Source organism: Actinoplanes philippinensis, assembly GCF_900113015.1.
GTDB classification, from domain to species: domain Bacteria; phylum Actinomycetota; class Actinomycetes; order Mycobacteriales; family Micromonosporaceae; genus Actinoplanes; species Actinoplanes philippinensis.
In genome coordinates this window covers 342,513-456,984 of the sequence record NZ_FONV01000011.1, presented here as the reverse complement: position 1 = coordinate 456,984, position 114,472 = coordinate 342,513, and the positions used below count along the sequence as shown (strand labels likewise).

General features: G+C 70.6%; 109 protein-coding genes and 1 pseudogene (2 of these 110 only partly in view). 60 read left to right on the top strand and 50 right to left on the bottom strand.

Annotated elements, in window-relative coordinates; translation table 11 throughout:
• On the top strand, nt 1-1,027 hold the 3' portion of the coding sequence (gene cysN, locus BM290_RS30310; RefSeq protein WP_093619307.1) for a sulfate adenylyltransferase subunit CysN. The gene continues 272 nt to the left of window position 1, outside the view; only the last 1,027 of its 1,299 coding nucleotides appear in the window; the start codon falls outside the window, past its left edge; its stop codon occupies nt 1,025-1,027.
• A gap of 116 nt (nt 1,028-1,143) precedes the next feature.
• Here the strand turns inward: cysN and BM290_RS30305 are convergent, their stop codons facing one another.
• From BM290_RS30305 to galE, 4 genes are all read right to left on the bottom strand, one after another.
• On the bottom strand, nt 1,144-1,947 hold the full coding sequence (locus tag BM290_RS30305) for an ATP-binding protein (protein ID WP_093619306.1): 804 nt from the start codon (nt 1,945-1,947) through the stop codon (nt 1,144-1,146).
• Between the two features lie 101 nt (nt 1,948-2,048).
• Nucleotides 2,049-2,240: a hypothetical protein gene (locus BM290_RS30300; RefSeq protein WP_093619373.1), complete on the bottom strand. Its 192-nt coding sequence runs from the start codon at nt 2,238-2,240 to the stop codon at nt 2,049-2,051.
• A gap of 36 nt (nt 2,241-2,276) precedes the next feature.
• Nucleotides 2,277-3,422, bottom strand: coding sequence for a galactokinase (galK, locus tag BM290_RS30295; protein WP_093619305.1), 1,146 nt, complete (start codon nt 3,420-3,422; stop codon nt 2,277-2,279).
• A complete protein-coding gene (galE, locus tag BM290_RS30290; RefSeq protein WP_093619304.1) occupies nt 3,419-4,393 on the bottom strand; it encodes a UDP-glucose 4-epimerase GalE in 975 nt (324 codons plus the stop codon). The genes galK and galE overlap by 4 nt, the downstream gene beginning before the upstream one ends.
• A 132-nt stretch (nt 4,394-4,525) precedes the next feature.
• Between galE and trpS the strand changes: the two genes are divergently transcribed.
• The 12 genes from trpS (at nt 4,526) to BM290_RS30230 (ending at nt 16,005) form a co-directional block, all read left to right on the top strand.
• Nucleotides 4,526-5,551, top strand: a complete 1,026-nt coding sequence (gene trpS / locus BM290_RS30285; protein WP_093619303.1) for a tryptophan--tRNA ligase — start codon at nt 4,526-4,528, stop codon at nt 5,549-5,551.
• Nucleotides 5,552-5,556: 5 nt separating this feature from the next.
• On the top strand, nt 5,557-6,087 hold the full coding sequence (locus BM290_RS30280; protein WP_093619302.1) for a 2'-5' RNA ligase family protein: 531 nt from the start codon (nt 5,557-5,559) through the stop codon (nt 6,085-6,087).
• 21 nt (nt 6,088-6,108) lie between these two features.
• On the top strand, nt 6,109-7,029 hold the full coding sequence (locus tag BM290_RS30275; protein WP_093619301.1) for a YihY/virulence factor BrkB family protein: 921 nt from the start codon (nt 6,109-6,111) through the stop codon (nt 7,027-7,029).
• 7 nt (nt 7,030-7,036) lie between these two features.
• Complete coding sequence (locus BM290_RS30270) at nt 7,037-7,414, top strand: hypothetical protein (protein WP_093619300.1); 378 nt, start codon at nt 7,037-7,039, stop codon at nt 7,412-7,414.
• A gap of 21 nt (nt 7,415-7,435) precedes the next feature.
• Nucleotides 7,436-7,663: an SCO4848 family membrane protein gene (locus BM290_RS30265; protein ID WP_093619299.1), complete on the top strand. Its 228-nt coding sequence runs from the start codon at nt 7,436-7,438 to the stop codon at nt 7,661-7,663.
• Nucleotides 7,664-7,862: 199 nt separating this feature from the next.
• On the top strand, nt 7,863-8,954 hold the full coding sequence (locus BM290_RS30260) for a BMP family lipoprotein (RefSeq protein ID WP_093619372.1): 1,092 nt from the start codon (nt 7,863-7,865) through the stop codon (nt 8,952-8,954).
• A 132-nt stretch (nt 8,955-9,086) separates the two neighbouring features.
• A complete protein-coding gene (locus tag BM290_RS30255; RefSeq protein WP_275413304.1) occupies nt 9,087-10,601 on the top strand; it encodes an ABC transporter ATP-binding protein in 1,515 nt (504 codons plus the stop codon).
• Nucleotides 10,598-11,860 (top strand): ABC transporter permease, encoded by a 1,263-nt coding sequence (locus tag BM290_RS30250; protein ID WP_093619297.1) that lies wholly within the window; start codon nt 10,598-10,600, stop codon nt 11,858-11,860. The genes BM290_RS30255 and BM290_RS30250 overlap by 4 nt, the downstream gene beginning before the upstream one ends.
• Nucleotides 11,861-11,864: 4 nt before the next feature.
• Nucleotides 11,865-13,133 (top strand): ABC transporter permease, encoded by a 1,269-nt coding sequence (locus tag BM290_RS30245; protein ID WP_093619296.1) that lies wholly within the window; start codon nt 11,865-11,867, stop codon nt 13,131-13,133.
• 194 nt (nt 13,134-13,327) lie between these two features.
• Entirely contained in the window at nt 13,328-14,044 is a 717-nt protein-coding gene (locus tag BM290_RS30240; protein WP_093619295.1) for a cytidine deaminase, read from the top strand.
• Nucleotides 14,041-15,318, top strand: coding sequence for a thymidine phosphorylase (locus BM290_RS30235; protein ID WP_093619294.1), 1,278 nt, complete (start codon nt 14,041-14,043; stop codon nt 15,316-15,318). The genes BM290_RS30240 and BM290_RS30235 overlap by 4 nt, the downstream gene beginning before the upstream one ends.
• A gap of 6 nt (nt 15,319-15,324) precedes the next feature.
• Nucleotides 15,325-16,005, top strand: coding sequence for a DUF4272 domain-containing protein (locus tag BM290_RS30230; protein WP_093619293.1), 681 nt, complete (start codon nt 15,325-15,327; stop codon nt 16,003-16,005).
• On the opposite strand, the gene BM290_RS30225 is transcribed toward BM290_RS30230, so the two are convergent.
• Nucleotides 16,002-16,805 carry a putative RNA methyltransferase gene (locus BM290_RS30225; RefSeq protein WP_093619292.1) on the bottom strand — a complete coding sequence of 268 codons (804 nt, stop codon included), beginning with the start codon at nt 16,803-16,805 and terminating at the stop codon, nt 16,002-16,004. The two genes, BM290_RS30230 and BM290_RS30225, sit on opposite strands and share 4 nt — an antisense overlap.
• Before the next feature lie 26 nt (nt 16,806-16,831).
• Between BM290_RS30225 and BM290_RS30220 the strand changes: the two genes are divergently transcribed.
• From BM290_RS30220 to BM290_RS30200, 5 genes are all read left to right on the top strand, one after another.
• Nucleotides 16,832-17,953, top strand: a complete 1,122-nt coding sequence (locus BM290_RS30220; protein ID WP_093619291.1) for an adenosine deaminase — start codon at nt 16,832-16,834, stop codon at nt 17,951-17,953.
• Between the two features lie 454 nt (nt 17,954-18,407).
• Nucleotides 18,408-21,887 carry a sensor histidine kinase gene (locus tag BM290_RS30215; protein ID WP_093619371.1) on the top strand — a complete coding sequence of 1,160 codons (3,480 nt, stop codon included), beginning with the start codon at nt 18,408-18,410 and terminating at the stop codon, nt 21,885-21,887.
• Nucleotides 21,884-22,288, top strand: coding sequence for a roadblock/LC7 domain-containing protein (locus tag BM290_RS30210; protein ID WP_014447580.1), 405 nt, complete (start codon nt 21,884-21,886; stop codon nt 22,286-22,288). Before BM290_RS30215 ends, BM290_RS30210 begins: the two co-directional genes overlap by 4 nt.
• A 131-nt stretch (nt 22,289-22,419) precedes the next feature.
• Nucleotides 22,420-22,797 carry a DUF742 domain-containing protein gene (locus BM290_RS30205; RefSeq protein WP_093619370.1) on the top strand — a complete coding sequence of 126 codons (378 nt, stop codon included), beginning with the start codon at nt 22,420-22,422 and terminating at the stop codon, nt 22,795-22,797.
• Between the two features lies 1 nt (nt 22,798).
• Entirely contained in the window at nt 22,799-23,386 is a 588-nt protein-coding gene (locus tag BM290_RS30200) for a GTP-binding protein (RefSeq protein WP_093619290.1), read from the top strand.
• Nucleotides 23,387-23,525: 139 nt separating this feature from the next.
• Here BM290_RS30200 and BM290_RS30195 read toward each other — a convergent pair whose 3' ends face one another.
• From BM290_RS30195 to deoC, 6 genes are all read right to left on the bottom strand, one after another.
• Nucleotides 23,526-24,230 carry an HAD family hydrolase gene (locus tag BM290_RS30195; RefSeq protein WP_093619289.1) on the bottom strand — a complete coding sequence of 235 codons (705 nt, stop codon included), beginning with the start codon at nt 24,228-24,230 and terminating at the stop codon, nt 23,526-23,528.
• An 862-nt stretch (nt 24,231-25,092) separates the two neighbouring features.
• On the bottom strand, nt 25,093-27,435 hold the full coding sequence (locus BM290_RS30190; RefSeq protein WP_239143737.1) for a transposase: 2,343 nt from the start codon (nt 27,433-27,435) through the stop codon (nt 25,093-25,095).
• A gap of 64 nt (nt 27,436-27,499) precedes the next feature.
• A complete protein-coding gene (locus BM290_RS30185; RefSeq protein ID WP_093619288.1) occupies nt 27,500-28,363 on the bottom strand; it encodes a DNA primase in 864 nt (287 codons plus the stop codon).
• A 93-nt stretch (nt 28,364-28,456) separates the two neighbouring features.
• On the bottom strand, nt 28,457-29,293 hold the full coding sequence (locus BM290_RS30180; protein WP_177319961.1) for an aldehyde dehydrogenase family protein: 837 nt from the start codon (nt 29,291-29,293) through the stop codon (nt 28,457-28,459).
• Nucleotides 29,286-30,710 carry an aldehyde dehydrogenase family protein gene (locus tag BM290_RS30175; RefSeq protein ID WP_093619286.1) on the bottom strand — a complete coding sequence of 475 codons (1,425 nt, stop codon included), beginning with the start codon at nt 30,708-30,710 and terminating at the stop codon, nt 29,286-29,288. Before BM290_RS30175 ends, BM290_RS30180 begins: the two co-directional genes overlap by 8 nt.
• Before the next feature lie 7 nt (nt 30,711-30,717).
• On the bottom strand, nt 30,718-31,647 hold the full coding sequence (deoC, locus tag BM290_RS30170; RefSeq protein WP_093619285.1) for a deoxyribose-phosphate aldolase: 930 nt from the start codon (nt 31,645-31,647) through the stop codon (nt 30,718-30,720).
• A gap of 60 nt (nt 31,648-31,707) precedes the next feature.
• Here deoC and upp point away from each other — a divergent pair, with 60 nt between their 5' ends.
• Nucleotides 31,708-32,340 carry a uracil phosphoribosyltransferase gene (upp, locus tag BM290_RS30165; protein ID WP_093619284.1) on the top strand — a complete coding sequence of 211 codons (633 nt, stop codon included), beginning with the start codon at nt 31,708-31,710 and terminating at the stop codon, nt 32,338-32,340.
• Between the two features lie 365 nt (nt 32,341-32,705).
• On the opposite strand, the gene BM290_RS30160 is transcribed toward upp, so the two are convergent.
• Nucleotides 32,706-33,194 (bottom strand): NUDIX hydrolase, encoded by a 489-nt coding sequence (locus BM290_RS30160; RefSeq protein ID WP_093619283.1) that lies wholly within the window; start codon nt 33,192-33,194, stop codon nt 32,706-32,708.
• 204 nt (nt 33,195-33,398) lie between these two features.
• Here BM290_RS30160 and BM290_RS30155 point away from each other — a divergent pair, with 204 nt between their 5' ends.
• The 3 genes from BM290_RS30155 to BM290_RS30145 are packed head-to-tail and all read left to right on the top strand — an operon-like array spanning nt 33,399 to nt 39,614.
• Entirely contained in the window at nt 33,399-35,582 is a 2,184-nt protein-coding gene (locus BM290_RS30155) for a CDP-glycerol glycerophosphotransferase family protein (protein ID WP_093619282.1), read from the top strand.
• A complete protein-coding gene (locus BM290_RS30150) occupies nt 35,575-38,910 on the top strand; it encodes a bifunctional glycosyltransferase/CDP-glycerol:glycerophosphate glycerophosphotransferase (protein WP_177319959.1) in 3,336 nt (1,111 codons plus the stop codon). The genes BM290_RS30155 and BM290_RS30150 overlap by 8 nt, the downstream gene beginning before the upstream one ends.
• A 17-nt stretch (nt 38,911-38,927) precedes the next feature.
• A complete protein-coding gene (locus BM290_RS30145) occupies nt 38,928-39,614 on the top strand; it encodes a GOLPH3/VPS74 family protein (protein ID WP_093619280.1) in 687 nt (228 codons plus the stop codon).
• A 43-nt stretch (nt 39,615-39,657) separates the two neighbouring features.
• Here the strand turns inward: BM290_RS30145 and BM290_RS30140 are convergent, their stop codons facing one another.
• A complete protein-coding gene (locus tag BM290_RS30140; RefSeq protein WP_093619279.1) occupies nt 39,658-41,307 on the bottom strand; it encodes a phospho-sugar mutase in 1,650 nt (549 codons plus the stop codon).
• 247 nt (nt 41,308-41,554) lie between these two features.
• Between BM290_RS30140 and BM290_RS30135 the strand changes: the two genes are divergently transcribed.
• Entirely contained in the window at nt 41,555-41,953 is a 399-nt protein-coding gene (locus BM290_RS30135; protein WP_093619278.1) for a hypothetical protein, read from the top strand.
• A gap of 51 nt (nt 41,954-42,004) precedes the next feature.
• Here BM290_RS30135 and BM290_RS30130 read toward each other — a convergent pair whose 3' ends face one another.
• A complete protein-coding gene (locus BM290_RS30130) occupies nt 42,005-43,945 on the bottom strand; it encodes a serine/threonine-protein kinase (protein ID WP_093619277.1) in 1,941 nt (646 codons plus the stop codon).
• Between the two features lie 206 nt (nt 43,946-44,151).
• Here BM290_RS30130 and BM290_RS30125 point away from each other — a divergent pair, with 206 nt between their 5' ends.
• Entirely contained in the window at nt 44,152-45,717 is a 1,566-nt protein-coding gene (locus tag BM290_RS30125) for an acyl-CoA mutase large subunit family protein (protein ID WP_093619276.1), read from the top strand.
• A gap of 216 nt (nt 45,718-45,933) precedes the next feature.
• Nucleotides 45,934-47,190, top strand: coding sequence for an amidohydrolase (locus BM290_RS30120; protein WP_093619275.1), 1,257 nt, complete (start codon nt 45,934-45,936; stop codon nt 47,188-47,190).
• A gap of 210 nt (nt 47,191-47,400) precedes the next feature.
• Here BM290_RS30120 and BM290_RS30115 read toward each other — a convergent pair whose 3' ends face one another.
• Nucleotides 47,401-48,330: a DUF4349 domain-containing protein gene (locus BM290_RS30115; RefSeq protein ID WP_093619274.1), complete on the bottom strand. Its 930-nt coding sequence runs from the start codon at nt 48,328-48,330 to the stop codon at nt 47,401-47,403.
• Between the two features lie 107 nt (nt 48,331-48,437).
• Here BM290_RS30115 and BM290_RS30110 point away from each other — a divergent pair, with 107 nt between their 5' ends.
• The 3 genes from BM290_RS30110 to BM290_RS30100 all read left to right on the top strand — a co-directional run bounded on the left by BM290_RS30110 (nt 48,438) and on the right by BM290_RS30100 (nt 50,764).
• Nucleotides 48,438-49,070 carry an MBL fold metallo-hydrolase gene (locus BM290_RS30110; protein ID WP_093619273.1) on the top strand — a complete coding sequence of 211 codons (633 nt, stop codon included), beginning with the start codon at nt 48,438-48,440 and terminating at the stop codon, nt 49,068-49,070.
• Between the two features lies 1 nt (nt 49,071).
• Entirely contained in the window at nt 49,072-49,953 is an 882-nt protein-coding gene (locus BM290_RS30105) for a hypothetical protein (protein WP_093619272.1), read from the top strand.
• A gap of 73 nt (nt 49,954-50,026) precedes the next feature.
• Nucleotides 50,027-50,764, top strand: coding sequence for an SCO6745 family protein (locus tag BM290_RS30100; RefSeq protein ID WP_093619271.1), 738 nt, complete (start codon nt 50,027-50,029; stop codon nt 50,762-50,764).
• Here BM290_RS30100 and metG read toward each other — a convergent pair.
• Complete coding sequence (gene metG, locus BM290_RS30095) at nt 50,721-52,232, bottom strand: methionine--tRNA ligase (protein ID WP_093619270.1); 1,512 nt, start codon at nt 52,230-52,232, stop codon at nt 50,721-50,723. The two genes, BM290_RS30100 and metG, sit on opposite strands and share 44 nt — an antisense overlap.
• 218 nt (nt 52,233-52,450) lie before the next feature.
• Between metG and BM290_RS30090 the strand changes: the two genes are divergently transcribed.
• Entirely contained in the window at nt 52,451-53,425 is a 975-nt protein-coding gene (locus BM290_RS30090) for a GNAT family N-acetyltransferase (RefSeq protein WP_093619269.1), read from the top strand.
• On the opposite strand, the gene BM290_RS30085 is transcribed toward BM290_RS30090, so the two are convergent.
• Entirely contained in the window at nt 53,422-53,883 is a 462-nt protein-coding gene (locus tag BM290_RS30085; protein ID WP_093619268.1) for a gamma-glutamylcyclotransferase, read from the bottom strand. The genes BM290_RS30090 and BM290_RS30085 overlap by 4 nt on opposite strands.
• Nucleotides 53,884-53,970: 87 nt before the next feature.
• Here BM290_RS30085 and BM290_RS30080 point away from each other — a divergent pair, with 87 nt between their 5' ends.
• Entirely contained in the window at nt 53,971-55,371 is a 1,401-nt protein-coding gene (locus BM290_RS30080) for an NAD(P)H-quinone dehydrogenase (RefSeq protein WP_093619267.1), read from the top strand.
• Here the strand turns inward: BM290_RS30080 and BM290_RS30075 are convergent.
• From BM290_RS30075 to BM290_RS30050, 7 genes are all read right to left on the bottom strand, one after another.
• Nucleotides 55,298-55,981: a DedA family protein gene (locus tag BM290_RS30075; protein ID WP_093619266.1), complete on the bottom strand. Its 684-nt coding sequence runs from the start codon at nt 55,979-55,981 to the stop codon at nt 55,298-55,300. The genes BM290_RS30080 and BM290_RS30075 overlap by 74 nt on opposite strands.
• Nucleotides 55,982-56,260: 279 nt before the next feature.
• Complete coding sequence (locus BM290_RS30070) at nt 56,261-58,006, bottom strand: acetyl/propionyl/methylcrotonyl-CoA carboxylase subunit alpha (protein ID WP_093619265.1); 1,746 nt, start codon at nt 58,004-58,006, stop codon at nt 56,261-56,263.
• 186 nt (nt 58,007-58,192) lie between these two features.
• A complete protein-coding gene (locus tag BM290_RS30065) occupies nt 58,193-58,807 on the bottom strand; it encodes a Maf family protein (RefSeq protein ID WP_093619264.1) in 615 nt (204 codons plus the stop codon).
• A 164-nt stretch (nt 58,808-58,971) separates the two neighbouring features.
• Nucleotides 58,972-60,066 carry a type VII secretion-associated serine protease mycosin gene (gene mycP / locus BM290_RS30060; RefSeq protein WP_093619263.1) on the bottom strand — a complete coding sequence of 365 codons (1,095 nt, stop codon included), beginning with the start codon at nt 60,064-60,066 and terminating at the stop codon, nt 58,972-58,974.
• Nucleotides 60,067-60,112: 46 nt separating this feature from the next.
• On the bottom strand, nt 60,113-61,369 hold the full coding sequence (locus BM290_RS47590; protein WP_143134002.1) for a hypothetical protein: 1,257 nt from the start codon (nt 61,367-61,369) through the stop codon (nt 60,113-60,115).
• A gap of 43 nt (nt 61,370-61,412) precedes the next feature.
• Nucleotides 61,413-61,823 (bottom strand): hypothetical protein, encoded by a 411-nt coding sequence (locus tag BM290_RS30055; RefSeq protein WP_143134001.1) that lies wholly within the window; start codon nt 61,821-61,823, stop codon nt 61,413-61,415.
• 797 nt (nt 61,824-62,620) lie between these two features.
• Nucleotides 62,621-62,824: an acyl-CoA carboxylase subunit epsilon gene (locus BM290_RS30050; RefSeq protein WP_093619368.1), complete on the bottom strand. Its 204-nt coding sequence runs from the start codon at nt 62,822-62,824 to the stop codon at nt 62,621-62,623.
• A gap of 101 nt (nt 62,825-62,925) precedes the next feature.
• On the opposite strand from BM290_RS30050, the pseudogene BM290_RS30045 reads away from it, so the two are divergent.
• The 3 genes and pseudogenes from BM290_RS30045 to BM290_RS30035 all read left to right on the top strand — a co-directional run.
• Nucleotides 62,926-64,197: pseudogene (locus tag BM290_RS30045) on the top strand (serine/threonine-protein kinase); the annotation flags it as partial.
• Nucleotides 64,198-66,095: 1,898 nt separating this feature from the next.
• Nucleotides 66,096-66,314 carry a hypothetical protein gene (locus BM290_RS30040; protein ID WP_093619261.1) on the top strand — a complete coding sequence of 73 codons (219 nt, stop codon included), beginning with the start codon at nt 66,096-66,098 and terminating at the stop codon, nt 66,312-66,314.
• A 23-nt stretch (nt 66,315-66,337) separates the two neighbouring features.
• Entirely contained in the window at nt 66,338-67,081 is a 744-nt protein-coding gene (locus tag BM290_RS30035; protein ID WP_093619260.1) for a M50 family metallopeptidase, read from the top strand.
• On the opposite strand, the gene BM290_RS30030 is transcribed toward BM290_RS30035, so the two are convergent.
• Complete coding sequence (locus BM290_RS30030; protein ID WP_093619367.1) at nt 67,078-68,640, bottom strand: acyl-CoA carboxylase subunit beta; 1,563 nt, start codon at nt 68,638-68,640, stop codon at nt 67,078-67,080. The two genes, BM290_RS30035 and BM290_RS30030, sit on opposite strands and share 4 nt — an antisense overlap.
• A gap of 304 nt (nt 68,641-68,944) precedes the next feature.
• Here BM290_RS30030 and BM290_RS30025 point away from each other — a divergent pair, with 304 nt between their 5' ends.
• The 3 genes from BM290_RS30025 to BM290_RS30015 are packed head-to-tail and all read left to right on the top strand — an operon-like array spanning nt 68,945 to nt 70,988.
• Nucleotides 68,945-69,589: a hypothetical protein gene (locus tag BM290_RS30025; RefSeq protein WP_143134000.1), complete on the top strand. Its 645-nt coding sequence runs from the start codon at nt 68,945-68,947 to the stop codon at nt 69,587-69,589.
• Nucleotides 69,590-69,604: 15 nt separating this feature from the next.
• Nucleotides 69,605-70,426 (top strand): biotin--[acetyl-CoA-carboxylase] ligase, encoded by an 822-nt coding sequence (locus tag BM290_RS30020; RefSeq protein WP_093619258.1) that lies wholly within the window; start codon nt 69,605-69,607, stop codon nt 70,424-70,426.
• Nucleotides 70,427-70,430: 4 nt separating this feature from the next.
• Nucleotides 70,431-70,988: a PH domain-containing protein gene (locus BM290_RS30015; protein WP_239143739.1), complete on the top strand. Its 558-nt coding sequence runs from the start codon at nt 70,431-70,433 to the stop codon at nt 70,986-70,988.
• On the opposite strand, the gene BM290_RS30010 is transcribed toward BM290_RS30015, so the two are convergent.
• Genes BM290_RS30010 through BM290_RS30000 form a run of 3 tightly spaced genes read right to left on the bottom strand, consistent with a single transcriptional unit; the run spans nt 70,952 to nt 72,846 of the window.
• Complete coding sequence (locus tag BM290_RS30010) at nt 70,952-71,509, bottom strand: GtrA family protein (protein ID WP_093619256.1); 558 nt, start codon at nt 71,507-71,509, stop codon at nt 70,952-70,954. The two genes, BM290_RS30015 and BM290_RS30010, sit on opposite strands and share 37 nt — an antisense overlap.
• A gap of 37 nt (nt 71,510-71,546) precedes the next feature.
• Nucleotides 71,547-72,101: a GtrA family protein gene (locus tag BM290_RS30005; protein ID WP_093619255.1), complete on the bottom strand. Its 555-nt coding sequence runs from the start codon at nt 72,099-72,101 to the stop codon at nt 71,547-71,549.
• Nucleotides 72,082-72,846 (bottom strand): sigma-70 family RNA polymerase sigma factor, encoded by a 765-nt coding sequence (locus tag BM290_RS30000; RefSeq protein ID WP_093619254.1) that lies wholly within the window; start codon nt 72,844-72,846, stop codon nt 72,082-72,084. The genes BM290_RS30005 and BM290_RS30000 overlap by 20 nt, the downstream gene beginning before the upstream one ends.
• Nucleotides 72,847-73,159: 313 nt before the next feature.
• Here BM290_RS30000 and BM290_RS29995 point away from each other — a divergent pair, with 313 nt between their 5' ends.
• Nucleotides 73,160-74,968 (top strand): phosphoenolpyruvate carboxykinase (GTP), encoded by a 1,809-nt coding sequence (locus BM290_RS29995; protein ID WP_093619253.1) that lies wholly within the window; start codon nt 73,160-73,162, stop codon nt 74,966-74,968.
• Between the two features lie 158 nt (nt 74,969-75,126).
• A complete protein-coding gene (locus BM290_RS29990; protein ID WP_093619252.1) occupies nt 75,127-75,897 on the top strand; it encodes an isoprenyl transferase in 771 nt (256 codons plus the stop codon).
• Nucleotides 75,898-76,318: 421 nt separating this feature from the next.
• Here BM290_RS29990 and otsB read toward each other — a convergent pair whose 3' ends face one another.
• On the bottom strand, nt 76,319-77,125 hold the full coding sequence (gene otsB / locus BM290_RS29985) for a trehalose-phosphatase (protein ID WP_093619251.1): 807 nt from the start codon (nt 77,123-77,125) through the stop codon (nt 76,319-76,321).
• A 277-nt stretch (nt 77,126-77,402) separates the two neighbouring features.
• Between otsB and phoH2 the strand changes: the two genes are divergently transcribed.
• From phoH2 to BM290_RS29965, 4 genes are all read left to right on the top strand, one after another.
• Entirely contained in the window at nt 77,403-78,815 is a 1,413-nt protein-coding gene (gene phoH2 / locus BM290_RS29980) for an RNA 5'-3' helicase PhoH2 (RefSeq protein WP_093619250.1), read from the top strand.
• A 198-nt stretch (nt 78,816-79,013) separates the two neighbouring features.
• Entirely contained in the window at nt 79,014-79,703 is a 690-nt protein-coding gene (locus BM290_RS29975) for an aggregation-promoting factor C-terminal-like domain-containing protein (protein WP_177319958.1), read from the top strand.
• Between the two features lie 65 nt (nt 79,704-79,768).
• Nucleotides 79,769-80,545, top strand: coding sequence for a S1 family peptidase (locus BM290_RS29970; RefSeq protein ID WP_093619248.1), 777 nt, complete (start codon nt 79,769-79,771; stop codon nt 80,543-80,545).
• Between the two features lie 44 nt (nt 80,546-80,589).
• Complete coding sequence (locus tag BM290_RS29965; RefSeq protein ID WP_093619247.1) at nt 80,590-81,207, top strand: rhomboid family intramembrane serine protease; 618 nt, start codon at nt 80,590-80,592, stop codon at nt 81,205-81,207.
• Between the two features lie 395 nt (nt 81,208-81,602).
• Here BM290_RS29965 and glpX read toward each other — a convergent pair whose 3' ends face one another.
• On the bottom strand, nt 81,603-82,628 hold the full coding sequence (gene glpX / locus BM290_RS29960; RefSeq protein WP_093619246.1) for a class II fructose-bisphosphatase: 1,026 nt from the start codon (nt 82,626-82,628) through the stop codon (nt 81,603-81,605).
• 367 nt (nt 82,629-82,995) lie between these two features.
• Between glpX and BM290_RS47585 the strand changes: the two genes are divergently transcribed.
• Nucleotides 82,996-83,577 carry a DUF4245 domain-containing protein gene (locus tag BM290_RS47585; RefSeq protein WP_239143741.1) on the top strand — a complete coding sequence of 194 codons (582 nt, stop codon included), beginning with the start codon at nt 82,996-82,998 and terminating at the stop codon, nt 83,575-83,577.
• 13 nt (nt 83,578-83,590) lie between these two features.
• Here the strand turns inward: BM290_RS47585 and BM290_RS29950 are convergent, their stop codons facing one another.
• Genes BM290_RS29950 through BM290_RS29935 form a run of 4 tightly spaced genes read right to left on the bottom strand, consistent with a single transcriptional unit; the run spans nt 83,591 to nt 86,052 of the window.
• Nucleotides 83,591-83,794 (bottom strand): exodeoxyribonuclease VII small subunit, encoded by a 204-nt coding sequence (locus BM290_RS29950; RefSeq protein ID WP_093619244.1) that lies wholly within the window; start codon nt 83,792-83,794, stop codon nt 83,591-83,593.
• Nucleotides 83,794-85,020 (bottom strand): exodeoxyribonuclease VII large subunit, encoded by a 1,227-nt coding sequence (gene xseA, locus BM290_RS29945; RefSeq protein WP_093619243.1) that lies wholly within the window; start codon nt 85,018-85,020, stop codon nt 83,794-83,796. The genes BM290_RS29950 and xseA overlap by 1 nt, the downstream gene beginning before the upstream one ends.
• Nucleotides 85,021-85,029: 9 nt before the next feature.
• Nucleotides 85,030-85,551 (bottom strand): hypothetical protein, encoded by a 522-nt coding sequence (locus tag BM290_RS29940; RefSeq protein ID WP_093619242.1) that lies wholly within the window; start codon nt 85,549-85,551, stop codon nt 85,030-85,032.
• A 9-nt stretch (nt 85,552-85,560) separates the two neighbouring features.
• Entirely contained in the window at nt 85,561-86,052 is a 492-nt protein-coding gene (locus BM290_RS29935) for a hypothetical protein (protein ID WP_143133999.1), read from the bottom strand.
• A gap of 11 nt (nt 86,053-86,063) precedes the next feature.
• On the opposite strand from BM290_RS29935, the gene BM290_RS29930 reads away from it, so the two are divergent.
• Nucleotides 86,064-87,104 (top strand): 4-hydroxy-3-methylbut-2-enyl diphosphate reductase, encoded by a 1,041-nt coding sequence (locus BM290_RS29930; protein WP_093619240.1) that lies wholly within the window; start codon nt 86,064-86,066, stop codon nt 87,102-87,104.
• A 72-nt stretch (nt 87,105-87,176) separates the two neighbouring features.
• Here the strand turns inward: BM290_RS29930 and rmuC are convergent, their stop codons facing one another.
• Nucleotides 87,177-88,310 (bottom strand): DNA recombination protein RmuC, encoded by a 1,134-nt coding sequence (gene rmuC, locus BM290_RS29925; protein ID WP_093619366.1) that lies wholly within the window; start codon nt 88,308-88,310, stop codon nt 87,177-87,179.
• A gap of 54 nt (nt 88,311-88,364) precedes the next feature.
• On the opposite strand from rmuC, the gene BM290_RS29920 reads away from it, so the two are divergent.
• A complete protein-coding gene (locus tag BM290_RS29920) occupies nt 88,365-89,150 on the top strand; it encodes a hypothetical protein (RefSeq protein ID WP_093619239.1) in 786 nt (261 codons plus the stop codon).
• A 110-nt stretch (nt 89,151-89,260) separates the two neighbouring features.
• Here the strand turns inward: BM290_RS29920 and BM290_RS29915 are convergent, their stop codons facing one another.
• The 4 genes from BM290_RS29915 to BM290_RS29900 form a co-directional block, all read right to left on the bottom strand.
• Entirely contained in the window at nt 89,261-89,800 is a 540-nt protein-coding gene (locus tag BM290_RS29915) for a hypothetical protein (RefSeq protein WP_093619238.1), read from the bottom strand.
• A 23-nt stretch (nt 89,801-89,823) separates the two neighbouring features.
• Complete coding sequence (valS, locus tag BM290_RS29910; RefSeq protein ID WP_093619237.1) at nt 89,824-92,361, bottom strand: valine--tRNA ligase; 2,538 nt, start codon at nt 92,359-92,361, stop codon at nt 89,824-89,826.
• 41 nt (nt 92,362-92,402) lie between these two features.
• Nucleotides 92,403-92,897: a methylated-DNA--[protein]-cysteine S-methyltransferase gene (locus tag BM290_RS29905; RefSeq protein ID WP_093619236.1), complete on the bottom strand. Its 495-nt coding sequence runs from the start codon at nt 92,895-92,897 to the stop codon at nt 92,403-92,405.
• A 142-nt stretch (nt 92,898-93,039) separates the two neighbouring features.
• Nucleotides 93,040-94,512 (bottom strand): DNA-3-methyladenine glycosylase 2 family protein, encoded by a 1,473-nt coding sequence (locus tag BM290_RS29900; protein ID WP_093619235.1) that lies wholly within the window; start codon nt 94,510-94,512, stop codon nt 93,040-93,042.
• A gap of 165 nt (nt 94,513-94,677) precedes the next feature.
• Between BM290_RS29900 and BM290_RS29895 the strand changes: the two genes are divergently transcribed.
• The 5 genes from BM290_RS29895 (at nt 94,678) to BM290_RS29875 (ending at nt 97,821) form a co-directional block, all read left to right on the top strand.
• Nucleotides 94,678-95,472, top strand: coding sequence for an alpha/beta fold hydrolase (locus BM290_RS29895; RefSeq protein ID WP_093619234.1), 795 nt, complete (start codon nt 94,678-94,680; stop codon nt 95,470-95,472).
• Between the two features lie 22 nt (nt 95,473-95,494).
• The gene (gene ychF / locus BM290_RS29890) at nt 95,495-96,580 is read left to right on the top strand and encodes a redox-regulated ATPase YchF (protein WP_093619233.1); all 1,086 of its coding nucleotides are present in this window, start codon (nt 95,495-95,497) and stop codon (nt 96,578-96,580) included.
• A gap of 87 nt (nt 96,581-96,667) precedes the next feature.
• Nucleotides 96,668-96,952, top strand: a complete 285-nt coding sequence (locus BM290_RS29885; RefSeq protein WP_093619232.1) for a hypothetical protein — start codon at nt 96,668-96,670, stop codon at nt 96,950-96,952.
• The gene (locus BM290_RS29880) at nt 96,934-97,347 is read left to right on the top strand and encodes a DNA-binding protein (protein WP_093619231.1); all 414 of its coding nucleotides are present in this window, start codon (nt 96,934-96,936) and stop codon (nt 97,345-97,347) included. The genes BM290_RS29885 and BM290_RS29880 overlap by 19 nt, the downstream gene beginning before the upstream one ends.
• 183 nt (nt 97,348-97,530) lie before the next feature.
• A complete protein-coding gene (locus BM290_RS29875) occupies nt 97,531-97,821 on the top strand; it encodes a DUF1905 domain-containing protein (protein ID WP_093619230.1) in 291 nt (96 codons plus the stop codon).
• Nucleotides 97,822-97,824: 3 nt separating this feature from the next.
• Here the strand turns inward: BM290_RS29875 and BM290_RS29870 are convergent, their stop codons facing one another.
• Both BM290_RS29870 and BM290_RS29865 read right to left on the bottom strand, forming a co-directional pair.
• Nucleotides 97,825-98,403: a Uma2 family endonuclease gene (locus BM290_RS29870; protein WP_093619229.1), complete on the bottom strand. Its 579-nt coding sequence runs from the start codon at nt 98,401-98,403 to the stop codon at nt 97,825-97,827.
• Nucleotides 98,404-98,407: 4 nt separating this feature from the next.
• Nucleotides 98,408-98,884: a GNAT family N-acetyltransferase gene (locus BM290_RS29865; RefSeq protein ID WP_093619228.1), complete on the bottom strand. Its 477-nt coding sequence runs from the start codon at nt 98,882-98,884 to the stop codon at nt 98,408-98,410.
• 65 nt (nt 98,885-98,949) lie between these two features.
• On the opposite strand from BM290_RS29865, the gene BM290_RS29860 reads away from it, so the two are divergent.
• Entirely contained in the window at nt 98,950-99,537 is a 588-nt protein-coding gene (locus tag BM290_RS29860; RefSeq protein WP_093619227.1) for a TetR/AcrR family transcriptional regulator, read from the top strand.
• Between the two features lie 191 nt (nt 99,538-99,728).
• On the opposite strand, the gene BM290_RS29855 is transcribed toward BM290_RS29860, so the two are convergent.
• Nucleotides 99,729-100,349 (bottom strand): phosphatase PAP2 family protein, encoded by a 621-nt coding sequence (locus tag BM290_RS29855; protein ID WP_239143742.1) that lies wholly within the window; start codon nt 100,347-100,349, stop codon nt 99,729-99,731.
• A gap of 50 nt (nt 100,350-100,399) precedes the next feature.
• A complete protein-coding gene (locus BM290_RS29850) occupies nt 100,400-100,849 on the bottom strand; it encodes a MarR family winged helix-turn-helix transcriptional regulator (protein WP_239143743.1) in 450 nt (149 codons plus the stop codon).
• Nucleotides 100,850-101,047: 198 nt separating this feature from the next.
• Here BM290_RS29850 and BM290_RS50800 point away from each other — a divergent pair, with 198 nt between their 5' ends.
• From BM290_RS50800 to BM290_RS29835, 3 genes are read left to right on the top strand one after another with little or no spacing between them, the layout of a single operon-like run.
• Nucleotides 101,048-102,037 (top strand): G5 domain-containing protein, encoded by a 990-nt coding sequence (locus BM290_RS50800; RefSeq protein WP_093619226.1) that lies wholly within the window; start codon nt 101,048-101,050, stop codon nt 102,035-102,037.
• A gap of 48 nt (nt 102,038-102,085) precedes the next feature.
• Entirely contained in the window at nt 102,086-102,919 is an 834-nt protein-coding gene (locus BM290_RS29840) for a nucleotidyltransferase domain-containing protein (protein ID WP_093619225.1), read from the top strand.
• Nucleotides 102,916-103,647, top strand: coding sequence for a Type 1 glutamine amidotransferase-like domain-containing protein (locus BM290_RS29835; protein ID WP_093619224.1), 732 nt, complete (start codon nt 102,916-102,918; stop codon nt 103,645-103,647). The genes BM290_RS29840 and BM290_RS29835 overlap by 4 nt, the downstream gene beginning before the upstream one ends.
• A gap of 111 nt (nt 103,648-103,758) precedes the next feature.
• Here the strand turns inward: BM290_RS29835 and BM290_RS29830 are convergent, their stop codons facing one another.
• The gene (locus tag BM290_RS29830; protein ID WP_239143744.1) at nt 103,759-103,962 is read right to left on the bottom strand and encodes a hypothetical protein; all 204 of its coding nucleotides are present in this window, start codon (nt 103,960-103,962) and stop codon (nt 103,759-103,761) included.
• Nucleotides 103,963-104,196: 234 nt separating this feature from the next.
• Here BM290_RS29830 and BM290_RS29825 point away from each other — a divergent pair, with 234 nt between their 5' ends.
• Complete coding sequence (locus tag BM290_RS29825; RefSeq protein WP_093619222.1) at nt 104,197-105,093, top strand: hypothetical protein; 897 nt, start codon at nt 104,197-104,199, stop codon at nt 105,091-105,093.
• Between the two features lie 6 nt (nt 105,094-105,099).
• On the opposite strand, the gene BM290_RS29820 is transcribed toward BM290_RS29825, so the two are convergent.
• Together BM290_RS29820 and BM290_RS29815 are read right to left on the bottom strand one after the other, a co-directional pair.
• Nucleotides 105,100-105,462: a PH domain-containing protein gene (locus BM290_RS29820; RefSeq protein ID WP_093619221.1), complete on the bottom strand. Its 363-nt coding sequence runs from the start codon at nt 105,460-105,462 to the stop codon at nt 105,100-105,102.
• Nucleotides 105,463-105,486: 24 nt separating this feature from the next.
• On the bottom strand, nt 105,487-105,798 hold the full coding sequence (locus BM290_RS29815) for a 4a-hydroxytetrahydrobiopterin dehydratase (RefSeq protein ID WP_093619220.1): 312 nt from the start codon (nt 105,796-105,798) through the stop codon (nt 105,487-105,489).
• Between the two features lie 184 nt (nt 105,799-105,982).
• On the opposite strand from BM290_RS29815, the gene BM290_RS29810 reads away from it, so the two are divergent.
• On the top strand, nt 105,983-106,411 hold the full coding sequence (locus BM290_RS29810; protein WP_177319956.1) for a (deoxy)nucleoside triphosphate pyrophosphohydrolase: 429 nt from the start codon (nt 105,983-105,985) through the stop codon (nt 106,409-106,411).
• Nucleotides 106,412-106,414: 3 nt separating this feature from the next.
• Here BM290_RS29810 and BM290_RS29805 read toward each other — a convergent pair whose 3' ends face one another.
• Nucleotides 106,415-107,950 carry a long-chain-fatty-acid--CoA ligase gene (locus tag BM290_RS29805; RefSeq protein ID WP_093619218.1) on the bottom strand — a complete coding sequence of 512 codons (1,536 nt, stop codon included), beginning with the start codon at nt 107,948-107,950 and terminating at the stop codon, nt 106,415-106,417.
• A 102-nt stretch (nt 107,951-108,052) separates the two neighbouring features.
• On the opposite strand from BM290_RS29805, the gene BM290_RS29800 reads away from it, so the two are divergent.
• The 4 genes from BM290_RS29800 (at nt 108,053) to BM290_RS29785 (ending at nt 111,869) form a co-directional block, all read left to right on the top strand.
• Nucleotides 108,053-108,682: a TetR/AcrR family transcriptional regulator gene (locus BM290_RS29800; RefSeq protein ID WP_093619217.1), complete on the top strand. Its 630-nt coding sequence runs from the start codon at nt 108,053-108,055 to the stop codon at nt 108,680-108,682.
• Nucleotides 108,679-110,088, top strand: a complete 1,410-nt coding sequence (locus BM290_RS29795; RefSeq protein WP_093619216.1) for an aldehyde dehydrogenase family protein — start codon at nt 108,679-108,681, stop codon at nt 110,086-110,088. The genes BM290_RS29800 and BM290_RS29795 overlap by 4 nt, the downstream gene beginning before the upstream one ends.
• A complete protein-coding gene (locus BM290_RS29790; RefSeq protein ID WP_093619215.1) occupies nt 110,085-111,173 on the top strand; it encodes an alcohol dehydrogenase catalytic domain-containing protein in 1,089 nt (362 codons plus the stop codon). Before BM290_RS29795 ends, BM290_RS29790 begins: the two co-directional genes overlap by 4 nt.
• A 153-nt stretch (nt 111,174-111,326) precedes the next feature.
• Nucleotides 111,327-111,869, top strand: coding sequence for a DUF6886 family protein (locus BM290_RS29785; protein WP_093619214.1), 543 nt, complete (start codon nt 111,327-111,329; stop codon nt 111,867-111,869).
• Between the two features lie 36 nt (nt 111,870-111,905).
• Here BM290_RS29785 and BM290_RS29780 read toward each other — a convergent pair whose 3' ends face one another.
• The 3 genes in view from BM290_RS29780 to BM290_RS29770 are tightly spaced (each overlapping or abutting the next) and all read right to left on the bottom strand, a layout consistent with a single transcriptional unit that may run on beyond the window.
• Entirely contained in the window at nt 111,906-112,499 is a 594-nt protein-coding gene (locus BM290_RS29780; RefSeq protein ID WP_093619213.1) for a TetR/AcrR family transcriptional regulator, read from the bottom strand.
• Nucleotides 112,496-113,695 (bottom strand): acyl-CoA dehydrogenase family protein, encoded by a 1,200-nt coding sequence (locus tag BM290_RS29775; RefSeq protein WP_093619212.1) that lies wholly within the window; start codon nt 113,693-113,695, stop codon nt 112,496-112,498. The genes BM290_RS29780 and BM290_RS29775 overlap by 4 nt, the downstream gene beginning before the upstream one ends.
• A protein-coding gene (locus BM290_RS29770) for a phosphotransferase family protein (RefSeq protein WP_177319955.1) crosses the window boundary here: on the bottom strand, nt 113,695-114,472 show its 3' portion. The gene runs 203 nt beyond the window's last position; 778 of the gene's 981 nt are visible here — the last part of the coding sequence; its start codon lies off the right edge, out of view — the gene reads right to left on this strand; it ends in the stop codon at nt 113,695-113,697. Before BM290_RS29770 ends, BM290_RS29775 begins: the two co-directional genes overlap by 1 nt.

The following is a 114,472-nucleotide window of genomic DNA, read 5'->3' as shown; positions in this document are numbered from 1 at the left end:
CGCCACGCCGCGGCGCAAGTTCATCATCGCCGACACCCCGGGCCACATTCAGTACACCCGCAACATGGTGACCGGCGCGTCCACCGCGGATCTGGCGCTGATCCTGGTCGACGCCCGGAAGGGCCTGGTCGAGCAGTCCCGTCGGCACGCGTTCCTGACCAGCCTGCTGCGGGTGCCGCATCTGGTCCTGTGCGTCAACAAGATGGACCTGGTCGACTGGGACCAGAAGGTGTTCGAGCGGATCGCCGACGAGTTCACCTCGTTCGCCGCGAAGCTGGACGCCCCGGACCTGACGATCATCCCGATCTCCGCGCTCAACGGCGACAACATCGCCTCCCGGTCGGAGAACAGCCCGTGGTATGAGGGCCCGTCGCTGCTGCACCACCTGGAGCACGTGCACATCGCCAGCGACCGCAACCTGGTCGACGTGCGGTTCCCCGTGCAGTACGTGATCCGGCCGCAGTCGACCACGGTCACCGACTATCGCGGCTACGCCGGGCAGGTCGCCTCCGGCATCCTCAAGCCGGGTGACGACGTGATGGTCCTGCCGTCCGGCCTGACCAGCACGATCTCGGCGATCGAGACCGCTGACGGCCCGGTCGACGAGGCGTTCCCGCCGATGTCGGTGACGGTCCGGCTGGCCGACGAGATCGACATCTCGCGCGGTGACATGATCTGCCGCCCGCAGAACAGGCCGGCCGTCGCGCAGGACATCGAGGCGATGGTGTGCTGGATGGACGAGACGGCCCCGCTGCGGGTCGGCGGGAAGTATGCGATCAAGCACACCACCCGGACCGCCCGGACCGTGGTGCGCGGCCTTCAGTACCGGCTCGACGTGAACACGCTGCACCGCGACGAGGCGGCCGGTGAGCTGGGCCTCAACGAGATCGGCCGGGTCAGGCTGCGCACGACCGTGCCGCTGCTCGCCGACGAGTACCGGCGCAACCGCACTACCGGCGGCTTCATCCTGATCGACGAGAGCACCAACCGGACGGTCGGCGCCGGGATCATCATCGAGGCGCGCTGACAAGAGTCAGAGGCGCGTTAAGACAAGAGTCAGAGGTGCGCTGACACAAGAGTCAGAGGCGCGCTGAGAGAGTCAGAGGCGCGCTGAGACAAGAGTCAGAGGCGCGCTGACAGGAGTCATCGGGGTGCGCTGACCAGCGTGGCCCACACGATCTTGCCGGTCTCGGTCGGGACGGCGCCCCACTGGGCGGCGGTCCCGGCCACCGTCCGCAGCCCGCGGCCCCGCTCGTCGAGCGGCAGGTCCGGGCGCGGGCGGGAGACCGGCAGGATCCGCGGCAGACGCGGGTCGCCGTCGGCGACGGACAGTTGCACTCCCGCCCCGCGGCGGCTCACCATCACCCGGATGTCGGTGCCGGCGTGTTCGATCGCGTTGGTGACCAGCTCCGACATGACCAGCCGGCTGCGGTGCAGCAGGTGCACCAGACCCCAGGACAGGCACGCGTCGCTGACCAGGTTGCGGGCCAGGCTCGGCGCCTCCGGGTCGGAGCGCAGCGTCAGGCTCAGCCGCCGGTCGCCCGGGATCCGGCCGGCCAGGGCCACCCGGGCCTGCCGCACCTTGGCGTAGACGGGCAGGAAACGGCCCGCGCCGAGGGCCTGCATGCGGTCGGCGAGCGGCAGGTCGGGTGGCACGCAGAGGGCCAGATGGACCGGCGGGTCGAGGCTCGCCGCGAAGGCCCGGGCGGTCATCCAGGTGGAAGCGCTCTCACTGTGCGGGTCGGACAGTCCGGAGAGGTCCACGATCAGCCCGTCCGGATGCTCGGTGAAGCACCGCCGCAGCGTCACGGACGCGTTCAGGCTGAGCCGGGCGTCCCACGGGCCGCGGACCGTGAGCACGGAGACGGCGGCGTCCTCGGCGGCTTCGGCGCTGACGCTGACACCTCGCTCGGTGTCATCGTGAAGATACGGTGGGCTCAACCCCATGCCGCCACGATAGTCGGGCGCCGTGCGCCGAGTCTCTGGTCTCGCTCCTGCGGGTGATCAGGTGAACGGCCCATCCGGCCCCTCGGATGGGTGGCCGCCGCTCAGCTCTCGTCGTGGCTCGTGGCCTCTTCCAGAGCATGGGTGAGCGGGCCGGTGAGGTCGTCGGCGGGCACCGCGATGTCTTCCGCGTCGCCCTCGGTGGACGTCTGCCGGGTGGCTTCCGGCCCGGTGGCCGCGCCGGCGAAGCCGAACTCGTTGGGTTCGTTCTGCTGCGGGTGCTGTTCGGTCGTCATGGAACCGGGCATACCCGCAGCAGAACCGTCGAAGCGTCAGATCCGGGCCGCGCCGGGGCCCGCGATGGCCACCCAGCTGGTCGGGGCGGTGAAGCCCCGCTGCCGGTAGGCGTCGGCGACCGCGGCGGCGGTGGCGTCGGCACGGTCGGTGTCGATCAGGGCGAGCACGCACCCGCCGAAGCCGCCGCCGGTCATCCGGGCGCCGTACGCCCCCGCCTCGAGCGAGGCCTGCACGGCCACGTCCACCTGGTCCACGGTGATCTCGAAGTCGTCGCGCATGGACGCGTGCGAGGCGGTCAGCAGCGGGCCGATCTCGCGGACCCGCCCGGAGCGCAGCAGCGACACGGTGTCCAGCACCCGCTGGTTCTCGGTGATGATGTGCCGGGCCCGGCGGCGCAGCACGTCGTCGTCGAGCCGTTCCAGGGCCTGCGTCAGCTCGGCGGTGGAGACGTCGCGCAGCGCGGGCACACCGAGGGCGGCGGCCGCCGCCTCACAGCTCTTGCGGCGCTCGCCGTACTCGCCGTCGACGTGCTGGTGCGGCGCGTTGCTGTTGATCACCAGGATGGCCAGGCCCTCGGCGGCCAGGTCGAACGGGATCTGCTCGACCTGATAGGACCGGCAGTCCAGGAACAGCGCCCGGCCGGCGAGGCAGCGGATCGACGCGGACTGGTCGAGGATGCCGGTGGGCGCCCCCACATACACGTTCTCGGCGCGCTGCGCGATCGCCGGCCGACGTTCCGTCGGCACTTCCAGGCCGCCGAGGTCGATCAGGGCGGTGAGCACGGCCGACTCCAGCGCGGCCGAGGAGGACAAACCCGATCCGAGGGGTACGTCCGAAGCGATCGCGATCCGTGCCGGCGGCACCTCGAAGCCCGCGTCCTGCAGGGCCCACACGATCCCGGCGACGTACGCCCCCCAGCCGCTCACCTCACCCGGCTCGGTGACCCCGAACGAGACCGGCTCCGGCGCCAGTGTGGAGCAGACCGACCAGCGGCCGTCCGGCGCCGGGCCGGCCGCCGCCACGGTCCGCTGCGGCAGCGCGAAGGGCAGCACGAAGCCGTCGTTGTAGTCGGTGTGCTCGCCGATCAGGTTGACCCGTCCGGGCGCCGCCCACAGCCCGGCCGGCTCGGTCCCGTACGCCTCGGTGAACGCCCTTTTCGCGGTTTCGCCCACGTTGTTCATGCCACGTGCTTCCGGTAGAAGGTCCAAGCGTCGCCGATCATGTCGTGCAGGGTGTTCTTGCGCGGGGTCCAGCCGAGGTCCTCGCGGGCCCGGTCGGAGGAGGCGACAAGGGTGGCCGGGTCGCCGTCGCGTCGCGCGGCGATCTCGACCGGGATCTCCGCGCCGGTGACCTCGCGGGCCGCCTCGACGACCTGCCGGTTGGAGAACCCGTTGCCGTTGCCCAGGTTGTAGATGCGGTGCTCGCCGGCGACCGTCGCGCCCAAGGCCAGCAGGTGCGCCCGGGCCAGGTCCTCCACGTGGATGTAGTCGCGCACGCAGGTGCCGTCCACGGTCGGGTAGTCGTCGCCGAACAGCTGCAGCTTCTCCCGCTTGCCGGCGGCCACCTGGAGGGTGATCGGGATCAGGTGCGTCTCCGGGTCGTGGCGCTCGCCGATCTCGTGGTCCTCGGCGATGTAGGCGCCCGCCACGTTGAAGTAGCGCAGCGAGACCGCGGCCAGGCCGTGCGCGAACGCCTCCGAGGTCAGCGCCAGGTCGAAGGTGAGTTTCGTCGACCCGTACGTGCTGGTCGGGGCTTTGATCGCGGACTCGGTGATGGGCAGCTCGACCGGGTTGCCGTAGACGGCGGCGGTGGACGAGAAGATCACCCGCGGTACCTTCGCGGCGCGGATCGTGTCGAGGAGGGCCAGCGACTTCACCACGTTCTCGTGCCAGTAGAGCTCCGGCTTGGCCATCGACTCACCGGCCGCGATCAGGCCGGCGAAGTGCAGCACCGCGTCGAAGCCGGCGTCCGGGGTGAGGACCTGGGCGGCGTCGGCGATGTCGGCCTGCACGAAGGTGGCGTCCGGCGCCACCGCCTCGCGGAACCCCGTACGCAGGTTGTCGAGCACGACCACCTCGTGGCCCGCGTCCAGCAGTAGCCTGCTGGTCACACTGCCGACGTACCCGGCGCCGCCGGTGACGAGCAATTTCACGACTGTGGCCCTTTCTCTGTGCGGACGATCCTAGAATTCCCCAGAAACGATCAAAGGTCAACAGGTTCGAACATCGGCGTGACCCGGCAGGGGATTCGCCGATCCCGGGCCGAGGCTGACACAATGGCGCCCATGTCCGACGTTGCCCGCCGCCCGCGAGTGCTCTCCGGCATCCAGCCGACCGCCGATTCCTTCCACCTCGGCAACTACCTGGGCGCGGTGCGCAACTGGGTGGCCATGCAGCACACGCACGACGCGTTCTACTGCGTGGTCGACCTGCACGCCATCACCATGGGACACGATCCGAAGATCCTTCGTAACCGAAGCCGGATTTCCGCCGCGCAGTTGCTGGCCGTCGGGCTCGACCCGGAGCAGTGCACGCTCTTCGTCCAGTCCCACGTGCCCGAGCACGCGCAGCTCGGCTGGGTGCTCAGCTGCATCACCGGGTTCGGCGAGGCCGGCCGGATGGTCCAGTTCAAGGACAAGGCGTCCAAGGCCGGGCAGGACAGCACGACCGTGGGGCTGTTCTCCTACCCGATCCTGCAGGCCGCCGACATCCTGCTCTACCAGGCCGACCAGGTCCCGGTCGGCGAGGACCAGCGGCAGCACCTGGAGCTCACCCGCGACCTGGCCCAGCGGTTCAACACCCGGTTCGGCAAGACCTTCACCATGCCTTCGCCGTACATCGTGAAGGACACCGCGAAGATCTTCGACCTGCAGGACCCGACGATCAAGATGTCGAAATCGGCCTCCTCGCCGAACGGCATCATCGAGCTGCTGGAGGATCCGGCGCGCTCGGCCAAGAAGATCAAGTCGGCGGTCACCGACACCGGGCGCGACATCCTCTACGACGAGGAGAACAAGCCGGGCGTCAGCAACCTGCTGACCATCTACGCGGCGCTGACCAACCGGGCCATCGACGAGCTGCTCGAGGCGTATGAGGGCCGGGGTTACGGCGACCTCAAGAAGGACCTGGCCGAGGTGCTGGTCGAGTTCGTCAAGCCGATCCAGGAGCGCACCAAGCTCTACCTCGACGACCCGGCCCAGCTCGACAAGGTGCTCGCGGTCGGCGCCGAGAAAGCTCGTGCCGTCTCCGCGGTGACACTCGCCCGGGCGTACCGGAACGTGGGTTTCCTCAGCCCCGCCCGCGAAGCCTGACCGGGATGACCCAGCCGGGCATCACCCGTATCGGCGTGGCGATCGACATCCCCGAGCCGTGGGGGTCGGCGCTGACCCGCCGGCGTGCGGAGGCCGGCGATCCGCAGGCCGCCTGGACGCCGGCGCACGTCACGCTCCTCGGCCCGACCGAGGTCGCGGCCGACGCGCTGCCGGCGATCGAGAAGCATCTGGAGTCGGTCGCGTCGGCCCAGCAGCCGTTCACCGTCCACCTGCGGGGGACCGGCACGTTCCGGCCGATCACCGAGGTGGTGTTCGTGACGCTGGCCCAGGGGATCAGCGAGTGCGAGCTGCTGGCCGAGGCGATCACCCGCTCGGAGGACGTCAACCGGGACACCCGGTTTCCGTATCATCCGCACGTCACCGTGGCGCAGGACGTGCCGCCGGAGGCGCTGGACGCGGTCTTCGAGGATCTGGCCGATTTCTCGGCCCGTTTCGAGGTCGCCGCGTTCACCCTGTTCTCCCACGGCGGCGAGGGACCCTGGCGGCCACGCCGGGACTTCCCACTCGGAAGCTGACGTGTCCGATACGGTCGGCCGGTGAATCCGATCGACCGGGCCTATGACGCGACCGCGGCCCGGATCCTGGCGGTGCGCTACCGGTCGCCCTACTTCGACCACTTCTGCCGGGCGATCCTGCGCTACGAGAGCGTCCAGGGTGGCCGATTGGCCGCGGCCATCGCCTACTACGGCTTCTTCGCCGTCTTCGCGCTGCTGCTGATCGGATACTCGATCTTCGGCTGGCTGCTGACTGCCAATGTGGAGCTGCTCGATCTGGTCCGTGACTTCCTCCACCAGAACCTGCCGTTCCTCGACATCCAGGCGATCCTGGAGAGCAAGGCCAGCGTCGGCATCGTCGGCCTGATCGGCCTCACCTTCACCGGCATCGGCTGGGTCGAGGCGATCCGGTCGTCGCAGCGGCTGATCTGGCGGGTGCGCGAGCAGCCCGGATACATCGGTGTCCGCCAGGCCGTCGACCTGCTGGTGCTGGTCGGCCTGCTGCTCCTGCTGGCCCTCTCCCAGCTCGCCGTCTACGGGCTGGAGACGTTGCTGCACTGGCTGGCCGGCGGCGGGTTCGCCACCACCCTGTCGGTGGTGAGCTGGGTGCTCACGCTCGCGGTCAACATGCTGCTGGCGGCGGCGCTGCTGGCGGCCGTGCCCCGGCTGCGGATGACGGCCCGCCGGATGACGCCGCCGGTGCTCCAGGTGGGCATCGGGATCATGCTGCTCAACACGGTGGGCAAGTCGTTCGTCGGCCTGGTGGAGCGCAATCCGGCGTACGGCCTGGTCGGTTCCGCCGTCGGCGCGCTGGTCTACCTCTACGTCTTCAACCAGTTGCTGCTCTTCGGCGCGTCCTGGGCGGCGACCAGCCCGCACGGCCGGGTGGTCGATCTGTCAGCTGACGACAAGACCGCCCCCGTGGGGCAAAACATCTGGATCCGGCACGACCGCCCGCGATGATGGGCCGATGGGCACCCTCGTGACGTTGCACCTGCCACCCGGCTCGCCGATCGCCGAGCAGCCGTGGGTCATCACCTTCGGCGCGCTGGACGACTCGGAGGACTGGGAGCCGATCGTCTGCGGGCCGTACGAGCACCAGCACGCGCTCGCGCTGGCCCGGGCAGTGGTGATCGACGACGACCTGATGGCGGTGGTGGAGCCGATGCTGCCGCTGGACGGCGTGGACGCGATCCGCAAGGAGATCGACCTGGTGCGGGCCGCCGCCGAGGACCCGGACGTGGAGGACTTCGAGCCACTGGAGGCCCAGGAGTACCCGGGGGAGCCGCCGGAGCCCGCCGAGGTGCTGGCCGGCTGGCGGCGGATAGCCGGGAAACTGACCGCCTGACCGCACTGGGATACTGGCCCCGTGGTGATCAACAAGCGCTGGGCGGCGTTCCTGATCGGGGTCGGCGTGTGGACCTGGGTCATCTGGCCCCGGTTCGGGCTGGCGATCTGGAAGGACGACCGCTCCTTCGACGGCTCGGCCCCGACCTCGTTCCTGTGGGTGCACGCCGTCCTGATCGTCGCGTCACTCGCCATCGGGACGACCGTCGGTGTGCTCGGCGTACGGGCATGGCGCCGCGCTGAACGTTAACTCAGTGTTTCCTGTCACGGGAGCAATTCCCTCCTGAACCAGCCGAAAGCGACGCGCCACCACCAGGGTGATTGCGGCGGTATAACGGTGCGCCAACAGTCCGTACCGATGTCCGGTCTCGGTCCTGGCCCGGAGATACGCTCCCGACCGAGATTCACCCGAGTAACAGGACCTCGGTGTGCACCGGAAGGAGGGCGTCTTGCGCCCAGTACGTGGGAACCGGATCGTGGCGATTCTCGCGGCAGGTGGGCTGACGCTCGCTGCCGCCGCCTGTGGCGAGGCGCCGAAGGAGAGCACGCCGGGCTCCAGCACCAGCGCCGCGGCCGCCTACAAGGCCTGCATGGTCACCGACACGGGTGGCATCGACGACAAGTCGTTCAACGCCTCCGCGTGGGCCGGCATCCAGGCCGCCCAGAAGGAAGCCACCAACGTCGACCCGAAGTACGTGGCGTCCTCCTCCGAGGCCGACTACGAGCCCGGTCTGCGCAACTACGTCTCGCAGGGCTGCAACTTCATCCTCGCGGTCGGCGGCCTGATGGGCACTGCCACCACCAAGGTCGCGAAGGAGAGCAGCAAGTCGCAGTTCGCCATCGTCGACAGCGGCAGCGAGAGCCCCAACGTCTACCCGATGCAGTTCGCCACCCAGCAGGCCGCGTTCCTCGCCGGCTACCTGGCCGCGGGCTACTCCAAGACCGGCAAGGTCGGCACCTACGGCGGCCTGAAGATCCCGCCGGTCACCATCTTCATGGACGGCTTCGCCGACGGTGTCGCGCACTACAACACCGCCAAGGGCAAGAACGTCCAGGTCCTCGGCTGGGACAAGAAGGCGCAGAACGGCAGCTTCGCCGAGAACTTCGGCGACCAGAACAAGGGCAAGAGCATCACCCAGACCCTGGTCTCCCAGGGCGCCGACGTGATCATGCCGGTCGCCGGCGGCACCGGTCTGGGCACCGCCGCGGTCGCCAAGGACTCCGCCGGCAAGGTCGCGGTCATCTGGGTCGACCAGGACGGCTGCACCAGCGCGGCGCAGTACTGTGACGTGTTCCTGAGCACCGTGATCAAGAACATCGAGGAGGCCGTCAAGGAGGCCGTCGTCAAGGGCGCCAAGGGCGAGACCCTGTCGGCGACCCCGGGCTACGTCGGTGACCTGTCGAACAACGGCGTCTCGATCGCCGAGTTCCACAGCTTCGACAGCAAGGTCGACGCCACCCTGAAGTCCGAGCTCGAGAAGCTGAAGGCGGACATCATCGCCGGGACCGTGAAGGTCGAGTCGGCCAGCGCGCCGAAGTGACCTTCGAGTAGGTAACATCTGGCCGCCGCCGGCCGCGGTTCACACCGTGGCCGAGCGGCGGCTCGCATTAGATCCGTCAACAGTCCACCAGGACCAGCTACCCGACGTCGGGAGATTCCGCTGAAACTGGAATTGCGCGGCATCACCAAGCGCTTCGGCGACCTGGTGGCCAACGACCACATCGACATCACGGTCGAGCCCGGTGAGGTTCACGCCCTGCTCGGCGAGAACGGCGCCGGCAAGTCGACGCTGATGAACCAGCTCTACGGCCTGCTCCACCCGGACGAGGGCCAGATCCTCGTCAACGACGAGCCGGTCGTCTTCAACAGCCCCCGCGACGCCATCGCCGCCGGCATCGGCATGGTGCACCAGCACTTCATGCTGGTGCCCGTCTTCACCGTGGCGGAGAACATCGCGCTCGGCGCCGAGGAGACCCGCGGCGGGCCGCTCGGCTGGCTCGACCGCCGCCGGTCCCGCCGGGACGTCATCGACACCTCCACCAAGTACGGCCTGCCCGTCGACCCGGACGCCCTGGTCGAGGACCTGCCGGTCGGCGCGCAGCAGCGTGTCGAGATCGTCAAGGCGCTGACCCGCGAGGTCGACCTGCTGATCCTGGACGAGCCGACCGCGGTGCTCACCCCGCAGGAGACCGAGGAGCTGCTCGCCGTCATGCGGTCGCTGACCGCGATGGGCAAGTCGATCGTCTTCATCACCCACAAACTCAAAGAGGTCAAGGCGATCGCCGACCGGATCACCGTGGTCCGCCGCGGCAAGATCGTCGGTACCGCCAGCCCCGACACCAGCGAGGACGAGCTGGCCGCCCTGATGGTCGGCCGCGCCGTGAGCCTCGAGGTGCAGAAGACGCCGGCCGAGCCGGGCGCCGGAGTCCTGAAGATCGACGGCCTGGTGGTCGACGACGACCGGGGGATCCGCGCGGTCGACGGCGTCGACCTGGAGGTCCGGGCCGGCGAGGTGCTCGGCATCGCGGGCGTCCAGGGCAACGGCCAGACCGAGCTGGTCGAGGCCGTGATGGGCCTGCGCGAGGTGCGCGCCGGGTCGGTCCGCCTGGAGGGCGACGACCTGATCGGCCTGAGCACCAAGAAGATCCTGCGCTCCGGCGTCGGCTACGTCCCCGAGGACCGCAGCCACGACGGCGTCGTCAAGGAGTTCTCGGTCGCGGAGAACCTCATCCTGGACATGTACGACAGCGCGCCGTACGGCAACGCCTTCCGCATCGACGGCGGCAAGGTCGGCGGCAACGCCCAGGAGCGGATCGAGCAATTCGACATCCGCTGCCAGTCGGCGGACACCCTGGTCGGCACCCTGTCCGGCGGCAACCAGCAGAAGGTCGTGGTGGCCCGGGAGATGTCCCGCCCGCTGCGCCTGTTCATCGCGTCGCAGCCCACCCGTGGTGTGGACGTCGGCTCGATCGAGTTCATCCACAAGCAGATCGTGCACGAGCGTGACCAGGGCACCGCGGTCCTCGTCGTCTCCAGCGAGCTGGACGAGGTGGTCGGCCTCGCGGACCGGATCGCGGTGATGTACCGCGGCCGCATCCTGGCCATCGTCTCGCCGGACACCCCGCGCGAGGAACTGGGTCTGCTGATGGCCGGCATCACCGGCGCACCGGCGGAGGGGGAGAAGTGACCGCCGAGACGAACACCGAGGCGCCGAAGAAGCCGGCGCCCGCCGATCAGGAGAGCTTCCTGAGCGTGTTCACCCGCAACCTCTGGTCGTCGAACAACGTCCTGATCACCACCCTGTCGATCGTGCTGGCCGTGGTCATCGGCGCGGTCCTGATCGTGGTCTCGGACGCGGACGTGCTGGCCAAGTTCGGCTACTTCACCGCCCGGCCGTCGGACGCGCTGACCGCCAGCTGGACGCTGATCAGCGAGGCGTACGCCGACCTGCTCAAGGGCGCCTTCGGTGACCCGGCCGTCTTCCAGGCGTGGTTCAACGGCACCGCCACCTGGCAGGAGGCGTTCGCGCCGCTGTCCGAGACGCTCACCTACGCCGCGCCGCTGGTCTTCACCGGCCTGTCCGTCGCGCTGGCCTTCCGGGGCGGCCTGTTCAACATCGGCGCCCAGGGCCAGGCGGTGCTCGGCTGCATCGTGGCGGCCGTCGCCGGGTTCACGTTCGGTCTGCCGATCGTGCTCAACCTGATCGTCGCGCTGCTCGCCGGCATCGTCGGCGGCGCGCTCTGGGGCTTCGTCCCCGGCCTGCTCAAGGCACGCACCGGCGCGCACGAGGTGATCACCACGATCATGCTCAACTACACCGCCGCGCTGTTCCTGTCCTGGCTGGTCATCCAGAAGGGCGTGCAGGCGCCGGGCCGGACCGACGCGATCAGCAAGTCCGTCGCCGAGTCGGCCCAGCTGCCGTCGCCCGGCGGCATCCTGCGGGTGCACCTCGGCATCCTGATCGCGGTGCTGGTCACCTTCGGTGTGGCCTGGCTGCTGAAGCGGTCGGCGTTCGGCTTCGAGATCCGCGCGGTGGGCGCCAACCCGCACGCCGCGCAGACCGCCGGCATCAGCGTGGGCAAGACCTACGTGCTGCTGATGGCGGTCGCCGGAGGCCTGGCCGGGCTCGGCGGCGCGACCCAGGTGCTGGGTACGGCGTACGCGCTGACCCCGGCGGTGGCCGGCAACATCGGCTTCGACGGCCTGCTCGTCGCGCTGCTGGGCCGCAACCGTCCGTGGGGCACCTTCTTCGCCGCGTTGCTGTTCGGTGCGCTGCGGGCCGGTGGCAACCGGATCCAGTCGTACGCGGGCATCTCGCTGGAGCTCGTCACCGTGCTCCAGGCGCTCATCGTCATCTTCATCGCCGCCCCCGCCGTGGTGAAGGCGATCTTCCGTCTGCGCGCCGCCCGGAACACCGCGGCCGGCGTCTCCCTGGCGAAGGGCTGAGGACATGTCGACCGCGACTGTGGAAGAGCTGACCGAGGTCGCCGCGCCGGAGCCGTTCTGGTCCCGGCAGCGCCGTCTCGGCCTGGCCCTCGTCCTGATCGGCCTGCTGGCCGCCGCCGTGTTCGGCTCCCTCGCGCCGAGTGAGGACGCCCGGTTCACCCTGAGCGAGGACGCCGAGGGCGCCGCGCTCTCCATCAACGGCCAGTTCGGCGCGGTGCTCTTCGGGCTCCTCGCGCTGGCGGCCGGCGGGGCGATGCTGGCCGGGCTGGCCCGCCGCCGCTCCAACGTGCTGCTCAGCCTGGGCATCCTGGCCTTCGTGCTGTCCTTCCTGTGCTGGCAGGTGGCGGGCAACTTCATGCCGCTGGTGGACACCACCGAGGGCACCCTCCAGCTGGCGCTTCCGCTGATCCTCGGCGCGCTCGCCGGGGTGCTCGGCGAGCGGTCCGGAGTGGTGAACGTGGCGATCGAGGGCCAGTTCCTGATGGGCGCCTTCGCCGGCGCCCTGGTCGGCACCATGGCGACAAGCGTCTGGGTCGGCCTGATCAGCGCGGCGCTCGGTGGCGTGATCATCGCCGCGATCCTGGCCGTGCTGTCGATCCGCTACCTGGTCGACCAGACGGTCGTCGGCATGGTGCTGAACCTGTTCGCGCTCGGCATCACCGGCTTCCTCTACGAGCGCCTGATGCAGCCCGACGCGCAGACCTACAACACCCCGCCGCAGATGCCCGAGTGGCGGATCCCCGCGCTGGCCGACATCCCGGTCGTCGGCCCGGTGCTGTTCCAGGCGAACCTGCTGGTCTGGGTCGCGCTCGCGCTGGTCGTGGTCATCCACTTCGGGCTCAGCCGGACCCGGTGGGGCCTGCGGACCCGGGCCGTCGGCGAGCACCCGACCGCGGCCGACACGGTCGGCATCCGGGTACGCGGTCTGCGCTACCTGAACGTGCTGCTCGGCGGCGTGGTGGCGGGCATCGGCGGGGCCTACTTCACGCTGGTGGCGACCGGCAACTTCACCAAGAACATGACCGCGGGCGCCGGCTTCATCGCCCTGGCGGCGCTCATCTTCGGCCGGTACACGCCGTTCGGCGCGCTCGGTGCGGCGCTGTTCTTCGGTTTCGCCCAGAAGCTGGCGACCTACCTGAGCGCCATCGAGAGCCCGGTGCCCAGCCAGTTCCTCAACATGCTGCCCTACCTGGCGACGCTCATCGCGGTGGCGGGACTGGTCGGCCGCGTCCGCGCTCCGGCGGCGGACGGGGTGCCGTACATCAAGGGTTGAGAAAGAAGCGCGACGCCGTGCCGCCCGGAACCGGGCCGCACGGCGTCCGCGACCGCCCGCTCCCGGGTCCAGGGAATTTTCGAGTTTTCACCACTGGCCGGCCGCCGGTGGGTGTGTGGTGAAGCCTGGCAGGGATTCCGTCACTGCGGGAGCGCATGACGACACCACCCCGGGCTACGGCAGAATCGGGAGTCATGGAGATCGACTGGGCGGCCCTGCGCGCGGCCGCCATCGAGACGATGCGCCGGGCCTACGCGCCGGTCTCGGACTTCCCGGTCGGCGTGGCCGGCCTGGTCGACGACGGCCGGATGGTGGTCGGCTGCAACGTGGAAAACGCCTCACTCGGCATGACACTGTGCGCCGAGTGCGGTCTGGTCAGCTCACTGCATGCCACGGGCGGCGGCCGGCTGGTGGCGATCTCCTGCGTGGACGCGACCGGCGCCCCACTGATGCCGTGCGGCCGCTGCCGTCAGCTGCTCTGGGAGCACGGCGGTCCCGAGTTGCTCGTCGAGGCGGTGCCCCGGCCGTTGCGGATGACCGAGCTGCTGCCGCACGCGTTCGGCTACGAGGACATGGAGCGGGTGACCGGCCCGGTCGGCGCCGCCGACGTCCCGGCCGATCTGGCGAAGTGGCGGGGCCGGGGGACGGTCTTCGTGCACCCGGACATCTCCGGCGGCACGACGATCTGGACGGGCTATTGGGAGCGGTCGTCCGGCGAGCCGGGCTCGACCGAGGAGAAAGGCATCCTGGAGGAGGGACCGAACCTGCCCACGACGGCCGCCGCGGTGGCCTGGGGCCTGGTCCGTACTCCGCGGGTCGTGGTGGTGGATGCCGAGGGCGGCCTGTCCTGGGCCGGCGAGGGAGAGGCCCCGGAGGGCATCCCGCAGCGTTGGGAAGAGGAAAAACCGTGAGTGCATTCGCAGCGGTGGACGTGATCCGGGCCAAACGGGACGGTCACGTGCTCACCGACGCCCAGATCGACTGGGTGGTCGACGCCTACACCCGGGGCGTGGTCGCCGACGAGCAGATGTCGGCGCTGGCGATGGCGATCCTGCTGCGCGGCATGACCCCCGCCGAGATCGCCCGCTGGACCGCCGCGATGATCGCCAGCGGCGAGCGGCTCGACCTCTCCTCGGTGACCCGGCCGACCGCCGACAAGCACTCCACCGGCGGCGTCGGTGACAAGATCACCCTGCCGCTCACCCCGCTGGTCGCCGCGTGCGGCGTGGCCGTGCCGCAGCTGTCCGGCCGGGGCCTCGGCCACACCGGCGGCACCCTGGACAAGCTGGAGTCGATCGCCGGCTGGCAGGCCCGGATCAGCAATGACCAGTTCAAGAGCCAGCTGCAGGAGATCGGCGCGGTCATCTGCGCGGCCGGCGAGGGCCTGGCCCCGGCCGACCGCAAGCTGTACGCGTTGCGCGACGTCACCGGCACGGTCGAAGCGATTCCGCTGATCGCCAGCTCGATCATGAGCAAGAAGATCGCCGAGGGCACCGGCGCGCTGGTCCTGGACGTCAAGGTCGGCACCGGCGCGTTCATGAAGGACCTGGCCACCGCGCAGGAGCTGGCCCGCACCATGGTCCAGCTGGGCAAGGACAGCGGCGTCACCACCGTCGCCCTGCTGACCGACATGAGCACCCCGCTGGGCCTGGCCATCGGCAACGCCAACGAGGTCGCCGAGTCGGTCGAGGTGCTGGCCGGCGGTGGACCGTCCGATGTGGTGGAACTCACCCTGGCACTGGCCCGGGAGATGCTGGCCGCCGCCGGTGTGGACGCCGATCCGGAGAAGGTGCTGGCCGGCGGCCAGGCGATGGACACCTGGCGGGCGATGATCCGGGCGCAGGGCGGCGATCCGGACGCGCCACTGCCGACGGCCGCGCACACCGAGCTGCTGCGCGCCACCGAGGACGGCGTGGTGACCTCGATCGACGCGTACGGGGTGGGCATCGCCGCCTGGCGTCTCGGCGCCGGGCGCGCCCGTAAGGAGGACCCGGTCAGCTTCGGCGCCGGGGTGCAGCTGCGGGTCCGCCCGGGCGACCGGGTCAGCGCCGGTGACGTGCTCCTGGAGCTGCGCGCCGACGACGAGGCCCGGATCCCGGCGGCCCGCGAGGACGCCGCCGGCGCGATCGTGGTCGGCGCCGCGCCACCCGCCTCTTCCCCGCTCCTGCTCGACCGCATAGCCTGAGCCGCCATGCAGAAGGCCGCCCCCGACCCCCGCGCGGTCCGCGAGGCAAGTCTCGACGAGCTCGCCCGACTCGGCCTGCCCCTGCCCCCGCTGGCGTTTCCGCTGGTCTGGGAGGCGGGTGACACCGTCGAGCTGCGCCCCACCGCGGAGCTGGAAGCCCGCGCCTCGGTGCTGCACGTCGTCGTCGCCCGCTGCTTCGGCATGCCCACCGAGGCCGCGATGAGCTGGCTGCTCGGCTCCCACCTGGTCGAGCAGGTCACCCCGCCGGAGTGGCAGTTCGTGATCGGCGCGAAAGGCGACCACCGCTCCTTCGTGCTGCACCACGACGCCGTCTTCGCGCTGGCCTGGCTGCTGGGCCTGAGCCGGCACCTGGATCCCACCGTGGCGCCCGACGACCGGATGATGGCCCAGATGCCGGACCTGCCGGCGGGGGAGAGCTTCACCAGCTGGCGGTCCCGGTCGCTGGTCGCGGTCCGGGACCCGATCGAGGCCGCGGTCCTGCTCGACCTCTACTACTGCCTGGACTGGGCCTACCAGGAGGCGGAGCAGAGCGGCCGGCCGCTGCCCGGTGAGGTGGACAGCAACGCGATCGGCCAGCGCCGGTGGGCTCTCGAGTGGGCGGTGGTCTTCAAAGGGCCGTACCACGACGATCCCCCCGAGTGGGAGGAGGTCGACCTCTCCGTCTAGCGGCGCGGCCGGTATGCCGCCACGTCGACGGCGGCCGTCACGGTCAGGTCGCGGGTGGGCAGATCGTCCGCGGGCACGTGCCGGGCGCTGGGCGTCATCCCGATCAGCGTCCGGGCCTCGGCCGCGGTCAGCCTCAGCTCGCGGCGCAGGGTGACGCTCGTGTCGAGCGTGAAGTGCTCGCCCAGGCTGCCGCTGACCCGCGCGGCCTTGTCCGGATCGACCTGGATCAGCCCGTGCGCGGTGATCAGCTCGGCCAGATGGTCGGCGGCCGGGGTGACCACCAGCAGGACGCCGCCGGGCCGCAGCACCCGGTGGAACTCGGGGCCGTTGCGGGGCGCGAAGACGTCGAGGATCACGCTCGCCGTGGCGTCGGCGACCGGCAGCGGCCGCCACAGGTCGGTGAGCACCGCCGCGGCCCGTGGATGCGCCCGTGCGGCCCGCCGCAGCGCCGGCTTGGACACGTCCAGGCCCAGCCCGGTCGCGCCCGGAGCGGCGTCCAGGAACCGGGCCAGGTAGTCGCCGGTCCCGGTGCCGGCGTCGAGCACCAGCCCGTCCGCCGGATGTCTCGCCAGCTCCTCGGCGATGAACGAGTAGTGCCCGGCGGCCAGGAAATCGGCCCGGTCGGCCACCATCTCGGCGCTGTCACCGACGTGCGGCAGACGCCCGGCGCTGAGGTCGGCGTACCCCTGACGGGCCATGTCGAAGCTGTGCCGCCGCGGGCAGCGCAGCACCCGGTCCTGGCGGGCGAGTGGCTCCCGGCACACCGGGCATCGCAGATACGGAATAGCTCCGTCGATCATCGAGCGCTTCCCTCTAGGCTCTTCTGATGGCTGGCATCGCACACTCCGACATCATCAAGGCCCCGAAAGTCCTGCTGCACGACCACCTGGACGGTGGACTGCGGCCGGCCACCATCGTCGAGCTGGCCGAGAAGGCCGGACATGAGCTGCCCTCCACTGATCCGGAACGGCTCGGCGAGTGGTTCGTCGCCGCCGCCGACTCCGGCTCGCTGGAACGGTACCTGGAGACCTTCGCCCACACCGTCGCGGTGATGCAGACCGAGGAGGGCCTGCACCGGGTCGCCAAGGAGTGCGCCCTCGACCTGGCCGCCGACGGCGTCGTCTACGCCGAGATCCGGTATGCCCCGGAGCAGCACCTGCAGCGTGGTCTCACCCTGGACCGGGTCGTCGAGGTGGTGCACGCCGGGTTCCGGGAGGGCTGCGCCGAGGCGGCGGCGAAGGGCACGCCCATCCGGATCGGCACCCTGCTCACCGCGATGCGGCACGCCGCCCGGTCGCAGGAGATCGCCGAACTGGCGGTTCGCTACCGGGACAGCGGCGTGGTCGGTTTCGACATCGCCGGGGCCGAGGCCGGGTTCCCGCCCACCCGGCACCTGGACGCCTTCGAGTACCTGCAGCGGGAGAACTTCCACTTCACCATCCACGCCGGCGAGGCCTTCGGCCTGCCGTCGATCTGGCAGGCGATCCAGTGGTGCGGCGCGGACCGGCTGGGTCATGGGGTACGCCTCGTCGACGACATCACGGTCACCGCGGACGGTCCGAGCGCCCCGTCGATCACCGGGGGCACCCAGGCGGCGCCGCCGGTGCTGGGCCGTCTCGCCGCCTACGTCCGGGACAAGCGGATCCCGCTGGAGCTGTGCCCGTCGTCGAACGTCCAGACCGGCGCCGCCGCGTCGATCTCCGAGCACCCGATCAAGCTGCTGCACGATCTCCGGTTCCGGGTCACCGTCAACACCGACAACCGGCTGATGAGCGGCACGTCGATGTCACGGGAGATGACGCTGTTGTCGGAGGCGTTCGGCTGGGGCTGGATGGAGTTCCAGTGGCTGACCATCAACGCCATGAAGTCCGCGTTCATCCCGTACGACGAGCGCCTGGTCCTCATCAACGAGGTGATCAAGCCGGCGTACGCCAAACTCCTCGCTTGAACTGCTCCTATATCGGGTCATAACCGGATACGGACGAACGTACGTCAAAAGAAATCGACCGCGAGATTCTGAAGCTCCGCCGTTCGGCTAGACTGCCGCCTGCAAACTCGGCATACTCTGGCACCTTGCCTTGCCGAAAGCTGGGAACCGCGTCATCGTCAGGTGTATCGCGATCGACTACGATCGGGACCCGATCGGCCAGCACCCACCCCCCAACGCTGCGTCGATCAACAAAGTGACCTTGAGAGATGTGCTGCTCCACAGGTAGTGATATTGAGACCGGCGATGTCCAACTACGAGGTTGCAACATCGCGTCACACAACCGGTCCGTGTCCGCCTGCTCTTTCTCTTTGACACTTGTCGTGATGGAATCTCGGGGGCCCGACGTCGGCGAGTCGGCCGTGTGCGGTGCCTGGCGAGCCGAATGCCGGGCCCGAATCAGGAGGACGGTGACGTGAGCAAGCGCCCTAACAGCGCGAATGGCGTCATGTCGCGTCTCAGCCGACCTGCCGGTCGGCTCCGAGACCTACCGATCTGGTCCAAACTAGGCCTGATCATGCTGGTGCCGACGGTGGCAACGATCGTCGTCGGCGTCAACGGCCTCGTGGACCACATCGACGAAGCCAGCAACGCGGAGCGCGCGCGCACCCTCTCGGTGCTGTCCGAGGCCGCCGGTGGTCTGGTCGACCACCTGCAGGCCGAGCGGACCTACGGCGTGATGATCGCCAAGAGCCCGAAGAACGGTGACGCCTTCAAGGGTGCCGTCAAGCTCTACAACGAAGAGCACCCCGACGTCGACGACGCCAAGGAGCCGTACCTTCAGCAGAAGGGCGCTCTCGAGGACGTTCCGGACAACGTGGGCCAGCTCCTCCTCCGCCTTGACCGCAACATCGAGGACCTGCCGGCCTTCCGGAGCCGCGTCGCCAAGGGCGACGAGGACGAGGACAACGTCCTGGAGACGTACGACCGGCTCGTCGAGGACCTGCTCCAGGTGCGTGACATCTCCGCGCAGCTGGCCAACAACCAGGAGCTGAGCGACCACCTGCGGGTCGTCGCCGCGGTCGCCCGGGCCAAGGACTACATCTCCCAGCAGCGTTACCTGGGCCAGGAGATGGTCGCCGACCAGAAGTTCGACAACACGCACCGCCGCTCCCTGCTGGAGACCGTCACCGGTTACCAGCTGGCGGTCGACACGCTCAACGCGGTCGGCACGGTGCAGGAGGTCGACTACTTCAACAAGACCGTCGACGGCGCGAAGAAGCAGGCCGCGGAGAACTACACCGGCCCGCTCGACTTCCGGTCCACGCAGACCACCGACCCGCTGCCGTTCAACTCGGCCCAGTGGGAAGAGGCGCTCGCCGGCTACAACTCGCTCTTCCGGCAGGTGGAGGTCGAGTTCGACAAGAAGATCGTGTCGGACGCCACCGCCCTGCGGGACAAGACGAACCAGGACGTCTTCCTGGAGACGAGCCTGCTGCTCGGCATGCTCCTGCTGGCCATCCTCTTCGCGTGGTTGGTCGCCCGGTCGATGGCCCGGTCGCTGCGTGAGCTGCGTCAGGGCGCCCTCGCCGTCGCCCAGTTCGGCCTGCCGCACGCGGTGAGCCGGCTGCGTGACCCGGCGCTCTCCGCGTCGCTCACCCCGGCACAGGTCGCCGACCAGATCGCCGAGCCCCTCCCGGTGCGTAGCCGGGACGAGTTCGGGCAGGTGACCGAGGCGTTCAACGCGGTTCACCTCGAGGCGGTCCGGACCGCGGCCGAGCAGGCCGCACTCCGTGCCTCCGTCGCGACGATGTTCGTCAACCTCGCGCGCCGTTCGCAGATCCTGGTCGACCGGCTCATCGGTCACCTGGACCGGCTCGAGCGCGGCGAGGAGGACCCGGACCGTCTGGCCGAGCTCTTCCAGCTCGACCACCTGGCCACCCGAATGCGTCGTAACGACGAGAACCTCCTGGTTCTCGCGGGCGCCGACTCGACCCGTGTGCAGCGGGAGCCGGCCGCCCTGATCGACGTGCTCCGTGCCGCGCAGTCCGAGGTCGAGCACTACACCCGCATCGAGTTCGGCATGATCGACCGGGACATCGAGGTCGCGGCGCACGCCGTGAACGACATGGTCCACCTGGTCGCCGAGCTCTTCGACAACGCGACCGCCTTCTCCCCGCCGAACTCCAATGTTCTGGTCGAGGCCCGGCGCGTCGGTGAGAACGCCATCCTCACTGTCGAGGACCACGGCATCGGCATCAGCCGCGAGCAGCTCCGCGACCTCAACGAGCGGCTCGCCAACCCGCCGACGGTGGACGTCGCCGTCTCCCGGATGATGGGCCTGGTCGTGGTCGCCCGGCTGGCGAACCGGCATGCGGTCCGGGTCGAACTCCGGCCGGCGGACCGCGAGCGCGGCACCGTCGCCGAGGTGGGCCTGCCCGTCTCCGTCCTGGCCGCGGCGGCTTCCGCCCAGGTCCAGTCGCGGGGCGGTTTCGACGGTGGCCCGGGCGCCGGCCTGCCGAGCTTCGGCGAGCCGCTGGCCCTGGAGAGCGGCTACCCGGGCTCCAACGGCGGCAACGGTGGCTACCCTGGCTCCAACGGTGGCTACCCGGGCTCCAACGGGTCGAACGGCTCGAACGGCGCGGTCCCGGCGTGGTCCGACCTCACCGGCGCGGCTCCGGCCGGCTTCGGTGGGTTCACCCCCAACGGCGGCGGCTTCAACGGCAACGGCAACGGCTCCGCCAACGGGTTCCACGGTCCGCGCAGCAACGAGGTCATCCCGCCGCTGCCGTCCGGTCCGCAGGGCTTCGCCGGCCTCGACGAGCTGGCCCAGCGCCGCAACGGCGGAGACTTCCGCCCGGACAACGACATCAACGGTTTCGGTACGACGATCCCGCGCCAGCTCCCGGCCAACCCGGAGAGCCACGGCCGGAACGCGTTCATGCCGCCGGTGTCGGCGCCCCCGGTACCGCCGATCTCGGCTCCTCCGGTGTCGCCCGCTCCTCCGGTGTCGGCCTCGCCGTACCAGTCGGGCCCGATCGAGCCGGTGTCGGCCTCGCCGACCTCCGGTTCGCCGCTCGACCAGCGCAACGCGTACCCCTCGGCCCCGCCGGCATGGCCGCCGGTCGCCGCGGAACGCGAGCCCGCCACCCCGCACGTCCCGGAGAACCTGGCCGCCGCGCTCGACATGACTGCCGAGATCCCGCGGTTCCGCCCGGACAGCTACGAGGCGCAGCCTCAGGTGGCCCGGCCGGCCAACCCGCAGACGGCGCCGGTCCCGGCGTCGCCCGTACTGCCGGCCACGCCGGATCCGGCGGAGGCTCAGGCCACCGCCGCGGCCCAGATGGCCTCTGCCCGCGAGGGCGCGGTCCCGTTCGCGGACGAGACCATGGAGCTGCCGATCTTCCGGGAGCTGGAGTCGGCGTGGTTCACCACGACGACGCCCGGAAACGACACCCCGGCCCGCCCCAAGGTCTCCGGGGTCGGCGAGGAGTCGGTCGTCTCGCAGCGCATCCCGACCGGGGAACCGGTCCGCACCGCGGGTGTGCCGCAGCAGGCGGCCTCGCCCGAGTCCCGCAACCTCGATCCGGCTACTGTTGGTGCTCCGGCTGCGGCGGCGGCAGGTTACAGCAACGGTGGCGCCCCGGCCGCGAACCCTTGGCGGACAGCGGCCGACGACGGATGGCAGGCGGCCCGCGCGGCTGCCGAGGCACCCGTCGAGGTCACCACCACGGCGGGCCTCCCGAAGCGCACGCCGATGGCTCAACTCGTCCCCGGTGGTGTCGACCGGGGCGGTACTTCCGTCCAGCGCCGCACGCCCGAGGGGGTTCGCGGGCTACTCTCCGCGTACCACCGCGGTGTGCAGCGCGGTCGCACCAAGGAACAATCGACCAACCTGGAGGACACTCCGGGAGGGCAGCAGCCCTCGCAGGCTGGCAAGGAGCATGAGGCATGACATCTACGCAGGATCTGGGTTGGCTTCTGGCCAACTTCGCCGACCGCGTTCCCGGGGTCGCGCACGCGATCGCGGTCTCCGCCGATGGTCTGCTCCTGGCGGCCTCGCGGGACCTCCCCCGGGACCGCGCCGACCAGTTGGCGGCCATCGCGTCCGGCCTGGTAAGCCTGACGCAGGGTGCCGCACGATGCTTTGAGGGTGGCGCCGTCCTCCAGACGGTCGTCGAGATGGACAACGGTTTCCTGTTCCTGATGTCCATCTCCGATGGTTCCTCGTTCGCGGTGCTCGCGGCGCGCAGCTGCGACGTCGGTCAGGTCGGCTACGAAATGGCCCTCCTGGTCGACCGCGTCGGCGAAGCTCTGACTCCCGCGCCGCGCTCGGCGGCCGGGGTACTGGGCTGAACCGGTAGTGGGCCGGGGACATCCAGGGGTTTGTCTGGGGTTTCGCGGCCCGAGTAAGCTCAGCCGGCTACTGGTAAAAGCTTTGATAACCAATACACTTCGAGGGGCCGAGGGAGGGGTTGACGGTGACAATGCCTGAACGCGATGAGCCGACCGGCGCGCTGGTCAGGCCGTATGCCGTGACCCGCGGTCGGACCCGGCCGAAGCTTGAGATAGCGCTGGAAGCGCTGGTCGAGACAACCGTGCGCGGGCGTTCCGGAATGGGCCGCGGGCAGGGTGGAAGCGAGCATCAGTACATCGCGGCGATGTGCGACGGCGGCCGAGTTCAGTCGCTCGCCGAGATCGCCGCACGCATGCAACTGCCGCTCGGTGTGGCACGTGTGATCGTCGCGGACATGGCCTCTGACGGCCTGGTCGCTGTGTACGAGCCCACCTCGCTCGAAGACGAGACCGACGCGGTAGGCACGGAACTGCTGGAAAGGGTGCTGAGTGGACTTCGCAGGCTCTGACATGTCGCACCGTCCCGCTGCGGGACGCGTGACATCGGCGAAGATCGTCATCGCCGGTGGCTTCGGCGTCGGTAAGACGACGCTGGTGGGGTCGGTCTCGGAGATCACCCCACTGACCACTTCGGCGATCATGACTTCGGCCGGTGTGGGTGTCGACGACAACCGGCAGGTGCCGGGCAAGATGACCACCACCGTGGCCATGGACTTCGGCCGGATCAGCATCGACCGTGACCTGATCCTCTACCTGTTCGGAACACCTGGCCAGACGCGGTTCTGGTTCATGTGGGACGAGCTGGTCCGGGGTGCCATCGGTGCGGTGGTCATGGTGGACACGCGTCGGCTCGCCGACTGCTTCGCCGCCATCGACTTCTTCGAGCACCGGCGCCTGCCGTACCTGGTGGCGATCAACTGCTTCGACGGCATGCAGTACCACAACGCGCAGGACGTGCGGGACGCTCTGGCGATCTCGTCCGACGTGCCCGTCGTGAGCTGCGACGCCCGTAACCGTGAGTCGACGAAGAACGTGCTCATCTCGCTCGTCGAGTATGTGCTCACGATGCGTCGCACGCGGGCCACGGCCCCGGCCTGACCAAGCAGTAGCACCCCACCTCAGCAGGCGCTCCGCTCGTCATAAGCGGTGGAAAGCCCCGCTCTGGCCGCCGAGAGATCGGCAGGCCGGAACGGGGCTTTCGCGCGCTTTCCGGCCGAACGCCATCGTATATGAGCGATCACCCGTTGTCATGGCTCGGTCCCAGTAGACGGATCAGCTCGTCGAGCTCGTCGATCCGGTGCTCCGGCAGGTACGAGTCCGGGTCGGTCCGCAGGCCGCCGACACCCGGATAGCCCGCGTTCGTCACCAGCACCGGGCGCATGCCGGCCCACCGCGCGCCGTCGTGCTCGCGGCTGCCGCCGTCACCCACGAACCAGCACTCGGCGGCCGGCACACCCAGGCGGGCGGCGGCTGTCGCGTACAGCCGGGGGTCGGGTTTGCGGATCCTCTCCTGCCACGAGAAGACCGGGGCGTCGATCCGGGGCGCGTAGGCGGTCTCCGGCCACGCCTCGAACAGTTCGCTGGAACAGTCGCTGATGAGCCCCAGCCGGAAATTGCGGGCGCGGAGGTGGTCGAGTACCGCGAGGACGCCTCGGCGGGGCGTGCGGACCCGCTCAGCGCCCTTACGGTGCGTTGCCACGGCACGGTCGAGGCGCTCGTCGTCCGGATCGGTCCCACACTGCCGTGCGATCGTGCGGAGCGTGTCCCGGGTGCCGCCGTAGGCGCCGACGATCCGGTCCGGGAAGCTCGCCGCCATCGCCGTCCAGAACCGTTCCGGGGACACGCCCAGCTCCGCCGCCGTGGCCTGGATCGTCTCCTTCCGCAGCAGCTCGGCAGAGGGGTCGGTCAAGGTCCCGAAGAAGTCGAAGATGATCGCGCGCATTCCGCCATCATCGGCGGCGCGGGACTACCGCCGAAAGACGGCCGCCGCTTCCGGTGGGCCGGTCGGCGGAGCTGTGGTGGGCAGGTCGGGAGGTTACGGCGGTGGGCGGGACAACGCTGGCCGGGCGGTGGTGGGCAGGTCGGCGGAGCCGTGGCGGGCAGGTCGGGAGGTTCCGGCGGTGGGCGAGACAACGCTGGCCGGGCGATGGTGGGCCGGACGACGGTGAGCCGGTCGGCGGAGCCGTGGCAGGCAGGCCGGGCGGGAGGTCACGGCGGTGGGCGGGACAACGCTGGCCGGGCGATGGTGGGCCGGACGGCGGTGGGCCGGTCGGCGGTGGGCCGTGGCGGGCCGGGCAGGCCGGGCGGGAGGTCACGGCGGTGGGCGGGACAACGCTGGCCGGGCGATGGTGGGCCGGACGGCGGTGGGCCGGTCGGCGGTGGGCCGTGGCGGGCCGGGCAGGCCGGGCGGGAGGTCACGGCGGTGGGCGGGACAACGCTGGCCGGGCGATGGTGGGCCGGACGGCGGTGGGCCGGTCGGCGGTGGGCCGTGGCGGGCCGGGCAGGCCGGGCGGGAGGTCACGGCGGTGGGCGGGACAACGCTGGCCGGGCGATGGTGGGCCGGACGGCGGTGGGCCGGTCGGCGGTGGGCCGTGGCGGGCTGGGCGGGCTGGGCGGGCCGAGCGGGAGGTCACGGCGGTGGGCCGGACAACGCTGACCGACGGCGGGGCCGGACGACGGTGGACCAAACAACGGCCGCCGGCCGGCCCGAGGGCGTCTCGGACAACGGCGGTGGTCCGGAGGGCGGTGGTCTGGACGTGATGAAGGCCGTGACCCCGAGGTCACGGCCTTCATCGCACGGTGTGTCAGCGACCGCCGTATCCCGCGTTGTTGTTGCGGTATTCGTCGGCGGGCTGGCCGTCGCGGCTGAAGTCCCAGCCGCCGGCGGCCTCGCGGCCCGGACGGCCGCCCATCGCGAAGCCGCCGATCTCTTGCCCGCGCCGCCAGCCACGGAAGTAGCCGGTGGTGTGCGCGGCGATCGATGCGGCGTCCCGGACGATCCGGAGCGGGCGCTCCTCGCGCAGCGGGGAGCCGGGCACCAGGTTGGCCTGGGGCACTCGCTTCGGCAGGCCGGCCGAGGTCTCCGCGGCGATGGCGGGGGTGGCGGCCTTCTGGGCGGCGCGCCAGCCGCTGTCGTTCGGGTTGGACCAGTTGACGTCGCCGCCGTCGGAGTCGGTCGTGCCGGTGAACCAGGCCGACCGGGCCGCCGCGAAGATCAGCAGATCGCCGTCGCTGCTGTCGGCCGGGACCGGCGGCGCGGAGCTGCGGTCCAGTGCGGTGATCTTGGGCGGGCGCTCGTCGTCGACGACGCGCAGCGGTGGAGTGCCGGTGAGCTGGTCGAGTCCGGGCAGACGCGCCCGGCCGCTGCTGGTGCGTGCCTGGTCGACCAGGCGCAGCGCCGGCTCCTTGGGCAGCGGGGCGGGGGCCTCCAGGTTGTCCTGCCACGGCGGGCGGACCCGGCCACCGGTCGGCGAGCTGACCGAGGCCGCGGACGGCGACGGGCGCGACGACGTGGGCCGGGTGGGCAGCTCGGAGCGGGACGGCAGGTCACCGCCGCGGGACGGGAGTTCGCCGCGGGACGGGAGGTCACCGCGAGAGGGCAGGTCACCGCGGGAGGGAAGCTCGCCGCGCGTGGGCAGGTCGGGGCGGGCGGCCTCGTCCTTCTCACTGTTCATCAGCGGCCAGTTGGCGCGGGAGCCGGGCTCCGCGATCTCCTGGCCGGGCCGCTGCGACGGCATCGGCAGGCTGAAGTCGGTGGGGCCGGCGGCCGAGCCGTTGGTGGCGGGCTGCCGGGTGGTGGAGGGGCGCGGCGGGATGACCGTGCGCTGGCGTTCGGCGCGGGCCCGGGTGAGCTCCGCGTTCGTCAGGGTGGCCCGGAACGGCTCGCCGGCGTCGGCGGGGCTGGACCCGGCGGGCTGCGCCGAGGACGGCACGGCCGGGTTGCGGGAGCCGGGGACCGGACGGGAACCGGGCGTGATCGGTGTCATGCCGGGTGGCGGCGGGGGCACCGAGACCGGCCGGTTCAGCGGGCTGCCGGCGCGGCCGGGCAGACCGTTGGCCGCGGCGGGCGCCATCGGCGGCGGGCCGATCGGGTCCGGTGCGACGGGCGGGGCGGTCATCGGCTGCGGGACGGCGGGGCCGTTACCGGTCGAGGACGGCTCGGGACGGCCGCGGCGGCCGAACCGGGAGCCGTTGTCACCGCTCGGGACCGGCTGGAGCGGGGCGGGCTCGCGGCGGGCGCTGCGACGGCCCACACCGGGGCTCGCGGCCGGCGGGGTGGCCCGGGCGGCGAGCGTGCCGACCAGGGCGGAGCAGGCGGCGTCGCAGGAGCGGACGGCCGCGATCGCCTGGCGGACCGCGTCGGCGGCGGCCGGGGCGAGGGACTTGTTGACGCCACCCCGGCGTGGCGACTCGCTGATCGCCACGTGCAGGGCGGTGACGGCGGCGATCAGCTCGCTCTCGCTGCCGGCGCCGGCGCGGGCCAGCTCGGCGGCGATCTCCCGGAGGAGATGCGTGGGGTCGCCGGCCCGGCCGGTCAGCCGGCCGGGCTCGGGGACCGCGTCGAGCACGGCGAGCGCCAGGTGATGCGCGGGATCCGGGTACGCCCGGAGGGCGGCCGGGTAGAGCTCACGGAGGACCTCGCGCAGGGCGACCGCCGCGGAGTTGCGCCCGACCAGCATGGCGACGTGCGCCGCCAGGACGGGTTTGTAGCTGACCAGCTCGCGCGGCGCCGGAAGGGTCACCGCGGCGATCGCGCCGGCCTGGAGCGCCCGGGCCAGGCCGACGGCCCGGCGGGCCGCCAGCGGCGCGGAGATCTCCTCGGGGGAGTCGTCGTCGGAGAAGCGCTCGGCGAAGTCGTCGGCATCGTCGTCGTCGACCACCACGAGTGGCCGCCCGGCCGCGGTGAGCAGCGAGGTGACGACGTGGTCGTCGCTGTCGGCGGCGACCGCCGCGTCGCTGAATCCCGTCGTCCGTTCCACGAGCAGCGTCCCCAGCAGGGCGTATCCGGCCGGGTCGTCGCTGATCTCATGGACGCCGAGCAGCCGGCCTGCGTCGTCCACCACGGCGATGGTCAGCGGCGCGGCCGAGGCCGAACGCACCGAATCATCAGCCGACGCCAGACCGCAGTACACGCGCACGAGCGCCACGGCGTCGTCCTCCTCCCCGGGGGTGCTTCTCAGTGGCCAAGGATTGATACTCCCTGGTAATCGGTCAGTCACGCCAGTCCACAGCGGCAGAGATCTTCCCGATCACCGAGCGCCAACCCAGACTCGCCTGCTGTGCACCGATCTTCTTCAGTCGGCGACGTCCGAAGTAACCGCCCATACCGCCCTTCTCCGCGGTACGGAGGGACTCGTCGAGGTCGTCGAGCGGCGAGCCGGGCGCCAGTGCCAGGATCACCGGTTTGATGCGGAGCGCGTAACCCAGATCACGGGCCACCTCGCCGGCGTTGATGAGCAGCGGCAGATCCCATGTGTCGTGACCGCCGCGCAGGTTTTCCACCACGAGGTCGAGCTCGTAGCGGTCCTCCGGCTGCGGGTCGATGTCGCTCGACTGTACCCGCTCGGCCAGGTCACCCCAGGTGTCCAATTGTGCGAGATCGTGCGGAGCACCCGAACGAAGGAAGGAGACGAGCGATTCGGCGCTCTTGAAGGCGAGCAGTCGGCCCTTGTGACTGAGGAACATGGGTACTTCCTCGTCATCCGCCTGGGCGGCGGGCTCGTCCTCGAAGTCGGCCGGGTCCGGCTCCTCGGCGGAGTCGGCCTTGCCCTCCTCGGTCTCGCCCTCGGCGAGGAGCGCCTGATACTCCTCGTCGACGATGACCTCTTCCTCGTCCTCCTCGAGGCGGCGCTTGCGGGCCTCGAAGGGGTCGTCCTCGTCGATCTCGATCTCGGTCGGCGTGAGCTCGGACGCCTTCCGGTACGCCCGGAGGGTCAGGCCGACCCCGGCCGGCAGCGCGATCTCCACCGGCTCGATGCGGACTTGATCCCAAAGCTCCCGCCCGGAAGACCCCTCGGTCGAGGACTTCTCCGCCACCGGCGCGGACGCCTCGGGCTCTTCGGACTGGCTGGTCACGGTGACCTCCGGGTGATCTGGGGATGCTGGGACGTGGTGACTCTGGGCACACACCCTAGTCGGCAACGCTGTGTGACAGCGTCCCCGGTGGCCTCAGTAGCCCTTCGGATGCCATACCGTCTTCGTCTCCAGGAGCGCCGTCATCGGGCGCAGGCCGGGGTCGGCGGTGAAGTCGGGCGACGTCCGGGGGCGGATCACCCGTTTCAGGGTGCCGGCGGCGGCCCGCTCCAGTTCAGCGGCCAGATCCGGGTGGTCCACACCGGTCAGGTCGAGGGCGTTGACGTCGTCGTGTGAGGCGAGCCACGGTGCGGTCTCCGCGTAGCGGCCGGTGAGCAGGTTCACCACACCGCCCGGCACGTCGGAGGTGGCCAGCACCTCGGCCAGGGTGATCGCCACCTGCGGGCCGGCGGTCAGCACGACCGTCGTGTTCCCGGTCACGATCGCCGGGGCGATCACGCTGACCAGGCCGAGCAGGGAGGCCGGCGCGACGACGGCGACGACGCCGGTGGGCTCCGGCGCGGAGATGTTGAAGAACGGCCCGGCCACCGGGTTGGCGCCGCCGGCCACCTGGGCGATCTTGTCGGACCACCCGGCATACCAGACCCAGCGGTCGACGGCGGCGTCCACCTCGTCGGCGGGAACGCCCAGCGCGGTGAACTCGGCGCGGCGCGCCTCCAGCATCTCGGCGACCCGATAGAGCACCTGGCCCCGGTTGTACGCCGTGGCGCCCGCCCATTTCGGCTGGGCGGCACGGGCCGCGAGCACCGCGTCCCGGGCGTCCTTGCGGGAGGCGAGGGCCACGTTGTCGCCGTCTGCCACGAACGTCCGTCCTGACTCGCTGCGCGGGAACTTGCCGCCGATGTAGAGCTTGTACGTCTTACGGACGGTGAGCCGGGTCGCCGTCTCCACGACCTTGGATGTCTTAGGCAAGGTACGCCTCCAGTCCGTGCCGGCCACCCTCGCGGCCGTAACCGGACTCCTTGTAGCCGCCGAACGGCGACGCCGGGTCGAATTTGTTGAACGTGTTCGCCCAGACCACACCGGCTCGCAGCCGGTCGGCCACGGCCAGGATCCGGGAGCCCTTCTCGGTCCAGACGCCGGCGGACAGGCCGTACGGCGTGTTGTTGGCCTTGGCGACCGCCTCGTCCGGAGTGCGGAAGGTGAGCACCGACAGCACCGGTCCGAAGATCTCCTCCCGGGCGATCCGGTGGGCCTGGGTCACCCCGGTGAAGATCGTCGGCGCGAACCAGAAGCCCCGGTCCGGCAGCGGACACTCCGGCGACCAGCGCTCCGCGCCCTCCGATGCGCCTATTTCCGACAATTCCCTAATGCGGGCGAGCTGAGCCGCCGAATTGATCGCGCCGATGTCGGTGTTCTTGTCGAGCGGGTCGCCGACGCGCAGGGTGGCCATCCGCCGTTTCAACGAGTCAATCAAGGGCTCGAAGAGGGACTCCTGCACCAGCAGGCGCGACCCGGCGCAGCACACGTGCCCCTGGTTGAAGAAGATCCCGTTGACGATGCCCTCGACGGCCTGGTCGATCGGGGCGTCGTCGAAGACGATGTTCGCCGCCTTGCCGCCGAGCTCCAGGGTGAGGCGCTTGCCGGTGCCGGACACCGTACGCGCGATCTCCCGCCCCACCTCGGTCGAGCCGGTGAAGGCCACCTTGTCCACATCCGGGTGGGCCACCAGATACGCCCCGGTGTCGCCGGCCCCGGTCACGATGTTGACCACACCCGGTGGCAGCTCCGCCTGGCGGCACACGTCGGCGAAGAAGAGCGCGGACAGCGGGGTGGTCTCGGCCGGCTTGAGCACCACCGTGTTGCCGGTGGCCAGCGCGGGCGCGACTTTCCACGCGAGCATGAGCAGCGGGAAGTTCCACGGGATGACCTGGGCGGCCACGCCGAGCGGCCGGGGGTCGGGGCCGAACCCCGCGTACGCCAGCTTGTCGGCCCAGCCAGCGTAGTAGAAGAAGTGTGCGGCGACCAGGGGCAAGTCGACGTCGCGCGAGTCCCGGATCGGCTTGCCGTTGTCGAGCGACTCCAGGACGGCCAGCTCACGGGACCGCTCCTGGATGATCCGGGCGATCCGGAACAGGTACTTGGCGCGCTCCGCCCCGGGCAGCGCCGACCAGGAGCCGAACGCGCGGCGGGCCGCGGCCACGGCTCGGTCGACATCCTCCGGGCCGGCGGTGGCGACCTCGGCCAGCACCTCCTCGGTGGCCGGGTTGATCGTCTTGAAGACGTCGCCGTCCTTGCCGCCGTCGAACGAGCCGTCGATGAACAATCCGTAGGACGAGGCGATATCCACTACCGAGCGGGACTCGGGGGCAGGTGCGTACTCGAACATGGTGGCCTCAGTCCAGGGTGAAGTAGTCCGGACCGGCGTAGTGGCCGGTGGTGAGCTTGGTGCGCTGCATGAGCAGATCGTTGAGCAGCGAGGACGCCCCGAACCGGAACCGGTCCGGGGTGAGCCAGTCGTCGCCCACGGTCTCGTTGATCAACACCAGGTACTTGACGGCGTCCTTGGTGGTCTTGATGCCGCCGGCCGGCTTGACCCCGATGACCCGGCCGTGCCGCTCCCGGAAGTCGCGGACCGCCTCCAGCATCACCAGGGTGATCGGCAGCGTCGCGTTGACCGCCACCTTGCCGGTCGACGTCTTGATGAAGTCGGCGCCGGCCAGCATCGCCAGCCAGGACGCCCGGCGGACGTTGTCGTACGTCCCCAGCTCGCCGGTCTCCAGGATGACCTTGAGGTGGGCGCCGCCGCAGGCCTCCTTGACCGCCACGATCTCGTCGAAGACCCTGCTGTACTCCCCGGCGAGGAACGCGCCCCGGCTGATCACCATGTCGATCTCGTCGGCGCCGGCGGCCACCGCGTCACGGGTGTCGGCCAGCTTGACCTCGAGCGGCGCCTGCCCGGACGGGAAGGCGGTGGCCACGCTGGCCAGGTGCACGCCGGACCCGGCGAGCGCGGCGGCGGCCACCGGAACCATCGCCGGGTAGACGCAGATCGCGGCGACCGGCGGGCACGAGGAGTCGGCCGGGTCGGGCCGGCGGGCCTTGGCGCACAGCGCACGCACCTTGCCCGGCGTGTCGGCGCCCTCCAGCGTGGTCAGGTCGACCATGCGAATGGCCAGGTCGATGGCGTGTGCCTTGGCGCTCGTCTTGATCGAGCGGGTGGCGAGCGCCGCCGCCCGCGCCTCGACGCCCACCTTGTCGACCCCGGGCAGGCCGTGCAGGAACGAGCGGAGATCAGACAGACCGGCGGACACTGTCACAGTCATGAAAGGGATTCTACGCAACCCTGTGACAGTTGATCTTGGTTGAACGATAGGTTGTCAGCCGTGGACGTCCTAGTCGTAGATCATCCCCTGGCCCAGACCCGGCTCACCGCGATGCGCCGTACCGACACCGACTCCGGTGTGTTCCGCGCCTCGCTGCACGAGCTGACCACCATGGTGGTCTACGAGGCGGCCCGTCTCTTCGCCGTCGAGAAATACGCCATCGAGACCCCGGTCGCGCCGACCGAGGGCACCCGGCTCGCCAACCCGCCGCTGATCGTCCCGGTGCTCCGGGCCGGCCTCGGCATGGCCGACGCCGCCCTCGCGCTGCTGCCCGAGTCGTCGATGGGCTTCGTCGGCCTGGCCCGCGACGAGGAGACCCACGAGCCGCGCGCCTACATGGAGTCGCTGCCGGCCGACCTGACCGGCCGGCCGGTTCTGGTCCTCGACCCGATGCTGGCCACCGGAGGCTCACTGCTGCACTGCTGCCGTCTGCTCGCCGACCGCGGCTGCACCGACATCATCATCTGCTGCGTGCTGGCCGCCCCCGAGGGCGTCGAGCGCCTGAAGGACTCGGGCCTGCCGCTGCGCCTGATCACCGCGTCGATCGACCAGGGCCTCAACGACAAGGCCTACATCGTGCCCGGCCTGGGCGACGCCGGCGACCGTCAGTTCGGCGGCATGCGCCGCTTCTAGACCCGATGTGGTACGGCCACTGCACCCACGACCGCACCGGCGCCTCCCGTGGCCACCGCGCGAGGTGGCTGCCGGGTCCGTGCCGACAGCGCGACCGCCGGGCTCATGCGGTGTTCCGTGAGCCCCGCACCCGGCGTCGCGCGGCGGCCGGGCCCGTGGCGCGCGGCGCGGCCGGCGTTCGGTTCCGGCTCGTCGTCAGTGCTGTTCCGGTGGTCTTCAGGCAGCGCTGACGACCAGGCAGCGCTGACGACCAGCCGGTGACCATCGCATCAGCCCGGCGGCGGCGCTGGGGCCGGGAGTGGCGCGGGCGTCGCCCGGCGCCGGCGGGACGGTCCCGATTCGGCGGGGGCCGGCCGGCCGTACCCCTAAATGGTGTTGAAGTCCCAGCTGAGCGCCTTGCCGGCGGCGAACGGCATGACGCCGTGGAACACCTCGGGTTTCTCGGCGAAGACCAGGGGCAGGAAGTGGCGGTCGGACTCCCACATCGGGAGCGTGCCGGAGAGCACCTCGTCGACGGGGATCCAGTGCAGGGTGCCCTCGTCGTTGGCCGTGTGCGGCGTCCCGGTCCAGGCGGTGATCCGGAAGAGGAAGCCGAACCAGTTCTCGCCGTCGCGGCCGAAGCCCGGCCAGGAGATCGTGCCGGCCAGTTCGATGCCGGTGCAGTCGATCCCGGCCTCCTCGTGGATCTCCCGGCGCAGGCCCGTGACCACGTCCTCGCCGGGCTCCAGCTTGCCGCCGAGGCCGTTGTGGTAGCCGTAGTGGATGTCGTCGGGGCGGGCGTCCCGGCGGATCATCAGGATGCGGCTGCGGTCGGGGGAGAAGACGTATCCGAGGGTTGCCAGGACTGCTCGCACCGATGCACCCTAGCCTGACAAAGGGGATAAGCCCGATCCGGCATCAGCCGACAGGCGGGGGAAACGATATGTTCGTCCGCCCGTTGCCGCCGTGTGGGGCAACCTGCTCCGGTGCCCGGCAAAACCGCAGCCCGCACAGCCTATCGCCGCCGCTACGGGGTCGAAGTTAGATGGTCATCTTAATGACGGTCGCCGTTTGCGTCGATGATACTGTGGGCGCTTCCTCGACGACGTCACACGGATGGTCTGCGTCCACCTATGCCGAACTTGACCAGTTTAGTCGTGCCTGCGTGGCAAGTGCAGGGTTATCTGAACGAATGTCTGGATTCGATTCTGCGCCAGCAGTCTGTCGGGGACGTGGAGGTCGTGGCGGTCGACGACGCCTCCCCCGACCACACCGGCCAGGTCATCGACGAGCGTGCCGCCGCTGATCCGCGGATCGTCGCGATCCACCTGGAGAGCAACGTCGGGCCGGGCGCCGCGCGCAACGCCGGGCTGGACCGCGCGACGGGTGAGTATGTGTGGTTCGTCGACGGCGACGACCGGATCGCCCCGGGCGCTCTGGCGGCCGTCGAGGCGCGGCTCTCCGAGGAGAAGCCCGACGTGTTGCTGATCGGCGTCGCGCGGGAGCGGTGGAACCGTAAGGTGTCCCGCTCCGTGACGCCGAAGAAGGCGCGGACCGGTGTGGAGGCGCTCACCGTCGCCCCGCCGCCGCTGGGCGGTCTGGTGGTGCGCCGGCAGTTCCTGATCGACGCCGGCATCCGTTTCGAGACCGAGTGGTATGAGGATCTGGCCTTCGCCTACGCGGTGCTGGCCGCGACCGACAACGTGGCCACGCTGGAGCCGCCCTGCTACATCCAGCGGATGGACCGGCAGGGCTCGCTGCGCGGGCGGTCGAAGCGGCATGTCGAGGCGGTCCGCCAGTGGGATCGGGTGCTGAGCCTGTCCGTTGTGGAGCAGGCCGACCCGAAGACCCGCCGCCGCGTGCTGAACCGGGCGGTCGGTGAGCTGCTCGGCATCCTGGACAACGGGTCGCGGGTGCCGGAGAAGGCGCGGCGCGCGATGTTCACGGAGATCTCCGGGCTGCTGCGCAAGCACGAGAAGCGGACGGCTCCGCGCCCGGGCGGCCTCGGCGGCCTGCGGCTCACGTTGCTCGCCTCCGACTCCTACTCGGCGTACCGTCTGTTGCGCCGTGGCCGTGGCGCGGTCGGCGGTGTGGTCGGCAAGGCCCGGGGCGCCTCGGGCAAGGCCCGGTCGACGCTGCGCAAGGCCAACCTGCTGCGCTACTACAAGCAGCAGCTGCGGCTGCCGGTCGACGAGAACCTGGCGGTGTACGGGGCGTACTGGTACCGCGGTTACGCCTGCAACCCGGCCGCGATCTACGAGAAGGCCAAGGAGCTGGCCCCGCACGTCCGGGGTGTCTGGGTGGTCAAGCGTGGCGCCCGCGAGGTGCCCGAGGGCGTGCCGGTGGTGCACCCGGGGACCAAGGAGTATTTCCGGACGATCGCCCGCGCCAAGTACATGATCAACAACGCCACGTTCCCGCCGGACGTGGTGAAACGGCCGGACCAGATCCAGGTGCAGACCCACCACGGCACGCCGCTCAAGACGATGGGCCTGGACCAGCCGCGGTTCCCGGCCTCGCTGGGCAGCTTCAACCCCGACCGGATGCGGCTGAACCTCGCGAAGTGGGACTTCAGCATCACCGCGAACCGGCACACGACGCTGCTCTGGGACCGGCAGTTCCCGATCAAAGGCGAGACGCTGGAAACCGGGTATCCGCGCAACGACCGGCTGGCCCTGGCCGGCCCGGAGGACGTCGCGGCCGCGCGGGCCGAGCTGGGCCTGGGCGCCGACGAGCAGGTCGTGCTCTACGCGCCGACGCACCGTGAGTGGCACTCCGTCTTCACCCCGCCGCTGGACGTGGACGAGCTGGCCGAGGCGCTCGGCCCGAACGTCCGGGTCCTGCTGCGTGGCCACTACTTCTACGACTCGATCGGCTTCCCGCCGCGGCATCCCCGGGTGCTCGACGTGTCCAGCTTCCCGTCGGTCGAGACCCTGGCGATCGCGTCCGACGCGATGATCACCGACTTCTCGTCGGTGATGTTCGACTATGCGGTGCTGAACCGGCCGCTGATCATCTTTGCGCCGGACTGGGAGGTCTACAAAGCGGTGCGCGGCGTCTCGTTCGACCTGGAAGCCGACCATCCCGGCACGTTCGTCCGCACCTTCGACGAGCTCGTCGACGCGTTCCGTACCGGTGCGATCGACGACGAGGCCGCCCGGCAGGCCCGGGGCCGTTTCCGGGAGCGGTTCTGCTCCCTGGAGGACGGTCACGCCGCCGAGCGGGTCGTCCGGCGCGTCTTCCTGGGGGAACCCCTTGTCTGAGCTGGTGCCCGGCCTGGTCAGCGTGATCGTGCCGATCTACAACGTCGAGACGTTCCTGCGGGACTGTCTGGACTCGCTGCGTGCCCAGACCTACACCGATCTGCAGGTCATCCTGGTGGACGACGGCTCCACCGACGGCTCCGCGGCGATCGCCGAGGAGTATGTCGCCGCGGACCCCCGGTTCCAGCTGATCCGGCAGGCCAACGGCGGCCTCAGCGCCGCCCGTAACGCCGGGATGCCGGCCGCGACCGGGGAGTTCCTGGCCTTCGTGGACAGTGACGACCTGCTCGCCGCGCACGCGTACGAGGTGCTGGTCGGCGCCCTGGCCGGCGGCGCCGACTTCGCCACCGGCGGTGTCGTGCGGCTCACCTCGCGGGGCACCCACCGCGGCGCGCCGCACAAGATCGCGATCACCAAGACCAACCTGGAGGCCCACGTCTCCGAGCGGCCGGCGCTGCTGGCCGACCGGACGATCTGGAACAAGTTGTTCCGCCGCAGCTTCTACGACCGGCACGGCTTCGAGTTCCCGGTCGGCCGGCTCTACGAGGACGCTCCGGTCACGGTGCCCGCGCACGCGCTGGCGAAGAAGGTCGCGGTGGTCGCCGGGACGATCTACTTCTGGCGGCTCCGGGAGGGCGCCGTCCGGTCGATCACCCAGTCCGGCGGTGACCTGCGCAACCTGGTGGACCGGTTCCACTCGATCGAGCTGGCCGCAGCGGCGCTCGACCGGGCCGGCAAGCAGGAGTTGCGCCAGGAGTTCCTGAAACTGTCCATCAAGGACCAGCTCAGCAACTACTTCAAGTTCCTGCCGTCGGCGGCGCCCGAGTTCCAGTCGACGTTCATGGAGCTGTCCCGGGAGTACCTGAAGCAGGTGGACCCGTCGGCGATCAGCGAGCTGCCGGCCGAGATCCGCCCGCACTGGAAACTGATCAACCAGGGCCGTTTCGACGACCTGATCGAGCTGATCGACCACGGCTACCGGCTCAACGCCAAGCCGGTCAAGGCGTCCCACGTGGAGGCGGTCGTCCGCTCGGTCACCTGGGAAAATGGAAAGCTCGTGCTGGCCGGCTCGATCGGCTCCCCGGCGGCGCCGAGCACCCGCACCGGCCGGCTGAAGGTCTTCTGGGCCAGCAACCCGGCCGAGGGCCGCCGGATCCCGATGTGGTCGCGCTCGCAGGCCGGCGGCTTCGTGCTGCGGCTCAAGCCCGAGTCGCTGCGCGCCGGCAGCTCCTGGCAGGCCGGCCAGTGGACCATCGCGGCCGCCGTGACCCAGGGCCTGCAACTGCGCAAGACCGTGGTCCAGGTGCCTGCCGACTGGACCGAGCCGATGCCCCGGATCCCGGTGGCGCCCGGCGTGTGGGTGATGCCGTTCGCGGCCAAGGGCGACCTGCGGGTCTCCGTGATCAAGGCGGACGGCTGGCTCACCGGCAGCCACCGGGACGGCGACGACCTGGTCCTGGTGGGCCGGCTGCGCCAGCGGCGGGACAGCGCGCAGATCCGGCTGTGCCGGGCCGCGGGCATCGTCGCGCACACCGTGCAGGCCGAGATCGGCGAGGACGGGCGCGAGTTCACCGCCCGGGTGCCGCTGGAGTGGATCGCGCTCGACGTCCGCGACGACAACCATGCCGAGGGCCACTACGGGCAGCGGTTCTTGCTGGAGCTGGTGACCGGCGAGACGGTCCGCCTGATGGCCGGGGACGACTACCGGGCGATGCGTACGGCGTACGGCAGCGACGAGGTCTTCACGACCGTCGCCGAGAGCAACCGGGCCGTCTCGATCGCCACCCGCCCGCAGGGCCCGGTGGTCACCGACATCAGCTGGCGCCCCGATGGCGTGCTGGTGCTCAGCGGCGACAGCCCGGTGCCCGCCGAAGGCCGGCTGCTGCTGCGCCTGCGGGGCCGCCGCAAGGACCTGGGCCTGCCGCTGAAGGTGGTGGACGGGCGCTGGGAGGTGGCCGTCGACCCGGCCCGCGTCCCGACCCTGGCCGGCCGGCTGCCGCTGGTCGCCGGCACCTGGGACCTGACGTTCCGGGCGCCCGGCAACCGGCACGAGACCACCACGCCGCTGGCCTTCGACGCCGCGGTGCTGGCCGCGCTGCCGCTCGACGGGCCGGACACCGACGGCGTGCGGGGCCGCATGCGTGGTGGCCCCAACGACCGTGCGGTGCTCGACCTGATCGTCCCGGAGACCGGCCCCGAGGAGCACAACCGGCTGCTCAAGCGGTATTTCCCGGCCTCCGGCCGGCCGGAGCTGCGCGACGTGGTGCTGCTCGACGCCGCCCCGGGCCGCCGGTTCTTCGACGACCCGGCCGCCATCCTCGCCGAGCTGCGGTCCCGGCCGGACGCGCCCGCGGTGCTCTGGACCGTGGACCGCGGCCAGCCGCTGCCGGACGGTGTCGAGGCGGTGTCGCTCGGCTCCGAGGGGTGGTATGCGGCGCTCGCCACCAGCCGGTGGGTGGTCACCAACGACAACCTGCCGCTCTGGTTCAAGCCGGCGTCCGGCCAGGTGGTGCTGCGGCTCGCCGGCGGTTGGCCGGTGGCCCGGTCCGGCGCCCTGGCCAGCGCCCACCCGCTCGGCCAGACCCTGATCGACCAGCTGCGCTCGGACGCGGCGTCGTGGACCGCGGTGGCCTCGCCGAGTCCCACCGCCACGCCGGTGCTGCGCGAGGAGCTGGGCTTCGACGGGACGGTGCTGGAGTACGGCCGGCCCGCCAACGACCTGCTCTCCGCGATCGACCGGGACGCCGCGAAGGCCCACGTGCTGCAGCTGCTCGGCCTGCCGGAGAAGACCAGCCTGGTCCTGTACGCCCCGACCCGCCGCCCCTCGGACCTGCGCCGCCGCGGGGCCAGCGACCCGGGCCGGCTGCTCGACCTGCTCGGTGTCGCGTCCGCCCTGCCGCCGGACCACCGGCTGCTGGTGCGCCGCCATCCGGGCGTCCCGGACGATGTGATGGGCCAGGTCGACGGCGTGCTGGACGTGACGGCATACCCCCAGGTGAGTGAACTCCTGCTCGCCACCGACATGCTGATCACCGACTACTCGGCCCTGCTCGCCGACTACGCGAGCACCGGCCGCCCGGCCCTGCTCTACGTGCCCGACCTGGAGGAGTTCGAGAGCTCCCCGGGCCTCAACGTGGACCTGGAGCGGGAGGCCCCGGGCCCGCTGCTGCGGGAGTCCTCCGAGGTGGCGGCCGCGTTGCAGGACATTCCGGCGATAGTGGCCGAACACCGGCACCGGGCGGAGGCCTTCGCGGCGACGCACGGCGCCGGTGGTGAGGGCGGCGCGGCGGCAAAGCTCGTCGACTGGATGATGGCGGCCGGGCGTTGAGCAACTATCGTTCGGACATGACGTCCATCCCCCTCGCCGAGGAACTGCTTCTCCTCGCGTATGACGACCAGAGCGGTAAAGCGACCGGATCCCGGATCGGCCTCGATCTCGGTATGGCCGCGGCCGTCCTGATCGATCTCGCTCTGGCGAATCGTGTTGCCTACGCGGCCGACGGATACCTGAAGGTCGTGGACGCCACACCGATCGGCGACCCGGTGGCCGACGCCGTGCTGGCGAAGATCACGACCGAGGAGCCGCACACGCCGGCCCAGTGGCTGCAGCGCCTCCGGCACCGGCTGCGCACGCGGGTCCTGGAGGATCTGTGCGCGCGGGGCGTGGTGCAGGACGTGGACGAGACCCAGCTGGGCGTCATCCACGTGCACCGCTACCCGACCACCGATCCGGCGTACGAGGCCGAGATCCGCAGCCGGCTGGCCGCCGCGCTGATCGGCAACACCCTGCCCGACGAGCGGACGGCCGCGCTGGCCACGCTGCTCGTCGCGGCGCGGATGGAGCCGGCGCTGAAGCTCCCGCCGGACGAGGCCGACCGGGCGCACGAGCGGCTCGCCGAGATCGCCAGCAACGCCGGCTTCGTCGGTGACGTGACCCTGGAGGACTCCATCGTGCGGCCCAGCGTCGCTCTGGTGGTCGCCACCCTGGGCCGGGCCATCCAGGCCGCGCTGGGCGCTCCCAAGCCGATCTGACGCCGTCTCCCGGGGCTTCACGCGGAAGCCCCGGGCGGGCCGGTCACACGCCGAGCGTCGCGGCGATCTCGGTGCGCAGGCCGGCGAGAGCGGTCGCGGCCCGGTCGCGGGCTTCGCCAGGGCCGCCTTCGGCGACCGGTTCGACCACTTCGAGGTACGCCTTGAGCTTGGGTTCCGTCCCCGACGGCCGGATCACGACCCGTGCCGTGGCGGTCCGGAAGGTCAGCACGTCGTTCTCCGGGAGCAGGTCCACCACCTCCGTCACCGGGGCGCCGAGCAGGGTGGCCGGCGGGCTCTGCCGGGCGCGGCCCATCGCCCGGCCGATCTCTGCGAGGTCGTCCACCCGGACCGACAGCTGGTCGGTGGCGTGCAGCCCGAACTCGGCGGCCAGCTCGTCCAGCCGGTCGGCCAGCGTGCGGCCCTCCGTCTTCAGCGTGGCGGCCAGCTCGGCGACGGTCAGCGCGGCGGTGATGCCGTCCTTGTCCCGCACCAGAGCCGGGGCGACGCAGTAGCCGAGCGCCTCCTCGTAGCCGAACGCCAGATCCTCGGCGGCCCGCACGATCCACTTGAAGCCGGTCAGCGTCTCGGCGTAGGGCACGCCCCGCGCCGCGCACAGGCGGCCCACCAGCGACGACGAGACGATCGTGGTCGCGTACAGGCCGGGGACGCCGCGGCGGATCAGGTGGTCGGCGAGCAGCGCGCCCAGCTCGTCACCGCGCAGCGGCCGCCACCCGTCGCCGGCCGGGATCGCCACGGCACAGCGGTCGGCGTCCGGGTCGTTGGCGATCGCCAGGTCCGCGCCGGTCCGGGCGGCCAGCGCCAGCAGCAGGTCCATGGCGCCCGGCTCCTCCGGGTTGGGGAACGCCACGGTCGGGAAGGCGGGATCCGGCTCGGCCTGCTCGGCGACGATCGCGGGGGCCGGGAAACCGGCGGCGGCGAACGCGGCGGCGGCGGTGGACGCGCCGACGCCGTGCATCGGGGTGTACGCGACGGCCAGGTCACGCGGGCCGTTCCCGGACAGGACCGCGGCGGCGCTCCGGACGTACCCCGAAAGGACCTCGTCCCCGAGAACCGTGCCCGGATCGCCCAGCGGAACCGACGCGGCGCTCTCCACCGCCCGGATGGCCGCCTCGATGCCGGCGTCGGCCGGCGGCACGATCTGCGCCCCCGATCCGGCCGGACCGCCCAGGCCCGCGCCCAGATAGACCTTGTAACCGTTGTCCTGCGGCGGGTTGTGACTGGCGGTGACCATCACGCCGGCGACCGCGTCCAGCGCCCGCACCGCGTAGGCCAGCACCGGCGTCGGCAGCGGGCCCGGCAACAGCAGCGCCGCTCGCCCGGCGCCGGTGGCGACGCGGGCGGTCCGCTCGGCGAACTCGCGGGAGCCGTGCCGGGCGTCGTAGCCGATCACCAGGGGGCCCTCACCGCCCTGTGCGGCCAGCCAGCCGACCAGACCGGCCGCCGCGCGGGTCACCACCGCGAGGTTCATCCCGTTCGGCCCGGCGCGGAGCCGGCCGCGCAGCCCCGCGGTGCCGAAGGTGAGCGGTCCGGAGAACCTGTCGCTCAGCTCCACCGCGGTGCCCGGTAAGCCGTCCAGGACCGCGCGCAACTCGGCCCGGCCCACCGGATCGGGATCGTCGGCGAGCCAGGCCTCGGCCCGGGCGATCAGGTCAACATCAACTTCTGGTGCCATCAGGGATTGATAGCACAATCGCACCGGCCGGCAGGCCGGGGCCGGGCTGCCGGCCCTCTTGGTGACGTGGAGGGCGGCGTCGGCGGTGGTCCCGCCCTGCTTGAGCCCGGCCGGAGCGGATCTGACGGTCCGTGCGGCCGCGGGCCCCGGCCATCGGCAATTAATGGGAGATCTTCAATAGTGACAGATGGCGATGTAAGGTTCGGTGAATGTCACGGCAAGTGACGAAGAGTGCATAGGAGAGTGAATGCGTCTCGTGTCCCGGATGTTGCGTGTCACCGTCTGGCCGGCCATTGCCGTCCTCGCCACCGCGGTGGGTGGTGTGCTGCTCGCCCCGGCCTCACCGGCTGCGGCCTCCTGCTCGCACGGCTATTCAGACAGGGACAATCACAATCCCACTTACATCCAGGTCACGGGGTCGAACGTGGCGATGCGGCAGGGGCCGCACAGCTCATGTGGCCTGATCGACCGGTTCTCCTCGGGCACCAACATGTACCCCTGGTGCTACGTCCAGGGCGACGCGGTCACGCGTAACGGAACCACCTACACCACCTGGTCTCGTGTGCACCTGGGGGCCGTCGGCGATCCGGAGGGCTGGATGTCGGACGCTTACCTCAACAACGGCGGGGCCGACAACCCGTGCTGAACCGATGAGGGGCCGGCGCGAATGCGCCGGCCCCTCATCGTCGTCCGCGTCTCACAGGTTGAGCTGGAAGGTCGACGCCATGGCGTCGAAGTACTTCTTGCTCTCGGCGAACTTGGTGTCGGTGGTGGTGAGATAGAAGGAGTACATCTTGCCGCCGACCGTGGTCATACGCCAGATGCCGTGACGCCTGTCGGCTCCCTCGCCGCAGGTGTACTCGAGCTGAGCGCCGGGGTTTCCGGAGACGGTCACCTCCTCAGTGGCGACCAGGTTGAACGGGTCGGGGCAGGTCTTGCCCTTCTTCAGCCCGGCCGGGGCGGTCTGGGTGACGAACCGGGTCGGCTCGATCGAACCGGGCTCGACCAGGACGCGCACCTTCTGGAGTTTGTCCTCCGGGTCGACATAGTCGACGTAGTTGCCGCTTGCCACCCGGCTCCAGCCGGCCGGCACCTTCACGCTGACCGCGGTCTTGCCCTTGTAGTCCTGCGTTTCGAAGCCGGCCGCAGCGGCGGCGTTGCTCGGCTGCCCGCCGGCCTGCGGCGTGGGCTGGGGAGTGTCGTCCGGCCCGGTCATGGCGAAGACCAGCACCAGCACTAGGATCACCGCGGCGGCCGCGCCGCCGGAGATCAGCTGCTTGTTGCGCGGCCACGACTTGAACGTGGTGACCGCCTTCTCCGTGGTCTCCTTCGCGGTGCCGACCACCTTGTCGATGGTGGCGCGGCGTTTCGCGGCCGGGCTCATCACCACGGTGCCCGGACGGGCGCCGCCGGGCTGCTGACCCCACGGGCCCTGCGGCGGGATGACGCTGGTCGTGTCCCCACCGGGACGGCCGCTGTTGGTGGGCAGCTTGTGGGCCGGCATGGCGCCGGTCGGGATGCTCGCGCCCGGGCCGGCCGGAGCGGGCGGCTCGGGGGCGCGCCGGCGGCCACCCGAGTTCTGCTGTTCGAGCTTGGCCAGGTGGTCGGTGAGCGACTCGCCCGGGGTCAGCATCGCCCGGCCGCCGATCTGGCCGGTCGGCTGCGGCGGGATGGGCTGGGTCTCGGCCGGCGCCGGGCTGACCGGCCGCGGCGACGGGACCACCGAATACGGGTCGGTCATCATGTGCGGCGGGTTCTTGCTGGCCAGCGGGCCGGCCAGTTGCTGCCGAAGGATGGTCCGGGCGGTCTGCACGTCCATCCGCTGGGCCGGGTTCTTCTCCAGCAGGCCCATCAGCACCGGGGTCAGCGAGCCGGCCCGGACGACCGGGGCGGGCGGGTCCTCGACGACCGAGTGCATCGTCTCGATGGGGTCGCCCTTGTCGAACGGCGGCCGGCCCTCGATCGCGGTGTAGAGCGTGACGCCCAGCGAGAACAGGTCGCTCGGCGGGCCGAAGTCGTGGCCCATGGCCCGCTCCGGGGAGATGAAGTGCGGCGAGCCCAGGACCATGCCCGGCGTGGTCAGCTGCACGTCGGTGGGCATCCGGGCGACGCCGAAGTCGGTCAGCACACAGCGGCCGTCACCGCAGATCAGCACGTTCGCCGGCTTCACATCACGGTGCAGCACCCCGTGCGCGTGGGCCACCTCGAGAGCGCCGAGCAGCGCGATGCCGATCTTGGCCACCACCCGCGGGGAGACCGGCCCGTCCTCGATCACCATGTCGGCGAGGCTGCGCGCGTCCAGCAGCTCCATCACGATCCACGGACGGCCGTTCTCGTGGACGACGTCGTAGACCTGCACCACGGCCGGGTGCTGCAGCGCCGCCGCCGCCCGGGCCTCCCGCATGGTCCGCTCATACATCGCGTCGCGGTCGCTGGGCGCCAGCCCGGGCGGGAGGATGACCTCCTTGATCGCCACGTCACGGCGGAGCAGCGTGTCCGCCGCCCGCCACACCGTTCCCATGCCGCCGTGACCCACCGCGGCGCGCAGCGTGTACCGCCCGCCGATTAGCGTGCCCGGGGCGGCGCGTCCGCTGGGGGGAGCCGCGTTCCCGCCGCTCCACGTCGGAGATTGAGTCACTGAGGATGCCACCGAGGGGGTATAGGGGCTGTCGACCAACCCCGCTATCTTGCCTGCCGTCACCCCCCGAATGAAAGTCACGACCTCAGTGTTCACGACACTTCGACCCTCCGTAGTGGCCGAGTGGCCGAGGGTGGACGCGTCAAGGACGGAGGGTGGCAAATTCCTCACGGTCGGACGCCTGAACGAGTCTTAGGATTTCACCTGTGAATGCTGAGTCGGGGTTTCCCGTCAAACCGGTGTACGGCCCCGCCGACGTGCCCGCGGGCGCCGGAGCCGACGAGCCCGGTCAATACCCGTACACCCGTGGCGTGTACCCGACGATGTACACGAAACGCCCGTGGACCATGCGGCAGTACGCCGGCTTCGGGACGGCCGCCGAGTCGAACGCGCGGTACCACCAGCTGCTCGCGGCCGGGACGATGGGGCTCTCCGTCGCCTTCGACCTGCCCACCCAGATGGGTTACGACTCCGACGACCCGATCGCGCACGGCGAGGTCGGCAAGGTCGGCGTGGCGATCGACTCGATCGACGACATGCGGCTGCTCTTCAAGGACATCCCGCTGGACCGGGTCTCCACCTCGATGACGATCAACGCGCCCGGCTCGGTGCTGCTGCTGCTCTACCAGCTGGTCGCCGAGGAGCAGGGCGTGCCCGGGACGGCGCTGCAGGGCACGATCCAGAACGACATCCTCAAGGAGTACATCGCCCGCGGGACGTATATCTTCCCGCCGAAGCCGTCGCTGCGGCTGGTGGCCGACACGTTCGCCTACTGCAGGGCCGAGATCCCGAAGTGGAACACCATCTCGATCTCCGGCTACCACATGGCCGAGGCCGGCGCCTCGCCCGCGCAGGAAATCGCGTTCACCCTGGCCAACGGCATCGAGTACGTACGGGCCGCGATCGCAGCGGGCCTGGCCGTCGACGACTTCGCGCCACGGCTGTCGTTCTTCTTCGTGGCCCGGACCACCCTGCTCGAGGAGATCGCCAAGTTCCGGGCGGCCCGCCGGATGTGGGCGCGGATCATGCGCGACGAGTTCGGCGCCAAGGACCCGAAATCGCTGATGCTCCGCTTCCACACCCAGACCGCGGGGGTCCAGCTCACCGCGCAGCAGCCCGAGGTCAACCTGATCCGGGTGGCGATCCAGGCGCTCGGCGCGGTGGCCGGCGGCACCCAGTCGCTGCACACCAACTCGTACGACGAGGCGCTCGCCCTGCCCACCGAGAAGTCCGCCCGGCTGGCCCTGCGCACCCAGCAGGTGCTCGCCTACGAGAGCGGCCTGACCGGCACCGTCGACCCGTTCGCCGGCTCGTACGCGGTGGAGGCGCTGACCGACGCGGTGGAACGGGAGGCGACCGCGCTGATCGACCGGGTCTTCGAGTACGGGTCCGCCGTCGACGCCATCGAGCAGGGCTTCCAGAAGGGCGAGATCGAGGCTTCCGCGTACCGGATCGCCACCGAGATCGACAGCGGCGAGCGGGTCGTGGTCGGGGTCAACCGGTTCACCCTCGACGAGGAGGAGAAGTACGAGCCGCTGCGGGTCGATCCGGCGATCGAGGCCGCCCAGGTGGCCCGTCTCGCGCGACTGCGGGAGGAGCGCGACGGGCCGGCTGTCCAGGACGCATTGAAAGATCTGGCGAAGGCCGCCGCCGGAAGTGTGAACGTCCTACCGTTGATGAAAGATGCCTTGCGCCTCCGTGCCACCGTGGGGGAGGTGTGTCACACCCTCCGCGGGGTATGGGGCGTGCACCGCCCCGTCGAACGGTTCTGAGCTGCTCGACGTACTCGTAGTGTGTCGCGTCACCTCCGCGATCCACTACCCGTTGAGGGGGTGGCGGGCCGGGACGATCTCCCGTGTGCCCGCCCTACCTCGGCCGGGGCGTGAGCACCTCTTTACGCGACCGTTACACAGCGTCACCACAAACGGGACTAAGCTGTCGCGCGTTGCGTAAACCGACGAATCTTCGAGAGTGATACGGAAGCCGAAGTGACTACTGCTCTGGAGGCGCCGGAAGGCGCCGATACGTCGTGGCCCGGGCAGCTGCCCGGAACCGACCCGCTCCCCGGCCGGCTGGATCGCTGGCTCGCTTCGAGGGGCGCCGAGCTGGTAGCGATTCGACGGCACATCCACGCACACCCCGAGCCGTCACACTCCGAGTTCGAGACTGCCGCCCTGATCGCCCGTGAGCTGGTCGTCGCCGGTCTCTCCCCGCGGATGATGCCGCGTGGCAACGGGGTCGTCTGCGACATCGGCGAGGGTCCCCGCACCATCGCGTTCCGGGCCGACATCGACTCGCTGCCGCTGCAGGACCTCAAGGACGTGCCGTACCGCAGCACCGTCGACGGTCAGGCGCACGCGTGCGGCCACGACGTGCACACCACCATCGTGCTCGGCCTCGGCATGGCGCTCGCCCAGCTCAACGAGCAGGGGCTGCTGCCCGGCCGGGTCCGGCTGATCTTCCAGCCGGCCGAGGAGGCGATGCCGTCCGGCGCGCCCGAGGTGATCGCCGCCGGCGCGCTCAAGGACGTCGACGCCATCTACGCGCTGCACTGCTACCCGCAACTGCCGGCCGGGCTGGTCGGCGTCCGCTCCGGGCCGTTCACCGCTGCCGCCGACGCGGTCGAGGTCAAGCTCACCGGGCCCGGCGGGCACACCGCCCGGCCGCACCTCACCGCCGACCTGGTGCACGCCCTCGGCCGGATCATCGTCGACGTCCCGGCGCTGCTCAGCCGCCGGATGGACCCGCGCGCCGGGCTGTCGCTGGTGTGGGGGTCGGTGCACGCCGGGCAGGCGTTCAACGCGATCCCCGGCGCGGGCGAGGTCCGCGGGACCGTGCGGGTGCTCAGCCGGGAGGCCTGGCGTGACGCGCCCGAGCTGATCACCCGGCTGATCCGTGAGGTGGTCGCGCCGACCGGCGCCGAGGTCGACGTCAACTACATCCGCGGCGTCCCGCCGGTGATCAACGACCGGATGGCGTCGGCGATCATCGCGGGCGCGGCGGGGGCGGCGCTCGGCCCGGACCGGGTGGTCGAGGCCGAACTCAGCATGGGCGGCGAGGACTTCTCGTTCTACCTGGAGCACGTGCCCGGCGCGATGATCCGGCTCGGCACCGGCCGTCCGGGCTCCGATGTGCGGCACGACCTGCACCAGGGCGACTTCGACGTGGACGAGAGCTGCATCGGCTACGGCGTCCGGGTGATGGCCCACACCGCCCTGGCCGCGCTGTCCACCGGCGCGTTCTGAGCTGATTGGCTTCGCTTCGCTCCGCGGCAAAACGCCTTTTGACCGGTGAGGAGGCGAGTGATTTTCCGCCGCCCGCAAACCCCGCGGACGTCGAAAAATCACTCGCCTCCTCACCGGCGGCATTTTGCGGGTCGCTCCGTGGCTACGTCCTCGCGGATATCGCGGGGTGGTGGGGCCGCCGTTCTGCTGCCGGGGGTGGTCGTTTCCCCGTCAGGGGGTTGATGTGGAAGCCTCGGCAGCCGGGGTGACCACCGGGGTGTTGCGGCGCCGGTAGCGGCGGAGCAGATGGACGATCGCCCACGCCGGGAGGCCGAGGGCGATGATCCAGGGCAGCAGCGCGCCGAGCACGGTGAGCAGCACGCCCAGCGAGGCGACCAGAGCGTTCCAGCCGTTCGAGAGCCCGCCGAGGAACCCGGCCGGGTCGTCGCCGTCGTCGGTGACCGTCGCGTTCGGGCCGAGCAGGACGACGGTGATCGTGGAGAGCGACGTGAGGTCGCTGAGCCGGCGCTTCTTGGCCTCCAGCGACGCCAGATCCGACTCCCGGGAGGCGACCTCACGCTCCAGCATCACCAGGTCGTCCAGGGACTTGGCCTCGGCGAGGAGCCGCTTGCCGCTCTCCACCCGGGCCTTCTGCACCTCGATCCGGGCGTCGAGGTCGACGACCTCCTCGGTGACGTCCTGGGTGTTGATGCCGCGGTTCTCCTCGTCGCCGAGCTTGGCGAGCTGGTCGACGACAGCGGAGAACTTGTCGGCCGGGATGCGCAGTTTGATGGTCGCCGTGGACGAGCCGTCGCCGCTCTGCCGCTCGTCGCCGCCGACGAACCCGCCGTTGCCGGCGGCGATGCCGGTGACCTGAGCGGCCTTGTCGGTGACGTTGTCCACCCGAACCGTGATCGACCCGTTGTAGATGATCGACCGTTGATCTATCCGCAGGTCAGGCGCCTGTGCGGCGGTGTCCTTGCCCTGCTCCGGCGCGGCCCCGGCGGGAGCGGCCGCCCGGTCGGCGGCTGCTCCGCCGCCCTCCGCGCCACCCGCCGCCGGCTTGGCCGCGACATTTTCACTCGAATCCATGGAGTCGGCGCCACAACCCGCGAGCAGCATGCCCGCCAGCAACGCCGCGACGATTCCCCGTTTCCTCATGGCAGCTCCGATCTGAGTCTTCACTGACCGTGGGACGTGCGGCACGCACATCCCGGTTCCGGCAGACTGCGGGGTGAGCGGTTACAAAACAGCAGCGGAGGGGTCCCGTGCGCGTCACGAAGTTCACGCATTCCTGCCTACGCATCGAGGGGACGGGGGTGCTCGTCGTCGATCCCGGCGAATTCTCCGAGTCGTCCGCATTGGACGGCGCCGACGCGGTGCTCATCACCCACGAGCACGCCGACCACCTCGACGTCGCGGCGGTCACGGCGGCCGTCGCCCGGCGGCCGGACCTGCGGATCTTCACGCACGAGGCGGTGCTGCCACTGCTCGCCGACGTCGCGTCGGCCACCACCGCGGTCGCCGCGGGGCAGGAGTTCGAGGCGGCCGGCTATCGGGTCCGGGCGTTCGGCGGGCAGCACGCGATCATCCACCCGTACGTGCCGGTCTTCGCCAACCTCGGGTTCCTCGTCGACGACGGCGCCGGCAACCTCTACCACCCCGGTGACTCGTTCGTGGCGCCGGACGTCGAGGTGGAGACGCTCTTCGTGCCGCTGAACGCGCCGTGGGCGACGATCGCCGAGTCGCTGGAGTTCGTCCGCGGGATCCGTCCGGGGCAGGCCTTCGCCCTGCACGACGGGCTGATCAACGAGCGTGGGTCGGCCATCTACGGCAAACATCTGGAGACCTTCTCCGAGACGAAGTTCCGGCAGGTGGCGCCGGGCACCCCGCTGGACTGACGTGCTCGGCATCGACGTCGTGACCCGGCGGCTCTACGAGGCGCCGCCGGACGGGTTCGTGGCGGCGCGTGCGGCCGCGATCGAGGACGCCCGCCGCGGCGGCGACCGGGACGCGGCCAAACGGCTCGCCGCGCTCAAGAAGCCGACGGTGGCGGCCTGGGTGGTCAACCTGGTGGCGCTGCGGCGGCCCGAGCTGATCGAGGAGCTGGTCGAGCTGTCGACCGCGCTGCGGGCCGCCCAGCGGGAGCTGCGCGGCGACCAGTTGCGGGAGCTGTCGACGCAGCGGCGGCAGTTCGTCTCGTCGCTGGTCGCGGCGGCCCGGCGGCTCGCCGTCGAGGAGTCCGGGACGGCCGCCGGGAAGCTGCCGCTGGGGGATGTGGAGGCGACGTTCACGGCGGCGCTGGCCGACCCGGAGATCGCCGTGCAGGTGCGGTCGGGGCGGCTGATTCGGGCGGTCTCCTACGCCGGGTTCGGTGAGGTGCCGCGGCCCCGGTTGCGCCTGGTCACCGACGAGGACGCGGAGACCGGGGAGGCCGCTCCGGAGCCGCCCGCCGCCACCCGGGAGCGGGCCGCCGAGGAGCAGCGTCGCCGGGAGAGTGAGCGCCGCCGGCGGGAGCTGGAACGGGAGCTGAACACCGCGCGGGCCGACGAGCGGCGCGCCGACGGGCGGCTGGAACGCGCCGAGGACGCCGAGCGGGAGGCCGAGCACCTGGTCGAGGACCTCGACGCGGAGCTCGCCGAGCTGGAACGACGGCGTACCGAGGCGGTCGCCGACGTGGCCCGGCGCAAAACCGCCCGCCGTGCCGCCGAACGCGATGCGGCGGCCGCCCGCCGCCGGGTGGGGGACGTGCAAGGGGCGCTGGACGAGCTGGAGGCGACATAGATCGCGGGAGCGTTCTCTTCGGACGATCGACGGAGATTTTCTTTAGACGGTCAAGGAGAGCAGAATCGGGCAGGTGACCCCCGAACAGGCCGCCGCCCACGCTCGCACGGGACTCGCCACGATCCTCCGGGCCTTCTCGGAATCCCCTCGGACCCTCCAGGGCGCCCGGCTGCTGGGGCTGTCCGGCTGGGCGTATCACGTGTCGGCCCGGGCCGGGGCGCTCGGCGAGGTGCGGTCCGAGACGGTGGCCGCGGTGCTGGCGTTCATCGCGCCGGAGGCGGTCACCGACGGCTGGGAGGCGGCGGTGAAGGCGTCCGCCCCGAGTGAGGTCGCCCGATGGCACCTGGGGGAGCTCTGCAAGTGGGGCGCCGACCAGCTCGGCGGCTTCCCCCGGCTGGCCCGGCTGATCGACCTGGCCGACCGGATCACCGACCACGTGGACACCGCCGGGCTGCCGCTGTATGCGGCGTGGCGGGCCATGCCGGCGCCCGAGGCCACCCCGGGCGCGCGGGCCGCGATGCTGCTGCACCAGCTGCACGAGCATCGCCTGGGCGTGCACGTCCTCGCGGTCCGGGCCAGCGGCCTCACCCCGCTGGAGGCGATCATCGCCGGCCCCGAGGGCGAGACCGGCGCGGTGGCGCTCGGCTGGCAGGGGCCGTATCCGCCGGCGGGCCCGCTGGTCCGCCGGCTGATGTGGTCCGACGCGGTGGCCGACTCGCTGGCCGGCCAGGCCTACGCCGCCCTCGACCAGTCCGAGCGCATCGAGTTCACCGGCCTGCTGGAGTCCCTGGGGCACCGGCTGGTCCACTGATCCTCGGGAAGACCGGCTCGGGGCGTGCCACCCGGTCGCCGGTCAGCAGGCGCCCGTGCAGGCGGGCGGCGCCGTCCGGCAGGAACGGGGACAACTCGGTGGCGACCAGGCGGCAGGCCCCGACCAGAACACCCAGCACCGCGTCGAGCCGGCCGGCGGCGGCCGGTTCCCACGGCCGTTCGGCCTCGATGAAACGGTTGCCCTCGTCGACCACCGCCACCAGCGCGTCGGTGGCGGCCCGGAAGTCGAAGTCGTGCAACGCGCGGTCGATCTGGCCGGGCAGGCGATCGCACACCGTCCTGAGCGCGCCGGAGGGTACCGGCCGGCCGGTGGGTTGTGACACCCGGCCGCCACGGTGCTTCCAGGCCAGCGCCAGGGTCCGGTTGACCAGGTTGCCGAGCCCGTTCGCGAGGTCGCCGTCGGAGCGGCGCACCAGCCGCTCGACGGTGAAGTCGGTGTCACCCACCCGGGCCGGCTCGCGCAGCAGCCACCAGCGCACGGCGTCCGTGCCGTAACGGCCGGTGAGCGCACACGGGTCGACCGCGTTGCCTGCGCTCTTGGACAGCTTCGCGCCGTCCGCCGACAGGTAGTCGTGAACCAGGATCGCGGTGGGCAGCGGCAGGCCGGCGGAGAGGAGCAGGGCCGGCCAGTAGACGGCGTGGAACCGGACGATGCCCTTGCCGATCACGTGCGCCCGCTCACCCGGTCCGGCCCACCAGCGGCGGTACGCGGGGTCGCCGTCGCCGTACCCGAGCGCGGTGACGTAGTTGGCCAGCGCGTCCCACCAGACGTACACGACCTGGTCCGGATCGCCGGGCACCGGGATGCCCCAGCCCCCGGCCCGGGCCGCCGGACGGGAGACGCTGAAATCGGTCAGGCCGGCCCGGACGAAGGCGAGCACCTCGTTGCGCCGGGCGGCCGGTTCGATACGCAGCCGGCCGGACTCCAGCAGCTCCAGAATCCGGCCGGTGTACCGGGACAGCCGGAAGAACCAGTTCTCCTCGGCGACCGGCTCCGGGACCACCCGATGCTCGGGACAGAGCCCGTCGGTGAGCTCGGCCGCCGCCCAGAACTGCTCACAGCCGGGGCAGTAGAGGCCCTGATAGGCGCGCCGGTAGAAGTCGCCGCCCGCCGCGCACTCCCGCCACAGCCGGTCCACCCCGGTGGCGTGCCGGGCGTCGGCAGAGGTTCGGATGAAGTCGTCGAAGGACAGCGACAGCGGCTCGCGCAGCGCGGCGAAGCGGGCGGCGTTCGTGTCCACGAAGTCGCGCACGTCCACACCGGCCGCCCGGGCCGCCGTCACGTTCTTCAGCGCGTTGTCGTCGGTGCCGGTCAGGAACCGCACCGGCCGCCCGCGTAACCGGGCGTGCCGGGCCAGCACGTCGGCCTGCACCAGCTCCAGGGCGTGCCCGAGGTGCGGGGCGGCGTTGACGTACGGGATGGCGGTCGTCACGTAGAAGGTGTTCATGGTCGTCCCTCTCCGCCTGGTCCCGGACGGGGAGACGCCGAACCACAGCCCCGCCGAGACGGGGCCTGCTCGTGTGAAGTGGTCAGCGCACGGCGAGGAGCCCCGGGAAGGGGCGCATCATCGACTCACGGCGCGGCTGCATGCGGCCATGGTAGGCGCTCGTGGCGGCCCGCGAAACTCGGTTGGCAGGGCCGCGGGCGCCGTGGTCCGATGCCCACATGACGGAACTTCCCCAGGGCTGGACCACCCGCCGGCCCACCCTCGACGACGTGCCCGCGATCCTCGAACTGGTGCACGCCAGCGACATCGCCGCGGTGGGGGAGCCCGACTACACCGCCGACGAGGTGCGCGAAGACCTCACCACGCCGAACACCGACATGGCCCGGGACTGCCTGCTCGCCCTGGACGACACCGGCACGATCGTCGGCTGGTCCTTCCCGGGCAACTCCACCGGCCGGGACCGGGACATGGCCAACGTCTACTTCTGGCCCGGCCGCGGCCTGCCCGCCCTGAAACCGCTGCTCGAAATGCTGATGGTGCGGATGACCGAGCGGGCCGCGGAGCTGGGCCACCCGGTCTACGAGGTACGGGCGGGCGCGATCCCCGGCGAGACCGAGCTGATCCAGGCGCTGACCGACGCCGGATTCGTCTTCCTCAAGCAGTTCGCCCGGATGCAGATGTCGCTCGACGGCTTCTCCCCGGCCGTGCCCGAGCCGCCGGCCGGCATCACGGTCCGCCCGGTCCGGCACGACGACGAGGCCGAGATGCGGGCCTTCCACGCGGTCATCGAGGACGCCTTCGTCGACTCCGACCACCTGGCGATCCCGTTCGACGGCTGGCTCGGCCAGGTCACCAAGCCCGGCGTGCCGTTCGACGAGTGGTTCGTCGCCGAGGCGGACGGCCGGATCGTCGGCGCCCTGCAGTCCAGCGACGGCGGCGAGGACACCGACGAGGGCTGGGTGAAGCACCTGGCGACGCTCCGGGCGTACCGCAAGCGGGGTGTCGGTGAGGCCCTGCTGCGCCGCGCCTTCGCCACCTACGCCGCCAACGGGCGGCCGAAGGCCGGTCTCGGTGTCGACCTGGCCAACCCGACCGATGCCGCGAGCCTGTATTTCAAGGTCGGCATGGACGCGCTGTACCGGGCCAACATCTACCGTACGACCGTCGACGCGGCGGTCGAGGCGCCGGCCTAGGGCTCCGGCGACGCCGTACCGGTGGGCCGGCCGCGCAGATCGGCGACGTAGTCGTCGGGCGCGCCGGCCTTCTCGGCCGCGTTCGCGATCTCCGACAGATACCACGCGGTCGGCAGGCCGCCCTCGTAGCCGGCGAAGACGTAGACCCATGCGGGTACGTCACCGTCGAGCGTCGATACACGGACGGTCACCTTCTGGTACGCCCCAGCAGTCACCCCCTCGACCTCGTCGAGCTGTGACGCATCCCACGGGTGGACGTCGTAGAGCGAGACGAAGACCCGGTCGCCGGGTGACTCGACGATCGTGCTCACCGCCCCCTCCCAGCCAATTTCTCCCTCACCGGCGAAGGTCAGGCGCCAGCCCTCCACCCACCCCACGCCGACCATCGGCGAGTGTGGGCAGTAGGCCAGCATGCGGGCCGGATCCATGTTCGAGCCATACGCGGCGTAGTGACGCACGGCGACGACGATAGTCGTAGCGAGCGGTGGTGAGAATATGAGGAGTGCGTGTCGGCACGTCTAATGGTTTTTGGAGGTCGGTTTGTCGTGAGTCGGATCGTGATCATCGGTGGCGGACCGGGCGGATATGAGGCGGCTCTGGTCGCGGCGCAACTCGGGGCGGACGTCACGCTCGTCGAGGCGGAGGGTCCGGGCGGCGCGTGTGTGCTCACCGACTGCGTGCCCTCCAAGACCTTCATCGCCAGCTCCGAGGTGATGACCGGTTACCGCCACGAGGAGCGGTTCGGGATCCGGTCCTCCGGCCTGGCCGGAGTCAGCGTCGACGCGAAAGCGGTGAACGAGCGGGTCAAGAAACTCGCGCTCGCCCAGTCCGGTGACATCCAGACGAAGCTGATCAAGGCCGGGGTGAACGTGGTCCGCGGCCGGGCGCGGCTCGGTGAGGACCGCCTCGGGCATACCCATCAGGTGCTGATCACCCCGGAGGGCGCGGAGACCTACCCGGTCGAGGCGAGCACCGTGCTGCTGGCCACCGGCGCCACCCCGCGGGTGCTGTCCACGGCCCGGCCGGACGGCGAGCGGATCCTCGACTGGCGCCAGGTGTGGGACCTCGAGGAGCTGCCCAGCCATCTCGTGGTGATCGGCTCCGGCGTGACCGGCGCCGAGTTCGCCAGCGCGTACCTGGCGATGGGTGTGAAGGTGACGCTCATCTCCAGCCGCGAGCGGGTCATGCCGCACGAGGACGCCGACGCCGCGATGGCGATCGAGCGGGTCTTCCGTGAGCGGGGCATGACCATTCTCAGTCAGTCCCGGGGCGACGCGGTCGAGAACACCGGCGATGGGGTACGGGTGACGCTCTCCGACGGGCGCATCGTCGAGGGCTCGCACTGCCTGATGGCGGTCGGCGCCATCCCCAACACGACCGAGCTGGGTCTGCGGGAGTACGGGGTGGACGTCTCCGAGGGCGGCTACGTGACCGTGGACCGGGTGTCGCGTACCAACGTGCCCGGCATCTACGCCGCCGGCGACTGCACCGGCGTCCTGCCGCTCGCCAGCGTCGCCGCCATGCAGGGCCGGATCGCCATCTGGCACGCCATGGGCGAGGCCGTCGCACCGCTGCGGCTGCGGACCGTGTCGGCGAACGTCTTCACCGACCCGGAACTGGCCACCGTCGGCGTGTCGCAGAACGAGGTCGACTCCGGCCGCTTCCCGGCCCGCCAGGTGATGCTGCCGCTGACCGGCAACGCGCGGGCCAAGATGTCCGGGCTGCAGGACGGATTCGTGAAACTATTCTGCCGACCGGCGACCGGGCAGATCGTCGGCGGCGTCGTGGTGGCGCCGAAGGCGAGCGAGCTGATCCTGCCGATCACCATGGCGATCGAGAACAACCTGACCGTCGATCAGCTGGCGCACACCATCACGATCTACCCGTCGCTCTCCGGGTCGATCGCGGAAGCGGCACGTCAGCTGATGCTGCACGAGATCCAGTAGCGTCCGGCCCGCTCCCGAAGAGGGCCAGCGCCCAGCCGGCCGTGCCGAAGACCAGCGCGGCGACGGCGGCCAGGGCGAACAGCCGCCAGGCGGACTGGGTGATCGCGGTGCCCCCGAGGTGCCCGACCAGTCCGCCGTAGGCGGCCCAGGTCAGCGCGGCCGCGCCGTCATACCCGACGAAACTGCGGATCGGGTAGCCGGTGCGGCCCGCGTTGTACCCGGACGCCATCCGGCCGCCCGGCACGAACCGGCACAGCAGCACCACCAGCGGACCCGGCCGGCGCAGCCCGCGGGTGAACCGCTCCGCCGCCCGCCTGGTCCGGGACTCGGGCTCCCCCAGCGGCGGCGTGAACCGGGCCGCCAGGACGCTCAGCCGGGAACCGGTCGAGCGGCCCAGCACGAACGCGATGCCGTCACCGGCGAACATGCCCAGCGCGCCGACCGTGATCACCAGGGCCAGGTCGAGATCGCCGTAGACCGTGAGGGCGCCGGAAGTGATCATCACGGCCTGGGTGGGCACCACCGGGACCAGCGCGTCGACCGCGAGCAACGCGAACAGGGCCAGATAGGCCCACGCCGGCGTCGCCAACACGGTCGGCAGATCGATCATCGGTACGGCCACCTCGCGGCTTCGGGGTCTCCGGCATTCTGCGTGAGAGCGGCTGAGAAAGCGCTGTGCTGACAGCATGCGCCCAGCCCGGCACTCTCCGCGGTGATGCGGGACACGCTACGGCCGGGCATCCGGACCCGCGCCCGGTTTGCGTCCGTCCCCGGGACCCGGCGTACCGTTGACCTGCCCGTGCCGCAGTGCCGGCGCGAGGCCGCGGGCCGTCGGTAGGTCCCGTATCGGCGGCCCGCTCCTCCACGTCCAGAGCTGGAGTCTCCGCGGCTAGTTGATCTCGCAGATCACGGTGCCGGCGGTGACCGTCGTGCCCGGCTCCACCGACAGGCCGGCCACGGTGCCCGCCTTCGGCGCCTGCAACGGCTGCTCCATCTTCATCGCCTCGATCACGACGATCGTGTCGCCTTCGGCGACCTCGTCACCGTTCTGCACGGCCACCTTCACGATCGTGCCCTGCATGGGGGCGGCCAGACCGCCGGTCGGGGCTTTGGCCTGCGCCTTGCCCCCGGCACGGGACGGTGTCCGCCTCGGGGCGGGAGCAGTGGCCGTACCCCCTCCGAGGTTTTTGGGAAGCCGCACCTCGATGCGCCGCCCGCCGACCTCGACCACGACGGTCTCGCGCTCCTCCTTCTCGCCGTCCGGCGCCGCGGGCGCCGCGAACGGCGGCACCTCGTTGACCCACTCCGTCTCGATCCAGCGGGTGTGCACGGTGAACGGCTCGCCGGTGAACGCCTCGTCGCGGATGACCGCCCGGTGGAACGGCAGGACCGTGGCGATGCCCTCGATCACCGTCTCGTCCAGCACCCGCCGCGACCGCTCCAACGCCTCGGCCCGGGTGGCGCCCGTCACGATGATCTTCGCGAGCATCGAGTCGAAGTTGCCGCCGACCACATCCTTCTCGGTGACACCCGAATCGACCCGCACCCCCGGCCCCGACGGCCACTCCAGTCGGGTGACCGTGCCCGGCGCCGGCAGGAAACCGCGCCCCGCGTCCTCCCCGTTGATCCGGAACTCGATCGCGTGGCCGCGCGGCGCCGGATCCTCGGTGAACGCCAGCCGCTCGCCCGCCGCGATCCGGAACTGCTCCCGCACCAGATCGATGCCGGTGGTCTCCTCACTGACCGGGTGCTCCACCTGCAGACGCGTGTTCACCTCAAGGAACGAGATCGTCCCGTCCTGGCCCACCAGATACTCGACGGTGCCGGCGCCGTGATAGCCGGCCTCCCGGCAGATCGCCTTCGCGCTGTCGTGGATCTTCCTCCGCTGGTCGTCACTCAGGAACGGCGCCGGCGCCTCCTCGACCAGCTTCTGATGACGGCGCTGCAACGAGCAGTCCCGCGTGCCGACCACCACCACCGTGCCGTGCGTGTCCGCCAGAACCTGCGCCTCCACATGCCGGGGCCGGTCCAGATAGCGCTCCACGAAACACTCGCCCCGCCCGAACGCGGCCACCGCCTCGCGCGTCGCGCTCTCGAACAATGCCGGAATCTCCTCCAGCGTCCGCGCCACCTTCAACCCACGGCCACCGCCGCCGAACGCCGCCTTGATCGCCACCGGCAGGCCGTGCTCCTCCGCGAACGCGACGATCTCGGCCGCGCCCGCGACCGGCTCCGCCGTCCCCGGAACCAGCGGCGCGCCGGCACGCTGCGCGATGTGCCGCGCGGTGACCTTGTCGCCCAGATCGCGGATCGCCTGCGGCGTCGGCCCGATCCAGGTCAGATCCGCATCCTGTACGGCCTGCGCGAACTCGGCGTTCTCGGAGAGGAAGCCGTAGCCCGGATGCACCGCGTCGGCGCCACTCCGCTTCGCCACCTCGAGCAGCTTGTCGATGCGGAGATAGGTCTCGGCGGCGGTCTCCCCGTCCAGCGCGTAGGCCTCGTCGGCCAGGCGCGCGTGCAGCGCGTCCCGGTCACTGTCGGCATAGACGGCGACGCTCGTGAGGCCGGCGTCCTTGCAGGCCCGGATGACCCGGAGGGCGATCTCGCCACGGTTGGCGATCAATATCTTCCGCACGGCTATGAGCCTAACGGTTCCTCAGGTGGTTCCGGTCGGATGAATCCGCCCGATTCCGGTTCGAGCCCGGACAGCCGGCTTCGACCGGTAAGTTAATCCTGATTCGCCTACTTTGGCTGGTGCTTTAAGGGGCGGTGATGGTTTCGGCCGCCGGCGTCAGCATTCTTGCCGCGGCCACTGCTGGTTTCAGCGGCGCCAGAGCGAGGTGATCGGGATGTTCATGTCGGCGAGAAGCCTCCGCAGCAACGGCAGAGACAGCCCGATCACGTTGCCCGGATCCCCTTCGATCCGCTCGACGAACGCGCCACCCCGCCCGTCCAGCGTGAACGCCCCCGCCACCTGAAGCGGCTCACCCGAAGCCACATAGGCTTCGATCTCGGCGTCGGTGACATCGGCGAAATGCACGGTGGTGGTGCCGACCGCCTCCGCCTGAAGCCCACTGACCAGCCCGGTCAGGTGATGCCCGGTGTGCAGGACCCCCGACTTGCCACGCATGGCCGTCCACCGCTTGACCGCCTCGTCCGCACTGCCCGGCTTCCCGAAGACCTCCCCTTCGAAAGCCAGCACAGAATCACACCCGAGCACCAGGGCGGCCGGATCCGCGGGCAGGTTCGCCGCCACCGTCCGAGCCTTCATCCGGGCCAGGGCAAGACTGGTCGTATAGGCGTCATCAGCCTCGACGACACTCTCGTCCACCCCACTGACGATCACCTCAGCATCGATCCCGGCCCCCGTGAGCAGCGCCCGCCGAGCAGGGCTGGCCGAGGCAAGAATCAGGCGATACGCGATGTCGGTCTGCACGACAATCGAGCCTACAAGCCCCACGGATGTAAAACCGTGAGCAAGCAGCGTGTTTCAGCCACCTTCTCCACCAAACCGCCCGCTTGCCTGCCGGAGAGGGTGACAGTGGCCTGATCGGCCCAGTCCTGGCGGATCCGTATGGTTTCGATTGGAGGGCGCAGCATTTAGGAGGCGGCCCGTCGCCGCCGAACCAGAATCGCTAGTAGTACTCCTACCGCGGCGGTGGCGATCCCGATGCCGGCAAGAAGCGGTAGTTGAGAGCCAGCAGGTTCAGGAGGTGACGCGGTGCCCGAAGGGGTTATCGAAGGCGTTGAAATCCCTGCGGGAGCCGAGTCGGAAGTTCGTGGCGCCGCCGATGCAGTTCCACCAGTAGAACTGAGCGGAGGGACGTCAGCGGTCAATGCCTTCACAACGTTGAGTACCCCGTAGCCGCACTCGTCATCTCGTCCTGGAGCGCCGTTATCATCAGCTGTTGCAGTCAGACGGTGTATAACCTCAGCCGCTGATAGATCGGGAAACTTCGCACGCACAAGCGCTGCCGCACCTGAAACGATTGCCGTGGCGCTCGACGTTCCCTTGCTTTTCGAGTACTTGCCGTTCAAGTCGATTGATACTATATCGACACCGGGGGCGCAAATCTCAACCTTCGGTCCGGTGATAGAAAAATCTGCATGCTTGCCACTTCGGTCAATCGCCCCGACTGCTAGGACCCCTGGAATTGCGGCAGGGTATCCCAATTTCGGACTCGTGGAAGTATTGCCTGTGCCGGCCACCACAACTGAGTCGGCTCGGGCTGCTGCGGCGATGGCATCACTAAGGGGGCGAGAAGCTCCACCGACGCTGGACACGTTAATAACGTCGGCGCCCGCCTGTGCGGCCCATTTTATTCCCTTTTCGACGCCCGCTCCGCGGCCCTCTGAGTCCAGTGACATAATAGGAAGAATCTGTGCTTCCGGGGCTACTCCTATAACGCCATCGTTGTTTCCATGCCCATGCGCAGATATTAGGCCCGCCATCTGCGTGCCATGGCCATTATGGTCACTTTGTCCGATCCCGTCTCCGCCTGCTCTTGTGTCGACCCCCTTTGTGAGATTATTTTTCAAATCGAGATGGGGAGATACGCCGGTGTCTGGGACGGCGACTATGACTCCGCGCCCCTTAGTGATCCGATGAGCCTCTTCTAGGTGCAGGTAATTAACATGCCATTGCAGTTCTCGTATCTGATCAGCTCTAGCTGGAAGCCCTGGGAATAGAGTCATAGATACGAAATTTGCTACAAGGGTTGCCGTGATGAAAATTCTCACCTTAGCGTCCACCGATAGTCGGCCCAGGGTTGATCTTTTGCTCCGGAGGTGGAGACAGAACTGGATCGACGCCGCTGTTGGTTTCCCACGGGTTATCGGGATCCCAGTTCAGGAAGCGTGCTTCGTCTTCTTTGCGAGAGCTTCCACCTCGCCTGGGTGTGACTGCGCCCTCTTGTCCGATCATTCCGCCGATTGGATTAATCCTTTGCCCGCCTCGCGTTAGGCCTCCCATGTTGCCCCTGCGGCCGGAGGGCGAACTCCCGATGGGTGGTGTGCCACCGATAACGCCCCCATGGAGGGGCGAGGCGGTTCCTCGTGATCCGGTGACGGGTGGAACTGCCCCCAGCCCAGTGTTGTTAGTGGCCGGACTGCGGGGGAAAATCGGCGATTGAGAAGGGTTTTGTGATGGTGCGAAGTTTAATGGATCGGTGGAGTTAGGAGTTGGAGTGAATGTAGTTGGTGTCGATGACGGAAGATTTGGTGAAGGAGCCTGTGGCTGCTTCGTTCCGCCGAGGATGGGCCCTCCAGATGGTGTCTTACTGGGTGAGGGTTGCGCCGGTCGGGACTGAGTCAGATCTCTCTGAGGTGCCGTAATGGGAGTCCTCGGTCGCGAGGCCCGCGACGATGTCGTGACGCGCGCGGGGAACGAAGCTGTGCCTGGCAGGATCGGGCTTATTCCCCCGTTTCCTACCGATTCGCTACTGTCGTTGACAATGCGCAAAGGTTCGTATGGCCGAGGGGCAACCAGGGAGGTCTGGGCCGTGGCTAGTTCGGCGGTCAAGCCGGTCATGAGGCTCACGGCCTGCAGGCGCAGTTCCTCCTGCCGGCCTGCGGCGACGGGCGACGGCGGGGGAGGCGGAGCGCCGGCCTTGCTGAAGGCCCGTGGCCGAGTCTTCAAATCCTCGTCGTACTCGGCGAGTGCTGCCGTGTTTGCGGAATGTTCCTGCTGGATGAGGTCCATCTTCCGCTTGATGTCATCGACGGCGGCCAGGGCGCTCGAGTACGCGGTGTAGTTGGTGATCGACGCCTCATAAGTCTCGGTGAGGCTGTCGATGAGGTGGTCGAGGCGCTCGACATACGAGCGCGCCGCCTTGTTTCGCTCCGGAGGCCACGCTGTGATCAGCTTTTCCTTGTACTTTTCGACCTGCGTCCGGTGCATCAGAACAAGTTCGTAGGACCGCTTCCAGCCTTCAAGCGCCTGGTAATGCGGAGCGTTGTCATGGAAGCTCAGCATGGCCCACATCGCGTCGACCTGCATGTAGGTGAATCTTTCCGGGCGGTCTCCGGCGCCACCCCCCGAGTCAAGAGCCACTCGGGCCTCCAGTCGTCCGGAAGGCGGCATCGACGTCCGAGAGCTTGGCGCGGGAGAATGCGTCGGAGCCGCGATACTTGGCACTGATCTGTTCGGCAGAGGTGGCGAACTGATAGGTCCCGATGACGTAGTTGTCCACGTTGAGGAAGGTCGCGTCCTGGACCTGCGTGTGGGTGAACAAGAACTGGTCGAACTCGTAGAACTCGCCCGCTCTGAGTGGCTCGGCGAGCATCTTCTCGGCGACGAGGTCGGCGTGGGGCATGTAGTTCTGTTCGAGGTCGGCCTTCAGCCCGGCGGCGAACTCCTCCATCGCGGCGATGTCGGCCTCGATCCCATCGATGTCGGTGAGATCGTAGTTGTCTACCGAGCTCCGGTACACAGGCTCGTTGTCTATAGGCATCGGCGGCCCCCATCGACACTCGGCGAATGACTCTGGAAGGTTAGCGAATCCTGGCCACCCCTACCGCCCCCCTGTGGATGACGGCTCAGCGCCGTTGGCTGGGATTTGCGGGCTGGAGGGCCAACGTCGCCCCCCATAAGGTGAGCCGGCTGTCAGAGGCCTGCTCGTAGGCGGTGCCGGATGGCCAGGGCGGGAAGGACGACGGCGGTGAGCGTTGCATCGCGGCCCGGCTAGGGCAACACAGCAGCGTGTCTGATTTCTGGCCGGAGGCGGCCACGACCATCGTCCAACTAGACGGTCGCCTTCGTTGAGGACGAACGACGGCGGGTTGCCAGCGGAGATGTTCATCACGCCGCACCCGCGGCGGCCCACCGGATTCTTTCGACGGTGCCATTTTCGTTGTGGTTGGTAGCCGGTCGCCCCGATCGGGAGGAGTCCTGCCTCGGGACGATCTCCGAAGCTCCGGTGGTGGCGCTCCCGCCGTGGCCGGCGATGTCCATGTCGTTGGTCCGGCCGATCTGGTCGCCGCCAGGTGCCCTTCTTCACGTTGCGTTCGAGGGCCCGGTGGGAGAAGACCCCGTGCCTGTGGACAGCTCCCGGTGGTTCTCGATCTGCACGTCGCGTTCCTGGAGAGGCCGTGGCAGTCAGGCGGTCGCGAGGTTGGCCCGGGTGAAGGCTTCGCAGCCATGGGCAGGGGCTGACAGGCTGGGTGTGCGACGCGTTGCCGTTCTGGACGTCCGCGTCGGCGTGGTCCCGCACGCGGGCCGGGCCGGGGATGGGCCGGTGAGCCTGAAAGGTCAGCGAATCCCTGGCCGGGCCGAAGTCTGCCAGTTCCGGAAGGGGGCTCCGGGGCGGGCGGAGCGGAGCCAGTCTGAGGTGGGTTGGGGCGGCGTGGGGCAATTGACCGAAGTGGATCGAGATGCCAGGATGGCGGCCAGCGCTGCCACCTCATGATCGTCTAGGCTTCCTCGTACGACGCTGACCAGCGGTTCCTCATTCATCAACCGAGCGTACGACGGAGCCCCGGAGATCCGGTGACACGTGTCCCACACTCGGCTGATCAATTCGCGGCCGCTCGACAGAACCAGGTATTTTCTGCGTGATGTCTTCTTCTCCCCCACTCGTTGTCGCTGATCGTTACCGGCTCGTCGCGCCGCTCGGTCAGGGCGGGATGGGACGTGTCTGGCGAGCGACGGATGTCGTCCTGCACCGAGAAGTCGCGATCAAGGAGCTCGTGCCGCCGCCGGGGCTGACCCCGGCCGAGCGGCAGGAGATGCGTGAGCGCTCCCTTCGCGAGGCCCGCGCCATCGCCCGGCTCAACAACATCAACGTGGTGCGCGTCTTCGACGTGCTCTCCACGGACGCTGATCCGTGGATCGTGATGGAGTATGTGGCCTCACGTTCCCTCCAGGACACGCTGGCGCAGGACGGGCCGTTCAACGCGCTGCGTGCCGCCGAGATCGGCCTGGGCGTGCTGAATGCTCTGCGTGCCGCGCACCGCAACGGCGTCATGCACCGTGACGTCAAGCCGGGCAACGTGCTGCTCGGCGCGGACGGGCGTGTGGTGCTCACCGACTTCGGCCTGGCCACGGTCCCCGGCGATCCGAATGTGACACGGACCGGTCTGGTGCTGGGCTCGCCGGCCTACATCGCCCCGGAGCGCGCGCGGGACGGCACGGCCGGTCCGGCCGCCGACCTGTGGTCGCTCGGCGCCACTCTCTACGCCGCGGTCGAGGGCGCCTCGCCGTTCGCGCGCCCGTCGGCGATCGCCACGCTGGCCGCGCTGGCGACGGAGAATGTGCCGGTCGCGCGCAACGCGGGCCCGCTGAAGCCGGTGCTGAACGGTCTGTTGCGCAAGGACCCGGCGCACCGGATCAACGCGGAGGAGGCGGAGCGGCTGCTGTCGCGTGCCGCCGGCCGCCGTTCCAAGATCACGTTTCCGATGAGCCCGACGATGCGCCGGCCGGGCGTAGGCCGCGAGCGCCCGTCGCTGCCGAGCGGACCGGGTGGCCCGCCGGTTCTGCCCGGTTCGGGGTGGGCGACCGCGACGGGTTCGGCTCCGGTCGTACCCAATCCGCGTCCTCCGGTCGTGCAGCCACCCGCCGCCGACGGACGGCCGCCGCATTTCGCCTCCGGAAAGGCTCAGGTCGGCGGTCAGCCGCCGGAGATGCCGCGGCGCGGCGCCAAACCACTCGACCCCACGCGACTCGATACGCCTCCGGTTCGCGATGATTTCAACCCCTTCGGAGGTACGGACCACGCGTCCCCACCCGGACCGGGCACCCCTCCGCGTTCGGGTACGCAGCAGCCGCGCCCGACCACGGGCCGTGCTCCCGGCCCCGCCGCGGGTCAGGCGCCACGCCCGGCTGCGGGTCAAGCGACTCCACCCGTTTCCGGCCAGGCGCCCCGCCCCGGGATCGGTCAGGCCACGCCACCCGGCGCGGGCCCGGCGTCTCGTCCCGGCACCGGTCCGGCGGTCCCGCAGAAGCCGGTCTCCGGCGCCGGGCAGGTCCCGGCGGCCGGTCGGCGGCCCGCACCGGGCACCGAGCCGGCGGACATGCCGTCAGCGGTCGGCAGCAACGCGCCCACCAACGCGCTGCGCACCGGTTTCACCGCCGCCGACGTGGCCGCCAACCGCCGGAAGCAGGCCGCGCCCGAGCACGAGCGTTCCCTCGCCCAGGCGACGTCCGGCTTCCCCGTGGTGACCCCGCGTAACGCCCCGCCCGCCGACGACGAGGCACAGGCCACATCGGTGGTTCCCGCCGGGACGGCCGTGAAGGGCAAGGCGGCCGAGAAGGCTGACACGGCCGAGAAGATCGACACGCCCGAGAAGGCCGAGGCGGCCGAAAAAATCGAGAAGCCGGAAACCGAGAAGGCGAAAACGCCGGAGGAGACGGCTGCTCCGGCCACAGTCGACGACGCGGCGAAGGCGGAGACACCGGCCGAGACCGGGGACGAGCCGGAGGCGCCCGAGGCGGACGCCGTCGGTGCTCAGACGGCCGCGGACGGGGCTCAGACGGGCGCGGCCGCCGCTCAGACGGGCGCGGCCGCCGCTCAGACGGGCGCGGCCGCCGCTCAGACGGACGCGGCCGCCGCTCAGACGGGCGCCGCCAGCGCCCGGACAGACGCGGCCGGCGCTCAGACCGGCGCGGCCGGTGAGCCGGAGGCCGCCACCGAGGCCGAGCCGGAGGAGAAAGCCGCGGAGCCGGCAGCCGCGCCCGCCGTCGCCGAGGACAAGACCTCGATCGTCACCCTCCCGCCGCCGCCCGCCGCCGAGGGGGAGAAGACGTCACTGCTGCTCCCGGCGGCCAGGCCACGCCCCGGCGCCGACGAGGACAAGACGTCGGTGGTCAGCATGCCGCCACGCCGTCGCATCATCACCGCGACGGAGCCGGCCACCCAGGTGGTCGGCGATCTGGACGCGGATCCCGGGTTCGCCCGGCCGAGCCGTCCGGCGTGGACGCCCATGCAGATGCGGCCGGTCGCCCGCCGTACCAATGGGATCACCATCCTCGGCACGACGCTGACCCGCCGCCAGGCCGCCATCGGCTTGGGCATCGTTCTGACGTTCCTGCTGCTGGTCGGCATCATCGTGGTGCAGGCGTTCGGGTCGGACGACTCGGGCGAGCCGAACCCGACGGGGGCCGGATTCGGCTCGCCCGCCGCTTCGGCGCCGGGCGGCAAGCCGGAGGGGCCGGGCGGCAAGCCGGACGGGTCGGGCGGCAAGCCGGAGGAGCCGGCGAAGAGTGATGCGCCGTCGGCGGACCCGGCGAAGCCGAGTTCCGGGCCGCCGTCGTCGGGCACGCAGATTCCGGCCGGCTGGCGTCTCTATCAGGGCAGCGGCTTCCGGCTACCGGTTCCCAAGAGTGTGTCGGGGTCCGGCGGTGGCACCGGGACGATGCTCAGCTGGGGCCAGGGCCGGATGATCCGCGTCGACATCGTCGACAGCACGCAGAACCCGGTCGACTACCTGAACGAAGACGGCAACACCGGCTATGACAAGAGCGCCCCGAGAACGCTCACCTACAAGGGCATGCCGGCGGCCGAGATGGAGTATTCGCGCAGCGCCGGGGGTGGCACGAAACAGCACGTGGTGCGCCGGGTCATCACTGTCAAGAAGCAGAGCTACGTCTTGACCTGGTACACCGAGGCCGGCGACTGGGACGCGGCCAAGGGCGACCTCGAGACGATCTACGCCGGGTTCGAGCCGAAGTAGGTGCGTGAGATCCGTGATGCTGGGTAGTTATCCAGCATCACGGATGGAGGTGCATCATGAACTGCCGACGGCACGGCAGTAAGCCGACGATCGCTCTGTGGATGCTGGTGGCGGCGGCGGATGTCGCGATCATCGTGGCGTCCACCGGTCTGCTCGCGTTGATGCTGGTTCTGACCCTGCTCGCGGTGACTGTCGCCGGTGGGGTGTATGCGGCGAGGTCGCTGGGCCGCCGCGAGCCGGAGCCGGTCAAGGCCGTGGTGAGGCGACGCGCATAGCGGGATCGGCTACAGTCCCCGGCGTGTTGTCGATCGACGGTGTGACTGATCTCTGGGACCAGCTGTTGGGTGCTCAGCCCGACCCGCCCGGGATGCTGGTGCTGCTCACGGCGGTGGCCGGGTTTATCGCGGTGGCGGTCCGGCCGGTGTGGCGGGTGGCCCGCAACGCCGTCACGATCGCCCACGAGGGCGGGCACGCGCTGATCGCCCTGCTGACCGGGCGCAAGCTGCGGGGCATCCGCCTCGAGTTCGACACGTCCGGCCTGACCCTGTCGGCCGGCCGTCCGACCGGGCTCGGCATGATCCTCACGCTGCTCGGCGGCTACATCGCGCCGTCGCTGGTGGGTGTGCTGGGCGCGTGGCTGCTCGGTGGCAACCGGATCACGCTGCTGCTGTGGCTGGCCGTGGTGCTGCTGCTCCTCATGCTGATCAACATCAGGAACCTGTTCGGTGTGGTGTCACTGCTGGTCACCGGCGCGATCGTGTTCGCCGTGTCCTGGTATGCGGAGCCGGAGACGCAGGCGGCTTTCGCGTACGCCGGTGTCTGGTTCCTGCTCTTCGGCGGTGTCCGCCCGGTCTTCGAGCTGCAGAGTCTGCGCGGCCGGGGCCGGATGCGCGATTCGGACGCCGACCAGTTGGCCCGGCTGACTCACCTGCCGGCGCTGTTCTGGGTCGGCATCTTCCTCGTCGTGAACCTGATCGCCCTGGTCGCCGGCGCGTTCCTGCTGGCCGGCCAGTGGCTGCCCGAGGGCGGGCTGAGCCTCTAGAGCGGGATGTTGCCGTGCTTCTTCGGCGGCAGCGTCTCCCGTTTGGTCCGGAGCATCCGCAGGGCGCGGGTCACCTGGATGCGGGTCTGGGACGGCTGGATGACCGCGTCCACGTAACCGCGCTCGGCGGCGATGTACGGGTTGGCCAGCGTGTCCTCGTACTCCTGGATGAGCTCGGTCCGTCGCTGTGCCGGGTCCTCGGCGGCGGCCAGCTCACCCCGGTAGAGGATGTTGACGGCGCCCTGCGCGCCCATCACGGCGATCTGCGCGGTCGGCCAGGCGAAGTTGACGTCGGCGCCGAGGTGCTTCGACCCCATCACGTCGTACGCCCCGCCATACGCCTTGCGGGTGATGACGGTGACCTTGGGGACGGTCGCCTCCGCGTACGCGTAGATGAGTTTGGCCCCGCGCCGGATGATGCCGTCCCACTCCTGGCCGGTGCCGGGCAGGAAGCCGGGCACGTCCACGAAGGTGAGCACCGGGATGTTGAACGCGTCACAGGTGCGCACGAACCGGGCGGCTTTCTCCGAGGCGGCGATGTCGAGTGTCCCGGCGAGGCTCATCGGCTGGTTGGCCACGACACCGACCGGCCGGCCCTCGATGCGGCCGAAGCCGACCACGATGTTCTGCGCGTAGAGCGGCTGGACCTCGAGGAACTCGTCGACGACGGTCTCCACGACCTTCTTGATGTCGTACGGCTGGTTCGGCGAGTCCGGGATCAGGGTGTCGAGTTCAAGATCGGCGTCCAGCGAGGCGGCCTCGTCGAACACGACCGGCTCGTCCAGGTTGTTGCTCGGCAGGTAGGAGAGCAGCGCCCGGACGTACTCGATCGCGTCCTCCTCGTCGCTGGCCAGGTAGTGCGCGTTGCCGCTGCGGGTGTTGTGGGTCCGCGCCCCGCCCAGCTCCTCCATGCCGACCTCTTCGCCGGTGACCGTCTTGATCACGTCCGGTCCGGTGATGAACATGTGCGACGTCTGGTCGACCATGACGGTGAAGTCGGTGATCGCGGGGGAGTAGACGGCCCCGCCCGCGCACGGGCCCATGATCAGCGAGATCTGCGGGATGACGCCGCTGGCCCGGACGTTGCGGAAGAAGATGTCGGCGTAGAGGCCGAGCGCGACCACGCCCTCCTGGATGCGGGCTCCGCCGGAGTCGTTGATCCCAATGATCGGGCAGCCGATCTTCATGGCCAGGTCGAGCACCTTGACGATCTTCTCGCCGAAGACCTCGCCGAGCGAGCCGCCGAAGACCGTGAAGTCCTGGGAGAAGACGCACACCTGGCGCCCGTCGATGGTGCCGTGGCCGGTGACGACCCCGTCCCCGTACGGCCGGTTCTTCTCCAGGCCGAAGGCGGTGGACCGGTGCCGGGCCAGCTCGTCGAGCTCGACGAAGGAGTCCTTGTCGAGCAGCAGCTCGATGCGCTCGCGGGCGGTCTTCTTGCCGCGGGCGTGCTGTTTCTCGATGGCGCGCGCGGAGCCGGCGTGGACGGCCTCGTCGGTGCGGCGGGCGAGTTCGGCGAGCTTGCCGGCGGTGGTGTGGATGTCGGGCTCTGTCGTCACGAAGGTCTCCACCCTCTGAGCGCTCGTTAAGGCAACGATCAGCATCGTAGCCGGGCCACGTCGCACACGGCGGGCGTCGCTACGCGTGCGTTTCATACCCAATGCCCCATTCGTTACAACCGGCGTGACGAACTGGATGACCGCGGCCGGGCTCGCCTTCATCGCAGGCGGCCTCGCCACACTGATCAGCTTCCGCACCGTGATCTTCGGTGGCGGCGCTCGTCGGGCGAACCGTGCCGGCTCATCCTCTCGCCGCCGACGCCCGGAACCCGTCGCGAGGTCCGTCCCCGGACCGCCCGCCACGGTGGACGCCGCCGCGGACGAGGGGGAGCGCCGGCCCGAACGCCGGCGGCGGCTGGCGGCCGCCTTCAGCGGGCGGCCCGCCGACGGCGAGCCGAACCACAGCAGCCTGGCGTCGATCGGGCTCGCCGACGACGACGAGCCGGCCGACGAGCATGCCGGTGACCCGCCGTACGACGACGACGAGCGCCTCGGCTACGAGAACACCGGCTACCCCGAGAGCGAGGGATGGCCGCCCCGCCGTCGTCGCCGGGAGCCGGAGCCGGACGGTCCGGCCTGGGCGCGGCGCGACATCGAGAACCCGGGTGGCTACGCCGGCCGCTACACCGACCTGGACGCCGACCGGGGGCAGCCCGGCGACTACTGGACCCCGCTGCCGGACGAGCTCTTCCAGCCCCCGGAGATCGCGCCGCTGCCGCCGGTGCCCGACTACGAGCCGGCGACCGGGTTCGACCTGCCGGCGGTGGCACCGATCGGTCCCGCGCCGGAGTGGCCGCCCCGGGAGCCGCGGGTACGCCTGCCGCTGTCCTGGGCGGAACGGGACGTCCAGCCCCGGCACGTGGAACCGGGGGAGCCCGAGGAGCGGCCGAGCCCGCGCCCCCGGCCGTCCGGCCCCTACATCAGCAGGCACAGCGCGGGGCCGCACTGAGGATAGGCTGCCGGGATGGGTTACACCGAGCTCGACCGGCCGCCGTTGTCCGCACGGGCGCTGAACCGCGCTCTGGTCGTACCCGGTGGCCTGTGGTCGAGGATCGAGGTGCGGGAGGAGACCGGCTCGACCAACGCGGACGCCGCGGCGTCCGCCGCGGCCGGTGAGCCGGAGGGCCTGGTGGTGGTGGCCGAAAGTCAGATCGCCGGCCGTGGCCGCCGCGACCGGCAGTGGGTGTCGCCGCCGCGGGCCGGTCTGACCGTCAGCATGCTGCTGCGTCCCGGGCCGGGAGTGCCCGCGTCCGCGTTCGGCTGGCTGCCGCTGATGGCCGGGGTGGCGCTGGTCGAGGCGGTGGCCCGGGTGGCCGAGGTGGAGGCCACCCTGAAGTGGCCCAACGATCTGCTGGTGGACGAGCGCAAGTGCGCCGGGATCCTGGCCGAGGTGTCCGGTGACGCCGTGGTGATCGGCGTCGGCCTGAACGTCAGCACCCGGGCCGACGAGCTGCCGGAGACCACCGGCGTGCCGGCCACCTCGCTGCTCGTGGCCGGCGCCGACAAGCCGGACCGCAGCCCGCTGCTGCGGGCGCTGCTGCGCGGCACCGCCCGGTGGTATGAGGGGTGGCGCGAGGCCGGCGGCGACGCCGAGATGTGCGGGCTGCTCGCCGCCTACCAGCGGCATTGCGCGACGATAGGCCGCCGGGTGCGGGTGCTGCTGCCGGGTGGCGGGGAGCGGTCCGGCGAGGCGCTGTCCGTTGATCGGGACGGCCAATTGGTGATCCGTACGGAGGAAGGCGCGGAATTCCGTGTCTCGGCGGGGGATGTGCTGCACGTACGCTGACGGCGTGGCGTTCCCGGAGGATGTTCTGGCGGACGAGGAGGAGATCGTCCTCCATGTGCGTCCGCACTGGAAGGCAGTGGTGCTGCCGGTCGTGGTGCTGCTGCTGGCCCTGGCCGGCCTGATCATGGGCCTGGTGCTGCTCCCGTCGACCGACGGCGGCCGGATCGGCCTGCTGCTGATCGTCGCGATCATGCTCTACTACGGCGGCCGGTACGGGTTGTACCCGCTGCTCGACTGGCGCTGCACCGAGTACGTGCTGACCGGCGAGCGGCTGCTCATGCAGCGGGGCATCGTCGACCGGGAGCGGCGTGACCTGCCGCTCAACCGGGTCAACGATCACGCCCTCACCCAGTCGCTGCTGGACCGGCTGCTCGGCAGCGGCACGCTCACCATCGACTCGATCGGTGATCAGCGTGCCGTGCTGGCCGGGGTGCCCGCCGCGCAGCTGGTGCAGAACACCCTCTACGAGCTGATCGAGCTGGCCCCGGCTCCGGACGAGGGCGAGGAGGAGACGGAGGCCGAGCCTCAGCGCGGGTCGAGCTCCGGCCGCAGATCGAGGTGAGCCACGCTGCCCGGCTCGTCGATCGCGCTCAGCTCGGCGAACCCGGCGGTCGCGTCCATGTCGGTGATGGCGCCCTCGTGGCCGTCGACCGGCGGCTTCAGGAAGACGAACGTCCGGTACGCCCAGAAGCGGAAGACCGTGGCGATGCCGATGCCGACCGTGGTCATGCCGAGCAGCAGGAACTTGTCGTCGTGCTCGGAGAGGCCGAACCCGTACTTGCCGAGGTAGGTCATGCCGGACTGGATGACCATGCCGACCAGGTTGAAGCCGAAGAACAGCGTGTACTCCCGGCGCAGCGCGGTACGCGTGTGGTGCCGGTAGGTCCAGTAGCGGTTCGCCACGTACGCCAGGGTGGTGGTGATCACGGTGGCGAGGACGCTCGCCTTCACCGGCCCGATCGGCATCGCCACCCAGTAGATCGCGAGATACAGCAGCGTGTTACCGGCGCCGATGATGCCGAAGGCGATGGCTTCGGGGGCGAGCCGGCGGAGGCGTTCCGTCAGCGGACTGGCTGAGGGCATTGGGCAACCTTACGGGAACGGGGGCGATTACGCCGAGTCACTGTGAAACTGACGCCGGGGCGACAGTGACCCGGAAGACGAAACGGCGGTAGGACCAGAAGCGGAACATGGTACCGAGTACCGTCCCGACGCCGACGCCGGCGATGTTGTCGGCGAGCGGGCTCTGCAGTTGCGGCCAGATCTGCCCGAGGCCGTAGTGGCTGATCGCGAGACACGCCAGAGCGATACCCAGGCCGATCAGGTTCAGTACGAAGAACGTCGAGTACTGCCGTGCCATGTTGGTGTGCGCACCGTCACGCCAGGTCCAGAACCTGTTGCCGAAGAACGCGACGGTGGTGGCCACGATCGTGGAGGCGGCCTTGGCGGTCAGCGTCTCCAGTCCCGCCTGCAGCAGGACGTTGAAGAGCACGAAGTCGACGGTGAAGGCGATCCCGCCGACGATGCCGAACTTGCCCAGCTCGCGGACGAGTCCCGTGATCCGGGTGCGCAGGGTGATCGCCTGCGTGGGTTCGGGGGGCACGGATCCGAGGGTACCGGCGCAGGTCACCCATCGCTGTCCTCGTTGCCGGGTCTTAACCGGACGTCTCGGCATGGTGACGCTGGCGGTACGGAGCGTGACGAAAACCGTCCACCTCGCGGATCTCGGCGAGCCGGTTCCGGCAGTCCGAACACCATCCGAGATGGGTTCGCATGCGATGCGCGTCACGTGGCGCCAGCCGTCCCCGTACCTGGCCGCCGAGCCGCTCGCCGGCCCATCGGCACTCCGGGTGATCGGCCGCGGCCACGTGCTGCTGGAGATAGAGGCTGCGCAGCCCCTCCCGTGCGCGGTGGGCGAGGACGGCCACCGCGTTCGGCGTGAGGCCCATCCGCGGCGCCAGCTCGGCCGGCGTGGTGCCCTCGACCTCGGTCTGCCACAGCACGTCGCGCCAGCGCTCGGGCAGTTGCCGGAAGGCGGCCGCCGCGAAGGTGCGCTCCAGCCGGTCCAGGGCCGGGTCGGTGAACGGCTCGCCCGCGTCGTAGCGGGTCAGGTCGTCGGTGAACTCCAGCCGGCGGTCCAGGCGCGCCCGCTGGTACCGGAGGTGACGCATGGTGGTGTGCAGGTAGGCGCGGAACGCCACGAGCGGTCCCCGGCCGGCCCGTAGCGTCGCGAACACCTTGGCGAACGTCTCGGCCACCAGGTCGTCGACGTCGGCGGGATCGTGGACGAGTCCGAAGGCGAACTTGCGGGCTGCCGCGTGGTGCCGCTCGTAGAGCGTCCCGTACGCGGCGGTGTCGCCGGCCCGGACCGCGGCGAGCAAGCCGGTGTCCGTGTCCGCGTCGTCGCCCGGGATCGTCATTCCGCCTCCTGTGGCCGGAACTGCGAGGAAAGCCCGATTAGGCGAAAGTCTAAGACGATAAGTCCTTTTTGTGAAAGTTGTCGAGAGCGACGGTGTGGCTAGGCCGGAACCGGCCGACTTGCGCGCAGTTGCGCTTTGCGGCGAAGAATCGATCGTCTGTGCGCAAAGTGGCCAAAGATTGTGCGGTTGTCCACAGGTGTTGCCGATGAACTCAATGCTCAGTCGGGCTTACGCTGACGTGACTCCCCCATGACACAGCCGGATCTGCCCGGCTGGTCAGTCATAGGTCAATGCCGACCGAAGGAGCTTCACCTTGACTCAGCCCCCTACCTCGCACCCGCGGCTGCTCGCGTGGATCGACGAGGTCGCCGCCCTGACCACACCCGACCGCATCGTCTGGTGTGACGGTTCCGAGGCCGAGTGGACCCGTCTCACCGACGAGCTCGTCGACAGCGGCGCCCTGGTCCGACTCGACGACAAGAAGAAGCCGAACTCGTTCTGGGCGCGCACCGACCCGTCCGATGTGGCGCGTGTCGAGGAACGCACCTTCATCTGCTCGGTCGACGAGGCGGACGCCGGTCCCACCAACAACTGGATGGACCCGGCCGAGATGAAGCAGCTGATGACCGGGCTGTACCGGGGGTGCATGCGGGGCCGCACGATGTATGTCGTCCCGTTCTGCATGGGTCCGCTCGACGCGGCCGAGCCGATGTTCGGCGTGGAGCTCACCGACAGCCCGTACGTGGTGGCCAGCATGCGCATCATGACCCGGATGGGGGCCGAGGTCCTGGCGGCGCTGGACGAGACCGGCGCGGACTTCGTGCCGGCGCTGCACTCGATCGGCGCACCGCTGGAGCCCGGCCAGAGCGACGTCGCCTGGCCGTGCAACGAGACGAAATACATCTCGCACTTCCCGGAGACCCGGGAGATCTGGTCGTTCGGCTCGGGTTACGGGGGCAACTCGCTGCTGGGCAAGAAGTGCTTCGCGCTCCGGATCGCCAGTGTGGCCGCGCGCGACGAGGGCTGGCTCGCCGAGCACATGCTGATCATGAAGCTGACCTCGCCCGAGGGTGTGGTCCGGTACATCGCCGGCGCGTTCCCGTCGGCGTGCGGCAAGACCAACCTCGCGATGCTGGAGCCGACTCTCGACGGGTGGAAGGTCGAGACCATCGGTGACGACATCGCCTGGATGCGGTTCGGCGAGGACGGCCGGCTGTGGGCCACGAACCCGGAGTTCGGCCTGTTCGGCGTCGCGCCCGGCACCGACTTCCACACCAACCCGAACGCGATGCGCACCCTGGCCAAGGGCAACTCCGTCTTCACCAACGTGGCGCTCACCGACGACGGCGACATCTGGTGGGAGGGCATGGGCGAGCCGCCCGCGCACCTCACCGACTGGAAGGGCAACGACTGGACCCCGAAGTCCGAGGGCGTCTCCAGCCACCCGAACAGCCGGTTCTGCACCCCGATCGAGCAGTGCCCGATCCTCGCCGACGAGTACCACGACCCGCGCGGCGTCCCGATCGACGCGATCCTGTTCGGCGGCCGCCGCAAGACCACCATCCCGCTGGTCAGCGAGGCCCGCGACTGGGTGCACGGGGTCTACCTGGGCGCCACCCTGTCGTCGGAGACCACCGCGGCCGCCGTCGGCCAGGTCGGTGTCGTGCGCCGCGACCCGATGGCGATGCTGCCGTTCATCGGCTACCACGCCGGCGACTACTTCCAGCACTGGATCGACATGGCCAAGGGCGCGTCCGGCGACGCCGCCAAACTGCCGAAGGTGTTCTACGTCAACTGGTTCCGCCGCGGTGACGACGGCCGGTTCCTGTGGCCCGGGTTCGGCGAGAACAGCCGCGTCCTCAAGTGGGTGTGCGAACGCCTCGACGGCAAGGCCGACGCCGTCGAGACCCCGATCGGGCACGTGCCCACCCCGGAGGCGCTCGACACCACCGGCCTGGACATCGACCCGGCCGACCTGGCGGCGGCGCTCCGGGTCGACCCGGACGAGTGGCAGGCGGAGATCCCGCAGGTCACCGAGTGGTTCACCAAATTCGGCGACAAGCTCCCGGCCGTGCTCTGGGCCGAGCTCGACGCGCTGAAGGCGCGGCTCGCCGACGCATGACAACCGGCCGGTCCCGCTCACGGCAACGGCGCCGCGGGCGGGACCGGCCGGTCGGCGGATGCGCACGGTCGCACGATCGGGCGCATCCTCCTCGCAGATGGCCCCATGCCGGGCCGCCCCGCTTGAGCCTTCGGCGGGGGTGGCTACGCTTTGGGGTGATGAGTCTGCGTTCTCTGGTCTACACCTTTTACGAGCGGCGGCTGGCGGGGAAGCTGGCCGGCAAGCCCGTGCCCCAGCACATCGGCGTGATGTGCGACGGCAACCGGCGGTGGGCCCGGGAGATGGGCTTCGTCGACCCCAACGACGGCCACCGCGTCGGCGCCACCCGCGTCAAGGACCTGCTGTCCTGGTGCGACCAGTCCGGCATCGAGCACGTCACGCTCTACCTGCTGGCCACCGACAACCTGCGCCGCCCGGCCGCCGAGCTCGACCCCCTCGTCAAGATCATCGAGGATCTGGCGACCGAGCTCGCCGAGGAGGGCAACCCCTGGCGGCTCCGGATGGTCGGCGCCCTCGACCTGCTGCCCGCCGCGACGGCCGCCACGCTGAAGGCCGCCCAGGAGAAGACCCGCGACCGCTGCGACGGCGTCGAGGTCAACATGGCCGTCGGCTACGGCGGCCGCCGCGAGATCACCGACGCGGTCCGCTCCCTGCTCTACGAGCACGCCGCCACCGGCGGCACCATCGAGGAGCTGGCCGAGACCCTGGATGTCGAACACATCGCCGAACACCTCTACACCCGCGGCCAGCCCGACCCCGACCTGGTCATCCGCACCAGCGGCGAGCAGCGCCTGTCCGGGTTCCTGCTGTGGCAGTCGGCCCACTCCGAGTTCTACTTCCACGACGCCAACTGGCCCGACTTCCGCCGCATCGACTTCCTGCGGGCGCTGCGCTCCTACGCGTCACGCCAACGCCGCTACGGCGCCTGAAAACCCAACCGCGGATGTGGTACGGCCACCACTCCCCAACCGCACCACGCCGTCCCGCGACTCCCCGTGCCACCCGACGCCGCCCCGGCCGTTCGGGCCGGTGCTGAGCCGCGCGATCGTCGCGTTCAGCCGGCTGGACAGGTGAGCCGGGCCGTCGCGTCCCGTCAGGCGGCCGGGACAGTTGCATTCCGTTCGGCGGCCGGGGCCGGCTCGCCCTTCGGCCAGGACCGTTGGCACTCCGTCCGGCGGCCGGGCTCGGGTGGAGGGGCCTGTCGCGATCAGCGGGGTGCCAGGGTGAGCGGGACCACCGCATTCAGCCCGGCGGGCGCGCCGCGGCCGTGACCCACCGCGGACCTCGCGTGGGCCACCGCGGGGCGACCCACGTCTCCGGAGGCGACCTGACCCGTACCGCACAAAGGGGTCAGAAGCGGCGCAGGCCCTCGGTGAGGAAGGCAGCCACCGCGTCGGGGGATTCGAGGGTGAGGTCGGCGGCGCTGGAGACCTCGGCGCCGGTCTCGGGGTTGGCGACGGCGACGGCCATGCCGAAGAACGCCGGGTCGACGGCCTCGCGGGCGCGCAGCGCGTCGAACGCCTTGATGTCGGACATGTCGTCACCGAAATACCAGGCGCAGCCGGCGTTGCGGACGCCCTCGGTGATGACCATGCCCTTGTCCTGGTCGACGGGTGGCTTCAGCTCGACCACCATGCGGCCGTGCTGGATGCGCAGCCCGAGACGCTCGGCCTGCTCGTGGGCCCAGCGCTCGACGGCGCGGCTCTGGTCGGGGGCGGTGCGGTAGTGCAGGGCGACCGACAACCTCTTGTACTCCACGAGGATCTCGGCGGGCAGCTCGGTGCGGGCCTGCTCGGCCAGCTCGGTCATGGCGGGCACGAACTCGAGGGCGGCGGACTCGGTGACGACCTGGCCGTCGTGCCACACCTCGAGGCCGTAGAGGCCGTGCAGGTCGACGTTGTCGAGGGACTCGAAGCGGGAGCGCAGGAAACTGACCGGCCGGGCGGAGACGATCGCCACTCGGGCGACCGAGTCGGCCAGACGATCGAGGACGCCGAGCACCTCGGGCACCGGCTGGGAGGCGTCGGGGTCGTCGGTGACCGGGGAGAGGACACCGTCGAAGTCGAAGAAGAACGTGGTCGCGGAGGCGCGTGAAGCGGTGAACGCCCACGCCTCGTCGGTGGTCAGCGGGTGTATCGGACGCGCAGTCTCTGCCACGGGAGTCAGATTACCCGCGGCAGGTCGTCTTTTATGCCCGGCGATTCGGGCGGGAGGCGAGCGTCACCCTCCGGTGCCCGATTTTGCGCACTACCGCGGGACGTAGTTGACCGCTAGCGTTTGAGTCATGGCACGGGGTCGTCCCGGGCCAGCCGGTCGGCCCGGACCTGCGACGACTGCGCCACGGGGACCGCAATCCGACCCCGTGCAGAGGGCCGGCGACCGGTAGGTGGCGGACCGCGGGCGGACCGGGTTGCACGCCCGCTGGAGCAGGCCTGTGACATCTCGCCGTACCGATGCCGGGGTCGACCAGAACCCGGCCGACAAAGTCTCCAGCAGCAGTGCCACATCGGGTCGCCGTAGGACCCGGGACAGGCACGCCGACGCGGAACCCGCCACTGCCGGCAGGGTCTTCGTCCTGGACACTTCGGTCCTGCTGTCCGACCCGGCGGCTTTCCGCCGGTTCACCGACCACGAGGTGGTCGTGCCTCTCGTGGTCATCTCCGAGCTGGAGGGCAAACGTCACCACCCCGAGCTGGGCTGGTTCGCCCGGCAGTCGCTGCGGATGCTGGACGAGCTGCGGATCAAGTTCGGCCGCCTGGACCAGCCGGTGCTCTGCAACGACGAGGGCGGCACGCTGCGGGTCGAGCTGAACCACGCTGATCAGAGCGTGCTCCCGCAGGGGTTCCGCAACGACTCGAACGACACCCGCATCCTCTCGGTGGCGCTGGGCCTGGCCGCCGAGGGCCGTGAGGTGACGCTGGTCAGCAAGGACATGCCGCTGCGGGTGAAGGCGGCGTCGGTGGGCATCACCGCCGACGAGTACCGGCACGGCCAGGCCAGCGACCCGACCTGGACCGGCATGGCCGATCTGGAGCTGACCGAGGAGCAGGTGGTCTCGCTCTACTCCGGCGAGGAGCTGGAGGTGGAGGAGGCGGACAACCTGCCCTGCCACACCGGCCTGGTGATCCATTCGCCGCGTGGCTCGGCGCTGGCCCGGGTCAACCCGGACAAGTCGATCAAGCTGGTCCGCGGTGACCGGGACGCGTTCGGGCTGCGGGGCCGTTCGGCCGAGCAGCGGGTGGCGCTGGACATCCTGCTGGACGAGCAGATCGGCATCGTGTCGCTGGGCGGCCGGGCCGGCACCGGCAAGTCGGCGCTGGCGCTCTGCGCGGGCCTGGAGGCGACGATGGAGCGCAACCGCCACAAGAAGGTGGTGGTGTTCCGCCCGCTCTACGCCGTCGGCGGCCAGGAGCTGGGCTATCTGCCGGGCAGCGAGTCGGAGAAGATGTCGCCCTGGGCGCAGGCGGTCTTCGACACCCTCGGCGCGGTGGTGCACGCCAACGTGGTCGAGGAGGTGCTGGCCCGCGGCATGCTCGAGGTGCTGCCGCTGACCCACATCCGCGGCCGGAGCCTGCACGACGCCTTCGTGATCGTCGACGAGGCGCAGTCGCTGGAGCGCAACGTGCTGCTCACCGTGCTGTCCCGGATCGGGCAGAACTCGCGGGTCGTGCTGACCCATGACGTCGCCCAGCGCGACAACCTGCGGGTCGGCCGGCATGACGGCGTCACCGCGGTGATCGAGGCGCTGAAGGGTCATCCGATTTTCGCGCACGTAACCCTCACCCGGTCGGAGCGTTCGCCGATTGCAGAGGTGGTGACCGACCTCCTGGAGGAAATCCCGCTGTAGACGATCGTGAGAACGCCGGCGTGGCTGTTTCGTACCGGATTCACCCGGTAAGTCGAGTGACTAAAGTCACATAGCCACGCTGGCGTTTCACATCCACTTCACGTTGCGCCATGGTGTTCGGCGAGCAACATGCGGCGCGGTCCGCCCCGGCCGGGGCGATGACGCGCCGCTTCCTTGCCCCCGACGAAGGGATTCTTCGTGAAGCGGCTCTGGAGCCGGATGGGTGTCCGTGCGGCCTCGGTCGGTCTTCTCGTTCTGGGTCTCACCGGTGGTGTGTACCTGGGCCAGAACCGGGACGTCCAGCAGCAGAGCGCGCAGGCGCAGCTCGTCCTGCAGGCCAACGAGGACGAGATGCGGCTGCTGAAGGCGCGCCAGGCCGACCACGCCGCCGCCCGTGCGCACCGCGTGGTCGCCGAGGAGGCCGCCGCCGCCAAGGCCGCCACCGAGGTTCAGTCCGCCGCCTCCAAGGCGCGCAAGCTGGAGAAAGAGGTCATCGAGGCCAAGGAGGCCGAGAAGGCCAAGAAGGCCGAGGAGGCCGCCGGTCCGGTCGGCTACACCGGCCCGATCCCCGCCTCCTGCAACGAGTACAGCGGCAGCCGCAAGACCGGGTGCGCGCTCATGCTCGAGGACGGCTTCAAGATCGACCAGTTCCCGTGCCTGGACAAGCTGTGGAAAAAGGAGAGTGGCTGGAACTACAAGGCCCTCAACAGCGGCTCCGGGGCGTACGGGATCCCGCAGGCGCTGCCCGGCGACAAGATGGCGTCGGAGGGCTCGGACTGGAAGACAAACCCGGCCACGCAGATCAAGTGGGGTCTCGGCTACATCAAGGGCCGCTACGGCAGCCCGTGCAGCGCGTGGAGCCACTCGCAGAACGTGGGCTGGTACTGACGAACCTCGCGACGGGGCTGCGCGGCTTTCCGCGTGGCCCCGTCGTGCTGTGATCAAATGTCCACATGCTCCGGAAAGCGGCGATTTGCCTCCTGGCGTGTGTCCTGGCGGGCGCTGAGGTGCCGGCCGGGGCGGATGCGGGCCGGCCACCGGGGCGCACCGTCGTCGGCGGCAAGATCGCCGGGGATGGGCGGTTCCCCTGGGCGGTCCGCCTCTCGATGGGCTGCGGCGGCGCGCTGACCGCGCCCCGGGTCGTCCTCACCGCCGGGCACTGCGTCGGCCCGACCGGCCCCAACGAGCGGATCCTGGTGACCGCCGGCGCCAGCGACCTGGACTCCCGTACCGCGATCATCGTCAAGTCGGCCGAGGTCTACCGCTCCCCGGACTTCGTCACCGAGACCAGCGGCGACGACTGGGCGGTCGTCCGCCTCGACCGTGAACTGCCCCTGCCGACCCTGCCGCTGACCCCCGACGACGTCACCGCCGGCCGGTTCACGGTGATGGGCTGGGGGCAGACCACCGAGACGTCGCTGGAACAGGCCCGGCAGCTGCACTACGCGACAGTGCCCACGATTCCGGACAAGGAGTGCGCGGACGCCTACCGCAAGGCCGGCGTGGAACTGGTCCGTGACGAGTCGATCTGCGCGGGCCGCCGCGGCGTCGACACCTGCCAGGGCGACTCCGGCGGCCCGATGGTCCGCCGCGACCGCCTCGGCCGATGGGTGCAGGTCGGCATCGTGAGCTGGGGACTCGGCTGCGCCCGCGACGGCTACTTCGGCGTCTACACGCAGATCGCAACATTCCGGGCCGACATCGAGGCCGCCGTGCGCCGTCTGAGCTGATGCCCGGGTGGCCGTGCTCGCCGCGCCCTGCCACCATCGACGACATGGGTTACGAATGGGCGACGGCCGCACGCTCCGACGAGGCCGGACGGTTCGGCACCGAGGCCTTCTACGCGTCGCTGGGGCGCGCCTTCGTGACGATGTGCGCCGTGATCCCGGCCCTGTTCCTGATCGAGGTGATCGACATCGGGCTCGGCCCGGGCACCCTCGACCTGGCCGGCGGCATCATCCCCCGCTCGGTGGAGGGCATCGACGGCATCCTGTTCAGCCCGTTCCTGCACGACGGCTGGGAGCATCTCTACGGCAACGCGGTCCCGCTCATCCTGCTCGGCACGTTCGTCCTGGCCGGCGGCGCGCGCCGGTTCATCTGGTCGACCGTGCTGATCATGGCGGTGGCCGGCGTCGGCGTCTGGTTCATCGGCGATCCCGGCACCGTCGTCGTCGGCGCCAGCGGTGTCATCTTCGGCTACCTCGGCCTGCTGCTGGCCCGCGGCGTGGTCGAGCGCAGCTGGTGGCACTTCGCGGTCGCCGCGTTCATCGGCCTGCTCTACTGGTACCAGCTCTTCAACGTCCTCCCCACCGACCAGCGCATCTCCTGGCAAGGTCATCTGCTCGGGCTGCTCGGCGGGGTGGTCGCGGCGGTCGTCTTCCGGCGGCGTTAGACCATTCCGGGGTACGGTCCGGCCCGCCCCGCAGAACCTGGGCCGTCCCCTGCCTCCCCCGCGACGCGGGCGGCGCTCCCGGTCGCAGCGCGCCCGCCGGGCGGATGCGATGGTCGCCGGGCGGCGCGTCCCCTGGCTGCCGCCCGCCCCGCCGCTCGGGTTCGCGCCGCGCCGCTCGGGTTCGCGCCGCGCCGCTCGGGTTCGCGCCGCGTCGGCCGTGTTTAGGTGCGCCGGCTCGTGGCGTGATCAACGCCACAGGCCGCCGTCCGGCCGCATCAGCCCGGCGGGCGCGCTGCGGTCCGGACCGGCGTCCCGCGTCGCGGGGGAGCCGGGGGACGGCCCACGTTCTGCGGGACGAACTGGCCGTACCCCCAAGAGGTTTTGACCGGAAATGGTCAGGACAGCGGAACTGTCGGCAGGTGCCCGTCGAAGTCCACGGCCGAGTAGAGGGCCAGCTTCTCCAGCCGGTGGTACGAGTCGATGACCCGGATCGTGCCGCTCTTGGACCGCATCACGATCGACTGGGTGTGCGCGCCGCCCGAGCGGTAGCGCACCCCCTTGAGGAGGTCGCCGCTGGTCACGCCGGTGGCGACGAAGAAGCAGTTGTCGCCGGTGACCAGATCGTCGGTGGAGAGGACCCGGTCGAGGTCGTGACCGGCGGCGATCGCCTTCTCCCGCTCGGCGTCGTCGAGCGGCCACAGTTTCGCCTGGATCGTGCCGCCCAGACATTTCAGGGCACACGCCGCGGTGATCCCCTCGGGGGTGCCGCCGATGCCCATCAGCACATCGACGTCGGACTCGAGCCGGGCCGCCGAGATGGCTCCGGCGATGTCACCGTCCGAGATGAACTTGATGTTGGCGCCGGCCTGTCGCACCTCCTCGACCAGCTTCGCGTGACGCGGACGGTCCAGGATGCACACCGTGACGTCGGAGACGCTGGACCGCTTGGCCTTGGCGATGCGCCGCAGATTCTCCGTCACCCCGGCGTCGATGTCGACCACGTCGGCGCAGTCCGGCCCGACGGCGATCTTGTCCATGTAGAAGACCGCGCTCGGGTCGAACATGGCGCCCCGCTCGGCGACCGCGAGCACCGCGATCGAACCGGGCATGCCCTTGCTCATCAGGGTGGTGCCGTCGATCGGGTCGACCGCGACGTCCACCTCCGGCCCGGTGCCGTCACCGACCTGCTCCCCGTTGAAGAGCATCGGCGCTTCATCCTTCTCACCCTCGCCGATGACGACGACGCCGCGCATCTGGATCGAGTTGATGAGTTTGCGCATGGCGTCGACGGCGGCGCCGTCACCGCCGTTCTTGTCACCTCGGCCGACCCAGCGACCGGCCGCCATGGCGGCGGCCTCGGTCACGCGGACGAGGTCGAGGGCGATGTTGCGGTCGAGATCCTGGGGGACTCGGGCGGGCACGGCGGCCTCCTCGCGACGTTGCGGGGCAGTGATGCCTCCGATCCTGGCATCCGAGGACGGGCTGAGTCCCGTTTCAGCGACGTGGTTAACAATGGGGTTCGTGGAACCCGCCGTCACCCCCGCCGCCGAACCCACGGCAACCGCCGCTGAATCGTCGGCGCCTCCTGCCGGATCGCCCGCTGCTGCAGCGCCGTCCGCTGGATCGCCCGCCGCCGGATCGCCGGTGTCCCCTGCCGGCTCGTCGGCGCCCTCTGCCGGGCCGGTGCCGTCGGCTGACTCGTCGGCGACCATCGCCGGGTCGTCGGCCCCCTCTGCCGGGTCGTCGGCGCCCTCTGCTGGGTCGCCGGCCCCCTCTGCCGGGTCGTCGGTGCCGTCGGGCGGGTCGCCGGCGCCCTCTGCCGGGTCGTCGGCCGCCGATGAGGAGCCTGCCTCCCCGCGCCTGGCCGCACGGGAGGAGCGCCGGCCGCGCGACATGGTCCTGTCGCTGCTGGTGCTCCTGGTGCCGATCGCGTTGTTCCTCGGCTTCTACCGGGTCATCCTCGACGGCGACAAGCCGATCTCGGTCGACCCGACCTCGTCGATCGAGCTGGCGACCCGCGAGTTCCCGGTCGCCCAGCCGGCCGGTCTCGGCGACGACTGGCACGTGACGTCGGCCAACTTCCGCCGTGAGGACACCGGGGCCACCCTGCGTCTCGGCTACGTCGACCCGGACGGCAAGCCGGTCCTGCTGGTGCAGAGCGACATCGAGCCGGCCACCCTGGTCCCGGCGGAGGTCGGCGCGCAGGGCAAGCGAACCGGCACCTACCGGACCGGCGAGCGCACCTGGATGCGCTACACCGGGCGGGAGGACGAGACCGCGCTGATCGTCACCGAGCAGACCCGGACGATCGTGATCATCGGCAACAGCGCCGACACCACGAACCTGGAGAAGCTGGCGGCGTCGCTGTAGTCACGAGCCGGCGCTAACCGTCGGCGCGGGCCGCCCGGGCCGCCTCGATCCGCTCCCGGGCACCGTCGAGCCAGCGATGACAGATGTCGGCCAGTCTCTCGCCGCGCTCCCACAGGGCCAGCGACTCCTCCAGGGTGCCGCCGCCCTGCTCCAGCCGCTCCACCACCGACGCCAGCTCGGTGCGCGCCTGCTCGTAGGACAGTTTCTCGTCGCTCATCAGCTCTCCGTCACTGCTGCTCGCAGCTCGCCCTCGGCGAGCCGGATCCGAAGGATGTCGTCCACGGCCACCTCGTCCGCGGCGCGGACCACATGGCCGTCGGGGCGTTGCACGATCGCGTAGCCGCGCTCCAGCGTCTTGGCCGGCGACAGGGCCCGCAGCCGGGCGACGGTGTGCTCCAGCGCGTCGTCGGCCCGCCGGATCCGATGCTCCAGGCTGCGGCCGGCCCGGTCCCGCAGGGCCGTCACCTCGGCGCCGCGCTGCCCGAGAAGCGCCTCCGGCCGGGCCAGCACCGGCCGCGACCGCCACGCGTCGATCCGGTGCCGCTCCCGGTCGATCATGCCCAGCACCGCCCGGTCGAGACGCCCCCGCGCCTGCGCGATCAGCCGCTGCTCGTCGGCCAGGTCGGGCACCACCCGTTTCGCCGCGTCGGTCGGCGTGGACGCCCGCACGTCGGCGACGTAGTCGAGAAGCGGCGCGTCGGTCTCGTGGCCGATCGCGCTGACCACCGGCGTGCGGGCGCCGAACACCGCCCGGCACAGCGCCTCGTCGGAGAAGGGCAGCAGGTCCTCGACGCTGCCGCCGCCCCGGGCGATCACGATCACGTCGACCGTGTCGTCGCCGTCGAGCACCTTGAGCGCGTCGATGATCTGCGGCACGGCGGTCGGGCCCTGCACCGGCACGTTGATCACCCGGAAATCGACCGACGGCCAGCGGCGACGCGTATTCATCAGCACGTCACGCTCGGCGGCGCTGGCCCGGCCGGTGATCAGCCCGATCCGGCCGGGCAGGAACGGCAGCCGCCGCTTGCGCTCCGACGCGAACAGGCCCTCCGCGGCGAGCAGCCGTTTCAGTTTCTCCAGGCGGGCCAGCAGCTCACCGACCCCGACCTGGCGGATCTCGTCGGCCCGCAGGCTCAGCGTGCCCCGGCCGGGATAGAACTCCGGCTTGGCGTGCAACGTCACGCGCGCGCCCTCGGCCAGCTCCGGCGCGCCCGCGTGCAGCACGTCGTGGCTGGTCGTGACGGTCAGGCTCAGGTCGGCCGACGGGTCACGCAGGGTCAGGAACACCACGTTGGAACCGGGCCGGCGGCTGATCTGCGCGACCTGCCCGTCGACCCAGACCCAGCCGAGCCGGCTGATCCAGGCGGTGATCTTCTGACTGACCACGCGGACCAGCCATGGCTCGTCGGCGGAGCTGCGCGGCGCGCTCTCGGGCTCGTTCACCCGGCCAGATTACGTAAGCCCACCGACATTTTCGCCGCGCGGCGACGGCTCGGCGTACGCGTTGTACCGGCTCAGGTCCACCGGTGTGCGCCGCTCCGGCAGCACCCGCTCGACCCCGGCCAGCGCCACCACGGCGAGCAGGGCCGCGCAACTCCAGAAGATCAGGTCGGCGGCCAGATACAGCGGGTCGACGTGCAGCCCGCCACCCACGCCGAGGAACGGGAACGGGTAGCCGTGCCGCCCCGGATAGGCCTCCATGCAGCAGCCCGCCGAGTGCGGCACCAGGGTCGCCACGATCGCCACCGCGACCAGGGCCGCCGCCAGTGCGTACCCGGCCGGGCCCGGCGACGGACGCCGCCGCAACAGCAGCAGCACCCCGCCCATCGCGATCATCGCGTGAAAGACCAGGTAGGCCCCGGACAGCCCGCCGTCGACCTCCACGGCCAGATCCAGCAGACCGATCCCGAGCAGGAACCAGCCGGCCATCACACGGAGCACGGCCGTGATCGACGGCCACTGCTCCATGCTCATAAACGGGGATTATTCCGCCCGTTCCGGTGCTCTGCGGGCTTTTCGCGCACGCACCGCAAGACCGAAAACACAGATCAACACCAGGCCGGTGTACGACCACACGACCACATCCACCGCCAGCCGGAACAGATCGACACCCCATCCACCGGCCAGAGCCTGCCGGCGTGCCTCGTCGACACTGTCCGCCAGAGCGCCGCGCCCCAGCCAGGAGAACGGCCAGCCCCGATCCTCGAACCAGCCGAACATGCCGCCCACGGTGACGGTCCGCACGATCAGCCCCGCCACCGTGCCCACCAGCCCGATCGCCACCGAACCGGCCAGCACCGGCCGCACCGGCAGCCGGATCCGCCGCCACAACAGCAGCACCAGACCGCCACCGACCCCCGCCGCGCCCGCCGACACATGCCGCGGCTCCGGCGTTGTCAGACTCATGACCAGCCAGAACATGCCCAGGGTGAGGCTCAGCTGACCCACCGTCACCCGAATGATGCGACTCGTCATGACCGGGCAGTATGCACTCTGTGCCGCACATCTCACAGGGGCGGGGCACCCGGCGGGCCACGTACCATGGCCGGGTGACTGAACCTCGTAAGCGGGTGTTGCTCGCCAAGCCGCGTGGCTACTGCGCCGGTGTCGACCGCGCCGTGCAGACCGTCGAGGAGGCGCTGAAGCTCTACGGCGCCCCGGTCTACGTGCGCAAGCAGATCGTGCACAACAAACACGTGGTCAGCACCCTCGAAGCCCGCGGCGCCATCTTCGTCGAGGAGAACTACGAGGTCCCCGAGGGCTCGACCGTCGTCTTCTCCGCCCACGGCGTCGCCCCCGAAGTCCACGAGCAGGCCCGCGAGCGCAAGCTCAAGGCCATCGACGCCACCTGCCCCCTGGTGACCAAGGTCCACCACGAGGCCAAACGGTTCGCCGCCGAGGACTACGACATCCTGCTCATCGGCCACGAGGGCCACGAGGAGGTCATCGGCACCGCCGGCGAGGCGCCCGCCCACATCCAGCTCGTCGACGGCCCCGACGACGTCGACAACGTCGTCGTCCGCGACCCGGCCAAGGTCGTCTGGCTGTCCCAGACCACCCTGTCCGTCGACGAGACGATGGAGACCGTCGCCCGCCTCAAGACCCGGCTGCCGCTGCTCCAGTCGCCACCCAGCGACGACATCTGCTACGCCACCTCCAACCGGCAGCACGTGATCAAGGAGATCGCGCCCGACTGCGACGTGGTCATCGTCGTCGGCTCCACCAACTCGTCCAACTCGGTGCGCCTCGTCGAGGTCGCCCTCGGCGCCGGAGCCCGCGCCGGCCACCTCGTCGACTACGCCTCCGAGATCCGCGACGAGTGGCTCGACGGCGCCACCACTGTCGGCGTCTCCTCCGGCGCCAGCGTCCCCGACGACCTCGTCATGGAGGTCCTCGCCCACCTTGCCGAGCGGGGCTTCGGCGAGGTCACCGAGTACACGACGGCCGAGGAGCGGCTCACCTTCTCCCTGCCGCAGGAGCTGCGCAAGGACATGAAGGCCGCGGCCGCCGCGCGCGCTGCCGGCTGAATTCGGGCGCTGCCGGTTGAATTCGGGCGCGGCCGGCTGAATTCGGGCGCGGCCGGCTGGACTCGGGCGCCGCTAGCTGAACTCGGGCGCCTGCGGCTGACGGGGAGCCGTCTCCACCTGCACCGGTGGAAACAGCTCCTCGTCCGAGACACCCATCTCGGCCAGCTTGCGAGCGCTCACCAGCACCCGCGACTCCAGCGACCCCACCGCCCGGTTGTAGGCGGTCACCGCCCCGCCCAGCGCCGTCCCCAGCTTGTCCACATGATCACCGAGTGTGGACAGCCGGCCGTACAGCTCCCTGGCCAGACCGTGCACCGCCGCCGCGTTGCGGGTCAGCGCCTCCTGCCGCCACGAATACGCCACCGTCCGCAACATCGCGATCAACGTCGCCGGCGTCGCCAGCACGATGTTGCGCCGGAACGCGTGCTCCATCAACGCCGGATCCCGCTGCAACGCCGCATCCAGGAACGGATCCGCCGGCACGAACAGCACCACGAAATCCGGCGCCGACTCGAACGCCGACCAGTACCGCTTTCCCGACAACGCATCGACGTGCGCGCGCAGATGCCGGGCGTGCTGATCCAGATGCCCGTCCCGGGTGTGCTCGTCACGGGCCTCCATCGCCGACAGGTAACCCTCCAGCGGCGCCTTCGCGTCGACCACCACGGTGCGCCCGCCGTACAGCCGCACCACCAGATCCGGGCGCACCCCGGCATCGTCGGTCGCCGCCGTCACCTGCTCGGCGAAATCACAGTGCTCCAGCAGCCCCGCCGCCTCCACGATCCGGCGCAACTGATGCTCACCCCACCGGCCCCGCACCTGCGGCGCCCGCAACGCCGCCACCAGCTGCCGCGTCTCCGTCCGCAACTCACCGGACACCGCACCCATCGCCCGCACCTGCTCACGCAACTCCGCATACGCGTCGATCCGGTCGTGTTCCAGCTGGGCGACCCGATCCTCGTACCGCCGAAGCGTGTCGTGCAACGGCGCCACCGCCCGCGCCACCGCCTCCTGCGACTGCGCGGTCGCCTCATAGGACAGTGCCCGCAACGACTGCTCCAGCCGCTGCTCACCCTCCCGGGCAGCCGTCACCGTCGCCTCCAGCCGGGCGATGTCGGTCGCCGCACGAGCCCGCGCGGCAAGCCAGCCGACCGCCGCGCCGGCCACCAGACAGAGCAGAATCACGGCCAGTGTCGAGAACGTCACCACCGCAGATTGCCAGACAGGTCACCCGCGACATGCGGGGGTACCGTGGGAATCATGAAGGGCGTGTTGCTGATCCTGCTCATCGTCGTGCTCGCCGGCCTGGCCATCGCGGCCGCCCAGCGAGGCGGCAAAGCCCGCCGCCAGACCGAGCTCGACGACGCCCGGGCCGACGCCCAGAGGTGGTATGAGCGGCTCGGCGGCCAGGTCATGAACCTCACCTCCGAAGAACCCGCCGCCCGGCAGGCCCTCGCCGACGCGAGCGAGCGCTACAACGCCGCCGGAGGCCAGCTGCAGACCGCCAATTCGGTCCGCCAGTTCCAGCTCGCCCGCGAGTCGGCGCTGGAAGGCCTCACCTACGCCCGGGCCGCACGCGTCGCCATGGGCCTCGACCCCGGCCCCGACCTGCCGCCGCTCAGCTCCGCCCACAACACCGGCCAGATCACCTACGAGCGTGAGGTGACCGTGCAGGGCCACTCCTACAAGGCCGGCCCTCGCCCGGGCGCCGACACCCCCTACTACTACCCCGGTGGCCGGGTCGAGGGCCGTCCCGTGCCGTCCGGCTGGTATTCGACCCCCGTCTGGCGGACCGCCCTCGGCGCGGGCGCCGGCGTCCTCGGCGGCATGCTCATCTTCGACGCCCTGTTCTCCCCGGAGTTCGGCGATTTCGGCGGCGCCGACCTCGCCGCCGGCGACTTCGCAGGCGGTGACTTCGCCGGCGGTGACTTCGCAGGCGGTGACATGGCCGCCGGCGATCTCGGCGCAGGTGACTTCACCGGCGGCGACATAGGCGGCGGCTTCAGCGATTTCAGCGGCGGCGATTTCGGCGGCTTCGACTTCTGAAGCCCCTCCGGTCCGGCTTTCCGGCACCTTTCAGGTCGGCTGGCTTAGACATCTGGAGCCTTCGGGCCCGGCTTCCTGGCACCTTTCGGGCCGGCTTCCTTGGCGTCTGATCAGCGGGACAGGTGGCGGTCGATCGCGCGGCGCAGCGCCCGCGGGCTCGGCCAGATCTGTGTCAGATCCGCGGTGAACGCCGGACCCCGCGGCGTATCCGCCAACGCCGGCCCACCCGTGTCACCCTCCTGAACCGGATGCACGCTGTCCAGATCCACCGGAACCACGTCCAGAACCGTCCGCAACCCGTCCCGGCGGATCACCACAGCCGCGATGTCCGCCCAATCCAGCAGGACCGGATCCGACTCCTGAGCGGCCAGCTCCAGCCCACCCGACGACACCCGGACCCACGTCGACAGGGCCGCCCGCGCCGACACCGCATACGCGCCCGCCACCGCCGCCCCGATCAGCACCGCCTGCACAGCGGTCACCCACCACGGGTCCCCGCTGTCCCCGGCGATCCACCCCACCACCGGGGAGACCGCCACATAGGCGACCATCAGCACCGCGAACACCATGACGAAGGTCCGGGCCGGCGACGACCGGAACAACATCGCGTCCCGGGCCGGAGCCCGGACCTCCTCAGGCGCGATCGACATGCCTCCTATGGTGGCCGCCCCGCTCAGAATGCGCAGGCGATCACCAGCTCTGGGGTACGGTCACGAAGCAGGTCCAACTTGCCGATCCGCGCGGCCGCCCGGAAGTCGCCGTCGATCAGCTCCAGCCGGTCCAGCAGCTCACCCGGCCCGAGCGCCTCAGCCAGCGGAACCTCAGTCCTCATCGACAGCTTGCGGTCCGACTTGGCCCGCCGGACCTGCCGCAACGCGTCCCCGGCCAGATCCAGCAACGACGGATCACTGTCCGGCGCCACCCGCGACAACTCGTACCGGGTCGGCCACGTCGACCGGTGCACCGACCCGTACCGCCACCACGACCAGATCTCCTCCGTGACGAACGGCAGGAACGGCGCGAACAACCGCAACAGCGCCGACAGCCCCGCAGCCAGCGCCGCACGAGCCGAGTCACCGCCCGGGCCCTGCGCATACGCCCGATCCTTGACCAGCTCGATGTAGTCGTCGCAGAACGTCCAGAAGAACGTCTCCGTCGCCTGCAGCGCATCGGTGTGCTGATGCTCGTCGAACGCGGCCGTCGCCGTGACGACCACCTCCGCCAGACGCCCCAGCATCGCCCGGTCCAGCGGCTCGGTGACCGGCTGCCGCAACGCGTCCGCCGCACCCAGACCCAGTGCGAACCTCGACGCGTTCAACAGCTTCGTCGCCAGCCGCCGCCCCACCTTCAACTGGGCCGGCTCAAATGCCAGATCCGCCCCCGGGCGACCACACGCCGCCCAATACCGGACCGCGTCCGACCCGTACTGCTCCAGCAGCTGAACCGGCGTCTCGACCTCGTTGCCCAGCGACTTCGAGATCTTCTTGTGGTCCGGATCGAGGATCCAGCCGGACAGGACCGCCCGCCGCCACGGCAGGCCACCGGTGAGCTGACCGGCCCGCAACACCGATCCGAATAGCCACGTCCGGATGATCTCCTGACCCTGCGGGCGCATGTCCATCGGATACGTACGGGCATGCAGATCCGGATCCGTGCTCCACCCGGTGACGATCTGCGGGGTCAACGACGACGTCGCCCACGTGTCCATGACATCCGGATCCGCGGTGAACCCGCCAGGAACGTCCCGTTGCTCCTCCGACCAGCCGGGCGGACAATCCGACGACGGATCGACGGGCAACGCCGCATCGTCGGGCAGGAGCAGCCGGTCGTAGTCCGGCTCCCCGTTCGCATCCAGCCCATACCAGACCGGGATCGCGACACCGAAGAACCGCTGCCGGCTGATCAGCCAGTCACCGGTCAGCCCCCCGACCCAATGCTCGTAGCGATGCCGCATGCTCTCCGGAACCCAGCGCAGCTCCCGGCCCCGCTCCAGCAGCTCCGCCCGCAGCTCCGGGTCACGCCCGCCGTTACGGATGAACCACTGCCGGCTCGTGACGATCTCCAGCGGCCGGTCGCCACGCTCGTAGAACTTGACCGGATGCGTGATCGGCGTCGGCTCCCCGAGCAGGTCACCCGACTCCCGCAGCAGCCGGACCATCTCGGCCCGCGCCGCGTTGACCGTCAACCCGGCCAGCCCCTGATAGGCGGCGACCGGGACACCCGCCGGCGCATCCGGAAGGAACCGCCCGTCGCGGCCCAGCACGACCCGCGTGTCCAAGGCCAGGTCCCGCCACCACGTGACATCGGCCAGGTCACCGAACGTGCAGACCATCGCGATGCCCGTACCCTTGTCGGCTGCCGCGAGCGGATGCTCCCGGACCGGGACCTCGACGTCGAAGAACGGAGTGCGGACCGACGTGAGACCCGCGAAGCGGGGATCACCCGGGTGGTGAACCAGCGCGACACACGCCGGCAGCAGCTCCGGCCGTGTGGTGTCGATCTCGACCGGCCCGTCCGGGCCGTGGAACCGCAGCCGGTGATACGCACCCGGCCGCTGCCTATCCTCCAGCTCGGCCTGCGCGACCGCCGTCCGGAACCCGATGTCCCACAGCGTCGGCGCCTCCGCCGAATAGGCCTGACCGGCCGCGAGGTTCGCCAGGAACGCCCGCTGCGAGACCGCCTGCGCCTTCGCGCCGACCGTCGTATACGTCAGATCCCAGTCGACCGACAGCCCGAGCCGCCGCCACAGCGCCTCGAACCCCTTCTCGTCCTCGACCGTCAACCGGCCACACAACTCGACGAAATTGCGGCGCGAGATCGAGACCGGATCCTTCGGCGCCTTCGCCGGCGGCTGCCACGACGGGTCATACGGCAACGACGGGTCACATCGGACACCGAACACATTCTGAACCCGGCGCTCCGTCGGCAGCCCGTTGTCGTCCCAGCCCATCGGATAGAAGACGGCCTTGCCGCGCATCCGCTGGAACCGCGCGACCGTGTCGGTGTGTGTGAACGAGTAGACGTGCCCGATGTGCAACGAGCCCGATACGGTCGGCGGAGGTGTGTCGATCGAGTACACGTCGGCCCGCTCCTTCGAGCGGTCGAACGCGTACGTCGCCTCCTCCTGCCAGCGCGGCGCCCACTTCTCCTCGAGCCCGTCCAATGACGGCCGCTCGGGGAGACCGTGGCGCCCGGTTCCCGTATCAGTCATGCCGGTCAGCGTAGGACCGGCGCCACCACGTCGCCACGTGATTAGGCCGCCGACTCGTGTCGCAACAGCCACTCCTTGACGTGCAGCCCCCAGCGGTAGCCGCCGAGCGACCCGTCCGTCCGCAGCACCCGGTGACACGGCGTGAACAACGCCACCGGATTACGGGCACAGGCCGCGGCCGCCGCACGGATCGCCGCCGGCCGGCCGGACAACTCGGCGAACCCCGTATACGTCACCGGGGCGCCCGGCTTGATGTCGCGCATCACCCGCCACGCGTGCGCCATGAACTCGCCGGCCGTGTGCTGCTCCACCGCGATCGCGTCGATGGCTGTCAGATCGCCACCCAGATAGGCCCGCACCGCCGGGCCCACGTCGCCGGGATCACCCGGCCGCGCAGGCTCGAGCAGCACCGGATGCACCAGTTTCAGCAACTCGGCCACATCGGTGGTGAAACCGGCCGCGCGCACCGCCCCGCTCTGCGCCACCACCACGGTGAACGGGCCGACCGGACTGTCCAAAGTCGAATGAAGCAACATCGTTTCCTCCTCGGTGAGGGCTCCAGCGTGACGCGGTTTCGCGGATCGTGTGCCGGAAAGGGGGCTGCCTGTGGACAACTGCGAGGGCGGTTGCGGCAATGTGGACAACCGTCCGGCGGGGCTGGATGAGCGGTAGGTTCGGTTACGCGGCACGCCACAGACGGATCAGGGCATAGGAGCGCCAGGGACGCCAGCGCTCGGCGTACGACGAAAGGGTTTTGGCAGTGGCGGGCAAACCCAGCGCCTCGGCGCCGCGGCGGGCCGCCAGGTCGGTGGGGAGGAAGACGTCGGGGTCGCCGATCGCGCGCATGGCGACGTAACCGGCGGTCCACGGGCCGATGCCGGGGAGCTCGGTCAGGCGGGTCACCGTCTCGGTGCGGTCGGCGGTGGGGTCGAGGTCGAGCTTGCCGTCGGCCACCGCCTCGGCGAGGGCGCGGATGGTGGCGCGGCGTGCCGCCGGCATGCCGAAAGCGGCGTCCGGCAGGGCGGCGATGACGTCGGCCGCCGGGAAACCGGCGAGCGGCGCGGTGGTATCGGTTTGGGGGATGGGGGTGGGTTCCCCCACGGACGTCGCCTGCCCCACGCCAACCGCCGCCCGCACCATCCGCCCCAGCGTCGTCCGAGCCCCCGCCACACTCACCTGCTGCCCCACCACGGCCCGGACAGCCATCTCGAACCCGTCCACCGCCCGAGGCACCCGCACCCCCGGCTCCTCAGCGACCACCCCGCGCAGAGCCGGATCCGACCCGAGCACCCCATCCACGGCGACCGGATCGGCGTCCAGGTCGAAAAGCCGCCGGCACCGCGCGACCGCCGGCGCCAGATCCCGCACGTCATCGAGCCGCAACGTCGCATGAACGACCCGATCCCCGGGCCGCAGCGAGACGACCGCACCCCCGTGCGGCAGGTTCAGCCCACGCCGATAGGCCCCGTCGGCGACCTCGTCGACGCCCGGCAGTGTCCGCCCGGCGAAGAACGAGAGCAGCGACTCCGCGTGCAGCGGCGGCCGGTACGCGAGGCGCAGATTGACGACTCCCGCCTCCCCGCGTCCGACGGTCTGCTTCTCGCGCATCTGGCTGGGCGACCGCGCGTACACCTCGAGCATCGTGTCGTTGAACTGCCGCACGCTTCCGAACCCGGCCGCGAACGCGATCTCGGCGAGCCCGAGTCCGGTGGTCTCGACGAGGATGCGGGCGGTCTGGGCGCGCTGGGCGCGGGCGAGCGCGAGTGGCCCGGCGCCGAGTTCGGCGGTGAGCATCCGGTTGAGGTGCCGTTCGGTGTATCCGAGTCGTCCGGCCAGTCCGGCCACGCCTTCGCGGTCGACGACGCCGTCGCCGATGAGGCGCATGGCGCGTCCTACGGTGTCGGCGCGGGTGTCCCATTCGGGGGAACCGGGTGCGGCGTCGGGCCGGCAGCGTCGGCAGGCCCGGAATCCGCCGCGCTGGGCGGCTGCGGCGCTGGGGTAGAACGTGACGTTCTCCCGTTTCGGGGTGACGGCCGGGCAGGACGGGCGGCAGTAGATGCCGGTGGTGCGTACGGCCGTGTAGAAGCAGCCGTCGAACCGCGGGTCACGGCTGTCGACGGCCCGGTAGCAGTGTTCGAAGTCCAGCTCCATGTCGTCGAGTCTGCTCCCGGCGGGGCCGGTTCGGCTGGCGGGATTCGGACATGACCGTGTTCAGAGCAGGGTCGGCTGTCCGGACAGTGGACCGGGGTGCATGCGGCCGAGGCTCCTGTCAACTCAGGTTGACGATTGACGCAGCTGTCAACTACGGTTGACAGCATGATGGCGCAAGCGGCAAGGATCGACATCCGGTGGCGCGTCCTCGGGGGCGGGCCCAAGGTCGTGCTTCTGCACGGCGGCATGCAGACCTCGGCCAATTTCACGAGGCTGGCCCGATCGCTGGCCGGCGACTTCACCGTCTACGTCCCGGACCGGCGCGGCCGCGGGCGCAGCGGTCCGGCGCGTCCCGGCCACGGGCTGCGCGACGAGATCGGCGACCTGGCGGCGGTGCTCGACGAGACCGGCGCGCGCAATGTGTTCGGCCTCAGCTCCGGCGCCGTCATCGCGCTGCGCGCCGCGATGGAGCTGCCGATCGAGCGGCTCGCGCTCTACGAGCCGCCGCTCAAGCACGACGATCACGACCCGCTCGCGTGGCTTCCCAGGTTCGAGAGGGAGCTCTCCCGTGGTCACCGGGCCGCGGCGCTGGTCACGGCCGCAAAAGGCACAGGCGATTTTCGGTACGTTCCCCGCGCGGCCCTGGTGCCGCTGCTGGGAGTCGCGATCCGGGTCGGAGCCGGCCGGCCCATCGGTGACCTGATCCCGACGATGCGCCTGGACGCGGCGGTCGTCGAGGAGGCGGCCGGTCCTCTCGGCATCTACCGGTCGGTGACGGCGGAGACGCTCCTGCTGGGTGGGGACCGCTCTCCGGCGTACCTCACCGGGGTCCTGAACGGCCTTGAGCCGGTCCTGCCGCGAGTGCGACGGGTGACCTTGACCGGCGTCGGTCATCTCGCCGCCGACGACAGCGGCAGGCCGGAAACCGTGGCCGCCGAACTGCGGAAGTTCTTTCGCTGACGCTTGCGTAGACTGGCGTTCCGTGAGCCTCACCATCGGAATCGTCGGCCTGCCCAACGTCGGCAAGAGCACCCTGTTCAACGCCCTGACCAAGAACGACGTGCTCGCCGCGAACTACCCGTTCGCGACGATCGAGCCCAACGTCGGCGTGGTCGGGCTGCCCGACGAGCGGCTGAACAAGCTGGCCGAGCTGTTCGGCAGTGAGAAGATCCTGCCGGCGCCGGTGAGCTTCGTCGACATCGCCGGCCTGGTCCGCGGCGCGTCCAAGGGGCAGGGCCGCGGCAACGCGTTCCTCGCCAACATCCGCGACGCGTCGGCGATCTGCCAGGTGGTGCGCGCCTTCTCCGACCCGAACGTGCTGCACGTCGACGGCAAGGTGTCCCCGGCCGACGACATCGAGACGATCAACACCGAACTGATCCTCGCCGACCTGCAGACGGTCGAGAAGGCGCTGCCCCGCCTGCAGAAGGAGGCGAAGCTCAAGAAGGAGAAGGCCGCCACGGTGGCCGCCGCCGAGGCCGCGTTCAAGCTGCTCAACGACGGTGTCACCCTCTATCAGGGCGCGGCGTCGGCCGGCATCGAGCTGGAGTTGCTGGCCGAGTTGCACCTGCTGACCACCAAGCCTTTCCTGTACGTGTTCAACGTCGACGAGACCGAGCTGGGCAACGAGGCGTTCCTCGACGAGCTGCGTGCCCTGGTCGCCCCGGCCGAGGCCGTCTTCATGGACGCGAAGATCGAGTCCGAGCTGATCGAGCTGGACGAGGCCGATGCGCTGGAGCTGCTCCAGTCGACCGGCCAGTCCGAGCCCGGCCTCAACCGGCTGATCCGGGTCGGCTTCGACACGCTCGGCCTGCAGACCTACCTGACCGCCGGCCCTAAGGAGGCCCGCGCCTGGACGGTTCCGGTCGGCGCGACCGCCCCCGAGGCGGCCGGCGTCATTCACTCCGACTTCCAGCGCGGCTTCATCAAGGCCGAGATCGTCAGCTACGACGACCTGGTCGCCGCCGGTTCCATGTCGGCCGCGAAGGCCGCCGGCAAGGTCCGCATGGAGGGCAAGGACTACATCATGAAGGACGGCGACGTCGTGGAGTTCCGCTTCAACGTCTGATTCCGGTTCACCATCTGCCGTGTAGCTCTGCCACGGACGGCGCAGCAGGCTGTGGCAGTTTTCCTACTCGTTTGACACACTGGGCTGATGAGCGAGACGGTGTACCGCATTGGCGAAGGGCCTGCGACCCGGGTGAGCTTGTCGCTGCCTGAGGGGACAGCCGACGCGATCCGGGCGCGGGTAGGTAAGCGGGAGTTCTCCGCGTTCATTGCCGAGGCGGTTGAACGGGAATTGCGCGGCCAGGTGCTCGACGAGTACCTGGCCGACTACGAGAGCCGCAAGGGGCCGGTCTCCGATGAGGCTCATCAGCGAGCGCGGCAGGTCTTCGACGAGGTATTCGCCGAGGGGGACGAATGGCCCGCCGCAAGCTGATCCACGAGGGAACGCTGGTCCTCGACAGTGAAGGGCTCTCGAAGCTGCTCTCCGACGACGAGCAGGTGGTGGCAATGACAGCCGAGGCGCGCTCGCGTGGCATGGAGGTCGTGATCAGTGCCCTCACCATCATCGAGGCTGTTCACGCCCGCACGAACAAGTCTCGCCTGAACTGGTTACTTTCTGGGTTACGAGTCATTCCGGTGGGCGACGAGGAGGCAAGGGCGGCGTCGAGCCTGCTGATGGGTGCCGGTTTGCATGGACACAAGTACGCGATTGATGCGGCGGTCGCCGAGGCTGCGTTGCGCCAGCATCGACCTGTGATCATGTTGACGTCCGACATCGACGACATGACCAAGCTCTGCGGCGCCCGCGTCCGGCTCGTGGCGGTGTGAGTTCTCGCTACTGACGCACCGGTTGAGTTCCTCTTCAACGTCTGATTTTCGGTTCATTGTCGGGCCGCGCGGGATGTCATCGCCCTTTCGCGCGGCCTTCGACGTCGAGCGGCGCCGGCTTCTCCGCGAGGAGTTGGACCGCTGGGCGGCATCCGCACGCGGTTGCTGGTTCAATCAGTCGCTGTGGAATGGGTTGTTGACGGCGAGATCATCGAATGGCGGGGGCCGGCGCCCTTCTTCTTCGTCGCCATGTCCGAGGCCGACAGCGCCGAACTCAAGGAAGAGGCCCGGTCCCTGATCTACTGGGGGCAGGTGCCGGTGCAGGTCGCGCTCGGCCGCACCGAGTTCCGGACGGCGCTCTTCCCGAAAGACGGCCGTTACCTGGTGCCGCTCAAGGACGCCGTCCGCAAGGCCGAGGGCGTAGGCGAAGGCGACCACGTCACGGTCACCTTGCGCCCGGCCGTCAAATCCTGATCGTCAGGAACGTGGTGGGATAAGGCCGGCCAGGTCGATGTCGATGTCGAACGGTACTGGCCGACGGAGCACGCCCCGGTGGATGCCGGAGGCGACGTACGTTTTCGTCGGCTCGTCCAGCTCGTAGACGTGGACGGCCGGCGCCCCGGTCTCGTCCTCGATCCGCCAGTAATGAGGAATGCCTGCATCGGCGTATTTGCGGAGTTTGACCGTGCGATCCCGGTGAGCCGATTCGGGGGAGACGACCTCGACGACGAGTCGCACCTCATCGGGCGTGAAATACGTGCGGTCGGGGTCGTAGGCGGCACTCGTCACCAGAACGTCCGGCTCGGGCCGGTTGTATTTGTCGAGCCGGATCGTCATCTCTTGATCCACCTCGAAGCCTGCCGGCGCCTGTGCTGCGAGTGACTGCCGGAGAGCGAAGATGAGGCGGCTGTGCCAGGCGCGTTGCGGCGACATCATGAAGACGAGGGCTCCGTCGATGAGTTCGGTGTGCCGAGGAGCCTCGGGAAGGCGGTCCAGGTCTTCCGCGAACCAACCTTCCACGCGTGGTGGGTGCATCCACTCGGGCAGGGCCGTCATGGGACTAGGGTAGCGGACCGCTGAGGGTCAAGGCTCGCTCGTAGCAGACCGAGAGGTCGGAGCCGATGTACGCGCCGAACAGCGGGATCTCGTGGTAACCCTCCCGCTCGTAGAAGCGCATTGCGTCCGGCTGGGCCGGGCCGGTCTCCAGTCTGATCGTGGTCCAGCCGCGGTCCACGGCGGCGGCCTCCAAGGCCCGCAGGATGGCCGTCGACACGCCGGAGCCGCGGGCGGCCGGGGCCACGAACATGCGCTTGACCTCTGCGGATGCCGGGTCCAGCCGGCGGAGGGCGCCGCAGCCGACCGGGGTGCCGCCGGCGTCCAGCGCGACCAGGAACAGGTCGATGTCGGCGGCGGACGGCGGGGTGCCGGGCTCGTGGTCGCCGGAGCCGTAGCGGGCGTCGAGCTCGGCACGCTGGGCGGCGCGGAGTGCAGCGCCGGCGGCGTCGTCCCAGGGGCGCGGTTCGATGGTCCAGGTCAAGGCGGGCCTCCATTCGTAACAGGCGTTACGGTAACATCTGTTCCGGATGGGAAGGGGTGCGACGCGTGTCACGAGCAGCGGATCGGTCGGCGCAGGGGGAGACGCTGTCCCGGGCGGTGTGGAGCGTGCTGGCCGAGCAGGGGTTGGAGCGGCTCACCGTGCGGGCCGTCGCGGCGGCCGCCGGGTGCACGACCGGGCTGGTCATGCACCGCTTCCCGAATCGGCGGGCGCTCCTGCTGCACGCCCGGCAGATGCTGCACCGGGTGACCCGGGTGCGGGTCGAGGCGCTGGAGGCGGAGGCGGGCTCGCCGCGCGCCGCGCTCCGGGCGGTCCTGCGGCAGGGGATGGCGCTCGACGAGCAGACCCGGCAGGAGTCGATCGTGTGGATGGGCTTCCTGGCCGCCGCGGTCACCGACGAGGAGCTGATCGCCGAGCACCGGCGCAACAACCGGGCGTGGCGGGAGCGGATCGAGCGGCTCACCGCGGCCGCCGCTCCGGAGTGGACGGCCGAGCGGGTCGCCACCGTCACGTTGGGGCTGATCACGATGACCGAGGGCATGGCCGCGTATGCCGCCGCTGATCCGGCCGCGTTCCCCGCCGCCGACCAGGAGCGGATGCTCGACAGCACCCTGGCCGCCTACGGCCTGGCATAACCGCCGAGCCCGGAGGAAGGCGCGCCTGAGGGAGGCGCGGCGAGGAGCGATCCGGCAGAGAAGAGCCCGGAGGAAGGCGCGCCTGAGAGAGGTCCGGCGAGGGAACGATCCGGCAAGGGAAGGGCCGGAGGAAGACGCGCCTGAGGAGGTGCGGCGAGGAGCGGCCGGGCAGGGGAAGGGTGGCCGGGGAGTCAGCGCAGCAGGGGGAAGACCGTTCCGGCGATCAGGGCGCCGACCGCCGCGCCGGCGACCACCTGTGCCGGAGTGTGTGCGGTGAGCCGGACCCGGGCCCAGCAGCCGAGCAGCACCAGCGGCGCGCCGAGCAGCGCGATCTCGCCGTAGACCGCGGTCAGCGCGGACACCGTCCCGGCCGCCACCCCGGCGTGGATGGACATCTTCCACCAGTGGGTGACCAGGGCGAACGCGGCCAGCCCGACACCGCCGGCGGCGAGCAGGGCGAGCACCTCACGGGGCGCGCCGAGGGCCAGCATCAGCAGCAGGCCGGCGATCAGCGACGCGGTGCCGAAGAGCAGCGGGATCCGCCGGTCGGCGCGTTCCGGGATGTGGTGGTTGGTGAGGCGGCCTCTGCGTACGCCGTGCAGGACGTATCCGAGCGGGATGACCGCGGCGAACAGGGCGCCGGGCAGTCCCCACCAGCGCGAGACGCCGGGGGTGTCGCCGGCGTGCCAGCCCACGGTGAGCAGGAGCACGGCGACCAGGATCGCGGGGGCGAGCACCTCGGAGACGACGGTGGCGATCCGGTCGAGGACTCCGGGGGCCGTCCGGGGGTGGTCGGTGGCAGCGTTCAGCACTGTCAGATCATCCCAAGCCGAACGCCTCGGGCCGGTGGCACGAAACGCCGTCAGTGCTCGGCGGCCATCGCGTCGAACGCGCTGGCCAGACGATGCAGGTCGAGCCCGTCGAGGTGGTCGAAGATGTGCCGGCGGACGCTGGCCAGGTGGGTGGGCCACGCCTCGCGGAGCCGCTCCATGCCCTTCTCGGTGAGGACCGCGTTGGCGCCGCGGGCGTCCTCCTCGCAGCGGATCCGGCGCAGGCAGCCGAGCGACTCCAGCTTGGCGGCCAGGCGTGTCATGCCGCTCAGTGACATGTCACAGGCGGTGGCGAGTTCACTCATCCGCATGAGGTGGCCGGGGGTTTCGGAGAGGTGCCGCAGCACTGTGTACTCACTGGCCGACATGCGCTGCTCACGCATCAGGTCGGCGTCGAGGGCGCGTGGCATGACCAGCAGGAACCGGCCGAGGGCGCGCATCACGGCCTCCTCGTCCGGGCTGAGCGGCACAGGCGCGGGCATGGCAATGATCGTACGGCGACGGCGCACCCCGCCCGGCGGCCGACTCCGGTCCTCGCCGGAGCAACGCGCGGCGCCGGTGGCGGGCGCGGGATTCAGCATTTCGGGTGACGTGCGGCGGCTTGCCCTTGGCCGGGGGGAAGTGACAATGCTCTAGTGCAAAACCAGACAACTAGTGACTCTTGGCAGCATCTGCTCGAAATGCCACGAAAGTCTTGGTGGGCCCGACTGCCGTTCGGCGTCCGGATGACCGCAGGCGCGTGTGCGATGTTCGTGATCGTCGGTGGTGGTGTGGCCGGCGCCGTCTCCACGATGACCGCTCCCGGCCCGAGCGAGGTCGCCGCCCAGCCCGTCGACCCCGATCTCGGGGCGCCGCGGCTCGAGGAGGACCCGGAGGTGGTCAGCCGGGCCGCTGCCGCCGCCGAGCCGCTGCCCCGGCGGCGCGGCGAGACGATCGCTCCAGCCCGCCCTCCGGCCCCGGCCGCGACGGCGGACGACGAGAGCACCGCGGCGCCCACGGCCCGGCACAAGGCCCCGGCGCCCCGCGTGCCGGCCGGCCCGGACCAAGCCGGTGTGGCGGCCGGCGCGAACCGAGCCGGTGCACCGGCCGGCCCGGACCAGGCCCGCGTGCCGGCCGCCACCGACCGGCTCAGCCGGGCCCGGGTGGCCGACGACCGCGCCGACCGGACCGGGCCGCGACGGGTCCGTACGCTGGCGGAGGCCCCGGCCCGGCGCCTGGCGGCGGCCGCGCCCGTCGTCACCACCCGGACCGACGTCGAGACCCGGTCGGTCCCGTTCGACACGCGAGTGGTCCGGGACCCGTCGATGCCCCGCGGCACCCGCCGGGTCACGACGCGCGGCGCGTCCGGCGAGCGGACGCTGCGCTATCTGGTGACGCTGACCGACGGCCGGCCCAGCTCGCGGCGCCTGCTCAGCAGCGCGGTGACGCGGGAGCCGCAGCACCGGGTGGTGACGGTCGGCTCGGCGCGCCCGGTGGAGCCGGACGTGGACTGCGAGCAGATCCTCGGCATCTGCCTGCCGTTCGGGCGGTCCGCGCCGGCGTGCCTGGTCGACGGACGGGAAGGCCCGGAGCCGGTGGGCGTCGGCGACGAGAGCGCGGGAGAGGACCTTGATCTGCTGATCGCCGGCGGCCCCGACCCGGCCGACCTGGAACCGGCCACACTGTGTTGACGGTCACCGGTTGTTGCGCGCGGGCCCGCCGGGTAACACGGTAGCGGCATGGCGCTGACCGACACCGGGCTGACCGATCTCGCGCACCGGCTGCTGACCGTGCCCGGCGTCGTCGGGGTGGTCCTCGGGGGCAGCCGGGCCCGCGGCACCCACACCGAGGACTCCGACTACGACCTGGGCCTCTACTACCGGGTGCCGCTGGACACCGGGCGGCTCGGCGAGCTGGCCACCGAGGTGGCCGGGCCGGGCTCCGGGCTCACCGAGCCGGGTGGGTGGGGGCCGTGGGTGGACGGCGGCGGCTGGCTGCGGATCGACGGGCACGCGGTCGACTGGATCTACCGCGACACCGACCGGGTGCACCGGTGCTGGGCCGACGCGGAGCAGGGGCGCTACGCGTTCCACGTCCAGGCCGGCCATCCCCTCGGGGTGCCCGATTTCTCGTACCCCGGCGAACTGGCCCTGAGCCGCATCCTCGCCGACCCGACCGGGGAGCTGGAGCGGCTGCGACGCCGCGCCCTGATCTTCCCGCGCCCGCTGGCGGAAGCCCTGGTGGCCGGGTTGTGGGAGGCCGACTTCCTGGTCGGGGTGGCCCGTAAGGCGGTGTCGCGCGGCGACAGCGCGTACGTCGCCGGATGCCTGTTCCGGATCGCCGGGGTGTGCGCGCACGCGCTGCACGGCGCCGCCGGACGCTGGCTGATCAACGAGAAGGGCGCGGTGGCCGCGGCCGCGCTGCTGCCGGGCGCTCCGGAGCGGTTCAAGCCGCGGATGGACGCGGTGTTCGCCGCGGTCGACGGCGATCCGGTCCGGCTGAGCACCGCCATCGATCTGGTCGCGGATCTCGTCCTGGAGACCGCCGACGCGTGCGCGATGATGCTGCGGTGACCGCCGACGTCCCCACCATCCTCGCCACCAGCGCCTTCCTGCACTCCGGCGGCCGGGGCGCCTTCGATCTGCGGCCGGGCCGCGCCCACTGGCTCGCCGCCGAGCTGGCGAACACGACGACGCCCCGGATCTGTTTCCTGGGTCAGGCCGGCGGCGACGCCGAGGCGCGGATCGGCGCCTACTACGCGGCGTTCGCCGGCACCGAGTTCGTCGCCTCGCATCTGCAGCTCTTCCCGATGCCGAACGTCGCCGACATCCGGGCGCACCTGCTCGCCCAGGACGTCATCTGGGTGGGTGGCGGCAGCGTCGCGAACCTGTGCGCGGTCTGGCGGGTGCACGGCGTCGACGAGATCCTGCACGAGGCGTGGCAGGCCGGCGTCGTGCTCGGCGGCGTCTCGGCCGGCTCGATCTGCTGGCACGTCGGCGGCAGCACCGACAGTTTCGGCCCGGAGCTGCGCGGCTTCACCGACGGCCTGGGGTTCCTGCCGTTCAGCAACGGCGTGCACTACGACGCCGAGGAGCGGCGCCGGCCGATGATGCACGAGCTGATCGCCTCCGGCATGCTGCCGGACGGCTACGCCACCGACGACGGCGCGGGGCTGATCTTCCGCGGCACGTCACTGTCCGAGGCGGTCGCCGATCATGAGGGGCCACGGGGGTACGAGTTGAGGCGCGCCCCCGATGGGAGTGTGCGCGAGACGCCGTTGCCGACCCGCGTCCTGACCTAGGCTGAAGGCGTTGGGACTTCCGGAGTCCATCACGTTCGTCTGAGGAGAACCATGACCGGCAAGGGCGGCGAAGGCGGAAGCTGATCGCGCGTGGTCTCGCCGCGGGCCGTGTCAGTGCAGGGCGACCGTGGCGAGGCCCACCAGCACCGCGGACAGCAGCATCGCGATCGCGAAGATGGTGTTGTGGCCGATCAGGAGCCGCCGATGCGGCTGCCCACCCTCACCCCCGCCCGGCATCGACAGGGCGTCGAGGTCGTGACCGAACATCTCGGCCCGATATCTCCGGGTCAGCGGCCTCTGCAGATGGGTCAGCACCGGGGATCGCCTCCGGGGGTTGAGGATCGACTCTGGTGGAACTCCCGGTAGCATGCGGCGGGCCGGAATCGGTCGGCAAGAGGCGCCCGGGAAAAATAGTCGCGGGTGGGCCGGACTGGCATGGCCGGTCCGCTGATCGGACAACGGATATCGGTCGAACAGCCGTCCCCAAGCGATGCTGTTCACTCTTTATGAGGATTTGTCGGGAACGATCGTTTCGACATCATTGGGACGATGCCGGAGACTCCGACGATCTCTCACACCCTGTTCAGGGGCACCCTGAACGTCTCGGTCGTGCTCATCGGCCTGGCGTCGGGCATCGCCCAGCTCGCCGGGATACCCGTCCGGTTCGCGCAGTGGGCTCTCACCGCGATCTTCCTGGCCTGCCTGCTCTACTTCGTGGTCCGCCTGTGGCAGCTCGCGTTCGTCGTCAAGATCCGGGAGCTGCGGACCGACCTGCAGGACGCCACCCGGCTGCTCGCCCTGCAGCAGGCCGGCCACCAGCACTACCTCGACGCCATCCAGCGCATCAGCGACCGGGAGAAGCCGCTCTACTCGGAGATCCTCGAGGTGCTGGTGGTCATCGGCGCCGACGACGACAGCGACCGCATCGTGGAGAAACGGGTGACCACCCCGGAGCCGCTGGTCACCAACCGGACCATGCGCCCGATCGTGCCGACCGGCACCGACCGGCTCACCCGGCTCGACGAGATCTCGTTCAAGGCGCTGCGGCCGGGCGGCGGCAGCATCACCGCCCTGCCGCTGGAGCAGAGCAGGCTGCTGCGGGTGTGGCTGATCTTCGAACCGGCGATCACCACTCCCACCGAGTGGCACGTGGAGTACCGTCCCCGCGGGCTCTGGAGCCCCCTGCGTGAACGCGGCTGGGACCAGCTGGTCTGGGAGGACCGGTTGCCGATCGCGAGCGGCACCTCGGCCGCGTTCACCCTGCAGGTCACCTTCAGCTTCCCGGACAGCGATCAGCCGCCGAGCGTCAAGGAGCGGCAGGGGTACGGGCGGTTCGGTGAGCCGGAGCGCGACCACCGCGGCCGTTGGGAGGTGGCGTGGCGCGACGAGAAACCCGCCGGCCGCCGGTACGTATGGGATCTCACGCAGGCGGTCGGCGGGCGCTGACCGGGATCAGGAAGCCTGGCTGAGGATCAGGTTGTGCACGTGGTGGGCCTTGTCCGAGCCGCGGAACTCCACCTCGTACGTGCTGGTGCCGACCGCGATCGCGATGGTGCCCGAGGAGAAGAACTGGCCGGCCCAGCTCTTGTTGCTCACCACGCTCACGCTGCTCACCTTGGAGTAGGGGATGCTGGTGATCGCATACCGCTTACCGACATAGGACTGGTCCTGGATGATGATCCGGCGGTTGGTGAGGCCGATGAACCCGGTCCCCGCGCCGATCGCGTCATAGACCGCGATGATCTGCTCGCCCTCCAGCAGACCGCTCTGGATCTGCTCGAGCTGACCCTTGTTGTCGTACACCACGTCAGTCATGCGGCGCAGCGTAGTCCGCCTGGATCATGACCTCTCGACCACGGTGCGATAGAAGTCCTCGATGCGGGCCGCGAGGGTGACCTCACCGTCGGTGATGGCCGTGCCGTCCTGGGACCCCAGACAGATCTGTGTGTGACCGTTGATTCGCCGGATGCTTGGTCGTATGTGAAGAGTGTCCGCCGCCACCTTGATACGTTCGGTCAAGGCGGCGTGCTGACTGTCGTCACACGCCAGATCGCGGCGCAACTGGACGCCGTCGCGGGTCCAGCCGCTCAGTAACGCCAGGGCGTCGTTGAGATAGTCCGAGCCGGTGTCCCGGCGTCTTCTCGCCCGCACTCCCGCACCCCCCTTAGCGTCGTTGCCGGCTTGTGGCCGAACTGTCGCCGGATCGTCATGGTCGGTGCCCCACAGTTTCGTCCTCCCGGCCACCCCTGTCCACGCCCACATATCCGTGTTTGCGTGACGATCGGGGCACCAGCGGGCAACCTGAACGACGAAGTTTCGTGAGATCTTGGATCGCATGCGGCCCGAACAATACGTCAATCCGGCGCCATCACCCAGGGTGATCGTTGCGGCTGTGATCATCACCGCTGGGCGGGTCCTCGCCTGTGAGCGCAGCTCCCCGCCGGAGGCCGCCGGGCGCTGGGAGTTCCCCGGCGGCAAGGTCGAGCCGGGGGAGACCGACCAGCAGGCGCTGACCCGCGAATGCGCCGAGGAGCTGGGCGTACGCGTCGAGGTCGGCGCCCGGGTCGGACCGGACGTGCCACTGGCCCACGGTCGTGCCGTGCTCCGCGTCTACGCCGTCGAACTGCTCGGCGGCGACGTCCCGGAGGCGCTGGAGCACCGCTCCATGCGCTGGCTGACCGTGGACCAGCTGGACACCGTCCCGTGGCTGCCCGCCGACGTGCCGATCGTCGCCGAGCTGCCACCACTGCTTCGTCGCCCCTGACGATCAGCTGTACTGCTTGCGCAGCTCCCGCTTCAGGACCTTCATGCTCGGGCCGAGCGGCAGCGACTCGGTGAACCGCACCTGGCGCGGGTACTTGTGCTTGCCCAGCCGCTCCTTCGACCACTCGATCAGCTCGTCCGCGGTCAGGCCCTGGTCCTCGAGCACCACGACGGCGCAGATCTCCTCGCCCAGGGTCTCGTCGGCCACGCCGATCACCGCGACCTGCTGGATCGACGGGTGCCGGGCCAGGACCTCCTCCACCTCACGCGGGTAGACGTTGAAGCCGCCGCGGATGATCAGGTCCTTGGTCCGGTCGACGATGCTGATGAAGCCCTGCTCGTCCTTCACGCCCAGGTCGCCGGTCCGGAACCAGCCGTCGACCAGGGCCTCCGCGGTCGCGTCCGGCCGGTTCAGGTAACCGGCGAACACGTTGTGCCCGCGGATCACGATCTCGCCGAGCTCGCCGTCCGGCACGAACTCGATGCTCTCCGGCACCTCCGGGCGCGCGATCTCCACCTCGACACCCCAGATCGGGTGCCCGACCGTGCCGGGCTTCGCTCCGAACGAGGGCTGGTTGGTGGTCGCCGTGGGGGAGGTCTCGCTCAACCCGTACCCCTCCCAGATGGTCGAACCGAAAGCCGCCGCGAACTTCTCCAGGACCGCCACCGGCAGCGACGCGCCACCCGAGACGCACAGCTTCAGCTGTGGCAGGCGGTCGGCCTTGGCCGCCGCCTCCAGGAGTCCGATGTACATGGTCGGCACGCCGTGGAAGATCGTGACGTTCTCCCGGATCATCAGCTCGATCGCCGCCTCGCCGGTGAACCGGGGCAGCAGCACCAGCGTCCCGCCCAGCCGGAACGTCGCGTTCATGCCGACCGTCTGGCCGAACGTGTGGAACAGCGGCAGGCAGCCCATCACCACGTCGTCGCCGGTCAGCGGGTGCACGTCGAAGACGTTGACGGCCGCGTTCATCACCAGGTTGAGATGGGTGAGCAGGGCGCCCTTCGGCTTGCCGGTGGTGCCGCTGGTGTAGAGGATCACCGCGACGTCCTCGGCCTCGACGGTCACATAGGTGCGGACCGGCTCCAGCCCGGCCGAGATCTGGTCCAGCCGCGGCGGGTACTGCGGCAGATCCGCCGGCAGCGGGCCCACGTTGGCCAGCGGGGTGCCGGTCGCGGCCGCCGCAGCCGCGCCGACCTGCAGGAACGCCGAGTGCGTGACCAGCAGCTTCGCCCCGCTGTCGGCCAGCACGTAGCCGACCTCCTCGGCATTGAGCAGCAGCGACACCGGCACGATCCGGGCGCCGACGGCGAGCGCCGCGTAGTAGACCCGCGGGAAATCGCCCACGTTCGGGATCATCACGGCCACCGTGTCGCCGGGGCCGATGCCCAATTCCTTCAAACCCGCGGCGTACGACCGGGTCTGCGCCCAGAGTTCCCGGTAGGGAATCCGGCCCCCGGCCTCGTCGACGATCGCTACCTTCTCGGGGTACCGGCGTGCGGCCTCGGCCAGGACCGTGGCGAGGGAAAGCGTCGTCATTGCTGATCTCCCTTAGTGATGTACGTCGCAGCTGTGCTTAAACTAGCGGCGTAAGTTTTTACACGTCCAGTGTTGATTTCGTCTTTCTTCAGGAGTTCTCGTATGGCCCGCCCCCGGCAAGCCCTCCTCACCCGGGAGCGCATCGTCGAGGCGGCCGCCGCGCTCATCGACGCGGAAGGGATCGACGCCTGCTCGATGCGGCGCCTCGCCACCGAGCTGGGGGTGCAGGGGCCGTCGCTCTACAACCACTTCGCCACCAAGGCGGAGATCGTCGATGCGGTCGCCGAGGCCGTCGTCGCGCAGGTCGACATCTCGGTGTTCCGGGGCAACGACTGGCGCGAAGGGCTGCGGCTGTGGGCGAAGTCGTACCACGCCGTGCTCGCCGCCCACCCGAACGTCGTCCCGGTGCTGGCCACCGGGCCCGGCCGCCGTCCCGCCGGGCTGGCCATGGCCGAGGCCGTCTACGGCGCGCTGATCGAGGCCGGCTGGTCGCGGGCACGGGCCACCCACATCGGCGCGCTGATGCGATACCTGATCACCGGCTCCGCGCTCGGCTCGTTCGCCCTCGGCTTCGAGGCCGACCCGGAGCTGTACGACCGCTTTCCGCACCTGCACCGGGCCCACGAGCTCGCCGCGCACCGCGCCGCCGTCGACGAGGGCGCGTTCGAGCTCGGGCTCGACCTGCTGATCAACAGCCTTTCCGACCGTTACGACCAGGGGGTACGCCGATGACGTCGGTCTTCCGTGATGAGCACTGGATCGGTGGCGCGTACGTGCCGTCCGCGTCCGCAGAGCGCATCGGAGTCGAGAACCCGTACACCGAGGAGGTCTTCGGGCACGTGCCGGCCGGCACACCCGAGGACGTGGACCTCGCCGTCTCCGCCGCCCGCGCCGCCTTCGACGGCTGGGCCTCCGCGTCGCCCGCCGAACGCGGCGCCGCCCTCACCCGGCTGCACCGGGCGCTGGCCGCCCGCGCCGACGAGATCGCCCGGATCGTCGGCCTCGAACTCGGCACCCCCCTCAAGATCGCCAAGGCGGTCCAGGCGGGCCTGCCGCTGACCGTCCTCGCGGGGTACGCGGAACTCGCGGCCCAGCCCGCGCACGAGGAGACGATCGGGAACTCGCTGGTCGTGCACGAGCCGATCGGCGTGGTCGGCGCGATCACCCCGTGGAACTACCCGCTGCACCAGGTCGTCGCCAAGGTCGGCGCGGCCCTCGCCGCCGGGTGCACCGTGGTCCTCAAGCCGAGCGAGCTGACCCCGCTCACCGCGTACCTGCTGGCCGACGCGTTCGCCGAGGCCGACCTGCCGCCCGGCGTGTTCAACCTGGTCACCGGCACCGGACCGGCCGTCGGCTCGGCCATCGCCGGGCACCCCGGCGTCGACATGGTGTCGTTCACCGGCTCCACCCGGACCGGCGCGGCGATCAGCCACGCCGCCGCCGACCGGATCGCCAAGGTGTCGCTCGAGCTCGGCGGCAAGTCCGCCAACGTCATCCTGGACGACGCCGACGTGGTCAAGGCGGTCAAGGTCGGCGTCGGCAACGCGTTCCTCAACAGCGGCCAGACGTGTACGGCGTGGACCCGCATGCTGGTCCACCGCGCCCACTACGACGAGGCAGTCGAACTGGCCGCCAAGACCGCCTCCGGGTACACCCTCGGCGACCCGTTCGACGCGGCCACCCGCCTCGGGCCGCTCGCCTCGGCCGCCCAGAAGGAGCGGGTCCGCGGCTTCATCGACCGCGCCACGGCCCGCCTCGTCGCCGGCGGCCTCGACGCGCCCGTCCCCGGCCAGGGGCACTTCGTGGCGCCGACCGTCTTCGCCGACGTCGACCCGGACAGCGAGATCGCCCAGGAGGAGATCTTCGGGCCGGTGCTGTCGATCATCCCGTTCGACGACGACGACGAGGCCGTGGCGATCGCCAACAACTCGAAGTACGGCCTGGCCGGCGCGGTCTGGGGCTCCGACGCACGGGCGGTCGCGGTGGCCCGGCGGCTGCGCACCGGCGCCGTCGACGTCAACGGCGGCTCGTTCAACCCGTTCGCCCCGTTCGGCGGGTACAAGCAGTCAGGTATCGGCCGTGAGCTCGGCGCCTACGGGTTGACCGAGTTCCAGCAGGTGAAGGCGATCCAGCGATGACCCACTACATGACCGGGCTCGTCGTCCGGGAAGCCGGCGTCGCCGCCGAACTCGTCGAGCTGCGGCTGCCCGAGATCGGGCCCGGCCAGGTGAGGGTACGGGTCCGGGCGGCCGGCGTCTGCCACTCCGATCTGTCCATGGTGAACGGCACGCTCCGGCCGCCGCACCCGCTGATCCTCGGACACGAGGCGGCCGGCGAGGTCGTCGAGGTCGGCGAGCACGTGACGCGGGCGGCCGTCGGCGACCACGTGGTGCTGAACTGGCAGCCGGCCTGCCGGACCTGCTGGTTCTGCGAACACGGCGAACCGTGGCTGTGCAGCACCTCGCACGGGGTCGCCGCCCTGTCCAACGGCATCACCCTCGACGACGCGCCGGTCCACGTGACCCTCGGTGTGGGGGCGTTCGCCGAACAGGTGGTGGTCCCGGAGAACGCGGTCATTCCCGTACCCTCCGAGCTAGGTTTTGATCTTGCCGCTCTGCTCGGGTGTGCGGTCCTGACCGGGACCGGCGCGGTGCGCAACACCGCCCGGGTGGCGCCCGGCGAATCGGTCGTGGTCATCGGCCTCGGCGGGGTCGGCCTGTCGGTCGTCACCGCGGCCCGGGCCGCCGGCGCCGCACAGGTCATCGCGGTCGACGTCACCGAAGCCAAGAAGGGGCTCGCCGAGGCGGCCGGGGCCACCGACTTCGTGGTCTCGTCGGACAACCTGTCGAAGGACATCCGCGCCCGCACCGACCGGCGCGGCGCCGACCACGCCATCGAATGCGTCGGCCGGGCCGCCACGATCCGGGCCGCCTGGCGGGCCACCCGCTCCGGCGGTCAGGTCACCGTGGTCGGCATGGGCGCGGCCGACGACATGGTCCAGCTGAGCGCCCTGGACATCTTCTCGTCGGCGCGCACCCTGCGAGCGTCGGTCTACGGCCAGGCCGACACCGACCTGGAGATCCCGGCCCTGGCCCGCGACGTCCTCGACGGCAGGCTCCGACTCGACCACCTGATCACCGACCGCATCGGGCTGGCGGAGGTGCCCGGCGCTTTCGACCGCATGTCCCGCGGCGAGGGCGCCCGCTCCGTCGCCATCCTCTGACGACAAGCGCCGCGGCCCGTGACGGCGCCGGGAGCCGGCTTCGGGCGCCGGCCCGTGACGGGGGCGGGAGCCGGCTTCGGGCGCCGGCCCGTGACGGGGCCGGGAGCCGGCTTCGGGCGCGCGGGCCGGGCCGCGGTGCGATAGGAAGAGCGGATGCGTCCGGAGCCCGGTCAGGTCCTGCATTTCTCCGAAGATCCGACGATCACGCGGTTCGTGCCGCACGTGGCGGCGACCGCCCATCAACCGGAACCCTACGTCTGGGCGGTCGACCACGATCGCGCGCCGGACTACTGGTTCCCGCGGCAGTGCCCGCGCGCTCTCGCCTGGGTGCGGCCCGGCGTCACCACCGACGAGGACCGCGACCGGATCATCGGCGCGGGCTGCGGCGACCGGGTCCACGCGATCGAATACGCCTGGTGGGAGGCGATGAGAACCACCACGCTGTACGCGTACCGCCTCCCCGCCGGACAGTTCCGCCGGTTCGGGGAGACGGAGTCGCACGCCCACGTGGCCACCGAGCCGGTCGAGCCGCTCGGCCCGCCGGAGCCGGTCGGTGACCTGATCGCCTGGCACGCCGCCGCCGGCATCCAGCTTCGTCTGCTCGACAACCTGTGGCCCTTCTGGGATCAGGTCATCACCAGCACGATCGGCTTCAGCGGCATCCGTCTCCGCAACGCCGCACCCCGCCCGGCATAGCACCCGTCCCTTTCCGGGCGCCCTCCGAAACGGGCGTCAGCGGGCCGCGGACGGGTTGATCAGGGCTGTCACCACGCGGGCCAGCGCCGCGCGGGCGCTCTCCACCGGCAGGCCCATGGCGTCACGCCACGTCGCCCACGTCGGCCAGAGGCTGGCCGCGGTCAGCGCGTTGAGCAGTTCCTCGTCACTGCCGATCTCGCTCGGGAAGGTGGAGGTCAGCTCGTCGCGTACCCGCGCGGTGTGCAGTTTGCGGTAACGCTGCAACCCGGCCGAGAACGGCTCCTTCAGTGCCGAGGCCCGCGCCGCGGGCCCGATCTCCTCCAGCAGGCGGGCCCGCTGATGGCAGAACGCCTCGATCCGCTCGGCCAGCGGCAGATCCGCCGGAATCGGCCGGTACGAAGCGTCGCGCTGCTCGAGGACCCGCTGGCCGCTGGCCGCCATCAGCGCTTCCATGTCGGCGAAGTGGCTCCACAGGGCACGCAGGGAGACGCCGGCCAGCTTGGCCACCCGATCGGCGGTGGGGCGCATGTCCCCCTCGCTGATCAGCTGGAGATGCGCGTCGATGATGGCGTTGCGGGTCCGCTCGGACCGCGCGGTACGCCCGTCGACGCGCGTGGTGGGGTTGGTCACGAACCACTCCGGTAACGCTTGAGCTCACGGTGGGCCAGGGAACGCTTGTGCACCTCGTCCGGCCCGTCGGCGAGTCGCAGCATACGGGCGCTGGCGAACAGCCCGGCGAGCGGGAAGTCCTGCCCGAGCCCGGCCGCGCCGTGCGTCTGGATCGCCTTGTCGACGATCCACTCCACGGCCGACGGCACCACGATCTTGATGGCCTGGATCTCGGTGTGCGCGCCCCGGTTGCCGACCGTGTCCATCAGCCAGGCGGCCTTGAGCACCAGCAGCCGGGCCTGCTCGATCCGGACCCGGGACTCGGCGATCCAGTCCTGGATGACGCCCTGCTCGGCGAGCGGCTTGCCGAACGGGGTGCGTACCAGCGCCCGCGTGCACATCAGCTCCAGGGCGCGCTCGGCCATGCCGATCAGCCGCATGCAGTGGTGGATACGGCCCGGGCCGAGCCGTGCCTGGGAGATGGCGAAGCCGCCGCCCTCCTCGCCGATCAGGTTGGTGGCCGGCACCCGCACGTTCTCGAAGATCACCTCGGCGTGGCCACCGTGGTCGCCGTCCGTGTAGCCGAGCACTGTCATGCCCCGCTTGACGGTCACGCCCGGCGTGTCCCGCGGCACCAGGATCTGGCTCTGCTGGAGGTGCCGTGGCGCGTCGACGTCGGTCTTGCCCATCACGATGAAGATCTTGCAGTTCGGGTTCATCGCGCCGGTGATGTAGAACTTGTGCCCGTTGATGACGTAGTCGTCGCCGTCCCGGTCGATCCGGGTGCCGATGTTGGTGGCGTCCGACGAGGCGACCTGCGGCTCGGTCATCGCGAAGGCGGACCGGATCTCACCGGCCAGCAGCGGCTTGAGCCACCGCTCCTTCTGCTCGTCGGTGCCGAAGTCGGCCAGCACCTCCATGTTGCCGGTGTCCGGAGCGGCGCAGTTCAGCGCGGGCGGGGCGACCGCCGGGCTCCGGCCGGTGATCTCGGCGAGCGGCGCGTACTGCAGGTTGGTGAGGCCCGCGCCGTGCTCGCCGGGGAGGAAGAGGTTCCACAGGCCGGCCTCCTTGGCGGCCGCCTTCAGGCCCTCCAGGGCGGCCGGAGGTCCCCAGCCGTCGCTGTGGAACGTGGCCTCGGCCGGATAGACGTGCTCGTCCATGAAGGCGAGCAGCCGCTTGCGGTAGTCCTCGGTCCTCGCGTCGTACTCGAAGTCCATCAGTGTCCTTCCAGCGCTCGGTGGCCCTGCTCGACCAGGGCGGGGACCATGGCTCCCACGGTGTCGAAGCCGGGGCCGACCGTCTGACCCTTGGTGTAACGGAAGTGCACGCCCTCGAGGATGACGGCGAGCTTGAACGCGGCGAAGCCGACGTACCAGTGCAGGTCGCTGACGTCGCGCTCGCTGCGCTCGGCGTAGCGGGCGGCGATCTCGTCGAGCGTGGGATGCCCGGGGATGTCGATCGGCGCGAACGGCCGGCCGTCGCGCTCCAGCAGCGGCCGCCCGGCGTAGATCTGCATCAGGGCCAGGTCGCTGAGCGGGTCGCCCAGCGTGGACATCTCCCAGTCGAGCACCGCGTTGACCGTCAGCTCGTCGCTGACCAGCACGTTGTCCAGGCGGAAGTCGCCGTGTACGACAGCTCCGGGGCCCCCGGCCGGGATGTCGGTGGCCAGCCGGGCGTGCAGCTCGTCGATGCCGGACAGCTCGCGGCTGCGGGACGCGTCGAGCTGCTGTTTCCAGCGGCGGACCTGCCGGGCGTTGAAGCCCTCCGGCTTGCCGAAGTCAGCGAGCCCGATCGCCGCCGGGTCCAGCGAGTGCAGGTCGGCGAGCGTGTCGACCAGGGTGAACGTCAGCGCCCGGAAGTCGACCTTCTCGATCAGCGCGGCGTCCCGGTAGATGGTGCCGTCGACGTGCTCCATCAGGTAGAACGGCGCCCCGATGACGTCGGTGTCGGTGCAGAGCCGCACCGGCCGGGGCACCGGGAACCCGGCCCTGGAG

Coding starts and splice junctions, on each gene's coding strand:
- BM290_RS30305 (WP_093619306.1), bottom strand. CDS start 1,947: ATGGGGTTGAGCCCACCGTATCTTCACGATGACACCGAGCGAGGTGTC.
- BM290_RS30300 (WP_093619373.1), bottom strand. CDS start 2,240: ATGACGACCGAACAGCACCCGCAGCAGAACGAACCCAACGAGTTCGGC.
- galK (WP_093619305.1), bottom strand. CDS start 3,422: ATGAACAACGTGGGCGAAACCGCGAAAAGGGCGTTCACCGAGGCGTAC.
- trpS (WP_093619303.1), top strand. CDS start 4,526: ATGTCCGACGTTGCCCGCCGCCCGCGAGTGCTCTCCGGCATCCAGCCG.
- BM290_RS30280 (WP_093619302.1), top strand. CDS start 5,557: ATGACCCAGCCGGGCATCACCCGTATCGGCGTGGCGATCGACATCCCC.
- BM290_RS30270 (WP_093619300.1), top strand. CDS start 7,037: ATGGGCACCCTCGTGACGTTGCACCTGCCACCCGGCTCGCCGATCGCC.
- BM290_RS30245 (WP_093619296.1), top strand. CDS start 11,865: ATGTCGACCGCGACTGTGGAAGAGCTGACCGAGGTCGCCGCGCCGGAG.
- BM290_RS30240 (WP_093619295.1), top strand. CDS start 13,328: ATGGAGATCGACTGGGCGGCCCTGCGCGCGGCCGCCATCGAGACGATG.
- BM290_RS30230 (WP_093619293.1), top strand. CDS start 15,325: ATGCAGAAGGCCGCCCCCGACCCCCGCGCGGTCCGCGAGGCAAGTCTC.
- BM290_RS30225 (WP_093619292.1), bottom strand. CDS start 16,805: ATGATCGACGGAGCTATTCCGTATCTGCGATGCCCGGTGTGCCGGGAG.
- BM290_RS30220 (WP_093619291.1), top strand. CDS start 16,832: ATGGCTGGCATCGCACACTCCGACATCATCAAGGCCCCGAAAGTCCTG.
- BM290_RS30210 (WP_014447580.1), top strand. CDS start 21,884: ATGACATCTACGCAGGATCTGGGTTGGCTTCTGGCCAACTTCGCCGAC.
- BM290_RS30205 (WP_093619370.1), top strand. CDS start 22,420: ATGCCTGAACGCGATGAGCCGACCGGCGCGCTGGTCAGGCCGTATGCC.
- BM290_RS30200 (WP_093619290.1), top strand. CDS start 22,799: ATGTCGCACCGTCCCGCTGCGGGACGCGTGACATCGGCGAAGATCGTC.
- BM290_RS30195 (WP_093619289.1), bottom strand. CDS start 24,230: ATGCGCGCGATCATCTTCGACTTCTTCGGGACCTTGACCGACCCCTCT.
- BM290_RS30175 (WP_093619286.1), bottom strand. CDS start 30,710: ATGTTCGAGTACGCACCTGCCCCCGAGTCCCGCTCGGTAGTGGATATC.
- deoC (WP_093619285.1), bottom strand. CDS start 31,647: ATGACTGTGACAGTGTCCGCCGGTCTGTCTGATCTCCGCTCGTTCCTG.
- BM290_RS30155 (WP_093619282.1), top strand. CDS start 33,399: ATGATACTGTGGGCGCTTCCTCGACGACGTCACACGGATGGTCTGCGT.
- BM290_RS30145 (WP_093619280.1), top strand. CDS start 38,928: ATGACGTCCATCCCCCTCGCCGAGGAACTGCTTCTCCTCGCGTATGAC.
- BM290_RS30140 (WP_093619279.1), bottom strand. CDS start 41,307: ATGGCACCAGAAGTTGATGTTGACCTGATCGCCCGGGCCGAGGCCTGG.
- BM290_RS30135 (WP_093619278.1), top strand. CDS start 41,555: ATGCGTCTCGTGTCCCGGATGTTGCGTGTCACCGTCTGGCCGGCCATT.
- BM290_RS30115 (WP_093619274.1), bottom strand. CDS start 48,330: ATGAGGAAACGGGGAATCGTCGCGGCGTTGCTGGCGGGCATGCTGCTC.
- metG (WP_093619270.1), bottom strand. CDS start 52,232: ATGAACACCTTCTACGTGACGACCGCCATCCCGTACGTCAACGCCGCC.
- BM290_RS30090 (WP_093619269.1), top strand. CDS start 52,451: ATGACGGAACTTCCCCAGGGCTGGACCACCCGCCGGCCCACCCTCGAC.
- BM290_RS30075 (WP_093619266.1), bottom strand. CDS start 55,981: ATGATCGATCTGCCGACCGTGTTGGCGACGCCGGCGTGGGCCTATCTG.
- mycP (WP_093619263.1), bottom strand. CDS start 60,066: ATGACTCTATTCCCAGGGCTTCCAGCTAGAGCTGATCAGATACGAGAA.
- BM290_RS47590 (WP_143134002.1), bottom strand. CDS start 61,369: ATGCAGGTCGACGCGATGTGGGCCATGCTGAGCTTCCATGACAACGCT.
- BM290_RS30055 (WP_143134001.1), bottom strand. CDS start 61,823: ATGCCTATAGACAACGAGCCTGTGTACCGGAGCTCGGTAGACAACTAC.
- BM290_RS30050 (WP_093619368.1), bottom strand. CDS start 62,824: ATGAATGAGGAACCGCTGGTCAGCGTCGTACGAGGAAGCCTAGACGAT.
- BM290_RS30040 (WP_093619261.1), top strand. CDS start 66,096: ATGAACTGCCGACGGCACGGCAGTAAGCCGACGATCGCTCTGTGGATG.
- BM290_RS30020 (WP_093619258.1), top strand. CDS start 69,605: ATGGGTTACACCGAGCTCGACCGGCCGCCGTTGTCCGCACGGGCGCTG.
- BM290_RS30010 (WP_093619256.1), bottom strand. CDS start 71,509: ATGCCCTCAGCCAGTCCGCTGACGGAACGCCTCCGCCGGCTCGCCCCC.
- BM290_RS30005 (WP_093619255.1), bottom strand. CDS start 72,101: ATGCCGAGACGTCCGGTTAAGACCCGGCAACGAGGACAGCGATGGGTG.
- BM290_RS30000 (WP_093619254.1), bottom strand. CDS start 72,846: ATGACGATCCCGGGCGACGACGCGGACACGGACACCGGCTTGCTCGCC.
- BM290_RS29990 (WP_093619252.1), top strand. CDS start 75,127: ATGAGTCTGCGTTCTCTGGTCTACACCTTTTACGAGCGGCGGCTGGCG.
- BM290_RS29970 (WP_093619248.1), top strand. CDS start 79,769: ATGCTCCGGAAAGCGGCGATTTGCCTCCTGGCGTGTGTCCTGGCGGGC.
- BM290_RS29965 (WP_093619247.1), top strand. CDS start 80,590: ATGGGTTACGAATGGGCGACGGCCGCACGCTCCGACGAGGCCGGACGG.
- BM290_RS29950 (WP_093619244.1), bottom strand. CDS start 83,794: ATGAGCGACGAGAAACTGTCCTACGAGCAGGCGCGCACCGAGCTGGCG.
- BM290_RS29940 (WP_093619242.1), bottom strand. CDS start 85,551: ATGAGCATGGAGCAGTGGCCGTCGATCACGGCCGTGCTCCGTGTGATG.
- BM290_RS29935 (WP_143133999.1), bottom strand. CDS start 86,052: ATGACGAGTCGCATCATTCGGGTGACGGTGGGTCAGCTGAGCCTCACC.
- BM290_RS29930 (WP_093619240.1), top strand. CDS start 86,064: ATGCACTCTGTGCCGCACATCTCACAGGGGCGGGGCACCCGGCGGGCC.
- BM290_RS29920 (WP_093619239.1), top strand. CDS start 88,365: ATGAAGGGCGTGTTGCTGATCCTGCTCATCGTCGTGCTCGCCGGCCTG.
- BM290_RS29915 (WP_093619238.1), bottom strand. CDS start 89,800: ATGTCGATCGCGCCTGAGGAGGTCCGGGCTCCGGCCCGGGACGCGATG.
- valS (WP_093619237.1), bottom strand. CDS start 92,361: ATGACTGATACGGGAACCGGGCGCCACGGTCTCCCCGAGCGGCCGTCA.
- BM290_RS29905 (WP_093619236.1), bottom strand. CDS start 92,897: ATGTTGCTTCATTCGACTTTGGACAGTCCGGTCGGCCCGTTCACCGTG.
- BM290_RS29900 (WP_093619235.1), bottom strand. CDS start 94,512: ATGGAGCTGGACTTCGAACACTGCTACCGGGCCGTCGACAGCCGTGAC.
- BM290_RS29895 (WP_093619234.1), top strand. CDS start 94,678: ATGATGGCGCAAGCGGCAAGGATCGACATCCGGTGGCGCGTCCTCGGG.
- BM290_RS29885 (WP_093619232.1), top strand. CDS start 96,668: ATGAGCGAGACGGTGTACCGCATTGGCGAAGGGCCTGCGACCCGGGTG.
- BM290_RS29880 (WP_093619231.1), top strand. CDS start 96,934: ATGGCCCGCCGCAAGCTGATCCACGAGGGAACGCTGGTCCTCGACAGT.
- BM290_RS29870 (WP_093619229.1), bottom strand. CDS start 98,403: ATGACGGCCCTGCCCGAGTGGATGCACCCACCACGCGTGGAAGGTTGG.
- BM290_RS29850 (WP_239143743.1), bottom strand. CDS start 100,849: ATGCCCGCGCCTGTGCCGCTCAGCCCGGACGAGGAGGCCGTGATGCGC.
- BM290_RS50800 (WP_093619226.1), top strand. CDS start 101,048: ATGCCACGAAAGTCTTGGTGGGCCCGACTGCCGTTCGGCGTCCGGATG.
- BM290_RS29840 (WP_093619225.1), top strand. CDS start 102,086: ATGGCGCTGACCGACACCGGGCTGACCGATCTCGCGCACCGGCTGCTG.
- BM290_RS29825 (WP_093619222.1), top strand. CDS start 104,197: ATGCCGGAGACTCCGACGATCTCTCACACCCTGTTCAGGGGCACCCTG.
- BM290_RS29820 (WP_093619221.1), bottom strand. CDS start 105,462: ATGACTGACGTGGTGTACGACAACAAGGGTCAGCTCGAGCAGATCCAG.
- BM290_RS29810 (WP_177319956.1), top strand. CDS start 105,983: ATGCGGCCCGAACAATACGTCAATCCGGCGCCATCACCCAGGGTGATC.
- BM290_RS29805 (WP_093619218.1), bottom strand. CDS start 107,950: ATGACGACGCTTTCCCTCGCCACGGTCCTGGCCGAGGCCGCACGCCGG.
- BM290_RS29800 (WP_093619217.1), top strand. CDS start 108,053: ATGGCCCGCCCCCGGCAAGCCCTCCTCACCCGGGAGCGCATCGTCGAG.
- BM290_RS29795 (WP_093619216.1), top strand. CDS start 108,679: ATGACGTCGGTCTTCCGTGATGAGCACTGGATCGGTGGCGCGTACGTG.
- BM290_RS29790 (WP_093619215.1), top strand. CDS start 110,085: ATGACCCACTACATGACCGGGCTCGTCGTCCGGGAAGCCGGCGTCGCC.
- BM290_RS29785 (WP_093619214.1), top strand. CDS start 111,327: ATGCGTCCGGAGCCCGGTCAGGTCCTGCATTTCTCCGAAGATCCGACG.
- BM290_RS29775 (WP_093619212.1), bottom strand. CDS start 113,695: ATGGACTTCGAGTACGACGCGAGGACCGAGGACTACCGCAAGCGGCTG.